General features: G+C 68.7%; 101 protein-coding genes and 1 tRNA gene (2 of these 102 running past the window's edge). 51 read left to right on the top strand and 51 right to left on the bottom strand.

The genetic code is table 11. The features are described from left to right. The 4 genes from L3N39_RS11130 to cysG all read left to right on the top strand — a co-directional run. On the top strand, window positions 1-387 hold the end of the coding sequence (locus tag L3N39_RS11130; protein ID WP_237257393.1) for a replication-associated recombination protein A. 939 nt of this gene lie to the left of the window's left edge; 387 of the gene's 1,326 nt are visible here — the last part of the coding sequence; its start codon lies off the left edge, out of view; it ends in the stop codon at window positions 385-387. Continuing rightward, on the top strand, window positions 384-758 hold the full coding sequence (crcB, locus tag L3N39_RS11125) for a fluoride efflux transporter CrcB (RefSeq protein ID WP_237257427.1): 375 nt from the start codon (window positions 384-386) through the stop codon (window positions 756-758). The genes L3N39_RS11130 and crcB overlap by 4 nt, the downstream gene beginning before the upstream one ends. A 65-nt stretch (window positions 759-823) precedes the next feature. Further along, complete coding sequence (gene serS, locus L3N39_RS11120) at window positions 824-2,104, top strand: serine--tRNA ligase (protein ID WP_237257392.1); 1,281 nt, start codon at window positions 824-826, stop codon at window positions 2,102-2,104. Window positions 2,105-2,256: 152 nt separating this feature from the next. Continuing rightward, complete coding sequence (gene cysG, locus L3N39_RS11115) at window positions 2,257-3,657, top strand: siroheme synthase CysG (protein ID WP_237257426.1); 1,401 nt, start codon at window positions 2,257-2,259, stop codon at window positions 3,655-3,657. A 36-nt stretch (window positions 3,658-3,693) separates the two neighbouring features. Here cysG and L3N39_RS11110 read toward each other — a convergent pair. Continuing rightward, a tRNA-Ser gene (locus L3N39_RS11110) sits at window positions 3,694-3,783 on the bottom strand. A gap of 123 nt (window positions 3,784-3,906) precedes the next feature. Here L3N39_RS11110 and L3N39_RS11105 point away from each other — a divergent pair. From L3N39_RS11105 to L3N39_RS11035, 15 genes are all read left to right on the top strand, one after another. Further along, window positions 3,907-4,572: a Bax inhibitor-1/YccA family protein gene (locus L3N39_RS11105; protein ID WP_237257391.1), complete on the top strand. Its 666-nt coding sequence runs from the start codon at window positions 3,907-3,909 to the stop codon at window positions 4,570-4,572. A gap of 91 nt (window positions 4,573-4,663) precedes the next feature. Beyond that, window positions 4,664-5,056, top strand: a complete 393-nt coding sequence (tusD, locus tag L3N39_RS11100; protein WP_237257390.1) for a sulfurtransferase complex subunit TusD — start codon at window positions 4,664-4,666, stop codon at window positions 5,054-5,056. Further along, window positions 5,056-5,415: a sulfurtransferase complex subunit TusC gene (gene tusC / locus L3N39_RS11095; RefSeq protein WP_237257389.1), complete on the top strand. Its 360-nt coding sequence runs from the start codon at window positions 5,056-5,058 to the stop codon at window positions 5,413-5,415. Before tusD ends, tusC begins: the two co-directional genes overlap by 1 nt. Continuing rightward, window positions 5,415-5,717: a sulfurtransferase complex subunit TusB gene (tusB, locus tag L3N39_RS11090; RefSeq protein ID WP_237257388.1), complete on the top strand. Its 303-nt coding sequence runs from the start codon at window positions 5,415-5,417 to the stop codon at window positions 5,715-5,717. The genes tusC and tusB overlap by 1 nt, the downstream gene beginning before the upstream one ends. Beyond that, entirely contained in the window at window positions 5,714-6,049 is a 336-nt protein-coding gene (locus L3N39_RS11085) for a TusE/DsrC/DsvC family sulfur relay protein (RefSeq protein ID WP_237257387.1), read from the top strand. The genes tusB and L3N39_RS11085 overlap by 4 nt, the downstream gene beginning before the upstream one ends. Continuing rightward, a complete protein-coding gene (locus tag L3N39_RS11080; protein ID WP_431978021.1) occupies window positions 6,046-7,020 on the top strand; it encodes a glycosyl transferase family protein in 975 nt (324 codons plus the stop codon). The genes L3N39_RS11085 and L3N39_RS11080 overlap by 4 nt, the downstream gene beginning before the upstream one ends. Window positions 7,021-7,105: 85 nt before the next feature. Continuing rightward, window positions 7,106-8,110, top strand: a complete 1,005-nt coding sequence (locus L3N39_RS11075; protein WP_237257385.1) for a glutathione S-transferase family protein — start codon at window positions 7,106-7,108, stop codon at window positions 8,108-8,110. A 182-nt stretch (window positions 8,111-8,292) separates the two neighbouring features. Continuing rightward, window positions 8,293-9,096, top strand: a complete 804-nt coding sequence (locus tag L3N39_RS11070; RefSeq protein ID WP_237257384.1) for a winged helix-turn-helix domain-containing protein — start codon at window positions 8,293-8,295, stop codon at window positions 9,094-9,096. Beyond that, window positions 9,093-9,566, top strand: a complete 474-nt coding sequence (locus L3N39_RS11065; RefSeq protein ID WP_237257383.1) for a hypothetical protein — start codon at window positions 9,093-9,095, stop codon at window positions 9,564-9,566. Before L3N39_RS11070 ends, L3N39_RS11065 begins: the two co-directional genes overlap by 4 nt. A 29-nt stretch (window positions 9,567-9,595) precedes the next feature. After that, window positions 9,596-9,796 carry a hypothetical protein gene (locus L3N39_RS11060; RefSeq protein WP_237257382.1) on the top strand — a complete coding sequence of 67 codons (201 nt, stop codon included), beginning with the start codon at window positions 9,596-9,598 and terminating at the stop codon, window positions 9,794-9,796. Window positions 9,797-9,821: 25 nt separating this feature from the next. Continuing rightward, entirely contained in the window at window positions 9,822-10,046 is a 225-nt protein-coding gene (locus L3N39_RS11055) for a carbon storage regulator (RefSeq protein ID WP_237257381.1), read from the top strand. A gap of 122 nt (window positions 10,047-10,168) precedes the next feature. Further along, a complete protein-coding gene (locus L3N39_RS11050; RefSeq protein ID WP_237257380.1) occupies window positions 10,169-10,624 on the top strand; it encodes an ATPase in 456 nt (151 codons plus the stop codon). Between the two features lie 122 nt (window positions 10,625-10,746). Beyond that, a complete protein-coding gene (locus L3N39_RS11045; protein ID WP_237257379.1) occupies window positions 10,747-11,529 on the top strand; it encodes an EAL domain-containing protein in 783 nt (260 codons plus the stop codon). Window positions 11,530-11,841: 312 nt separating this feature from the next. Next, window positions 11,842-12,633, top strand: coding sequence for a YuxH family protein (locus L3N39_RS11040; RefSeq protein WP_237257378.1), 792 nt, complete (start codon window positions 11,842-11,844; stop codon window positions 12,631-12,633). A gap of 157 nt (window positions 12,634-12,790) precedes the next feature. After that, window positions 12,791-13,447, top strand: coding sequence for a response regulator transcription factor (locus tag L3N39_RS11035; protein WP_237257377.1), 657 nt, complete (start codon window positions 12,791-12,793; stop codon window positions 13,445-13,447). On the opposite strand, the gene L3N39_RS11030 is transcribed toward L3N39_RS11035, so the two are convergent. Then, window positions 13,434-15,443: a sensor histidine kinase gene (locus tag L3N39_RS11030; protein WP_237257376.1), complete on the bottom strand. Its 2,010-nt coding sequence runs from the start codon at window positions 15,441-15,443 to the stop codon at window positions 13,434-13,436. The genes L3N39_RS11035 and L3N39_RS11030 overlap by 14 nt on opposite strands. Window positions 15,444-15,601: 158 nt before the next feature. Between L3N39_RS11030 and L3N39_RS11025 the strand changes: the two genes are divergently transcribed. From L3N39_RS11025 to L3N39_RS10995, 7 genes are all read left to right on the top strand, one after another. After that, on the top strand, window positions 15,602-16,039 hold the full coding sequence (locus tag L3N39_RS11025) for a YqaA family protein (protein ID WP_237257375.1): 438 nt from the start codon (window positions 15,602-15,604) through the stop codon (window positions 16,037-16,039). Between the two features lie 73 nt (window positions 16,040-16,112). Further along, on the top strand, window positions 16,113-17,174 hold the full coding sequence (locus L3N39_RS11020) for an AraC family transcriptional regulator (protein ID WP_237257374.1): 1,062 nt from the start codon (window positions 16,113-16,115) through the stop codon (window positions 17,172-17,174). Between the two features lie 134 nt (window positions 17,175-17,308). Continuing rightward, on the top strand, window positions 17,309-18,076 hold the full coding sequence (locus L3N39_RS11015) for an SDR family NAD(P)-dependent oxidoreductase (protein WP_237257373.1): 768 nt from the start codon (window positions 17,309-17,311) through the stop codon (window positions 18,074-18,076). Window positions 18,077-18,089: 13 nt separating this feature from the next. Continuing rightward, window positions 18,090-19,274: an acetyl-CoA C-acyltransferase gene (locus L3N39_RS11010; protein ID WP_237257372.1), complete on the top strand. Its 1,185-nt coding sequence runs from the start codon at window positions 18,090-18,092 to the stop codon at window positions 19,272-19,274. A 10-nt stretch (window positions 19,275-19,284) separates the two neighbouring features. Next, complete coding sequence (locus L3N39_RS11005; protein WP_237257371.1) at window positions 19,285-20,427, top strand: acyl-CoA dehydrogenase; 1,143 nt, start codon at window positions 19,285-19,287, stop codon at window positions 20,425-20,427. Between the two features lie 140 nt (window positions 20,428-20,567). Then, on the top strand, window positions 20,568-22,193 hold the full coding sequence (locus tag L3N39_RS11000) for a long-chain fatty acid--CoA ligase (protein ID WP_237257425.1): 1,626 nt from the start codon (window positions 20,568-20,570) through the stop codon (window positions 22,191-22,193). Window positions 22,194-22,262: 69 nt separating this feature from the next. Continuing rightward, window positions 22,263-23,372 carry a CaiB/BaiF CoA transferase family protein gene (locus tag L3N39_RS10995; RefSeq protein ID WP_237257370.1) on the top strand — a complete coding sequence of 370 codons (1,110 nt, stop codon included), beginning with the start codon at window positions 22,263-22,265 and terminating at the stop codon, window positions 23,370-23,372. Window positions 23,373-23,471: 99 nt separating this feature from the next. Here the strand turns inward: L3N39_RS10995 and L3N39_RS10990 are convergent, their stop codons facing one another. After that, window positions 23,472-23,693, bottom strand: coding sequence for a hypothetical protein (locus tag L3N39_RS10990; RefSeq protein ID WP_237257369.1), 222 nt, complete (start codon window positions 23,691-23,693; stop codon window positions 23,472-23,474). 652 nt (window positions 23,694-24,345) lie between these two features. Further along, window positions 24,346-26,295, bottom strand: coding sequence for a DNA topoisomerase III (locus tag L3N39_RS10985; RefSeq protein WP_284691939.1), 1,950 nt, complete (start codon window positions 26,293-26,295; stop codon window positions 24,346-24,348). A gap of 241 nt (window positions 26,296-26,536) precedes the next feature. On the opposite strand from L3N39_RS10985, the gene L3N39_RS10980 reads away from it, so the two are divergent. Then, window positions 26,537-26,908: a YgaP-like transmembrane domain gene (locus tag L3N39_RS10980; RefSeq protein WP_237257368.1), complete on the top strand. Its 372-nt coding sequence runs from the start codon at window positions 26,537-26,539 to the stop codon at window positions 26,906-26,908. Between the two features lie 3 nt (window positions 26,909-26,911). On the opposite strand, the gene L3N39_RS10975 is transcribed toward L3N39_RS10980, so the two are convergent. From L3N39_RS10975 to L3N39_RS10955, 5 genes are all read right to left on the bottom strand, one after another. Continuing rightward, window positions 26,912-28,063: an acyl-CoA dehydrogenase family protein gene (locus tag L3N39_RS10975; protein ID WP_237257367.1), complete on the bottom strand. Its 1,152-nt coding sequence runs from the start codon at window positions 28,061-28,063 to the stop codon at window positions 26,912-26,914. A gap of 62 nt (window positions 28,064-28,125) precedes the next feature. Further along, on the bottom strand, window positions 28,126-29,217 hold the full coding sequence (locus L3N39_RS10970; protein WP_237257366.1) for an enoyl-CoA hydratase/isomerase family protein: 1,092 nt from the start codon (window positions 29,215-29,217) through the stop codon (window positions 28,126-28,128). Then, a complete protein-coding gene (gene mmsB, locus L3N39_RS10965) occupies window positions 29,214-30,110 on the bottom strand; it encodes a 3-hydroxyisobutyrate dehydrogenase (protein WP_237257365.1) in 897 nt (298 codons plus the stop codon). Before mmsB ends, L3N39_RS10970 begins: the two co-directional genes overlap by 4 nt. A 45-nt stretch (window positions 30,111-30,155) precedes the next feature. Next, window positions 30,156-30,929, bottom strand: a complete 774-nt coding sequence (locus L3N39_RS10960; RefSeq protein ID WP_237257364.1) for an enoyl-CoA hydratase — start codon at window positions 30,927-30,929, stop codon at window positions 30,156-30,158. A 44-nt stretch (window positions 30,930-30,973) separates the two neighbouring features. Then, the gene (locus tag L3N39_RS10955; RefSeq protein WP_237257363.1) at window positions 30,974-32,479 is read right to left on the bottom strand and encodes a CoA-acylating methylmalonate-semialdehyde dehydrogenase; all 1,506 of its coding nucleotides are present in this window, start codon (window positions 32,477-32,479) and stop codon (window positions 30,974-30,976) included. A 154-nt stretch (window positions 32,480-32,633) separates the two neighbouring features. On the opposite strand from L3N39_RS10955, the gene L3N39_RS10950 reads away from it, so the two are divergent. After that, window positions 32,634-33,563: a LysR family transcriptional regulator gene (locus L3N39_RS10950; protein WP_237257362.1), complete on the top strand. Its 930-nt coding sequence runs from the start codon at window positions 32,634-32,636 to the stop codon at window positions 33,561-33,563. Here the strand turns inward: L3N39_RS10950 and L3N39_RS10945 are convergent. From L3N39_RS10945 to L3N39_RS10935, 3 genes are all read right to left on the bottom strand, one after another. Beyond that, window positions 33,536-34,267 carry a ZIP family metal transporter gene (locus L3N39_RS10945; protein ID WP_237257361.1) on the bottom strand — a complete coding sequence of 244 codons (732 nt, stop codon included), beginning with the start codon at window positions 34,265-34,267 and terminating at the stop codon, window positions 33,536-33,538. The genes L3N39_RS10950 and L3N39_RS10945 overlap by 28 nt on opposite strands. 102 nt (window positions 34,268-34,369) lie before the next feature. After that, the gene (locus tag L3N39_RS10940; RefSeq protein WP_237257360.1) at window positions 34,370-37,474 is read right to left on the bottom strand and encodes a transglycosylase domain-containing protein; all 3,105 of its coding nucleotides are present in this window, start codon (window positions 37,472-37,474) and stop codon (window positions 34,370-34,372) included. Window positions 37,475-37,606: 132 nt separating this feature from the next. Continuing rightward, a complete protein-coding gene (locus tag L3N39_RS10935; protein WP_237257359.1) occupies window positions 37,607-37,831 on the bottom strand; it encodes a DUF3079 domain-containing protein in 225 nt (74 codons plus the stop codon). Window positions 37,832-37,997: 166 nt separating this feature from the next. On the opposite strand from L3N39_RS10935, the gene L3N39_RS10930 reads away from it, so the two are divergent. Then, the gene (locus L3N39_RS10930; RefSeq protein WP_237257358.1) at window positions 37,998-39,959 is read left to right on the top strand and encodes a DEAD/DEAH box helicase; all 1,962 of its coding nucleotides are present in this window, start codon (window positions 37,998-38,000) and stop codon (window positions 39,957-39,959) included. Between the two features lie 6 nt (window positions 39,960-39,965). Here the strand turns inward: L3N39_RS10930 and L3N39_RS10925 are convergent, their stop codons facing one another. The 16 genes from L3N39_RS10925 to L3N39_RS10850 form a co-directional block, all read right to left on the bottom strand. Continuing rightward, window positions 39,966-40,724, bottom strand: a complete 759-nt coding sequence (locus L3N39_RS10925) for an SIR2 family NAD-dependent protein deacylase (RefSeq protein WP_237257357.1) — start codon at window positions 40,722-40,724, stop codon at window positions 39,966-39,968. Window positions 40,725-40,841: 117 nt separating this feature from the next. Continuing rightward, window positions 40,842-42,131 (bottom strand): oxygen-independent coproporphyrinogen III oxidase, encoded by a 1,290-nt coding sequence (locus L3N39_RS10920; protein ID WP_237257356.1) that lies wholly within the window; start codon window positions 42,129-42,131, stop codon window positions 40,842-40,844. A 169-nt stretch (window positions 42,132-42,300) separates the two neighbouring features. Next, on the bottom strand, window positions 42,301-42,615 hold the full coding sequence (locus tag L3N39_RS10915) for a c-type cytochrome (protein ID WP_237257355.1): 315 nt from the start codon (window positions 42,613-42,615) through the stop codon (window positions 42,301-42,303). A gap of 175 nt (window positions 42,616-42,790) precedes the next feature. Further along, a complete protein-coding gene (locus tag L3N39_RS10910; protein WP_237257354.1) occupies window positions 42,791-44,512 on the bottom strand; it encodes a bifunctional protein-serine/threonine kinase/phosphatase in 1,722 nt (573 codons plus the stop codon). 57 nt (window positions 44,513-44,569) lie between these two features. Next, window positions 44,570-45,382: a formate/nitrite transporter family protein gene (locus tag L3N39_RS10905; protein ID WP_237257353.1), complete on the bottom strand. Its 813-nt coding sequence runs from the start codon at window positions 45,380-45,382 to the stop codon at window positions 44,570-44,572. Window positions 45,383-45,532: 150 nt separating this feature from the next. Further along, entirely contained in the window at window positions 45,533-45,919 is a 387-nt protein-coding gene (gene nirD / locus L3N39_RS10900; protein ID WP_237257352.1) for a nitrite reductase small subunit NirD, read from the bottom strand. Between the two features lies 1 nt (window position 45,920). Beyond that, complete coding sequence (gene nirB, locus L3N39_RS10895; protein ID WP_348983397.1) at window positions 45,921-48,476, bottom strand: nitrite reductase large subunit NirB; 2,556 nt, start codon at window positions 48,474-48,476, stop codon at window positions 45,921-45,923. 393 nt (window positions 48,477-48,869) lie between these two features. Continuing rightward, window positions 48,870-50,366, bottom strand: coding sequence for a methyl-accepting chemotaxis protein (locus tag L3N39_RS10890; protein ID WP_237257351.1), 1,497 nt, complete (start codon window positions 50,364-50,366; stop codon window positions 48,870-48,872). 16 nt (window positions 50,367-50,382) lie between these two features. Further along, window positions 50,383-51,675, bottom strand: coding sequence for an SAM-dependent methyltransferase (locus L3N39_RS10885; RefSeq protein WP_237257350.1), 1,293 nt, complete (start codon window positions 51,673-51,675; stop codon window positions 50,383-50,385). Then, entirely contained in the window at window positions 51,662-52,471 is an 810-nt protein-coding gene (locus L3N39_RS10880; protein ID WP_237257349.1) for a DUF1365 domain-containing protein, read from the bottom strand. Before L3N39_RS10880 ends, L3N39_RS10885 begins: the two co-directional genes overlap by 14 nt. Continuing rightward, entirely contained in the window at window positions 52,468-53,715 is a 1,248-nt protein-coding gene (locus tag L3N39_RS10875) for an NAD(P)/FAD-dependent oxidoreductase (RefSeq protein ID WP_237257348.1), read from the bottom strand. The genes L3N39_RS10880 and L3N39_RS10875 overlap by 4 nt, the downstream gene beginning before the upstream one ends. Before the next feature lie 6 nt (window positions 53,716-53,721). Next, window positions 53,722-54,480, bottom strand: coding sequence for an SDR family NAD(P)-dependent oxidoreductase (locus tag L3N39_RS10870; protein WP_237257347.1), 759 nt, complete (start codon window positions 54,478-54,480; stop codon window positions 53,722-53,724). Continuing rightward, window positions 54,477-54,905 (bottom strand): nuclear transport factor 2 family protein, encoded by a 429-nt coding sequence (locus L3N39_RS10865; RefSeq protein ID WP_237257346.1) that lies wholly within the window; start codon window positions 54,903-54,905, stop codon window positions 54,477-54,479. The genes L3N39_RS10870 and L3N39_RS10865 overlap by 4 nt, the downstream gene beginning before the upstream one ends. After that, on the bottom strand, window positions 54,902-56,329 hold the full coding sequence (gene phrB, locus L3N39_RS10860; protein WP_237257345.1) for a deoxyribodipyrimidine photo-lyase: 1,428 nt from the start codon (window positions 56,327-56,329) through the stop codon (window positions 54,902-54,904). The genes L3N39_RS10865 and phrB overlap by 4 nt, the downstream gene beginning before the upstream one ends. Next, window positions 56,326-57,258 (bottom strand): MerR family transcriptional regulator, encoded by a 933-nt coding sequence (locus tag L3N39_RS10855; protein WP_237257344.1) that lies wholly within the window; start codon window positions 57,256-57,258, stop codon window positions 56,326-56,328. The genes phrB and L3N39_RS10855 overlap by 4 nt, the downstream gene beginning before the upstream one ends. Before the next feature lie 2 nt (window positions 57,259-57,260). Next, window positions 57,261-58,214: a DUF523 and DUF1722 domain-containing protein gene (locus tag L3N39_RS10850; RefSeq protein WP_237257343.1), complete on the bottom strand. Its 954-nt coding sequence runs from the start codon at window positions 58,212-58,214 to the stop codon at window positions 57,261-57,263. A 298-nt stretch (window positions 58,215-58,512) separates the two neighbouring features. Between L3N39_RS10850 and L3N39_RS10845 the strand changes: the two genes are divergently transcribed. Further along, complete coding sequence (locus L3N39_RS10845) at window positions 58,513-59,439, top strand: TIGR01777 family oxidoreductase (protein WP_237257342.1); 927 nt, start codon at window positions 58,513-58,515, stop codon at window positions 59,437-59,439. 57 nt (window positions 59,440-59,496) lie between these two features. After that, entirely contained in the window at window positions 59,497-60,522 is a 1,026-nt protein-coding gene (gene hemH, locus L3N39_RS10840; protein WP_237257341.1) for a ferrochelatase, read from the top strand. Here hemH and L3N39_RS10835 read toward each other — a convergent pair. The 7 genes from L3N39_RS10835 to folE form a co-directional block, all read right to left on the bottom strand. Continuing rightward, entirely contained in the window at window positions 60,510-62,402 is a 1,893-nt protein-coding gene (locus L3N39_RS10835; protein ID WP_237257340.1) for a diguanylate cyclase domain-containing protein, read from the bottom strand. The genes hemH and L3N39_RS10835 overlap by 13 nt on opposite strands. A gap of 101 nt (window positions 62,403-62,503) precedes the next feature. Beyond that, on the bottom strand, window positions 62,504-62,950 hold the full coding sequence (locus L3N39_RS10830; protein ID WP_237257339.1) for a PAS domain-containing protein: 447 nt from the start codon (window positions 62,948-62,950) through the stop codon (window positions 62,504-62,506). A 77-nt stretch (window positions 62,951-63,027) separates the two neighbouring features. Beyond that, window positions 63,028-63,549 (bottom strand): DUF3833 domain-containing protein, encoded by a 522-nt coding sequence (locus L3N39_RS10825; protein ID WP_237257338.1) that lies wholly within the window; start codon window positions 63,547-63,549, stop codon window positions 63,028-63,030. Beyond that, on the bottom strand, window positions 63,546-64,781 hold the full coding sequence (locus L3N39_RS10820; RefSeq protein WP_237257337.1) for an MFS transporter: 1,236 nt from the start codon (window positions 64,779-64,781) through the stop codon (window positions 63,546-63,548). Before L3N39_RS10820 ends, L3N39_RS10825 begins: the two co-directional genes overlap by 4 nt. Then, window positions 64,778-65,242, bottom strand: a complete 465-nt coding sequence (locus L3N39_RS10815) for a chalcone isomerase family protein (protein ID WP_237257423.1) — start codon at window positions 65,240-65,242, stop codon at window positions 64,778-64,780. Before L3N39_RS10815 ends, L3N39_RS10820 begins: the two co-directional genes overlap by 4 nt. A gap of 64 nt (window positions 65,243-65,306) precedes the next feature. Beyond that, a complete protein-coding gene (gene folX / locus L3N39_RS10810; protein ID WP_237257336.1) occupies window positions 65,307-65,678 on the bottom strand; it encodes a dihydroneopterin triphosphate 2'-epimerase in 372 nt (123 codons plus the stop codon). After that, window positions 65,675-66,238 carry a GTP cyclohydrolase I FolE gene (folE, locus tag L3N39_RS10805; RefSeq protein ID WP_237257335.1) on the bottom strand — a complete coding sequence of 188 codons (564 nt, stop codon included), beginning with the start codon at window positions 66,236-66,238 and terminating at the stop codon, window positions 65,675-65,677. The genes folX and folE overlap by 4 nt, the downstream gene beginning before the upstream one ends. Window positions 66,239-66,420: 182 nt before the next feature. On the opposite strand from folE, the gene L3N39_RS10800 reads away from it, so the two are divergent. From L3N39_RS10800 to nahK, 6 genes are all read left to right on the top strand, one after another. Continuing rightward, window positions 66,421-66,738: a DUF6482 family protein gene (locus L3N39_RS10800; RefSeq protein WP_237257334.1), complete on the top strand. Its 318-nt coding sequence runs from the start codon at window positions 66,421-66,423 to the stop codon at window positions 66,736-66,738. A 64-nt stretch (window positions 66,739-66,802) separates the two neighbouring features. Next, window positions 66,803-67,753, top strand: a complete 951-nt coding sequence (locus L3N39_RS10795; RefSeq protein WP_237257333.1) for a MerR family transcriptional regulator — start codon at window positions 66,803-66,805, stop codon at window positions 67,751-67,753. An 85-nt stretch (window positions 67,754-67,838) separates the two neighbouring features. Continuing rightward, a complete protein-coding gene (gene pqqF / locus L3N39_RS10790; RefSeq protein WP_237257332.1) occupies window positions 67,839-70,340 on the top strand; it encodes a pyrroloquinoline quinone biosynthesis protein PqqF in 2,502 nt (833 codons plus the stop codon). Window positions 70,341-70,616: 276 nt separating this feature from the next. Beyond that, window positions 70,617-71,804, top strand: coding sequence for a porin (locus L3N39_RS10785; RefSeq protein ID WP_237257331.1), 1,188 nt, complete (start codon window positions 70,617-70,619; stop codon window positions 71,802-71,804). Window positions 71,805-72,080: 276 nt separating this feature from the next. Beyond that, window positions 72,081-73,244, top strand: a complete 1,164-nt coding sequence (gene nosP / locus L3N39_RS10780) for a nitric oxide-sensing protein NosP (RefSeq protein ID WP_237257330.1) — start codon at window positions 72,081-72,083, stop codon at window positions 73,242-73,244. Continuing rightward, a complete protein-coding gene (gene nahK, locus L3N39_RS10775) occupies window positions 73,174-75,810 on the top strand; it encodes a hybrid sensor histidine kinase/response regulator NahK/ErcS' (protein WP_237257329.1) in 2,637 nt (878 codons plus the stop codon). The genes nosP and nahK overlap by 71 nt, the downstream gene beginning before the upstream one ends. A gap of 226 nt (window positions 75,811-76,036) precedes the next feature. On the opposite strand, the gene L3N39_RS10770 is transcribed toward nahK, so the two are convergent. The 7 genes from L3N39_RS10770 to L3N39_RS10740 form a co-directional block, all read right to left on the bottom strand. Then, the gene (locus tag L3N39_RS10770; protein WP_237257328.1) at window positions 76,037-76,702 is read right to left on the bottom strand and encodes a response regulator transcription factor; all 666 of its coding nucleotides are present in this window, start codon (window positions 76,700-76,702) and stop codon (window positions 76,037-76,039) included. Between the two features lie 36 nt (window positions 76,703-76,738). After that, window positions 76,739-77,293 carry a PQQ-dependent catabolism-associated CXXCW motif protein gene (locus L3N39_RS10765; RefSeq protein WP_237257327.1) on the bottom strand — a complete coding sequence of 185 codons (555 nt, stop codon included), beginning with the start codon at window positions 77,291-77,293 and terminating at the stop codon, window positions 76,739-76,741. Window positions 77,294-77,389: 96 nt separating this feature from the next. Further along, window positions 77,390-78,181: an ABC transporter permease gene (locus tag L3N39_RS10760; protein ID WP_237257326.1), complete on the bottom strand. Its 792-nt coding sequence runs from the start codon at window positions 78,179-78,181 to the stop codon at window positions 77,390-77,392. A 97-nt stretch (window positions 78,182-78,278) separates the two neighbouring features. Beyond that, a complete protein-coding gene (locus L3N39_RS10755; protein WP_237257325.1) occupies window positions 78,279-79,001 on the bottom strand; it encodes an ABC transporter ATP-binding protein in 723 nt (240 codons plus the stop codon). Then, a complete protein-coding gene (locus tag L3N39_RS10750; protein ID WP_237257324.1) occupies window positions 78,998-79,972 on the bottom strand; it encodes a YVTN family beta-propeller repeat protein in 975 nt (324 codons plus the stop codon). Before L3N39_RS10750 ends, L3N39_RS10755 begins: the two co-directional genes overlap by 4 nt. Before the next feature lie 34 nt (window positions 79,973-80,006). Next, window positions 80,007-80,501, bottom strand: coding sequence for a tetratricopeptide repeat protein (locus tag L3N39_RS10745; protein WP_237257323.1), 495 nt, complete (start codon window positions 80,499-80,501; stop codon window positions 80,007-80,009). After that, the gene (locus L3N39_RS10740; protein WP_237257322.1) at window positions 80,498-81,691 is read right to left on the bottom strand and encodes an ABC transporter substrate-binding protein; all 1,194 of its coding nucleotides are present in this window, start codon (window positions 81,689-81,691) and stop codon (window positions 80,498-80,500) included. Before L3N39_RS10740 ends, L3N39_RS10745 begins: the two co-directional genes overlap by 4 nt. 153 nt (window positions 81,692-81,844) lie before the next feature. Here L3N39_RS10740 and L3N39_RS10735 point away from each other — a divergent pair, with 153 nt between their 5' ends. Together L3N39_RS10735 and L3N39_RS10730 are read left to right on the top strand one after the other, a co-directional pair. Next, window positions 81,845-82,282 (top strand): cupredoxin domain-containing protein, encoded by a 438-nt coding sequence (locus tag L3N39_RS10735; protein WP_237257321.1) that lies wholly within the window; start codon window positions 81,845-81,847, stop codon window positions 82,280-82,282. A 270-nt stretch (window positions 82,283-82,552) separates the two neighbouring features. Then, complete coding sequence (locus L3N39_RS10730) at window positions 82,553-83,620, top strand: MFS transporter (protein WP_237257320.1); 1,068 nt, start codon at window positions 82,553-82,555, stop codon at window positions 83,618-83,620. On the opposite strand, the gene L3N39_RS10725 is transcribed toward L3N39_RS10730, so the two are convergent. The 3 genes from L3N39_RS10725 to L3N39_RS10715 form a co-directional block, all read right to left on the bottom strand. After that, window positions 83,617-84,090, bottom strand: a complete 474-nt coding sequence (locus tag L3N39_RS10725; RefSeq protein WP_237257319.1) for a DUF2703 domain-containing protein — start codon at window positions 84,088-84,090, stop codon at window positions 83,617-83,619. The two genes, L3N39_RS10730 and L3N39_RS10725, sit on opposite strands and share 4 nt — an antisense overlap. A 78-nt stretch (window positions 84,091-84,168) precedes the next feature. After that, a complete protein-coding gene (locus L3N39_RS10720) occupies window positions 84,169-85,494 on the bottom strand; it encodes a methyl-accepting chemotaxis protein (RefSeq protein WP_237257318.1) in 1,326 nt (441 codons plus the stop codon). Window positions 85,495-85,610: 116 nt separating this feature from the next. Beyond that, window positions 85,611-86,252: a 3'-5' exonuclease gene (locus L3N39_RS10715; protein ID WP_237257317.1), complete on the bottom strand. Its 642-nt coding sequence runs from the start codon at window positions 86,250-86,252 to the stop codon at window positions 85,611-85,613. Window positions 86,253-86,718: 466 nt separating this feature from the next. On the opposite strand from L3N39_RS10715, the gene pedF reads away from it, so the two are divergent. From pedF to L3N39_RS10695, 4 genes are read left to right on the top strand one after another with little or no spacing between them, the layout of a single operon-like run. Beyond that, complete coding sequence (gene pedF, locus L3N39_RS10710) at window positions 86,719-87,156, top strand: cytochrome c-550 PedF (protein ID WP_237257316.1); 438 nt, start codon at window positions 86,719-86,721, stop codon at window positions 87,154-87,156. Window positions 87,157-87,170: 14 nt separating this feature from the next. After that, window positions 87,171-88,067 (top strand): substrate-binding periplasmic protein, encoded by an 897-nt coding sequence (locus L3N39_RS10705; protein ID WP_237257422.1) that lies wholly within the window; start codon window positions 87,171-87,173, stop codon window positions 88,065-88,067. Between the two features lie 26 nt (window positions 88,068-88,093). Beyond that, window positions 88,094-88,843 carry a quinoprotein dehydrogenase-associated SoxYZ-like carrier gene (locus tag L3N39_RS10700; protein ID WP_237257315.1) on the top strand — a complete coding sequence of 250 codons (750 nt, stop codon included), beginning with the start codon at window positions 88,094-88,096 and terminating at the stop codon, window positions 88,841-88,843. A 25-nt stretch (window positions 88,844-88,868) separates the two neighbouring features. Beyond that, window positions 88,869-89,801, top strand: a complete 933-nt coding sequence (locus tag L3N39_RS10695; RefSeq protein ID WP_237257314.1) for a quinoprotein relay system zinc metallohydrolase 1 — start codon at window positions 88,869-88,871, stop codon at window positions 89,799-89,801. A 3-nt stretch (window positions 89,802-89,804) separates the two neighbouring features. Here the strand turns inward: L3N39_RS10695 and murJ are convergent, their stop codons facing one another. Beyond that, window positions 89,805-91,271: a murein biosynthesis integral membrane protein MurJ gene (murJ, locus tag L3N39_RS10690; protein WP_237257313.1), complete on the bottom strand. Its 1,467-nt coding sequence runs from the start codon at window positions 91,269-91,271 to the stop codon at window positions 89,805-89,807. Window positions 91,272-91,507: 236 nt separating this feature from the next. Here murJ and L3N39_RS10685 point away from each other — a divergent pair, with 236 nt between their 5' ends. Genes L3N39_RS10685 through L3N39_RS10670 form a run of 4 tightly spaced genes read left to right on the top strand, consistent with a single transcriptional unit; the run spans window position 91,508 to window position 100,413 of the window. Next, window positions 91,508-92,749 carry an MdtA/MuxA family multidrug efflux RND transporter periplasmic adaptor subunit gene (locus L3N39_RS10685; RefSeq protein ID WP_237257312.1) on the top strand — a complete coding sequence of 414 codons (1,242 nt, stop codon included), beginning with the start codon at window positions 91,508-91,510 and terminating at the stop codon, window positions 92,747-92,749. Then, window positions 92,746-95,823, top strand: coding sequence for an MdtB/MuxB family multidrug efflux RND transporter permease subunit (locus L3N39_RS10680; RefSeq protein WP_237257311.1), 3,078 nt, complete (start codon window positions 92,746-92,748; stop codon window positions 95,821-95,823). The genes L3N39_RS10685 and L3N39_RS10680 overlap by 4 nt, the downstream gene beginning before the upstream one ends. Before the next feature lie 28 nt (window positions 95,824-95,851). After that, the gene (locus L3N39_RS10675) at window positions 95,852-98,956 is read left to right on the top strand and encodes an efflux RND transporter permease subunit (protein WP_237257310.1); all 3,105 of its coding nucleotides are present in this window, start codon (window positions 95,852-95,854) and stop codon (window positions 98,954-98,956) included. After that, on the top strand, window positions 98,953-100,413 hold the full coding sequence (locus L3N39_RS10670) for an efflux transporter outer membrane subunit (protein ID WP_237257309.1): 1,461 nt from the start codon (window positions 98,953-98,955) through the stop codon (window positions 100,411-100,413). The genes L3N39_RS10675 and L3N39_RS10670 overlap by 4 nt, the downstream gene beginning before the upstream one ends. A gap of 36 nt (window positions 100,414-100,449) precedes the next feature. Here L3N39_RS10670 and L3N39_RS10665 read toward each other — a convergent pair whose 3' ends face one another. From L3N39_RS10665 to L3N39_RS10645, 5 genes are all read right to left on the bottom strand, one after another. Further along, window positions 100,450-101,439, bottom strand: coding sequence for a TRAP transporter substrate-binding protein (locus L3N39_RS10665; RefSeq protein ID WP_237257308.1), 990 nt, complete (start codon window positions 101,437-101,439; stop codon window positions 100,450-100,452). Between the two features lie 171 nt (window positions 101,440-101,610). Continuing rightward, the gene (locus L3N39_RS10660; RefSeq protein ID WP_237257307.1) at window positions 101,611-102,993 is read right to left on the bottom strand and encodes an efflux transporter outer membrane subunit; all 1,383 of its coding nucleotides are present in this window, start codon (window positions 102,991-102,993) and stop codon (window positions 101,611-101,613) included. Next, window positions 102,990-106,160 (bottom strand): efflux RND transporter permease subunit, encoded by a 3,171-nt coding sequence (locus L3N39_RS10655; protein ID WP_237257306.1) that lies wholly within the window; start codon window positions 106,158-106,160, stop codon window positions 102,990-102,992. The genes L3N39_RS10660 and L3N39_RS10655 overlap by 4 nt, the downstream gene beginning before the upstream one ends. Before the next feature lie 95 nt (window positions 106,161-106,255). Then, window positions 106,256-107,485, bottom strand: coding sequence for a multidrug efflux RND transporter periplasmic adaptor subunit MexE (gene mexE / locus L3N39_RS10650; RefSeq protein ID WP_237257305.1), 1,230 nt, complete (start codon window positions 107,483-107,485; stop codon window positions 106,256-106,258). A gap of 302 nt (window positions 107,486-107,787) precedes the next feature. Continuing rightward, window positions 107,788-108,705 (bottom strand): LysR family transcriptional regulator, encoded by a 918-nt coding sequence (locus L3N39_RS10645; RefSeq protein WP_237257304.1) that lies wholly within the window; start codon window positions 108,703-108,705, stop codon window positions 107,788-107,790. 319 nt (window positions 108,706-109,024) lie between these two features. Here L3N39_RS10645 and L3N39_RS10640 point away from each other — a divergent pair, with 319 nt between their 5' ends. The 4 genes from L3N39_RS10640 to ligD all read left to right on the top strand — a co-directional run. Then, window positions 109,025-110,041 carry a zinc-dependent alcohol dehydrogenase family protein gene (locus tag L3N39_RS10640; protein WP_237257303.1) on the top strand — a complete coding sequence of 339 codons (1,017 nt, stop codon included), beginning with the start codon at window positions 109,025-109,027 and terminating at the stop codon, window positions 110,039-110,041. 89 nt (window positions 110,042-110,130) lie between these two features. Beyond that, complete coding sequence (locus L3N39_RS10635) at window positions 110,131-110,985, top strand: SDR family oxidoreductase (protein ID WP_237257302.1); 855 nt, start codon at window positions 110,131-110,133, stop codon at window positions 110,983-110,985. A gap of 50 nt (window positions 110,986-111,035) precedes the next feature. Further along, the gene (locus L3N39_RS10630; RefSeq protein ID WP_237257301.1) at window positions 111,036-111,992 is read left to right on the top strand and encodes a non-homologous end joining protein Ku; all 957 of its coding nucleotides are present in this window, start codon (window positions 111,036-111,038) and stop codon (window positions 111,990-111,992) included. Between the two features lie 15 nt (window positions 111,993-112,007). Then, window positions 112,008-112,332, top strand: partial view of a non-homologous end-joining DNA ligase gene (gene ligD / locus L3N39_RS10625; protein WP_237257300.1) — the beginning only. It continues 599 nt past the right edge of the window; 325 of the gene's 924 nt are visible here — the first part of the coding sequence; it begins with the start codon at window positions 112,008-112,010; its stop codon lies off the right edge, out of view.

Below are 112,332 nucleotides of genomic sequence, written 5' to 3'. Positions count from 1 at the left end.
CAGGAACGCCTCGGCAGCCCGGAAGGGGAGCTGGCCGTGGCCCAGGCGATCGTTTATCTCGCTTGCGCGCCGAAGAGCAATGCCGTCTACACGGCCTTCAAGGCCGCGATGCGCGATGTGGCCGACAACGGCTCGCAGGAAGTCCCGCTGCACCTGCGCAACGCGCCGACCCGGCTGATGAAGGAGCTGGGCTACGGCATGGAATACCGCTACGCCCACGACGAGCCCGATGCCTACGCGGCCGGCGAGGACTATTTCCCCGAGGCCCTCGAGCCGCGGCGCTACTACCAGCCGGTCCCGCGCGGCCTGGAGAGCAAGATTCGCGACAAGCTCGAACACCTGGCGCGGCTGGATCGCGAGAGCCCCATCCGGCGGAGGAAAGGCTGATGCGCATGGCAATCGCGGTCGCGCTCGGCGGCATCTTCGGTACCCTGATCCGCCTGGCGATGTCGCTGTGGGTCGGCGGCCAATGGCCCCGGCATTTCTACTTCGCGACCCTGGCCGTCAATCTCGTGGGCTGCCTGCTGATCGGCTTCCTCTATGCGCATTTCCTTACCCGGCCGGAGGTATCGCCGGAGCTGCGTGGCGCCCTGATCATCGGCTTCCTCGGTGCGCTGACGACCTTCTCGAGCTTTTCCCTCGACAGCCTTCGGCTGCTGGAAAGCGGCCAGGTCCTGACCGCCTTCCTTTATATCGGTACCAGTGTCATCGGCGGGCTGCTGGCGACCTGGGCCGGCCTGGCGCTGGGCAGGTTATGAATAGCGAGCGATCGTCAGTAAACTGCGCAACCACTTAGCAAACATCCTGTTAGACGAGACCGACCATGCTTGATTCGAAACTGGTACGCACCCAGCTGCGCGAAGTCGCAGAACGCCTGGCGACCCGTGGCTACACGCTGGATGTCGAGCGCATCGAAGCGCTCGAGGCCCAGCGCAAGGTCGTGCAGACGCGTACCGAGCAGCTGCAGGCCGAACGCAATGCCCGCTCCAAGTCGATTGGCCAGGCCAAGCAGCGCGGCGAGGACATCGCGCCGCTGCTCGCCGACGTCGATCGCATGGGCAGCGAACTCGATTCGGGCAAGCAGGAGCTGGACCGCATCCAGGGCGAGCTGGACCAGCTGATGCTGAGCATCCCCAACCTGCCGCACGAGTCGGTGCCGGTCGGCAAGGACGAGGACGACAATCTCGAGGTGCGCCGCTGGGGCACACCGCGTGAATTCGAATTCGAAGTCCGCGACCACGTCGCCCTGGGCGAGCAGCATGGCTGGCTGGATTTCGAGACCGCCGCCAAGCTCTCCGGCGCACGCTTCGCTCTGATGCGCGGCCCCATCGCCCGGCTGCACCGCGCCCTGGCGCAGTTCATGCTGGACCTGCACACCCGCGAGCACGGTTACGAGGAGGCCTACACGCCCTACCTGGTGCAGGCGCCGGCGCTGCAGGGCACCGGCCAGCTGCCGAAGTTCGAGGAAGACCTGTTCAAGATCAGCCGCGAGGGCGAGGCCGATTTCTACCTGATCCCGACCGCGGAAGTGTCGCTGACCAACATCGTCGCCGGCGAGATTCTCGATGTCCGGCAGCTGCCGATCCGGCTCACCGCGCATACCCCGTGCTTCCGCAGCGAGGCCGGCGCGTCCGGGCGCGATACCCGCGGCATGATCCGCCAGCACCAGTTCGACAAGGTCGAGATGGTCCAGGTCGTCGAGCCGGGCAAGTCGTTCGAGGCCCTCGAGGAGCTGACCGGCCATGCCGAGCGCGTGCTGCAGCTGCTCGGCCTGCCGTACCGCGTACTGGCGCTGTGCACCGGCGACATGGGCTTCGGCGCGACCAAGACCTACGACCTCGAAGTCTGGGTGCCGAGCCAGGGCAAGTACCGCGAGATCTCGTCCTGTTCCAACTGCGGCGATTTCCAGGCACGCCGCATGCAAGCGCGTTATCGCAATCCGGACAACGGCAAGCCCGAGCTGGTGCATACCCTCAATGGTTCCGGCCTCGCCGTCGGGCGCACCCTGGTGGCCGTGCTGGAGAACTACCAGCAGGCCGACGGTAGCGTACGGGTGCCGGATGCACTCAAGCCCTACATGGGCGGTATCGACGTCATCGGCTGATCGCTGATCGGCGGGGCTCGCGCGGCTTGTCGTCGCGGGCCCGGCTCTACCGAGCACAGCGGCCGCCGGGTTGCACCTTTCCTTGATAGCCGACAAGGGCAGGGGCAGCGCCAGGCGCTGTCATGAATGCCCCACACCGCCAGGACCCGCACATGGACTACCTTCCGCTGTTTCACGATCTCAGAGGCCGCCGGGTGCTTGTCGTCGGCGGCGGCGAGGTCGCCCTGCGCAAGGCGCGCCTGCTGACCGATGCCGGCGCCTGCCTGCAGGTGGTCGCGCCGCAGATCGACGAGTCCCTGGCAGCATTGGTCGAGCGTACCGGCGGCCAGTGCCTGGCGCGCCAGTACGCAGCCGGGGACCTGCACGGTTGCGTGCTGGTGATCGCCGCGACCGACTGCGAGGCGACCAACGCCCAGGTCTCCGCGGACGCGACCGGCCTGGGCATGCCGGTGAACGTGGTCGATGCGCCCGAGCTGTGCAGCGTGATCTTCCCGGCCATCGTCGACCGGTCACCGCTGATGATCGCCGTGTCCAGCGGCGGCGATGCCCCGGTGCTGGCGCGCCTGATGCGCGCGCGGATCGAGACCTGGATCCCGGCCGCCTACGGCCAGCTTGCCGATCTCGCCCGCAAGTATCGCGCGCAGGTCAAGGTGAGGTTCGCCGACGTGCAGCAGCGACGCATCTTCTGGGAAGAGGTCTTCCAGGGCCCGATCGCCGAACAGGCCCTCAGCGGGCGGCGCAACCAGGCCGAGCAGTTGCTGGAGCAGAAACTCGCCGGTGCCAGCGAGAAGACAGTCGGCGAGGTCTACCTGGTGGGGGCCGGGCCGGGCGATCCGGACCTGCTGACCTTCCGCGCGCTGCGGCTGATGCAGCAGGCCGACGTGGTGCTCTACGACCGCCTGGTGGCACCGGCGATCCTCGAGCTGTGCCGGCGCGATGCCGACCGCATCTATGTCGGCAAGCAGCGCGCCAACCATGCGCTGCCGCAGGAGCAGATCAACCAGCAGCTGGTCGAGCTCGCCAGGCAGGGCAAGCGGGTGCTGCGGCTGAAGGGCGGTGACCCGTTCATTTTCGGCCGCGGCGGCGAGGAAATCGAGGAACTGGCGGCCCATGGCATTCCGTTCCAAGTCGTCCCCGGGATCACCGCGGCCAGTGGCTGTGCCGCCTATGCGGGCATCCCGCTGACCCACCGTGATCACGCCCAGTCGGTACGCTTCGTCACTGGCCATCTCAAGGACGGCAGTTGCGACCTGCCCTGGGCCGAACTGGCGGCGCCGGCGCAGACGCTGGTGTTCTACATGGGCCTGGTCGGGCTGCCGCTGATCTGCCAGCAACTGATCGCCCATGGCCGTGCCGCTTCCACGCCGGCTGCGCTGATCCAGCAGGGGACCACCAGCAACCAGCGGGTATTCACCGCGTCGCTGGCCGAGCTGCCGGAATGGGTGGCGAACGAGCCGGTGCAGGCGCCGACGCTGCTGATCGTCGGCGAGGTGGTGCAATTGCGTGAAAAGCTCGCCTGGTTCGAAGGCCTGCCCACTGCCGAGCAGAAATGAAAAAGCCCCGGGAAACCGGGGCTTTCTGCATGCGGATGGCGGAGGCGGTGAGATTCGAACTCACGGAAGAGTTTCCCCTTCGGCGGTTTTCAAGACCGCTGCCTTCAACCACTCGGCCACACCTCCGCATGAAGCGGGCGCCATAGTACCGGATCGAAACAGACTGTCAAACACTGGGGGCAGAAACCCCGGCGGGCTCTGCTATAGTCCGGGCGACTCATCCTTTCGCTACGTATCAGGAGCCTTGCCATGCGAGAACACGAGTACGCGCTCAGCCACGCACAGGTGGAGCAGCGCGAAGTCAGCAAGGTGCTGCGCAACACCTACGGCCTCTTGGCCATGACCCTGGCCTTCAGCGGCCTGGTGGCCTACCTGGCCATGCAGGCCAACGCGGCCTATCCGAACATCTTCGTGGTGCTGATCGGCTTCTACGGGCTGTTCTTCCTCACCGTCAAGCTGCGCAATTCGGCCTGGGGCCTGCTCAGCACCTTCGCCCTGACCGGTTTCATGGGCTATACCCTCGGCCCGATCCTGAACATGTACCTGGGGCTGGCCAACGGTGGCGAGCTGGTGACCTCGGCGCTGTCGATGACCGCGCTGGTGTTCTTCGGGCTGTCGGCCTACGTGCTGATGACGCGCAAGGACATGAGCTTCCTGAGCGGCTTCATCACCGCCGGCTTCTTCGTCCTGCTCGGTGCCATGCTGGTCGGCTTCTTCTTCCAGATCAGCGGGCTGCAACTGGCGATCAGCGCAGGCTTCGTGCTGTTTTCCTCGGCCTGCATCCTGTTCCAGACCAGCGCGATCATCCATGGCGGCGAGCGCAACTACATCATGGCCACCATCGGCCTGTTCGTCTCGCTGTACAACCTGTTCATCAGCCTGCTGCAACTGCTCGGCATCGCCGGCGACGATTGAGCCCCGTGTGCACCGGAAAAGCCCGCCTCGGCGGGCTTTTCCGTTTCCGTGCCTGGCGTATCATGACAGCCCTCAAGCCACCGGGGGCGCCATGAAATTCGCCATCGCTCTGTTCGCTCCACCGCATTCGCCGGCTGCCCGCCGGGCGCTGCGCTTCGCCGAGGCGTCGCTGCAGGCCGGGCACCAGATCGTCCGGCTGTTCTTCTACCAGGACGGCGTGCACAGCGCATCGGCCAATGTCGTCTGTCCGCAGGACGAGCTCGACGTCGCCGCCGCCTGGACCCGTTTCATCCAGGAAAAACAGCTCGACGGGGTGGTCTGCATCGCCGCCGGGCTGCGGCGTGGCGTGCTCGATGCCGCGGAGGCGAGCCGTTACGGCCGGCCGGCTGCCAATCTCGCCGCCGGCTGGGAGCTATCCGGCCTCGGCCAGTTGCATGAAGCGGCGCAGCAGGCCGATCGCCTGGTCTGCTTTGGAGGTAACTGATGGCCCGTTCGATGCTCATCATCAGCCGACAGGCGCCCTGGTCCGGTCCGGCGGCACGCGAAGCACTGGATATCGCACTGGCCGGCGGCGCGTTCGAGCTGCCGCTGGGGTTGCTGTTCCTCGACGACGGCGTGTTCCAGCTCGCCGGCGCCCAGGTTCCGGCTGCCATCGAGCAGAAGGATGTCACGGCCAACCTGCAGGCCCTGCCGATGTTCGGCGTCGAGGCGCTGTACGCCTGCGCCCGCAGCCTCGCCGAGCGCGGTCTCGATCCGACGGCCCTGAGCCTGCCGGTCGAGCTGCTCGGCGACGATGAGCTGCGCGCCCTCATCAACCGCTACGACCAGGTGATTACGATCTGATGGCCACTCTGCATGTGCTGTCCCATTCCCCGTTTGGCGACGGTCGTTTCGCCAGTTGCCTGCGCCTGCTGGGCGAGGGCGACGCGCTGCTGCTTTGCGGCGATGCCGTCTATGCCCTGCAACCGGCAAGCACGCCGTACGCATCGCTCGAGCGCCTCGGCGCGAGCACGCCGGTCTACGCCCTGGCCGAGGACCACGCCGCGCGCGGCGGCGGCGCGCCTGGGGCGGGCGTGACGCTGGTGGACTATGCCGCCTTCGTCGAACTCTGCTGTCGCTACGAGCGGGTCAACAGCTGGCTATGAGCGAACTCCGTGTGAACCAACGGCCGATCGCGCTGGATGCCGATGGCTACCTGGTCGATCTGGACGACTGGAGCGAGGCGGTCGCCGAGGCATTGGCCGAACGCGAGGGGCTGGCGCTCGAGGCCGAGCACTGGGAAATCCTCCATTTGCTGCGAGGCTTCTATCGCGAGTACCAGCTGTCGCCGGCCAACCGCGCGCTGGTTCGCTATGTCGCCGCCCAGCTCGGCCCGGACAAGGGCAACAGCCTGCACCTCAACCGCCTGTTCAAGGGCTCTCCCGCCAAGCTGGCCGCGCGGCTCGCTGGCCTGCCGAAACCGACCAATTGCCTATGACTTCTCCATCTGAACATCCCTTCGCCGAGTTCGTGCGCATCCTCGGCAAGGGCAAACGCGGTGCCCGCGACCTGACCCGCGAGGAAGCGCGCCAGGCCATGGGCATGCTGCTCGATGGCCAGACCGAGGACACCCAGCTAGGCGCCTTCCTGATGCTGCTGCGGCACAAGGAGGAGAGCGCCGCCGAGCTGGCCGGCTTCACCGAGGCCGTGCGCCAGCGCCTGCAGGCGCCGGCCATCGCGGTGGATCTCGACTGGCCGAGCTACGCCGGCAAGAAGCGCCATCTGCCCTGGCACCTGCTGGCCGCACGCTGCCTGGCGGCCAACGGGGTACGCATCCTGATCCACGGCGCTGGCGCGCATACTGCCGGGCGGCTGTACACCGAGCAGTTGCTGGAGCCGCTGGGCATCGCGCGCTGCGCCGATTGGGCGCAGGTGGGGCTCGCCCTTGATCGCGACAAGCTGGCCTTCATCCCGCTTGGAGCCTGGATGCCGGTGCTGCAGCGCATGATCGACCTGCGCAACGTGCTCGGCCTGCGCTCGCCGATCCACTCGCTGGCGCGCATCCTCAACCCGCTCGGTGCCCGCTGCGGCCTGCAGAGCATCTTCCATCCCGGCTACCAGGCCGTGCACCGGGCGGCCAGCTCGCTGCTCGGCGACACCGCCATCGTCATCAAGGGCGAGGGCGGCGAGGTGGAGGTCAACCCGGACAACGCGCTGCAGCTCAATGGCACCCGCGCCGGTCAGGACTGGGACGAGGACTGGCCGGCGCTTTCCGCGCAACGCCATGTCAAGCCGGCCAGCCTCGAGCCGGCGCACTTGCTGGCGGTCTGGCGCGGTGCCCCGGATGCCTACGGCGAGCTGGCGGTCCAGGCCACCATGGCGCTGGCGCTGCGTGGCCTGGGGCTGGACCGTGCCGCCGCGTTCGAGCGGGCGGGGCAGTATTGGGCGCAGCGCGATCGATCGGCCTGATCGATCATACGCTTCCGCGATTACGGCCAATCGACTGAACCTTCGCCCCTAGACTGTTTTCCACCACAAAACGATGGGAGGCAGCATGGGACTGTTGATTGACGGCAAGTGGCACGACCGCTGGTATGAAAGCCGGGACGGACGCTTCGAGCGCGAACAGGCCAGGCGCCGTGGCTGGATCACGCCGGACGGCCGTCCTGGTGCCGACGGTCGCGTCTTCGCCGCCGAGCCCGGCCGCTACCACCTGTATGTCTCGCTCGCCTGCCCCTGGGCCCACCGGACGCTGATCGTCCGCCAGTTGAAGTCGCTGCAGCCGCTGATCGAAGTGTCCGTGGTCAGTTGGCTGATGCGCGAGAACGGCTGGACCTTCGATCATGCCACCGGCTCGACGGGCGATCCGCTCGACGGCTTCGACTACCTCTACCAGCGCTACCTGCTCGACGACCCGCGCTACAGCGGCCGGGTCACGGTGCCGCTGCTGTGGGACCGCCAGCAGCGCTGCATCGTCAACAACGAATCGGCCGAGATCCTGCGCATCTTCAACTCGGCGTTCGACCACCTGACCGGCTCGACCCTGGATCTGTACCCCGAGCCGCTGCGCGGCGAAATCGATGCGCTGAACGCGCGCATCTACCCCGCGGTAAACAATGGCGTCTATCGCGCCGGCTTCGCGACCACCCAGGATGCCTACGAGGAAGCCTTCGACGAACTGTTCCGCGAACTGGACTGGCTTGACCGGCGCCTGGCCCGGCAGCGCTACCTGACCGGGCAGTACCTGACCGAGGCCGACATCCGGCTGTTCACCACGCTGATCCGCTTCGATGCCGTCTACCACGGGCACTTCAAGTGCAACCTGCGGCGCATCGTCGACTATCCGGCGCTGTCCGGCTGGTTGCGCGAACTCTACCAGTGGCCGGGCATCGCCGAGACGACCGACTTCGACCACATCAAGGGCCACTACTACGCGAGCCATCGGCAGATCAACGCCAACGGCATCGTGCCCAAGGGGCCCGCGCTCGAACTGCAGCGCCCGCACGGGCGTGACGAGCTGCCCGGGCGCGGTATCTGGTCGCGGGACGAGGCGCGTTGAAGCAACTCACACGGTAAGAATCTGACAGGTTTGCGGCGACCAAGTCCTTCTAGAATGTAGGTAGATCAGGCGGCATGCGGCTCCCTAGAGCCGCGCCGCGAATGACGCCGACACGAAAACAACAGGACGGCAGGGGGCCGTAGAGCTCTCGTCGCAGCGACAGGACGTCGTGAGTAGCCGCTATGAAGAGCCACCACCTGAAAGTCAACAAGGGTGTCGGGCGTGCCGAGTTTCGTCCCGAGCAGAACATGCTGCTGATTGGCGACGGGTCCGGGGGGGAAGAGTGCCTGACGATCAGCTACACCGACAGCCGGGCGCTGGAGCTGTTGCTGGCCGAACCCGGGCAGATTCGCAGCCGTGACGAAATCCTGCGCTACGCCTGGGAGGACCGGATCGTCAGTGCCGGCAGCCTGAACCAGTGCATTTTCAACCTGCGCAACCTGATCGGTGACGAGAAGCTGCACGAGATCATCCAGACGGTGCCGCGCCGCGGCTACCGCTGGAACCCCGACTTCGTGCTTGACGCCACGCTCGACCACCTCGGCCCGGCGCAGGCGCCGCGGCCGACGCCGGTTCCGTTCAGCCTGCCGCTGGCCGCCATCGAGGCGCGGGCCTCGTCCATGCACATCTGGGGCTGGAACGCCTTGCTCGGCGCGTTGCTGCTGACCGGCTGGGTGCTGCTGCAGTACGACTACGCCAACCACACGCCAGACCTGCTGGCCGGCCCCATCGAATTCGAGGCCCGCGAGCACCTGGGCTATCGCCTGAACGTGCTGCGCACCAGCTACCCGGTCGACGAGCTGTTGGCGGCGGTGGTGACACCGGCACCGCCCGAAAAGCCCGGCCATTACTGGATCGTGCCGCGCAGCAACGACTTCAGCGTGTCCTGCGTGCGCGCCGACGCCACCGCCCTCAACGCCATCGTGCCCAAGGGCAAGGGGCTGGCAGCAGCCGTGGCGGCGGTATTCCAGCGGTGCTCGGCGTGAGCGGCAGCAAGCGGCTGGCCACCGGGCTGCTGGCCGTGCAGCTCGCCGCGCTGATCGCGGGCCTTGCCGTCGTCGCCTACCTGCGGTTGCCGGGCGCGGAGAGCTGGCGCTACGTCGCCGAGTCGATGGCCTTCTCCCGCGACGGGGTGGCGGGGCCGCGGATGTTTCGCGAATGGCGCAAGACCGGCAATCGCATCTTCGATGCCTGCCTGGACGAGACCGGCCAGCCGATCGACACCGTCTACGGCGAGCTGAAGAGCAGGGCCGAGGGCTACCTGAGCTTCGTCGTGGTCGGCGTCAGCAAGCGGCCCGAGGCGCAGCGCTGCTCCTACATGGTCAACGGCTACCCCGGCGGGCTCGGCCTGTACGAGGGCGAGGTGGTGCAGCTGCGCCGCCTGCCGGCCGAGGGCGAGGCGATGTGTTTCTACCATTACGAAGGCGATGTGGCGCGCTGCTATGGCAAGCAATGAAGCGTGCGCCGGACCGGGAGGTTGCAGTCATGGCTGCACATAACGAAACCGGCTACGTGCGGGACCTGCAGGGCGATTTCTATGGCGCCGCCGTCGCCATGGGCCGCAACGCAGCGAAGAGCACCGCCGACGGCATGACGATCCGCATGCCATCCACCTACCGCAACGGGCTGGCTGGCCTGGTGGCCGACCAGCCCGAACGACACGACTTCTATCACATCAAGGGCTGACCGCCCGTACACAGGAAATGACGCCATGGGTTACCTGACTCTCTCCCGGCGCCCGGGAGAAAAACTGCACCTTACCGTTGCCAAGGATGCGGACATCGAGGCGCTGGTCCAGAGCCTGCTCACCGACGGCATCACCATCATGTGTGGCGAAGTCGGGGGTGGCCGCGTGCGCCTGGCCATCCAGGCCCCAGCCGAGCTGAAGGTACTGCGCGCCGAGCTGCTGCAGGAAGACTCCGCGGCCAGTGCCTGACCGGGGCCCGCTCCGGCGTCGGTGCGCCGATAGCCTGACAATGGGCCGCACGGCAGCCGGCGGTGGGCGGGACTATCCTTTGCTCAACAGGCTGGATGAGCCAGCCGACGAGGAGAGCAGTCATGAAAGTCGAGCGTTTCGAGGACCTCATCGATTGGACGCGCGAAGCTCACGCCCACCTGGCCCGCTGCATGACCTCATGCGCGGACCGGCAGGCCGAGACCCGGGCCAAGTGGCTGCTGATCTACCTGGCCGACCACGAGAAGGCGCTGTCGCAGACCATCGCCCGGATCGCGGCCCATGCCGATGCCAAGGCCATGCACACCTGGATCTACGACTACCTGGCGCGTGCGCCCATGCAGCTCGGCCAGAAATGCAAGGCCTACCACCACATGGACATCGAGGCGATCAGCGCCGACGTGTTCGACATGCACAACCAGATCCTCGATCTGTACCGCTCGCTGGCGCGACGGGCCGAGATCGACGGGGCGCGCACGCTGGCCGAAGACCTGTTGGAACTGGAGCAGCACGAGACGATGCGAATGGCGCAGCAGGTCAATCGCGTCCACGAGATGTAGCGGGCGGGCGGAACAGCCAGGAAAAGCCGGATAAGCCTTATTTCTTGTCAATGATCCGCCCGCCGGCTCCCTGCGATGCTGAAGTGAAGGCATCTGCAGTATGTGTGTGAGGGGAGGGGTATATGGGCGCCAATGCAAATCTCGAGCGGTTGACCGCCGTGCAGCGCAGGAAGCAACGCCGCAGCTGCGATATCGAGTTCTACCGGCAACAGGTGGTGGACCGCCAGTTCGAACTCTTCGGCAACAGTTACTTCAGTTGCTTCGGCAAGCTGGGCAGCGGTTTCGAGGATGATCAGCTGACCGCCAGGCAGCGCGCCTTCCTGCTGGGCGAGGTGCTCGAGCGCATCCGCCTGCTGCCGCTGGCGTTCAGGCGCCTGGCATTGGGTAGTCGCCGATCGGTGCCGCTGCGCTGCTTTACCCACATCGAGGAGTCCTTCCTGCTGGACCGGACGCTGGTCGACGAGATCATCTGGACTGCCGGGCAGATCCGCGCATTCGACCTGCAACTGGTCATCGAACTGACCGGACACCCGCTGCAGGACAGGCTGGGCGCGACGCCGCGCGTGGCGCGCGAACTGTTCGGCAACCTCTATGCGCTGCTCGACCACGGAATCGAGCTGAGCGCTTTTCTCTACCCCGACCACGCCAGCCTGACCGAGCGCATGGTCCAGCTCGGCCTGTGTCGCTACCTGCGCCTGGATGTTTCGACCCTGCATGCGGTCGGTGGCCAGGTCGGCATCGATTCGCCGGCGGTGATCTTCGACGCCATGGCCGAGATGCTGCAGCGGCAGAAGGTCACCTTCATCGCCGAGCGGGTCGCCACGGCGGCCGAGTACCAGCTCGCCCGTCAGCTGCCGTTCGGGTTCTTCCGCGGCGATTACTTCTCGCCGGCCGAACCCATCTGAGCGGTCGCCGAGGCATTTGCCCCGGCGATTCATGAGGACAATATCCCAGTTGGGGTGTAAGGAATTGTCAGCCGATCGCCCTCGGCCATCTTTTACAATTGTGACCGACATCACAAAAATGGCCGGCCCAACGGAAGGCTGACCTCGTCGACGGCAGGCAAAGACCCCCGACACTCCGCTGATGGATAAGCGCACCGGCCGTACAACGGGCTGGCCCTAGTGATGCATCCATAATTCCAAGACATCAGTCAGTTGCACGCCCGCGCAGCCGCCCGTGTCCGTGACAGGCTGCGCAGGTAGGGGGAGCAGGCCATGAACCGCACGCAATACGAAGGCGCCATTCGCGAGATCGTCTGGCAGAAAGTCTTCGATCGACGCAAGAGTCTGGTGGGTTACGAGACCTTGCTGCGGACCGCGCACGATATCCGGCAGCCGTGCGCGTCGTTGGCCGAGCTGGCGGCCGAATACCTGTTCCGCCTGCGCCTGCACTGTTTCAACCACCCGCTGCGTAACCGCGAGTCGCCGGTTCGGCTGTTCGTCAATGTCGAGCGCGCGGTGATCGCCGAACCGGGCGTCATCGAAGGCCTGCTCGACTCCGCGCCGGACTTTCACGACTTCGGCTACGCACTGAGCCTGGTGGTCGGCGGCCCGCCGCTGGTCGGGCGCGTGCCCCAGCGTGCCTACATCGACGGGCTGATCCGCCTGCAGCATGCCGGGCTGGCTGTGGTGCTGGCCGATCCGGACCTGCATGCCGAGCAGCAGCAGGAGCTCGAACTCGGCCTCTGCCAGTCGGTGAAGCTGAACATGGAGGGCTTGCGGATGCCGGTCGCCTCGCGCTCCGACTTCGTCGCAGCGGGCTACGACGAGCTGCGCAGCCGACTGTTCGCCCTGATCGAGCGTTACCGCATCCCGCTGTGGGCGGCCGGCGTGGATGGTCGCTGGCAGCAGGAGGTGGTCAGTGGACTGCCGTTTGCCCTGCTGCAAGGCCGTCACCTGGCGCGCCCGATAGCCGCCCCAGCCGGTTTCGCTTCTGCCGAAACCGCCGCCAGCGTCTCGCTGGTCTTCGCACGCCCGGCCGGGATCGTCGCCTTGGCATACCAATAGGGGTATGCCCAGCTTGGCCTTTTGCCTATTGCAAAGCTGGCGTCAGCGGCTAACGTGGCCGATATCGGGGTGATGGCGCAGCCGCGCCCGGATCGCCTGCCAGCCTCTGGCTGCATTCCGGGCGTCGTTACCGCTACACGGCAGAAAAGAGGTATGCGTGAGGATTCTTCTGGTTGAAGACAGTGCCGAGTTGCGCGAGGAGATTTCCGCCTTCCTGAGCCGGCGCGGCTGGTCGGTGCTGTGCGCCGGCTCGCTACAGGAGTTCGAGGCGCTCAAGGACCAGGCCGGCGTCGCGATCATCGACATCATGCTGCCCGACGGCAGCGGCTTCGACGCCATCACCCGCCTGCGCCAGTGTTCGCCCGGCGCGGGCATCATCGCGTTGTCGGCCCGCGGTGGTTCCACCGACGTGGTCCAGGGGCTGCACGACGGCGCCGACCACTATCTGGTCAAGCCGGTGAAACTGATCGAGCTGGAGGCCGTGATCGTTTCGCTGTCGCGGCGGATTCCAACATCCTGGACGCTGCAGCGTGGCGCCCGCCAGCTGATCTCGCCACGCGGCATTGGACTGCAGCTGAGCCGCAACGAATTCACCCTGGTCGAACTGCTCGCCGAGCGGCCGGGCTCGCCGGTCTCGCGCCGGGCCATCGTCGAGGCCTACGGCGAGCACTGGCTGAGCTACGACCAGCGACGCCTGGACACGCTCATTAGCCGCCTGCGCCGGCGCTGCCGCGATACCGCCGGCGAGGATCTGCCGCTCAAGACCGAGCACGGCGAGGGCTACAGCTTTACCGCGCCGGTCACGCTCGCCTGAGCGGCAGCCTGGGCAAGAGCAGCGTCACCTGGCAGCCGGCGCCCGGCGTGCTGGCGATGGCGATGCTGCCACCCTGCATCTGCATCATGCGTTGGGCCAGCGACAGGCCGAGGCCCGTGCCAGCCTTGTCGCCGGCCGAGCGGCCGCGGTAGTTGGGTTCGAAGATGCGCGGCAGGTCTTCGGCGGCGATGCCGGGGCCGTCGTCGCTGACTTGCAGCTTCACGCCTTCGTCATCGGCCCAGCCACCGAGCACCACCCGGGTTCCGGCCGGCGTGTATTTCACCGCGTTATCGGTGATGGTCCGCAGCACCAGCAGCAGCAGTTCCGGGTCGCAATGCAGGCTGGCCGGCAGGCGGCTCTCCTCGACGCGAATCACATGGGTCTCGCCGAGCACCCGGGCCGAGCTGGCGGCATCGTGCAGCAGCGGGGCGGTGGCCGTCTCGCGCATCTGCGCCACGCTGCGCAGCAGGCCGAAGTGCTGCTCGTCGAGCGAACTGCTGATCAGCCGGGTCATGCGCTCGGTGGCGCGCAGGATCTTGCGGTAGCGCTCCAGCGCCGCAGGGTCGCCGTCCTCGTGGTCGATCTCGAGGTTCTGCGCGGTGGCGTCGATCACCGCCAGCGGCGTACGCAGCTCGTGGGACACGGTGGCGAGGAAGTGGCGCTGCTCCTCGCGGGCATGGCGTTCCAGCGACAGCGCGGCCTGCACCTGGGCGACGGTAGCCTCCAGCGCACGGGTGCGTTCGGCCACCACCGCTTCCAGGTGCTGTTCGTTGCGTTGCGCCAGTGCCAGGGCTTCGCTCTTGGCGAGCTCCTTGTCGCGGCGCAGGTTCTCGTAGCTGCGGCTGACCGCCGAACTCATCACCAGCGCGTAGGCGGCCATGCCCAGGTAGAGCGCGTTGTCGACCAGCAGGCCGGCCTCGATCCAGCCCAGGTTGCGCCCCATCCGCAGCGCCAGGGTCACCAGATACACGGCCTGCACCGCTGCCAGCACCCGCGCGCGCCGCAAGCCCTGCACGCCCAGGCCGACGGCGAGCAGCAGCAGCACCACCCCGCATAGCAGCGTCCAGCTCTGGTAGAGCAGGCGCCACTCCCACTCGGGAAACAGCGTGTTGAGCGATGCCGCCAGCGCCGCGAGCAGCATGCTCACCATCCCCCAGCGCGTGGCGCCGGCCAGCTCCGGCGTGCGCAGCAGGCCGAGGTAGTGCACCTGGAAGCCGGCACCGAGCACCGGCGCCCAGATACAGGTCAGGGTGCCGAGCAGGTCCTTCGGCCCGCTCAGGCCGCCGAGCAGGTAGTAGGGCAGGTAGCCCTCGTTGCCGAGCATGGTCAGCAAGTTGGCCAGGGTGAACAGGCTGAACAGCGCGAAGGTGGCGTCGCGGCTGGCGATGTACAACCACAGGTTGCTGAGGATCAGCAGCACGAAGGCGGCGAGGATCAGCCCATGCAGGAGCAGCAGTTCGTTGACCGCGCTGACGAAGCGCTCGGGTGGCCAGAGCAGCATCGCGAAGCTGATCGGGTTGCGGCTCTCCAGGCGCAGATAGACGGTGCTCGTCTGGCCCTCTGGCAACTCGAGGCGGAACAGCGGGTTGCGGTAGTGGACGTCCTGGTCCCTGCTGGCGCGCTGGTCGCCGGCGACGGCCTGGCGAAAGCTGCCATCGGCCCGGCGCTGGTAGAGGATGGCGGTGTCGAGCGTCGGCGACTGCAGTTCCAGCCACCAGATCGGGATCGCCGCATGCGGGCGCTCCAGTTCCAGCCGCAGCCACACGACACCGGAGCGATAACCGAGCCCGGGGTGGCCGCTCTGGGTGACGAAGCGGGCGGCTACGGCGTGGGTTTCCAGGTCGGCCAGGGTCAGGCGTTTTTGCGGATCGTAGAGCAGTGCCCAGCGACCGCTGAGCGAAACGGCCTCGGCGCCGGATCCGTCCCAGCTCGCCTGGGCGAGGCCGTGCGCCAGCAGCAACAGCAACAACCACCAGCCGGGGATAACGCCTTTCACTGCACTGCTCCGATTGACCACCAACACCCGGCGCTGCGCCGAGGGCGTCACTATAGCTGTCCGCCCCGGAGCTGCCTATTCGAGGCCCTGGCGCGGCTGCGCAAGCCGGCCAAGGCGGGCATACTGCGCGGCTCTTTGTTCAACGACGACCGCAACTGATGTGGGAAATGACCAGCTATGCCGGCCTCTTCCTGGCCGCGTTCGGCGCCGCCACGCTGCTGCCCATGCAGTCGGAGGCGCTGCTTGCCGGCCTGCTGGTGGCCGGTGGCCATTCGCCTGGGGGGCTGATCGCGGTGGCCTGCATCGGCAACATCGGCGGTTCGCTGGTCAACTGGCTGCTCGGCCGCTACGTCGAGCATTTTCGCCAGCGGCGCTGGTTCCCGTTCAGCGACCGCCAGCTGGAGAAGGCCCAGGCGCATTACCACCGCTATGGCCGCTGGACCCTGCTGCTCAGCTGGGTGCCGATCATCGGCGACCCGCTGACGCTGGTCGCCGGCATCATGCGCGAGCCCTGGTGGAGCTTCCTGGCGATCGTCAGCCTGGCCAAGACGCTGCGCTACCTGGCCGTGGCCGCATTGGCGCTCGGCTGGCTGTGAAGGGCTGCGGGCGGTTGGCGACGGGCGCGCAGCTGGACCATCATGTCGTGCTGCCGACCGACCGAGCCCCGCGATGACGATACAGCCACCCGACCTCAGCGATCCGCGTGACAACGTTGCCGAGCGCGACAGCATCTCCGTGCGCCTGGTCGGCGAGGCGCTGCTCGGCTTTGTCCGCCCGGACCGCCCGGCGAGCGCCATCCTGCAGTCGCTCGGCCTGCCCGACGCCTGCCTGGCCGATCCCGACGGGCGGGTGAGCGTCGACTACTACCGCCGCCTCTGGCTCGGCCTGGCGGCGCGCTTCGACGATGAATTCTTCGCCATGGACCCGCGCCGCCTGCGCGCCGGCAGCTTCGTCTTCATCAGCCGCTGCTGCATCGGCCAGCCGACGCTCGAGCGTGCGCTGGGCCAGATGCTGCGCTTCTTCGGCCTGAGCCTGGAGCGCTTTCGCGGGCGCCTGCTGCGCCGTCACAGCCTGGCCGAGATCGTGCTGGAGGAGGGCGACGGCGAGCCGCAGCGGGCCTTCGCCTATTTCACCTTCTGGATGCTGGTGCACGGGCTGGCCTGCTGGCTGGTCGGGCGCAGGATCGCGCTGCTGGCGGTGGAATCGCGCTGCGCCGAGCCGGACTACAGCGACGACTACCGGGTGATGTTCTCCGACAACCTGCGCTTCGGCCAGGCGCGGACCCGCATCATCTTCGCCGCTGAGGCGCTGGACCTGCCGATCCGCCGCAGCGAAGAGGAGCTGCGCGCCTTTCTCGAGGATGCGCCGGCCAACATCCTGGTGCGCTACCGCGACAGCAGCAGCCTGGCCAGCCGCATCAAGCAGCTGCTGCGCCAGCGGCCGGCCGAGCGCTGGCCCGACAGCCAGACCCTGGCCGGCGAGTTGTGCATGTCGCCGGCGACCCTGCGGCGCCGCCTGGCCGAGGCCGGCCAGCCGTACCAGAGCATCAAGGATGCGCTGCGCCGCGAGATGGCCACCCGCTGGCTGGCCGACGCCTCGCTGAGCTACGCCGAGATCGCCGAGCGCCTGGGCTTTGCCGACATCAGTTCCTTCTACAAGGCCTTTCGCAAATGGTCGGGTACCAACCCGGGCCATTACCGCGCCTTGATCCTCGGCACCGCGGCCTCCTGAACCGGGCGCTGGCCGGCCGCCATTGGCCAAAACGCTCAGCGTGCTTGAGAGCTTCGACCATTGCTGGCAGCGCCGCTGCGGGCTAAACATGATCCCGGCTTCGATCCGAAGAACAACAACACCGGGAGAACGCCATGCAGATTCGCGACAACGTCTTTCTCATCACCGGCGGCGCGTCCGGGCTGGGCGCCGCTGCGGCGCAGGAGCTGGCCGGGGCCGGCGGCCGGGTGGTGATCGTCGACCTCAACGAAGCGGCCGCCCGCCGCGCGGCCGAGGCGCTGGGGGCCGGCAGCATCGCCGTGCAGGCCGACATCCGTGACGAGGCCGCCGCGCGGCGCGCGGTCGCCCAGGCCCGCGAGCATTTCGGCGCCGTGCACGGGCTGATCAACTGCGCCGGGGTCGCCGGCGGCGAGAAGATCCTCGGCCGCAACGGGCCGCACGGGCTCGACAGCTTCGGCCGCATCGTCGGCATCAACCTGATCGGCACCTTCAACATGCTGCGCCTGGCCGCCGAGGCCATGGCCGACAACCCGCCGAATGCCGAGGGCGAGCGCGGGGCGATCGTCAACACCGCCTCGATCGCCGCCTTCGACGGGCAGATCGGCCAGGCTGCGTACGCCGCCTCCAAGGGTGGCGTGGCGAGCATGACCCTGCCGGCAGCGCGCGAACTGGCACGCTTCGGCATCCGCGTGATGACGGTCGCCCCCGGCGTGTTCGAGACGCCGATGATGGCCGGCATGAGCCAGGAAATCCGCGATTCCCTGGCTGCCGGTGTGCCGTTCCCGCCACGCCTGGGGCGCCCGGCCGAGTATGCCGCGCTGGTGCGCCACATCTTCGAGAACCCCATGCTCAACGGCGAGGTGATCCGCCTCGACGGCGCGTTGCGCATGGCTGCCAAGTAAGGAGGCGAAAGCCATGAAGCAGGATCCGATCGTCATCGTCAGCAGCGCCCGCACGCCCATGGGCGGCTTCCAGGGCGACCTCAGGAGCATGACCGCTCCGCAGCTGGGCGCCGCAGCGATCCGCGCGGCCGTCGAGCGCGCCGGCGTGCCGGCCGAAAGCGTGCAGGACGTGCTGATGGGCTGCGTGCTGCCCGCCGGCCAGGGCCAGGCGCCGGCGCGCCAGGCCGCACTGGGCGCCGGCCTGACCCGCGCCACCACCTGCACCACGGTGAACAAGATGTGCGGCTCGGGCATGCAGACCGCCATCCTCGCCCACGACCAGCTGCTGGCCGGCAGCAGCGACATCGTCGTCGCCGGCGGCATGGAAAGCATGACCAACGCCCCCTACCTGCTGGAGAAGGCCCGTGCCGGCTATCGCATGGGCCACGGCCGGGTGCTCGACCACATGTTCCTCGACGGCCTGGAGGATGCCTTCGACAAGGGCCGGCTGATGGGCACCTTCGCCGAGGAATGCGCCGACGCCTTCGGCTTCACCCGCGAGCAGCAGGATGCCTACGCCATCGAGTCGCTGCGCCGGGCCCAGGCGGCCATCGCCAGCGGCGCCTTCGCCGACGAGATCGTGCCGCTGGAGGTCAGCGACGGCAAACAGCAGCGCCAGGTGCGCGACGACGAGCAGCCGCCGAAGGCCTCGCTGGAGAAGATCCCGAACCTGCGCCCGGCGTTTCGCGACGGCGGCACGGTGACCGCGGCCAATTCCAGCTCGATTTCCGACGGCGCCGCTGCGCTGCTGATGATGCGTCGCTCCGAAGCCGAGCGCTGGGGCCTGCAGCCGCAGGCGGTGATCCACGGCCACGCCGCCTACGCCGACGCGCCCAGCCGTTTCACCACCGCGCCCATCGGCGCCATCGGCAAGCTGATGGAGCGCACCGGCTGGCGCCTGGCCGAAGTCGATCTCATCGAGATCAACGAAGCCTTCGCCGTGGTGCCCATGGCGGCGATGCGCGAGCTGGACATCGAGCATGCGCGGCTGAACGTCAACGGCGGCGCCTGTGCCCTCGGCCACCCGGTGGGCGCCTCCGGCGCGCGCATCCTGGTGACCCTGATCCAGGCGCTCAAGGCCCGCCAGTTGCGCCGCGGCGTGGCGGCCATCTGCATCGGCGGTGGCGAGGCCACGGCGATGGCCATCGAGCTGCTCTGAGGAGGCCCGCATGTTGCTAGACGAGGACCAGCAGGCCATCGCCGACATGGCCCGCCAGTTTGCCCGCGAACGGCTCAAGCCCTTCGCCGAGACCTGGGACCGCGAACATCGCTACCCGGCCGAGGCCATCGCCGAGATGGCCGCGCTCGGCTTCTTCGGCATGCTGGTGTCGGAGCAGTGGGGCGGCAGCGACACCGGCTACGTCGCCTACGCCCTGGCGCTTGAGGAGGTGGCCGCCGGCGACGGTGCCTGCTCGACCATCATGAGCGTGCACAATTCGGTGGGTTGCGTGCCGATCCTGCGTTTCGGCGACGAGCGCCAGAAGCGCGACTTCCTCGTGCCCCTGGCGCGCGGCGAGCAGATCGGCGCCTTCGCCCTGACCGAGCCGCAGGCCGGCTCGGATGCCAGCAGCCTGCGCACGCGGGCGGTGCGTGACGGCGACAGCTACGTGCTCAACGGCGCCAAGCAGTTCATCACCTCCGGCAGCCATGCCGGCACGGTGATCGTCTTCGCCGTCACCGACCCCGGGGCCGGCAAGCGCGGCATCAGCGCCTTCATCGTGCCGACCGACACCCCGGGCTACGAGGTGGTGCGCGTCGAGGACAAGCTCGGCCAGCATGCCTCCGACACCTGCCAGCTGGCCTTCAGCGACCTGCGCATCCCCGTCGCCAACCGCCTGGGCGAGGAGGGCGAGGGCTACCGCATCGCCCTGGCCAACCTCGAAGGCGGGCGCATCGGTATTGCCGCGCAATCGGTCGGCATGGCACGGGCGGCATTCGAAGCGGCGCGCGACTATGCCCGCGAGCGCGAAGCGTTCGGCAAGCCGATCGCCGAGCACCAGGCGGTGGCCTTCCGCCTGGCCGACATGGCCACGCAGATCGCCGTCGCCCGGCAGATGGTGCTGCACGCCGCGGCGCTGCGCGAAGCCGGCAAGCCCGCGCTGGTGGAAGCCTCGATGGCCAAGCTGTTCGCCTCCGAGATGGCCGAGAAGGTCTGCTCGGCGGCCATCCAGACCCTGGGCGGCTATGGTTACCTGCGCGACTTTCCCGTCGAGCGCATCTATCGCGACGTGCGGGTCTGCCAGATCTACGAGGGCACCAGCGACATCCAGCGCCTGGTCATCGCCCGCAGCCTGCAGGAGATGTTCAAGTAGTTTCTGATACGGCGTTAAGTTTATTCGATAAATCATTGATTTATAAGAAATTGCTGTCGTGCAACCACAAGGGTCGGACGTGCCGACCGACAACTCGAAAACAAGAACAAGATGAGGCCGGAACCATGCAAGCAGGACTGATGCAGCAAGCCCCGTTGTCCATCACCTCCATCCTCAACCATGCCGCCACCGCCCATGGTGACCGCGAGATCGTCTCGCGCCAGGTCGACGGCCCGCTGTGGCGCTACGACTACGCAGGCCTGGCCGAGCGTGCCGCCCGCGCCGCCAGCATGCTGCGCGACCTGGGTATCGGCCCGGGCGACGCGGTGTCGTCGCTGGCCTGGAACACCCATCGGCACTACGAGATGTTCTTCGCCGCGCCGGGGATCGGCGCGGTCCTGCATACCGCCAATCCGCGGCTGTCCGACGAGCAGATCGTCTACACCATCAACCACGCCGGCAGCCAGGTGCTGCTGTTCGACAAGAGCTTCATTCCCTGCGTCGAACGGCTGCGCGAGCGGCTGCCGAACATCCGCCACTTCGTCATGCTCACCGAGGAGGCGGACCTCGCGGAGGCCGGCGCCGGGGTGCAGAGCTACGAACGCCTGATCGCCGCCCAGCAGCCGGTCGACTGGCCGCAGTTCGACGAGAACGCCGGCGCCATCCTCTGCTACACCTCCGGCACCACCGGCGATCCCAAGGGCGTGCTCTACAGCCACCGTTCGGTGGTCCTGCACGCCATGGCGGCGGGGCTGTCCGGGGCGTTCGGGCTGTCGGTCTTCGACTGCGTGATGCCCTGTTCCTCGCTCTACCACGGCACGGCCTGGGGCCTGCCGTTCGCCGCGGCAATCAACGGCTGCAAGTTCGTCCTGCCCTGCGACAAGATGGACGGTGCGAGCCTGCAAGAGCTGATCAAGGGCGAGGGCGTGACGCTGTCCGGCGGCGTGCCGACCATCTGGACCATGTACCTGGACCACCTCGAGCGCTCCGGCGAGGACGCCGGCAGCCTGGCGCGCCTGGTGATCGGTGGTTCGGCGGTGCCGCGGGCGATGGCCGAGACCTTCCAGCGCAAGTACCGCGTGGCCGTGTGCCAGCTGTGGGGCATGACCGAGACCAGCCCGCTGGGCGTGGTCGCCACGCCGACGCCCAAGCTTGCCCAGCGTGGCCATGAGGCCATCAACGACACCATCTGGACGCGCCAGGGGCGGCTGCAATTCGGCATCGAGCTGAAGATCGTCGACGACCAGGGCCGCGAGCTGCCACGCGACGGCGCCAGTTCCGGGCGGTTGCTGGTGCGCGGCCCCTGGACGGTGGAGCGCTACTACCGCAGCGAGAAGAGCGCGCTGGACGTCGACGGCTGGTTCGACACCGGCGACATCGCCACCCTCGACGGCGACGGCTTCATGCGTATCACCGACCGCAGCAAGGACGTGATCAAGTCCGGTGGCGAGTGGGTCAGCTCCATCGATATCGAGAACATTGCGGTCGCCTGCTCGGGGGTGAAGCTCGCCGCGGTGGTCGGCGTGTTCCATCCCAAGTGGGAGGAACGCCCGCTGCTGGTGATCGAGCCGCACGCCGATGCCGAGGTGACCGCCGAGCAGGTGCTCGCCCACCTGGAGCCGCAACTGGTCAAGTGGTGGATGCCCGATGCCGTGGTGTTCGACAGCGTGCCGCTGACTGCCACCGGCAAGATCGACAAGAAGGTGCTGCGCGAGCGTTACCGCAACCATCTGGTCGAGGCGCCGCGCAGCGCTGCGAGCTTCTGACGCGGGCGGGCCGCCGGAACGCTACCGCGCGGCCCGCACCCACTGTCACCCCTTGCCTTGGAGTTTGCCTTGAACCCGTCCAGAGATCCTGGCGCGGGGCCGCTGGCCGGCCTGCGCGTGCTCGAATTCGCCGGTATCGGCCCCGGCCCCCACTGCGCCATGCTGCTCGCCGACATGGGCGCCGAGGTGATCCGCATCCAGCGCGAGGGCGGCAACGGCTGGCCCAACCCGGTGGTCGATCGTGGGCGCCGGGTGGTGACGCTGGATATCCGCGAACCGGCCGGGCAAGCGCATTGCCTGGCCCTGGCACGCGATGCCGACGTGCTGATCGAAGGTTTCCGACCCGGGGTGATGGAGCGCCTGGGCCTGGGGCCCGAGGCGCTGCTGGCCGTCAACCCCCGGCTGGTCTACGGGCGCATCACCGGCTGGGGGCAGGACGGCCCGCTGGCCACGGCTGCCGGGCACGACATCAACTACATCGCCCTGAGCGGCGCGCTGGCGGCGATCCGCGACAAGGACGGCGAGCCGGTGCCGCCGCTGAACCTGGTCGGCGACTTCGGCGGCGGTTCGCTGTTCCTGACTGTCGGCATTCTCGCCGCGCTGCTCGAGCGCGAGCGCTCGGGCCGGGGCCAGGTGGTGGACGCAGCCATCGTCGACGGGGTGTCGTCGCTGATGAGCTTTTTCGCCGGACTGCTGCCTGGTGGCCGGTTGTCGCTGGCGCGCGAGGCCAACCCGCTGTCCGGTGCCGCGCCCAACTACCGCTGCTACCGCTGCGCCGACGGCGGCGAGATCGCCATCGGGCCGCTGGAACCGAAGTTCTGGGCCGAACTGCTCGAGCGCATCGACGCGCCGGCCTGGCTGCGCGACGGCTGTGCCGACCCCGCGCAATGGGCGGAGCAGGGCGCGGCGCTGGAGCAACTGTTCGCCAGCCGCACCCGCGAGCAATGGTGCGCGCTGCTCGAGGGCAGCGATGCCTGCTTCGCCCCGGTGCTGGGGCTGGAGGAGGCCGCCAGCCATCCGCACATGCAGGCCCGCGGCGTGTACCAGCTGCTCGACGGGGTGCTGCAGGTCGCGCCCACACCGCGGTTCTCGCGCACGCCCGGGCAGGCCAGGGCTAGCGTCGAGGTGCCGGCCGAGCAAGCCGGCTGGCAGGGCCCGCTGCGCGGGTGCGGGGATTAATGCTTTCAAAGTGTTACCGGCTCGCTCCGGCGTAACGCCGCCTGGGCAGCGCGGTAACGAAAACGCCTCGCAGGCAAACACCGAATGACTCGCTATTTTTCATAACCTGTTGAAAATAAAGGTATTTGCAAAGTTGGCACGCGCAATGCTTTCTTCTAGGCACAACAAAAACAAAAAAGCAGAACCACCCATAACAAGAACAACACGAAGCGGCTCCTGAATAACAAAAACAACAGGATGGGGACGTAGCAAACTGATTCTTTTGGAGAGGAGTTGCCCAGAGGTTTCTCTTGACCGGCGCGAGAACAACAAAACTGCCATGCAAGGCAGCACCAGGACCGGTTGACCCGCGAGGGTAGGCAATATCAGCGACCAAAAAAATCCGTTTGTTTCTGGGTTCCGTATGGAACCAGGGCCTCTGGCCCGGCCGGGCTGCCAACAAGAACAACAAGCCCGTCAGCAGAAGAAAAACAAAGCACGATCCCTTCAAGGGGAAGCCTCACGGCTTCCCCTTTTGCTTTTTTACGACCCACCGTTTGGCGCGCGCGTCCGGTTGCCGAGAACGCCCGACGCGCTCAGGCCTCGCGCGGCCCGTGAATAACGGCGCAGTCTTGTCGCCCGTTACCGCTTGGTTCGGGAGGGTTGGGGGCGGGACGGCATCGAGGGGCTGTCGCGGACGCGTGGAAAAGGCCGTTGGCCGTTTTCCACCCTACGGCGCTTCAACAGCCGAGGGCCAAAAGACCGAGGTGCAGCCCCGCGTTTCGTAGGGTGGGCAACGGCGCAGCCTTGCCCACCGCAGGCCTGCCGACAACAGACGCCGCGCCGGTTGTCTGCGAGCAAGCACGAACTGCAAGGCCTCTTGAGCACATGCCGCCCGCACGCCACCAGGCGCTGCCGACTACACCGCCGCGCCGTTCCCCGACCTGACGCCGTCGCCCACGCGCTCGAGTAACAGGCGCGTTACGCACGATCGTTACTTTGGCGCTGCGCGCTTCCTGCCCTTGGCACCGGTTGCCTTGGCCGCCGAACCCGGCTTGCCATGGCGCGGGCGCTTGCCGCCCTTGCGCCTGGCGGTGCCGATGGCCGGGCCACTGATGCTCAGGCGCAGGCCCGCGCAGCGTTGCACCAGCTTGCTCATCCAGGCCGACTGCTTGGCGACGAACTCTTCCAGCGGCATCTCGCCGGCCTGCACCATGTCCAGCGCCTGTTCCCAGATCGCCGTGGTGCCGGGGTCGGCCAGCGGCCGGGGTACCGCGTCGATCAGGCTGAACGCCGCCGCGGTGGCGGCCAGCGCCTTGCCCTGGCGGGTCAGGTAGCCGCGTTCGAGCAGGCCCTGAATGATGCTGGCGCGGGTCGCTTCGGTGCCGATGCCGGTGGTGTCCTTGAGCTTCTGCTTCAGGCGCGGGTCGTCCACCAGGCGAGCGACGTTCTTCATCGCCTGGATCAGGTCGCCTTCGGTGAACGGCTTGGGCGGCTGGGTGAACTGATCCTTGAGGGTCACCCCCAGTACTGCGCAGCGCTGATCGTGCACGAGCGGTGGCAGCGGTTGGGGCGCGGGCGCCTGCTTGCCGCTGGCGGGTGCCAGGGCTTCGGGCAGGGCGCGCTTCCAGCCCGGCTCGATCACCTGCTTGCCCGTCGCGCGCAGGAGCTGGCCGGCGCAATCCAGCTCGGCCTGGGTGCGGTCGTATTCATGCGCCGGCAGGAACTGCGCGAGGTAACGCGCGCGGATCAGCGTGTAGACGGCGCGCTGCTTGCCGCTCAGCCGCTCGAAGGCCTGGGCGGCGGCGGTGGGGATGATGCCGTGGTGCGCGCCGACCCTGGCATCGTTCCAGGCGCGGGACTTGCGGCCCGGCGAAAGGTACGGGCGCAGCGCGGCGAGGCCCGGGTCGGCCTTCTCCAGCGCGGCGAGAATCGCCGGCGCCTCGCCGTGCTGGCTCCGCGGCAGGTAGCCACAATCGCTGCGTGGATAGGTGATCAGCTTGTGGGTCTCGTAGAGCGCCTGGGCGATGTCCAGCGTTTCCTGCGCGCCGAGGCCGAGCTTCTTCGAGCACACCGACTGCAGCGTGCCGAGGTCGAAGGGCAGTGGCGCGGCTTCGCGCTGGCGTTCGGTGCTGACCTTCTTCACCTGCGCCTGGCCGGCGGCGCGCATGGCCTCGGCGGCCTGCGCGGCCAGTGGCTGGTTCAGGCAGCGGCCCTGCTCGTCGGTGGCCTGCTCCGGTGCCAGCCACTCGGCCTTGAAGACGTTGCCTTCCGCGTCCAGCGCCACCTCGATGCCCCAGTAGGGCAACGGTACGAAGTCGGCGATGGCGCGGTCGCGGTCCACTACCAGGCGCAGGGTCGGCGTCTGCACGCGGCCCACCGAGAGCACGCCCTGGTAGCCGGACTGGCGGCCGAGCAGGGTGAACAGCCGGCTCATGTTCATGCCGATCAGCCAGTCGGCGCGCGAGCGGCCGAGGGCGGCGTGGTAGAGGTTGAAGGTTTCGGCGCCCGGCTTGAGCGCGGCCAGCGCCTTGCGGATCGAGGCATCGTCCAGCGCCGACAGCCACAGGCGCTGGATCGGTCCGCGGTAGCGGCAATGCTCGACCAGCTCGCGGGCGATCATCTCGCCCTCGCGGTCGGCGTCGGTGGCGATCACCAGTTCGCTGCATTCGCCGAGCAGGCGCTTGACCGCCTTGTACTGGCTGGCGGTCTTCGGCTTGATCTGCAGCTTCCAGCGTTCCGGCACGATCGGCAGGTCGGCCAGCGCCCAGCGCTTGTAGCGCGGGTCGTAGGCGTCCGGCGGCGCGGTTTCCAGCAGGTGGCCGATGCACCAGGTCACCGTCACGCCGTCGCCGAGCCAGCAGCCGTCGCCGCGGCGACGCGCGCCGAGCACCTGGGCGATGTCCTTGGCCTGGGACGGTTTTTCGCAGAGAAACAGACGCATGGGCGGCGAGGGCGGGAAAATGGTCGGCCAAGCATGGCGCCGCCGCTGCGATCAGGCAATGTTTTTCTGTATGGATATACAGCTCTGCGGTCGGGCCGTGCAGTGTGCCCCGCGCCTCCTCGCAGCAGCCATCCGAAGCCTGTCGCACACCGGCATGCACGGTCGTCGGCCGCTCCGGAACGGCCGCCGGCGCGGGCAGTCAGCTATAGGGACCCTGTCCAAACCCTGCGAGGTGACCCTCATGAATCGCCTGTTCGACAAGAATGCGCCGCAAAACGTCCACGGTTGGGAGCGTACCGCCTCGGTGGCGGGCGGCGTGATGTTGCTGGCCAAGGGCCTGCGGCGAGGCGGCATCGGCGGGTTGCTGGAGCTGGCGCTGGGTGGCATGGCGCTGGCGCGCGGCATCACCGGCCGCTGCGAGGCCAAGCGCATGCTCGGCGAGCAAGCCTCGGCTGCGAGCGGCATGGCGAGCGCCGGCGAGCCGCGGCCGGAACGCTATGCGCACATGCCGCTGGACTCGGAAGTGCACAGCCCGGACTTCCAGGACCCTGACGTGCGCATCCCCGATGCCACGCCGATGGGCCACGAATCGCGCCGCGGCCCGACGGTGTAACCGCTACAGCGGGTAGTTGGCCAGCTCGCGGGCGATCAGCAGGCGCTGGATCTCGCTGGAACCCTCGTAGATCTGCGTGATCCGCGCATCGCGGTAGTAGCGTTCGACCGGGTAGTCCTCCAGGTAGCCGTAGCCGCCGTGGACCTGGATCGCTTGCGAGCAGACCTTCTCGGCCATTTCCGAGGCGAACAGCTTGGCCTGCGAGGCTTCGGACAGGCACGGCAGCCCGGCCGTCTTCAGCCGCGCCGCATGCAGGATCAGCAGGCGCGCGGCGCTGAGCTGGGTCTGCATGTCGGCGAGCAGGTTGGCGATGCTCTGGTGCTCGATGATCGGCTTGCCGAACTGTACCCGGTCACGGGCATAGACCAGCGCCGCCTCGAACGCCGCGCGGGCGATGCCCAGCGCCTGGGCGGCGATGCCGATGCGCCCACCCTCCAGGTTCGACAGCGCGATGGCCAGGCCCTTGCCGCGCTCGCCCAGCAGGTTCGCCTCGGGCACCCGGCAGTCGGTCAACGCCAGCGCGCAGGTGTCAGAGGCACGAATGCCCATCTTGTGTTCGCTGCGCTCGACGACGAACCCGGGCGTGTCGGTCGGCACCAGGAAGGCCGAGAGACCCTTCTTGCCCAGCTCCGGGTCGGTCACCGCGAAGACGATGGCCAGTTTCGCCCGCTTGGCGTTGCTGCAGAACTGCTTGGCGCCGTTGAGTACCCACTGGCCGTCGACCCGCTCGGCGCGGGTGCGCAGGGCATGGGCTTCGGAGCCGGCCTGCGGTTCGGTGAGGGCGAAGCAGCCGATGGCGCGGCCGCTGGCCAGCTCGGCCAGCCATTCGTCCTGCTGCGCCTGGGAGCCGTAGTTGAGCACCGGGCCGCAACCGACCGAGTTGTGGATGCTCATCAGCGCGCCCACGGCGCCGTCGCCGGCCGAGATTTCCTCCACCGCCAGGGCGTAGGCGACGTAGTCGATATAGCTGCCGCCCCATTGTTCCGGGACGACCATGCCCAGCAGGCCGAGCTCGCCCATCTGGGCGACCAGCGCGTCGTCGATCCAGCCGGCTTTCTCCCAGGCCTGGGCATGGGGGGCGATCTCGCGACGGGCGAAGTCGCGCGCCATGTCGCGGATCATGCGCTGGTCTTCGGTGAGTTCGTGGTCGTTCATCGCATGTTCTCTTTTGTTGTTGTCTGCGGCGCCAGGCGGGCGAGCGGGTCGCCCGCCTGGCTTCAGGCGGTGGCGCTCCGCCGTGGCCGGGCCGCGGGGCGGAAGTCGGCGAAGAAGGCCTGCACCTGCCCGGCGCTCACTTCGTCCAGCCGCGGTGGGTTCCAGCGCGGGTTCTTGTCCTTGTCGACGATCAGCGCGCGCACGCCTTCCATGATGTCGCCGCGGGCGAACCACTGGCGGTCCAGGTGCAGTTCCAGGGCGAAGCAATCGGCCAGCGGCAGCTCGCGGCCACGGCGTAGCAGTTCGAGGGTCACGCTCATCGCCAGCGGCGAGCGGCTGTCGAGCACCTTGGCCGTCTCCTGCGCCCAGTCCTCGAACTCGGGGCGGGTCTCGCCGGCCAGCGCGGCGCGGATCGCCGCGACATCCGGCTGGGCGAAGTGCTCGTCGATAGCCTGGCGCACCGCCTTGAGCTCGGAGCCTGGCAGGTTGCGCGTGGCCAGCGAGCCGACCAGTGTCTGCAACGCCTCGCGCGGGTGTACCGACCAGCTCATGCGGTCCAGGCAGCGGTCCAGCTCGGCGATCTGCTCGTGGCTGATGCACCAGTCGGCCAGCCCCGTGTAGAGCGCATCGGCCGCACGGATTGGCAGGCCGGTCACGCCCATGTAGGTGCCCAGCTCGCCGGGCAGGCGCGAGAGGAAGTAGCTGCCGCCGACGTCGGGGAAGTAGCCGATGCCGACCTCGGGCATGCCCATCCGCGTGCGCTCGCTGATCACCCGCAGCGCCGCGCCCTGCACCAGGCCCATGCCGCCGCCGAGGACGAAGCCGTCCATCAGCGCCAGCAATGGCTTGGGATAGGCGTGGATGTACTGGTCGAGGGCGTATTCCTCCTCGAAAAAGGTCTCGTGCTCGGTATCGCCGCGCTGGAAGCTGTCGTACAGCGAGCGGATGTCGCCGCCGGCGCAGAAGGCCTTCTCGCCGTTGGCACGCAGCACCACGGCGTGGATCGACGGGTCGGCCGCCCAGGCGCGCAGCTGTGCGTCGAGCAGGCGCACCATGTCCAGGTTCACCGCGTTGAGTCCGGCCGGACGGTTGAGGGTCAGGTGGCCGACGTGGTTGCGCACGGCCGCGAGCACGGGGCGTTCGGCTTCACTCATTGGCGGGGCTCCTTGCGGTACTGGTTGATGATCGCGGAGAAGTCCAGGCCGCCGTGGCCCTGGGCGCTGAAGGCCTGGTAGAGCTGCTGGGCCACTGCACCGAGGATCACCGGCTGGCGCGCCTGCTTGGCGGCCTCGGTGGCCAGGCCCAGGTCCTTGAGCATCAGGTCGGTGCCGAAGCCGCCGCTGTAGCCGCGCGAGGCCGGGGCATTGTCCAGCACGCCGGGGAAGGGGTTGTAGGTGTCCGAGCTCCAGCAACGGCCGCTGGAGGTATTGATAACCCCGGCCAGGGTCTTGGCATCCATGCCCAGGGATACGCCCAGGGCCATGGCTTCGGCGACGCCGATCATGGAGATGCCCAGCAGCATGTTGTTGGCGACCTTGGCCACCTGGCCGTTGCCGCTGTCGCCGCAGTGGATGATGTTCTTGCCCATGGCCTCGAGGATCGGCCGGGCGCGCTCGAAGTCCGCCGTACTGCCGCCGACCATGAAGGTCAGGGTGCCGGCCGCCGCGCCACCGGTACCGCCGGAGACCGGCGCATCGAGCATCGGGTTGCCGTGCTGCGCGGCCACCGCGGCGACGTCGCGGGCGCTGTGCGGGTCGATGGTCGAGCTGTCGATCAGCAGCACGCCGGGGCGCACGTTCTGGATCAGCCCCTCGTCGCCCAGGTAGACGCTGCGCACGTGGGGCGCGGCCGGCAGCATGGTGATGATGACGTCGGCATTGCCGCGGGCGATGGCGGTCGGCGAGGCGACCGGCAGCGCACCGGCCTGGGCCAGCTCCTCCATCACCACGCTATTGAGGTCGAACACGCTGAGCGTGTAGCCGGCCTTGAGCAGGTTGCGCGCCATCGGCGCGCCCATGTTGCCTAGTCCGATGAATCCGATATGCATGGCTCGCTCCTTTTGTCCTTGTGCGCCATTGCCGGGCGGCGCGGCTCAGCGGTTCTTGAAATCCGGCTTGCGCTTCTCGGCGAACGCCGCCATGCCTTCCTTCTGGTCGGCGGTGGCGAATACGGCGTGGAACACCCGGCGCTCGAAGCGGATGCCTTCGGCCAGGGTGGTCTCGAAGGCGCGGTTGACGCTTTCCTTGACCATCATGGTGGCCGGCAGTGACTTCTCGGCGATCACCCGGGCGGCCTTCAGGGTTTCCTCCAGCAGGCTTTCCTGCGGGAAGATGCGTGCCACCAGGCCGGCGCGCTCGGCTTCCTCGGCGTCCATCTGGCGGCCGGTCAGGCACAAGTCCATGGCCTTGGCCTTGCCCACCGCGCGGGTCAGGCGCTGGGTGCCGCCGATGCCCGGCAGCACGCCGAGGTTGATTTCCGGCTGGCCGAAGCGCGCGTTGTCGGCGGCGTAGATCATGTCGCACAACAGCGCCAGCTCGCAGCCGCCACCCAGCGCGTAGCCGGCCACTGCGGCGATCAGCGGCTTGCGCCGGCTGGCGATGCGGTCGGCTTCGGCGAAGAAGTCGTCGAGGTAGATCTGCGGGTAGTTGAGATCGGCCATTTCCTTGATGTCGGCACCCGCGGCGAAGGCCTTGGCCGAGCCGGTGAGCACGATGCAGCCGACCTCGGGGTTGGCCTCCAGCTGGCCCAGCGCCTGGTTCAGCTCGCTGATCAGCTGGCTGTTCAGGGCGTTGAGCGCCTGTGGGCGGTTGAGGGTGATCAGCGCGACGCGATCCTGGATGTCGACGAGCAGGGTTTCGAATGTCATGTGGCGTCCTTGAAGGGCCGGCGCGTCTGCCGGCCCGTTGCGGGTTACTTGAGGGTGATGGTGGTGTTGACCGTGGAGCCGACCGCGTCCTCGTCGAACCAGCGTTCGGTGACGGTCTTGGTCTGGGTGTAGAACTGCACCACCTGCTTGCCGTAGGGGCCGAGGTCACCGAGCTTGGAGGCGCGCGAGCCGGTGAAGGAGAACATCGGCACCGGTACCGGGATCGGCACGTTGATGCCCACCTGGCCGACGTCGATCTCTTCCTGGAAGTGCCGCGCCGCGGCGCCCGAGCGGGTGAAGATGGCGGTGCCGTTGCCGTTGGGGTTGGCGTTGATCAGCTCGATGGCCTCGTCCATGGTCTCGGCCGCGATGACGCAGAGCACCGGGCCGAAGATCTCCTCGCGGTAGATGCTCATGTCGGTGGTGACGCCGGAGAACAGCGTCGGGCCGACGAAGTTGCCGTTCTCGTAGCCGGCCACCTGCGGGTTGCGGCCGTCCAGTTCCAGCGTCGCGCCTTCGGCGACGCCACGCTCGATCAGCCCACTGACGCGATCCAGCGCCGCGCAGGAGACCAGCGGGCCGACATCGGTGCCGGCTTCGACGCCGGCGTTGACCTTGAGCGTCTTCGCCTTGGCCACCAGGTCCGGGATCCACTGCTGCGCCTCGCCGACCAGCACCACCACCGACAGCGCCATGCAGCGCTGGCCGGCGGCACCGAAGGCGGCCCCGGCGATGGCGTTGAGGCTCTGCTCCTTGTGCGCATCGGGCAGCACGATGGCGTGGTTCTTCGCGCCCATCATGCATTGCACGCGCTTGCCGGCCTGGGAGGCGCGGTTGTAGACGTGCGTGCCGACCTTGGTCGAGCCGACGAAGGAGACGGCCTTGATGTCCGGGTGGTCGCAGATCGCGTTCACCACGTCCGGCCCGCCGTGCACCACGTTGAGCACGCCCGGCGGCACGCCGGCTTCGAGGGCCAGCTCGCACAGGCGCATGGTGACCATCGGATCCTGCTCGGAGGGCTTGAGCACGAAGGTGTTGCCGGTGGCGATGGCCATGGGGAACATCCACAACGGGATCATCGCCGGGAAGTTGAATGGGGTGATGCCGGCGCAGACGCCCAGCGGTTGCAGCAGGGTGTAGGTATCGACGCCGCCGGCGACGTTGTTGGCCAGCTCGCCGAGCTGCAGGTTGCCGATGCCGGCGGCATGCTCGACCACTTCCAGACCGCGGAACACGTCGCCCTCGGCGTCGGCCAGGGTCTTGCCCTGCTCGGCGGTGAGGATCGCCGCCAGCTCCTTCATGTTGTCGCGGATCAGTTGCTGGTACTTGAGGAAGATGCGTGCGCGGGCGCCGATCGGGGTCTTGCGCCAGGTCTTGAAGGCGGCCTGGGCGCTGGCCACGGCGCGATCGACTTCCTCGGCAGTGGCGAAGGGGACCTGGGCGAGGATTTCCTGGGTGGCCGGGTTGATGACGTCGCGCCACTGCTGGGTGGTGGAGTCGATGAACTGGCCGTCGATAAGCAGTTTGACGGTGGGGATGCTGCGGGTCATGGGACCTCCGCGTGGGCTGTTGTTGTTCTTGTCGCTCGCCGGACCGCTGCGAGGGGGCTGGTTTGATCCTAGCTGCGAAAATTCCCATTACAATGCGCCTGCGTGCAGACTCGCTCTGCAAAAATGCACAGCCAGGCCGGAGAGCAGCCAGAAGATGGACTGGGACAACCTGCGTTACTTCCTCGAAGTGGCCCGCGCCGGGCGCCTGACCACCGCGGCCCGGCGCCTGGGTGTCGACCACACCACCGTCTCTCGCCGCCTGCAGGCGCTGGAGAAGGGCATGGGCCTGCAACTCTTCGTACGCGAGACCGGCGGCTACCGGCTGACCGAGGCCGGGCGCAACCTGCTGCCGCGGGTAGAGGCCATGGAAAGCGCCAGCGTGGCGATCCGCCAGTCCTTGCCGAACCTCGGCGACGGGCTTTCCGGGCAGGTGCGCATCGGTGCCACCGAGGGCTACGGCTCGGTGATGCTGGCTGGCCAGCTGGCCGGGCTCGGCCGGCGCTACCCGCACCTGAACATCGACCTGCTGGCGCTGCCGCGGGCGGTGCAGCTGTCACGCCATGAGGCGGACATCGTCATCACCCTCGAGCGTCCCGAGCGCGGGCCGTTCATCATCACCCGTCTGACCGACTACCTGCTGCGCCTGTACGCGGCGCCGGGATACCTGGCCGAACATCCGCCGGTCGCCAGCCGCGACGACCTGCAGCAGCATCGCTTCGTCAGCTATGTCGACGACCTGCTGTTCTCCCGCGAGTTGCTGTTCCTCGATGGCCTGGTGGACAGCCGCGCCGTTTCGCTGCGCAGTACCAGCCTGCTGGCCCAGCAGGAGGCCGCGGCAGCCGGTGCCGGCATCGCCATCCTACCGGCCTTCACCGCCGACGCCGATCCGCGCCTGCGGCCGCTGCTGCCCGAGCAGGTCAGCTTTACCCGCACGTTCTGGATGCTCATGCCCATCGAGTTCAAGGACGTGGCGCGCATGCGTGTGACCTGGGACTTCCTCAAGGAGATGGCCCAGGAGCAGCAGCCGCGGCTGCTCGGGCAGACCGGCGCAACGGCTCAGAGTGCCAGCAGTACCAGCGCATAACCGCCCGCGCCGACGACGAAGGCGCTGAAGCGGCTGTCGCGTTCGGCCGGCAGTTCCTCCTTCAGCACATTGAGGATGACGCCGCCGGCAAGCAGCGCGAGCCAGGCGGAGATCGCCACGTCGGAAATCTCGATCAGCAGTCCCAGTGCCCAGCCCAGCAGCAGTGCCGCAGCCAGCAGCCAGCGACCCTTGTGGTCGTAGCGCTCGCGGTGATCGCTCTGCAGACCGAAATCGTTGACCAGGAAATGCATCGCCATCGCCGCGGTGAACCACGCCAGGTTGCCCAGGCCGGCTTCCTCGCGGTGCAGCAGCAGGTAGCCGGTCAGGGCGTTGTAGGCGGCGAAGCTGGCGATGTGCAGCCAGAACACCGCGATGCTTTGCGGAGCACCGGCAACGATCCGCCGGCGGTGCCGCTTGGCCAGCCGCTCGACACCGTAGAAGGCCACCAGGCCCGCCAGCGCCAGGAGGTAGGCATGGCTTTCCAGGAATGCCAGCGGCCCGGTGGCCCGTTCGTCGATCAGCCGCTGGCCGTGGGCGATCTCCGGCAGCAGGTGGAGGAATACGTAGGCCACCGCCACGCCGCCGGCGAACGACAGCCAGCGGCTGCGTGGCTGGCGCCCGAGCACGCGCAGGCGGGCGCACAGCAGATGCACCGAGGCGAGCAGCAGCGCGGCGAGGAGGGTAGCGAGGGTGCGGGTGTCCATGGCGGGCCTTTTCTCGAGCCGCGCGCCGGCGTCGGCGTGCGGGCGGGGGATGGACTGCATTGGAAACCCATGCCGGCCCGGGCGTTCACCGGGCCCGTCGAGTCACTGGCCGGGCGGCAGGCCCGCGGTCTGTAGCGCCGGCGGGGTACAGCCGCTGCGCTTGTCGGCCACCAGGTACGGCTTGAGGATCGGCGCCATGCCCTTGAGCACCTGCACCGGCAGCGCCGAGGTGAAGCGGAAGCTGTCGGCCGCCCGCCCGGGCACGTAGGCGGTCAGGGTGCCGAAGTGGTCCGGGCCCAGGTAGAACACGAAGGTCGCGGTGCGGTTCATCGCCAGCGAGCTGATCAGCCGGCCGCCGGCCCCGACGGTATCGATGCGGTTGTCGCCGGTGCCGGTCTTGCCGCCGACCGGCAGCGTGCTGCCGTCCTCGCGCAGGAAGGTGCCCTGCAGGCGTCGCGCCGTGCCGCCTTCGACTACCAGCGCCAGGGCTTCGCGCAGGGTGGCGGCGACCTCGCGGGGCAGCACGCGCTCGCCGTCGCCCTCGACCAGCGCCAGGCGGGTTTCGTAGGGCGTTTCGGCGGCGAAATGCAGGCTGTCGATGCGCACGCTCGGCAGGCGCACGCCGTCGTTGAGGATGATGCCCATCAGCTCGGCCAGCGCGGCGGGGCGATCGCCGGAGCTGCCCAGCGCGCTGGCCAGCGACGGCACCAGGCTGCCGAACGGGTAGCCCAGGCGCTGCCAGCGGCGGTGGATGTCGGTGAAGGCCTCGACCTCCAGCATGATGCGGATGCGGCTGTCGCGCGCGCTCTTGTGCCGGCTGCGGAACAGCCAGCCGTAGACTTCCTGGCGCTCGGCGCGGCTGGCGGCGACCACCTCGGAGAGGCTGGCCTTGGGATGCGCCAAGAGGTAGCCGAGCAGCCAGAGGTCCAGCGGGTGGGTGCGCGCGATGTAGGCCTGGTCCGGCAGGCTGAATTCGCCGGGCCCGTAGCGGGTATAGAGCTCCTCGAGTTTCTTCTCGCTGAGCGCGGCATCCGGCAGGCGCGTGCGCAGGAAGCCGGCGAAGGCGGCGCGGTCGGCGTCCGGCATCAGGTAGCGGTGCACCGCCGCCAGGCGCACCGGCGTCGGCCGCATGCCCTGCAAGAAGGTCTCGATGCGCTGATCGGCGCTCTGCTCGCTGTACTTGCGCCAGAAACGCTGGAGGAACACCGAGCCCTCGCGATCGGCGAAGCGAGTGAGGTATTCCAGGCGCCGCGGGTCCTTGTCGTTCTTCAGCAGCTCGGCGCTGTTGATCTCCTCGTAGGTGCTGAAATTGACCAGATCGCGCATCAGCCGCACGAAGGGCAGGTTGATCGACTCGCGCAATGCCTCGCGGACGCTGACGATGCGATGGTCGTCCTCGCGGCGGAAGTTGTTGAAGTGATGCAGGCCGGCTCCGGTGAAGAAGCGCTCGGCCGGGCTCGCCGAATAGCGCCGCTCCATGGCGGCCTCGAGCATGGGCGTGAGCCCGCGGTCCTTAGTCTGCAACAGGTAGGCCACGGCCCAGCGGCCGAGGGTGGTGCGAGGCTGGGTGGCGCGCAGTTCGGCGGCATCGAGGCCGGCGTAGCGCCCGTGCAGTTCGGCGACGATCTCCAGGTAGGTGGTCAGCACGCGCAGCTTGGCAGTCGAGCCCAGCTCCAGCTTGCTGCCCTCGTTGATGTCGAACGGCTGGTTGGTGTTGTCGGTCTGCACGCGCACGCGAAAACCGCCGTCGGCGCGCTCGAACAGGGTGAAGCTGTAGCGCACGTCGGCGGTCTTCTCTGGCGAGAGCATGCGGTCGCCGAACAGCCCGACCTGCTCGGCGAAGGCCGGGTCGGCGAGCTTGAGCAGGTAGTCGCTGACCTGTTCCTGCAGATCGCCCTGCAGCGGCGTGCTGGCGGTCAGGTCGAGGCGGTCGAGGTCGTACAGCGGCAGCCCGAGCAGGCCGGCCAGGCGCGTGCGCGCCACGCTGATGCCCTTACTGGCTTCCACCGGGCGGATCGCCGGTTCACGGTCGAGGTCACGGAAGCTCACCTGCTGGCGCAGGGCGCTGTCGCGCAGCGCCGCGTCGATGATGCCGCCACGCTCGAGCAGGCGCAGGTGGCTGTCGGTCAGCGCGGCCAGCTCGGACCGGCCGGCGCCCAGGTAGTAGGAAGGCCGGCGCTGGGCGATCAGCAGCGACAGCACCTGGCGCAGCGCCAGGCCACGCGCCTGCGGCGCATCGGCATGCGCCTGGCTGGAGGCGAGCAGCCGGTTGACCTCCTCGAAGTCGGCACCGAACCAGACGCGCAATCCATCGGCGATGCCATGGATCTCGCCGTGGCCAGGTGCGGCCGAGAGCGGCACGCTGTTGAGGTAGTCGCGCACGATGCGCTGGCGGGTGGCCAGGGTCAGCGGGCCGTGCAGGTAGGTCCGTACGCTGGCCGACACCATCTGCCGCAGCTTTTCCTGCGGATCGCCCGTGCGGCCCTCCGGCGAATGGCGGTACTTCTCCACCTGGGTCGCCAGGGTCGAGCCGCCGGCGGCCTGGGCGGGCAGGCCGACGCGCTTTTCCAGCTGGCTCAGGGCCGCCTTGGTGAAGCGCGGCCAGTCCACCGCCGGGTTGATGTTGGGCCGCTGCAGGTCGAGCAGGCCGCGGTCCTCGATGAACAGCAGGCTGAGGGCCACCAGCGGCGGGATGTCGTCGAAGCGCCCGTAGAACTGGTGCGGGTAGCGGTTGGCATACAGCGGCTCGCCGCGGCAGTCATGGATGGTCAGGCCGACCTGGGTGCGTTCGGCATAGGGCACGAAGAAGCCCTTGTCGGCGTAGGCCAGCAGCGCCGGCGAGAAGCGCGCCTGCTCGCGGATCTCGAACCCGCGCTCGCCGAGGCGCTCGATGAAATGCGGCAGGCTGACGTAGCCCAGCCGGCGGTCGAAGGGGCCGTCCTCGGGGAAGCGGATGGCATCGCTCGCCCCGGCCGCCAACCGGTGCGAGAGGCTTCCGGCGTAGCGGCTCAGCCACTTGGCCTGCAGCTCGGAGGTCTGCATCTCGTGCCAGCCGGCATAGCCGGCCACGCCGATCAGGGCGATGCCCAGCAGCCAGCCGAGCCGGCGTGCGAAGCGCTTGCGCGGTTTTCCAGGGACGGATGGTTTATCGGGGGCGCGTCTGGAGCGCCCTTCGGAGGGGGAGGAGGACCGCCATACTGCGCCCATGGGTCTTGTGCCTGGCTTCCTGCAGATCGTGTAGCAAGCGTAGCCGTTCGCCGGCGTCCAGGTATGACCGCTAGACGAACGGAACGGCTCAAGCGCGGCGGTTTGCGGAGCTGGGGGAGGGCCGCGGCGGGATTAGGACTGGCGGGCGATCAGCGCGGGCTTGCCGGTGGACTTGTCCTCGGGAACCTCGATGTTCCAGTCGCCGATCTCGTACCAGTCCTCGCCGAGCATCTCGGCCGGGTGCATGGTGCGGCTGGCGCCGTTGCCGCAGCCCAGTGAATCGGCCGGGCAGTAGCGATCACAGCCCCAGCAGATGCGCTCGGGGTGCGGCGGGTTGAGGGGGAATTTCTTGGCCATGGCAAACGGCCTCCGGCGGGTCGGCGACGAGGCCCAGACTAGTCCCTCGGCCCATGGCTGAACTTGACCACGCTCAAGAACGACCCCGCCGGGCGGTGCCGCCCGCGGCGCCCCGGCGGGGCGAAAAGCCGTACCATAGCCGACCTACGAACCCGGGTTGTGTTTCATGCTGTCCACCGTCAGGCGCTACAAGGCGCTCGTTTCCGGCGCGCTCAAGCGCTGTTTCCCCCGCACCACCGCCTACCTCAAGAGCGAAGACGATGCCCTGTTCCGCCGCTGGCCGGCGGCGACCGACGCCGCGCCCAGGCGCGAGGCGCCGGCCAAGAAGGGGGCGCGGCGCCAGGCGAAGAAGACCGCCGCGGCGAAGAAGCCGAAGGCCGGCAAACCCGGCTCTGCAGCCCGCACGACCGCCGGCATCTACCCGGCCGAGGCGCTGCCGATCGCGCCTGCGCAGCTGGCGGCCATGCGCGAGCGCGTCGGGCAGGCCGTGCAGGCGGGGGTGATCAGCGCGCCTTCGGACGAGCAGTGGCGGATGATCCTCTGCGACAGCCCGGTGACGCGCATCTTCGCCGGCGCCGGTTCGGGCAAGTCGACCACCCTGGTGCTGCGGGTGGTGTTCATGCTCTGCCACCTGGATATCCCGGCGGCCCAGCTGACGGTGATCTCCTTCACCAATGCCTCCTGTGCGCAGTTGCGCGAGCAGTTGCAGAAGGTCCTGGCGTTCTGGGGGCTGCCGTTCGGCGAGGCCCAGGCCCGCCAGTGCGTGCGCACCTTCCATTCGGCGATGGCGCAGCTGGCGCGCGAGGCCCTTGGCGAGCTCGCCTGGTTCGAGCAGCTCGACGACAAGACCGCCGGCGAGCCGGACAACCCGCTGGCCTCGGCGCGCCTGCGCCCGGCCCAGCAGCGCCTGCTGCGGCAGGTCTACGAACGCCTGTACCGGCGCGACGAAGGCTTCCGCCAGGCGGTCGACCGCCTGCTCGGCCAGGCGCCGACAGCGGCCGGGACGCCGGCCAAGGCGCCGCTGACGCCGTTCAGGCTGGCCGGCGAATTCCAGGCGGCGCCGCTCCATGAGGCCTTGTATGCGCAACTGGAATTCTGCGAAAGCATCGGCCTCGAGCTTCCGGCGCTGGATGTCGCCAGCCTGGATTGCGCTGCCGCCGAGCGCGATTTCATCGTCGCCATGGTGCGCTTTCGCGCCGCGCTGCACGAGGCCCTCGAGGCCAAGGGGCTGACCACCTTCAACCGCGCCTTCGCCCAGCTCAGCGAGCGCCTGGCCGCAGGCACGGTGCCGCCTGCGGCGCTGCGCCCGTTGCAGCATCTGCTGATCGACGAATTCCAGGACATCTCGCCGCAGATCGTGCGCTGGCTGCAGGCGCTGCACCGCGCGCTCGGCAGCCGCGCGCCGGTCAGCCTGATGGCCATCGGCGACGACTGGCAGTCGATCTATGGCTGGCGCGGCAGCTCGCCAGAGCTGTTCATGGACTTCGACCGGTATTTCCCGCGCCAGGGGCCGACGAGCAAGAGTTGCGTGCTCAAGCTGGAGACCAACTATCGCTCCATCGAACCGGTGATTCGCGACGCCGAGGCCCTGCTCGAGACGGTAAAGCGCAAGCAGGCCAAGCGCAGCCGCGCCGGGCGGGCGACGCAGCCGGGCGACCACGGGGTCAGGCTGATCGCCGGGTTCGACAGCCGCCAGCAGTTGCCCGAACTGCTGGCACAGATCCGCAGCCAGTGTGCCCATGTGGCGAGCCGCCCGGGTGCCGATCGCAGCGCGGTGCTGCTGCTCAGCCGGCGCAACGCGCCGCTGCAGGTGATCCAGGCGCAACTCGGGCGCGAGCTGCCGGTGCGGGCGATGACCATCCACCGGGCCAAGGGCCTGCAGGGCGAGGTCGCCATCATCGTCGACGACTGCCTGCCGCCGGAGCCGCACCCGCTGCGCACCGTGCTCTATGCCCGCTGCGGCTTCTTCCGCAACAGTTACGACGAGGCGCTGGCCGACGAAAGCCTGCGCCTGGCCTACGTCGCGGTGACGCGTGGAGTCAGCCGGGTGTTCTGGTACACCGGCCGGGTGCAGGGTGCGACCGCCGTGCTGCAGCAACGCCAGGCGCTGCCTGGTGCACGCGCCTGAGCCGGCTCAGCTGCCGAACGCCTCCTGCAGCAGGCGCGGCAGCACCAGGCCGGCCGGCCCGCTCAAGGCATATTCGCGCTCGTCGTGGGTCACGCTCGGCTGGGGGTTGACGTGGATGATGGTGGCGCCGGCGCGCCAGGCGCGCTCGGGCATTTCCGCCGCCGGGTAGACCACGCCGGAGGTGCCCACCGAGATCAGCACGTCGCAGTGGCGCGCGGCGGCGAAGGCCTCGTCCAGGGCGCCGGCCGGCATGCTCTCGCCGAACCAGACCACGCCGGGGCGCAGCCGGCCATCGCAGTATTCGCACTTGGGCGGCTCCAGGCGCCGGCCCTCCGCCGGTTCGTCCGGCGGCGGCAGCGGCTTGCTCGGCTCGCGGCCGCAGACGACGCAGCGCGGGTGGTGCAGGCTGCCGTGCAGGTGGATCACATCCTCGCTGCCGGCGCGCTCGTGCAGGTCGTCGACGTTCTGCGTGACCAGCGTCAGGCGCGGCACATGCCGGGCCAGTTCGGCGATGGCCTGGTGCGCGGCATTGGGTTGGGCCTGCAGGACATGCATGCGCCGCCATTCGTACCAGCCCCAGACCAGGGCCGGATGCTGCTGGTAGGCCTCCAGGGTGGCCAGCGAGGCGGCGTCGAAGCGCTGCCAGAGGCCGGTCAGCGAATCGCGGAAGGTGGGAATGCCGCTTTCGGCGGAAACACCGGCACCGGTGAACACGACCAGGTGTCGGGCGGTGCGCAGCGCGGCGAGCTGTGAAGAGGGGATCAAGGCAAACTCCTGTGCGTTGACTGAAACGCTTGTGCCAGAGCTTACCGAGCAAAATTTCGCAGCCAAGTCGACTAAAGGCTGCGACCGACGGACATCCTTCTCGTTTTGCCGCCGTGATCAGCGGCGGTTATGCCTGAGCCCGTCCGAACCGCCCAGCAGCGGCTCGCTGAAGGCTTCGCACAGCGCTGGCGCCAGCAGCCGGCCGGCCGGGCGCAGCAGCAGGCCCTCGGGCAGCAGTTCCAGCGCGCCATCGCGCTCGAGCTGGCGCAGCAGCGGCAGCAGTTCGTCGAGCCAGCGCTGCGCGGCCGCGCCGTGGTCGGCGCGCAGCACGGCGAAATCCACCGCGCTCTGGCACAGCAGCTGCTGGCAGATGGCCCGGCGCAGGCGGTCGACATGCTCGGCGCGCAAGCCGCGCCAGACCGGCAGCAGGTCGCGCTCCAGGGCCTGGCGATAGCGCGCCGGCTGTTCGAGGTACTGCACGTAGCAGTCGCCGAGGCGGCTGATGGCGCCGACGCCGAGCGCCAGGTGATCGACCCCGGCGTGGGGCGTGTAGCCGCAGACGTCGTGCTGCAGGCTGCCGTTTTCCTGGGCCAGCGCCAGGTCGTCGTGGGGCAGCACGAAGCAGCCCAGGCCGAGCAGACGGTAGCCGGCATCGCCGAGCTGCTCGACGCCGTGCCGGTGCATGGCCCGGGCCGCGCTGCGCGAGGCCAGGCCCAGGCGTGGCACCGGCTGCCGGCCGGCCAGCGGCAGGCCGCGGTAGTCGAACATGGTGACCCGATCGGGTTGCAGCTCGATGATCGAGGCCAGCTTGCGGGCGAAGCTGCCGCCGGTCTGCCAGGAGCGGCCGTAGCCCAGGTCGACGTTGATCGCCGAGAAGTGCAGGGCCCGCGCGGCCTCGATCAGCGCACGAATGCGCGTGGCGCTGCGGAAGTATTCCAGCGTGCCGCCTTCGCTGGGGTGCAGGTCCGGCACGCCGACGCTGAGCTGGTTGAAGCCCAGCGAGCGCAGCACGCCGACCATCGGCCAGTCGGTATGCGCCAGTTCCACCTCGGCGATGCAGTCCATGCCCGGGGCGAAGGGCAGGCAGTCCTGCAGCAGGGCCATCAACCCGCGCACCGCCTCGATGCCCAGCGTGCCGACATTCAAGCGCAGCTGCACCACCGACTGCCCGGCATCGAGGTGGCAGGTGACCTGCTGCAGCTCGCGCTGCACATAGGCCAGGTCGGTGGCGTGGATGGCCAGCGACAGCGGGCGCCGGGCGCGGCGGCTGTCGCGCAGGGCACGAAACAGGTCGAGCGGGGAAAGACGGTCGCGCAGGTCAGCCGGGCCGGGATACCAGCAGGTGGGCTGGTGCGTCTGCCCGTAGCGCTGCATCAGGTTGGGGTCCCAGCTAACAGGGCCAAACATCGAAGTCTCCGGGCGTGCTCAGGTGGGCGCTATCTGCGCACAGAACACCGGCGGTAGCTTTGATCGGGGACAAGCCAACTGGAGTCAGGGCGCCGCAGGCGACGCTGGCCCGCCGAACGGCAGGCGGAGGGGGACGGAAGGGCGGGCGGCCCTTCCGCATGGCCATCACTCACTTGTGGGTGAGGATCCACTCGGCGAGGATCTTGGCTTCCTCGTCGGTTACCCCGTTCGGCGGCATGGGGATCGGGCCCCAGACGCCCTGGCTGCCGTTCTTGATCTTGCCGGCAAGCATTTCTGCCGCACCGTCCTGGCCAGCGTACTTGGCGGCGACGTCCTTGTAGGCAGGGCCGACCAGCTTGCTGTCGATGGCATGGCATGCGGCGCAAGCCTTGCTCTTGTACAGGCTCTCTCCGTCCTGGGCCAGCGCGGGCTGGAGGGCCAGCGCGCCGCCGAGGGCCAACAGCGAAATCACGGTTTTCTTCATGGGATTTTCCTTGCTTTTGTAATGTCCCGCCCCGGCCGGGGAGCCGGGAGGGACGACCGATTCAGCAGCCCGGGGAGACTGCGAAATCATGTGACATTCTCTACGAGGCAACGGCTCACTTCCAATCAATAGCATAGCGGCTTAACAACAATATCCTTGAATCAAAACCAGGCGATCAACGGGCCAGCAGCCAGGCGACGGCCAGCCCGAGGACCAGCGACAGCCCCTGCCAGACACGCAACGGATTGCGCTCGAGCAGGGGCGGGCGCGCCCGCGCCAGGATCGCCGCGCTGGGTTCGCGCAGTTCGCGGACGAACTCCGAAAGCGCCTCGTAGCGCCGCGCCGGGTCCGGCTGCAGGGCCTTGGCCAGGACGTCGTCCAGCCAGGCCGGCAGCTCGCTTTGCGCGTCGCGCACCGAACGATAGCGCAGCTTCAGTTGCGCGGCCCGACTGCGCGCGCGGGCGACTTCGCTGCCGTAGGGCAGGCGGCCGCTGAGCAACTGGTAGGCGATGACCGCCAGGGAAAACTGCTCCGAGCGCGGCGTGCCGCGCTCGCCGAGAAAATATTCCGGCGCGGTGTAGGCCGCGGTGCCGCGGATGTCCTCGTTCACGCTGGCGCCGCCGATCTCGTCGAGGCCGGCGACGCGCGTCGAGCCGAAGTCGATGATCTTCACCGTGCCGTTGCGGTCGATCATCAGGTTCTGCGGGCGCAGGTCCTGGTGCAGCATCTCCAGCCGGTGGAAGGCGCGCAGGCCACGGGCGATCTGCTCGACGATGTCGCGCACGGTTTCCAGTGCCGGGCGCGGGTGATCGATCATCCACTGCGCCAGGGTGGTGCCTTCGATGAACTCGGTCAGGGTGAACAGGTGCCGACGCGGCTGCGACGGCGTGCAGGCGCGCGCCACGTGCGGGTTGGCGATGCGCCGGGCGATCCATTCCTCGGCCATGAAGCGCTCCAGGTAGGCGCCATCGTGGCGCAGCTCCAGGGAGGGGATCTTCAGCGCGACGCGCTCGCCGCTGGCCGGATCGAGGGCGAGGAAGACATGGCTGCGGCTGCTGGCATGCAGCGGGCGGAGGATCTGGTAGCCGTCCAGCGCCATCCGCGGTTCTAGCATGGGCGGCAACGCCAGTTCGGCGAGCTGGCGCTGCAGTTCGTCGGCGCCGGTCTCCGGCAGGCTGTCGATGCGCAGCAGCTGGGCGGTGAGGTTGTCGTCGCTGCCATTGGCCAGCGCCTGGGCCACCAGCGCCTGCGCCGCCTGCTGCAGGTCGCCGGCGTGCTGCTCGATCAGGCCGCGCATCGCCGCCTCGCCCAGGTGCTCGTGCACGCCGTCGGTGGTCAGCAGGAACAGGTCGCCCTCGGCCAGCGGCAAGGCCTGGTAGTCGATCTCCAGGTGCGGCTCCAGGCCCATGGCGCGGGCCAGGTAGCAGGTCTCGGCGGACAGCTGGATGCGATGGTCGCGGGTCAGCGGCTCCAGCGTGCCGTCGCGCAGGCGGTGGATGCGCGCATCGCCGACATGGAACAGGTGCGCGGTGGTGGACTTGAGCACCAGCGCGCTGAGCGTGCAGACGTAGCCGCGATCACGAGCGTAGCGGTAGTCGCTGTGGCGGGTCTGCGCGTGCAGCCAGGAATTGATCGCCACCAGCACCCGCTGGGCGGATTTCTTCACCGACCAGGCTTCGGAGGTGCAGTAGTAGTCGGCCAGAAAGCCGGCGACGCTGGTCTCGGCGGCGATGTGGCTGACCGTGCTGCTGCTGATGCCGTCGGCGATGGCCACGGCGATGCCCTTGGTCGAGCGCTGCGGCTCCTCGGGCACCAGGGCGCCGTGGAAGTCCTGGTTGGTCGGTTTGCGGCCGCGCTCGGAGTGCTGGCCGAGGCTGATCAGAAGTCGTTTGCTCATGGCAATCGCACGACGGCCCCGGCGCGCGCTGCGGGCCGGGGCCGTACGTCCTGTCGCTTAGCCGAAGGAACGCTTGGCGGCGGTGCGCACGTGGGTGGCGTAGAGGGTCAGACCGGTGAAGGCCAGGCCGCCGACCAGATTGCCCAGCGCGGTGGGGATCTCGTTCCAGATCATGTAGTCCATGACCGAGAAGTCGCCGCCCATGATCATCGCCGAGGGGAACAGGAACATGTTCACCACCGAGTGCTCGAAGCCCATGTAGAAGAACAGCATGATCGGCATCCACATGGCGATTGCCTTGCCGCTGACGTTGGTGGAGATCATCGCGCCGACCACGCCCATCGAGACCATCCAGTTGCACAGCATCCCGCGCAGGAAAATGGTCAGCCAGCCGGCCGCGCCGTACTCGGCATAGCCCAGGGTGCGGGCCTCGCCGATGTGCGAGATCTTCTCGCCGATCGGCCCCGGCTCGGTGGAAAAGCCCATGGTGAAGACGAACGCCATCATGAACGCCACGGTGAGCGCACCGGCGAAGTTGCCGGCGAACACCAGCCCCCAGTTGCGCAGGATGCCCTGCACGGTCACGCCCGGGCGGCGGTCGAGCAACGCCAGCGGGGTCAGCATGAAGACCCCGGTGAGCAGGTCGAATCCCATCAGGTAGAGCATCACGAAGCCCACCGGGAAGAGCATCGCGCCGACCAGCGGCTGGCCGGTCTGCACGGTGATGGTCACGGCGAACACCGCGGCGAGGGCGAGGATGGCCCCGGCCATGAACGCGCGGATCAGGGTGTCGCGGGTGGACATGAAGACCTTCGATTCACCGGCATCCACCATCTTGGTGGCGAACTCGGAGGGGATGATGTAGGACATGGCGGTATCTCTGTGTTGGCGTAATTCGGGCGACCGACCGGGCGAGCCGGGCGCTAGCTGTTCCGCTGGTCGAGTAGGTAGCTGCTGCGCGACGCCGCGCACGGTCAAGGACCGCTCCCACAGGGGATGAGGGGAGCGGTCTCGACCGCGTCAGTTGACGGCAATCTCCACGGCGTCGCCGGCGATCCGCGCCGGCCAGACCTTCAACTGCTGCTCCGGGTATTCCAGGCAGCGGCCGTCGGCCAGGCGAAAGTGCTGCTTGTAGAGCGGCGAGGCGATCACCAGCTCGCCCTTGATCTGCCCGAGGATGCCGCGGCCGATCACGTTGGCGCCGGACTTGGGGTCCTTGTTGGCGATGGCGAACACCTGCTCGCCGGCCCCGCTGTCGGGCAGGTGGAACAGCGCCACCTGCTGGCCGTCGACCCAGGCGACCACGCCGGAGTTGGCGACCAGGTCGTTGCGGGCACACAGGCTCTGCCACTCGGCGGCGGCTGCGGAACGTGCGGTCTGGGTACGGGCTGCGTTGATCGGGCTCATGTCAAACCTCCTCGGCGACGGGGATCAAGTGAAGTTCGGTGGCGCGGGCCGGGCGACGCTGGCCGCGCTCCTTGACGAAGTGAATGTCGGGGTCGGGGCGCGCATCGTTGACGAAGGTGCGGAAGCGCTTGAGCTTGTCGGCATCGCCGATGGCGTTGGCCCACTCGCACTCGTAGGTGTCGACGACGTGCTGCATCTGGCTTTCCAGCTCGGCGGCCAGGCCCAGGCTGTCGTCGATGACCACCGCCTTGAGGTAGTCCAGCCCGCCCTCGAGCGATTCGCGCCACACCGAGGTGCGCTGCAGCTTGTCCGCGGTGCGCACGTAGAACATCAGGAAGCGGTCGATGTAGCGGATCAGCGTCTCGTCATCGAGGTCGGTGGCGAACAGCTCGGCATGCCGCGGGCGCATGCCGCCGTTGCCGGCCACGTAGAGGTTCCAGCCCTTGTCGGTGGCGATCACGCCGACGTCCTTGCTCTGCGCCTCGGCGCACTCGCGGGTGCAGCCGGAGACGGCGAACTTGATCTTGTGCGGCGAGCGCAGGCCCTTGTAGCGGTTCTCCAGCAGCAGGGCCATGCCGACGCTGTCCTGCACGCCGTAGCGGCACCAGGTGCTGCCGACGCAGGATTTCACCGTGCGCAGGCTCTTGCCGTAGGCGTGGCCGGTCTCGAAGCCGGCGGCGATCAGCTCGGCCCAGATGTCCGGCAGCTGGTGCAGCTGGGCGCCGAACAGGTCGATGCGCTGGCCGCCGGTGATCTTGGTGTAGAGGTCGTATTTCTTCGCCACCTGGCCGATCACGATCAGCCCCTCGGGCGTGATCTCGCCGCCGGGGATGCGCGGCACCACCGAGTAGGTGCCGTTCTTCTGCATGTTGGCCATGAAGGTATCGTTGGTGTCCTGCAGCGGGATCAGCGCCGGATCGGTGATCGGCTGGTTCCAGCAGGAGGCGAGGATCGAGCCGACCGCCGGCTTGCAGATGTCGCAGCCGACATGCCCGCGGCCGTGCCTGGCCAGCAGCTCGTCGAAGCTGTGGATGCCCTCGACGCGGACGATGCCGTAGAGCTCCTGGCGGGTATGGGCGAAGTGTTCGCACAGGCTCTTGTCGACGGTCACGCCACGCGCGGCCAGCTCGTGCTCGAAGACTTGCTTGAGCAGCGCCGCGCAGCCGCCGCAGCCGGTCGCCGCCTTGGTCGCGGCCTTCAGCTCGCCCAGCTCGGTGACGCCGGCATCGACCTGGCAGCACACCGCACCCTTGGTGACGTTGTGGCACGAGCAGATGGTCGCGCTGTCCGGCAGCGCATCGGCACCGAGCGCCGGTGCGCCTTCGCCGGCCGGGAGGATCAGGCCCGAGGGCTCGGCCGGCAGCTTGATGCCGTTCTGTGCGTATTGCAGCAGGGTGTCGTAGTAGCTGTTGTCGCCGACCAGCACGGCGCCGATCACCGTCTTGCCGTCCGGCGAGACCACCAGCCGGCGGTAGCTGGCGCTGGCCTCGTCGATGAAGCGATAGCTCTTGCTGCCCGGGGTGGCGCCGTGTGCGTCGCCGATCGAGCCGACGTCGACGCCGAGCAGCTTCAGCTTGGTCGACATGTCGGCGCCGGTGAACGGCGTGTGCGCCTCGCCGGCCAGCTGCGCGGCGACGGTGCGGGCCATGGTGTAGCCGGGCGCGACCAGGCCGAACACGCTGCCGTTCCAGGCGGCGCATTCACCGATGGCGAAGATCGCCGGGTCCGAGGTGCGGCAGTCGTTGTCGATCACCACGCCGCCGCGGGCGCCGATCTCCAGCCCGGCGCTGCGGCCGAGGGCGTCCTGCGGGCGGATGCCGGCGGAAAACACGATCAGGTCGGTCTCGAGGAACTCGCCATCCTGGAAGGCCATGCGGTAGGCGTATTCCTCGCCGACGATGATTTCCTGGGTGGCGCGCGACAGGTGCACGCCGACGCCCAGCGCCTCGATCCGCGCCTTGAGCGCGTCGCCGCCTTGCTCATCGAGCTGGACCGGCATCAGGCGCGGGGCGAACTCCACCACGTGCGCCTCCAGGCCGAGCGACTTGAGCGCATTGGCCGCTTCCAGGCCGAGCAGGCCGCCGCCGACCACCACGCCGCGGCGGGCACCGGTGGCAGCGGCGCGGATGGCATCGAGGTCATCGAGGGTGCGGTAGACCAGCCGGGCATTGCCCTCGGCGCCGGCGATCGGCGGCACGAAGGGGTAGGAGCCGGTGGCCAGGACCAAGCGGTCGTAGGCGTGGCGGCCGGCGCTGGTGACCACTTCGCGGCGCTCGCGGTCGATCTCCAGCACCTGCACGCCGAGGTGGGCCTGCACGCCGTGGCTGGCGTAGTAGTCGGCCGTGCACATGGCCAGCGACTCGGCATCGCGCCCGCCGAAGTATTCGGACAGGTGCACGCGGTCATAGGCGCGCTGGCGCTCCTCGCCGTAGACATGCACCTGGTAGTGGGCCAGCGCGCCGCGCTCGACCAGCTGCTCGACGCAGTGGTGGCCGACCATGCCGTTGCCAACGATGATCAGGGTTTCTCGCTTGATCGGGGTGACGATCGAGTTCACAGCCTTTTCCTCCGCCTGGCCTTGCCGGGCCGCAAAGCAAAAAGGCGCCTGGAGCCGTTGCCGGCCCCAGGCGCCTTTGCCTGGTATTCGTAGGTTCTTCGTGTCGATTCGCCCGAGCCCCGTTGCCCGGATTGCACCTGGTCCCGCCCTAAGGCTCGATGGTCGACGCTGACCATCCGGGACGGCCCGCCGCATCAGGGCAGGCCTTGTCCGGGGTTTTGCACTATGCGTGCCAGCTTTGCGCCAGCTCGGTGAAAGGCCTGAAAACGCCGTGCCAGAGCCTTTGGCGGCGGTGCTCTGGCGCAGCATGGCTGTGGTGCGACGCAGCGGGACGGCCGCAGGCGTGACCCAGGAGGGTGCGCGCAGGCGCCGCCGCTCCCCATTGGGGGGCGATCAGGACAGGGCGAAGCGGCTGCCGAGGGCGTCCAGGCGCCGGGACAGCGCCTGCAATTGCCCAGCCTCGCGGTCGAGCTGGCCGGCGTCGTCGGCGTTGCGCTCGGCGACCTGCTGGACGTTGCGCAGGTGGCTGGCGACGGTGCCGCAGACCGCGCTCTGCTCGTGGGTCGCGGCGGCGATCAGCTCGTTCATCTGCGAGATGGCGGCGATCTCGCTGGCGATGGCCTGCAGCAGGCCGGTGGTCGTCGCGCTGCCTTCGACGCAGCGCTCGACGCTGCGCCGGCTGTCCTGCATGGCCTCGGTCGCCTGGCGGCTCTGCTGCTGCAGGCGGTCGATGATGTCCTGGATCTCGCCGGTGGAGGCGGCGGTCTTGCGCGCCAGGTTGCGCACCTCCTCGGCGACCACGGCGAAGCCACGGCCCTGCTCGCCGGCACGTGCGGCCTCGATGGCGGCGTTGAGCGCCAGCAGGTTGGTCTGCTCGGCGATGGTGCGGATCACCTCCAGCACTCGGCCGATCTCGCCGGCCTGGATCGCCAGGCCCTGCACGGTATGGTCGGTACCTTCTATATGGCGGGCCAGCAGGGCGATCTCTTCATCCGCGCCGGTGACTGCCTGGCGACCCTGGGCGGCCTTGCGGTTGGCCTCGGCCGCGGCGCGGGCGGCGTGGTCGGCATGCGCGGCGACGTCATCGATGGCCAGGCTCATCTGCTGCATCGCCTCGGCCATCTGCGCGGTTTCCTCGAGCTGGCCGCTGGCGCCGGCGCGCAGGGTCGCGGTGGCCTGGCTCAGCTGGGCCGCGGTGGTGCCCAGGTGGCGTGCGTCGCCGACCACGGTGCCGAGCAGTTCGCCGAGCTGTTCGAGCAGGCGGTTGAAGCGTTCGGCGATGGCGCCGCGACCCCGGCTGCGCAGCCGCAGGTCCAGCGCCTCGGCGTCGCGGGTAATGCCGGCGACGGTTTCCATCAACGCATGGCCCTCATCCGCTTCGCGGGCAGCGCGCAGCGCCAGGTAGACGAGGATGGCGCTCTCGACCACCACGTAGCAGGCGTGCAGCAGCACGGTGCCCCAGCTGCCGCTGGGCATCAGGTACAGCGCGGCGCCCTGCCGGGCCAGGGCGTAGAACGCCAGGTGATGGACCGCAATGGTCGCCGCGGCGACCACGATCGGCAGCCAGTCGCGGTAATAGACCAGGAAGGCCAGCAGCACGAAGATGCCGAAGTGCATCTCCAGCATGCCGTGGGCCAGGTTGATGTGCAGCCCCGCCATGACCATGAAGGCCGCGCCGATCACGCAGCGCAGCAGCCGCTGGCCGGGGACCAGTGCGCGCAGGGCGCTGGCGGCGGCCAGCGTCAGCCCGCCGACCACCAGTGCCTGGCCCCAGCCGCCGTTGAGCGCGGCCAGGCCCAGGGCGAAGGCCAGCAGCAGCCAGAGAACGCCGAGCATGATGCGGTCGGCTTGCAGGTAGTGCGCGTGCAGGCTGTTGCGGGTACTGCTCATGGAACCTCCGGAGCGGTCAGCAGGCCTGTCGGCACGGCTGGTGGTCGGTTGCTGGACCCGGCACGGCCGGTCGTGCCGCGGGCTTGGCCAGCAGCAACTGGGCGGTGCCGATGGCACGTTCCAGGAAACCGCCCTCGCAGTAGCACAGGTAGAACTCCCAGAGCCGGTAGAACTGCTCGTCGTAACCCAGTGCATGCAGCTCGCCGCGGGCGCGGCGCAGGTTGTCGTGCCACAGGCGCAAGGTGCGCGCGTAGTGCAGGCCGAAGTCCTCCATGTGCACCAGGTTCATGTCCGTCTCGCCGGTCGCCAGATCGAGCATCCGCTGCACCGAGGGCAGCGCGCCGCCGGGGAAGATGTAGCGCTGGATGAAGTCGACGCTGCGCCGGGCGCGCTCGTAGCGCTGGTCGCGGATGGTGATGGCCTGCAGCAGCATCAGCCCGTCGGGCTTGAGCAGCCGTGCGCACTGGCGGAAGTACTGCGGCAGGAAGCGATGCCCGACCGCCTCGATCATCTCGATGGAGACCAGCTTGTCGTACTGCCCGTCGAGGTCGCGGTAGTCCTCGAGCAGCAGGGTGATGCGATCCTGCAGGCCCTGCTCGGCGATGCGCCGCTCGGTGTAGGCGTACTGCTCGCGCGAAAGGGTGGTGGTGGTGACCCGGCAGCCATAATGCACCGCGGCGTAGATCGCCATGCTGCCCCAGCCGGTGCCGATCTCCAGCAGGTGGTCGTCGGCGCGCAGCTCGAGCTTGCGGCAGATGCGCTCGAGCTTGTTCAGCTGGGCCTGCTCGAGGCTGTCGTCGGGGCCTTCGAACATCGCCGCCGAGTACATCATGGTGCGGTCGAGCATGCGCTCGAACAGGTCGTTGCCCAGGTCGTAGTGCGCCGCAATGTTGCGCCGCGAGCCGCTGCGGGTGTTGCGGTTGAGCCAGTGCAGGACCTGCACCACCGGCTGGCCGAACAGCGCCAGGCCGCGTTCGATGCCATCGAGCACCTCGAGGTTGGCGACGAACAGGCGTACCACGGCGGTCAGCTCCGGGCTGCTCCAGTAGCCCAGCACGTAGGCTTCGCCGGCGCCGATCGAGCCGTTGCTGGCGATCAGCCCCCAGAGCTGGGCGTCGCGCACCTGGATCTGCGCCTGCAGCGGGTGGCCCGGCTGGCCGAAGGTCAGGCACTGGTCGCCGTCGAGCAGGCTCAGCTCGCCGTGGCGCAGGCGCGACAGCTGGTTGATGACGATGCGCCGCAGCATGCCGGCGGCCAGGCCGGCGCCGGCCAGCGGCCGCTGCTTGATGCTCAGGCTAGAGCTTTTCATCGCGGGGTTCTCCAGGTTGCGGGAGGGCGACGCCGTAGCTGCCGACCGCAGCGGCGTGGTCGAACAGCGGGACACGCTTGAGCAGCAGGCGCAGCGCCTGCCAGTAGATGCCGGCGAGGGTCTTGCCGGCCATCCAGGGAAAGGCCAGCAGGTGCCGGTGCAGGGCGAGGCGATCCAGCGCCTGGCGCTCGAGGCCCAGGGTCGCGTCGAACAGCTTGCGCTCGCCCTGCCAGTCCTCCATGTGCACCGCCAGGCGCGGGCCGGGGACGTTGAAACGCATGCGGTATTCCAGTTCGCGCGGCAGGAACGGCGAGACGTGGAAGGTCTTGGCCACGCTGCAGCGCAGGTTGCGCCCCTGGCTGGCCGGCAGCACGTAGTGGTAGCGCTCGCGCCAGGGTGTGTTGCTGACTTCGCAGAGCACCGCGCGCAACTGCTCGTCACGGTCGAAGCAATAGAAGAAGCTCACCGGGTTGAACGACAGCCCCCAGCTGCGCGGCTGGGTCAGCACCCGCACCGCGCCATCGGGGCACTGGCCGAGCGCCTCGGCCACGCACTGGCGAACCGCATCGGCCAGGCGCATGCCGTTGCGCGTGTAGGCGGGCAGGTAGTCGGTCTCGCGGAAGCGGAACGCCGACAGCCGCCTGGCCAGCGGTGCGAGGTCGGCCAGCATGCGCTGCTCGGCCAGGTCCAGGTAGAGCAGGCCGATGCGGTAGCGAAACTCATGGCCGCGCGGGGCGAAGCGCCGGTGGCGGATCCAGCCGCTGTAGAGCGCGCTGTGGACGAGGGCGCCGCTCACAGCTGCTCTCCGAAGGCGCGGGCGACGCGCAGCGCGCTGACCACGCCGTCCTCGTGGAAGCCGTTGGCCCAGTAGGCGCCGCAGAAGTAGCTGTGCTGGCGGCCCTGCAGCTCGTCGACCCGGGCCTGCGCCGCCAGCGCGGCGAGGCTGTACTGCGGGTGCGCGTAGCGAAAGCGCGCGAGGATGCGTTGCGGGTCGATGGCCTCGGTCTGGTTGAGGCTGACGCAGAAGGTCTCCGGCGCCTCGATGCCCTGCAGGATGTTCATGTTGTAGGTCACCGCCGCCGGCTGCTGGATCGGCCCGCCGAGGCGGTAGTTCCAGCTCGCCCAGGCCAGCCGGCGGCGTGGCAGCAGGCGGGTGTCGGTGTGCAGCACCACGTCGTTCTCGGCATAGCCGATCGCGCCGAGCACCGAGCGCTCCTGCTCGTCGGGCCGGGCGAGCAGGGCCAGCGCCTGGTCGCTGTGGCAGGCGAACACCACCTTGTCGAAGCGCTCGCTGCCCAGCGCGCTGTTGACAGTCACGCCTGCGGCGTCGCGCTGGACCTCGAACACCGGGCAGTTGAGGCGGATGCGCTCGGCGAAGCCTTGCGTCAGCGGCGCGATGTAGGCGCTGGAGCCGCCCTCGACCACGTACCACTGCGGCCGGTCGTTCACCGTGAGCAGGCCGTGGTTGCGGAAGAAGCGCACGAAGAACTCCAGCGGGAAGGCCAGCATGTCCTTGAGCGACATGGACCAGATCGCCGCGCCCATCGGCACGATGTAGTGCTCGATGAAGCGCTGCCCGTAGCGCCCGACCTCGAGGTAGTCGCCGAGCGTGACGTGCCGGCCAATGCGCCCGTGGGCCAGGTCCTCGAGCGCCTCGCGGTTGAACCGCAGCAGGTCCTGCAGCATGCCGAGGAAGGCCGGCGACAGCAGGTTGCGGCGCTGGGCGAACAGGGTGTTGAGGTTGTGCCCGTTGTACTCGACGCCGCTGGCCGGGTCGCTCACCGAGAAGCTCATTTCGGTCGGCCGGTAGGCCACGCCGAGCTGTTCGAGCAGGCGGATGAAGTTGGGGTAGGTCCGGTCGTTGAACACGATGAAACCGGTATCGATCCGGTACTGGCGGCCGGCGAGCTCGACCGGGACGGTGTGGGTGTGCCCGCCGATCCAGCTTTCGGCCTCGAAAACGCTCACGTCGTGCCGGCGGGCGAGCAGGTAGGCGCAGGCCAGGCCGGAAATCCCGCTGCCGATGATGGCGATCTTCATGTCTGTCTATCCCTGATGGTCGGGCCGCGCCAGCCGGCGGCCGATGGCGAACTGCAGCCTTGCGGGCAGAAGCGAAAGCAGGTGCAGCGCGGCGATGAAGGGCGCCGGGAAGGCGATCTCCAGCGGGCGCCGCTCCAGGCGCGCGAGGATGTATGCGGCGGCGCGCTCCACCGGCCAGCGCATGGGCATGGGAAAGTCGTTGCGCCGGGTCAGCGGGGTGTCGACGAAGCCGGGGCTGACCAGGCTGACGTCGATGCCCTCGGCGGCCAGGTCCAGGCGCAGCGATTGCAGTAGGTAGCGCAAGCCCGCCTTGGAGGCGCCGTAGGCCCCGGCGCGCGGCAGCGCCAGCCAGGTCACCGCGCTGCCGACGCCGACCAGATGCGGGCGCACGCCCCGGCGCAGCAGCGGCAGCGCGGCCTCGATGCAGCGGGCCGGCGCCAGCAGGTTGGCCTGCACCACGCGCTCGACCAGCGCCGCCTCGAAACGCCCGGCCTCGAGGTACTCGCAGGTGCCGGCGTTGAGGATCACGCCGTCCAGCGCGCCCCAGCACCGGCCGATCTCGGCGGCCAGCGCGGCGACCGTCTGTGGCTCGGTCAGGTCACCCGGCAGCACCAGTACCTGCTGCGGGTAGCGCGCTGCGAGGGCCTGCAGCGGCGCCTCGCGGCGCGCCGACAGGGCCAGGCGCTGGCCGCCGGCGAGCAGGCCCTCGGCCAGGGCGTGGCCGATGCCGCTGCTGGCGCCGGTCAGCCAGATGCGCCGGCTCATGCCAGCCTCCGGCGCAGCCAGCGGATCGCCGGGCCCATCAGAGGCAGGTGCTGGTAGAGCAGGGCGCCGGCATCGAAGTAGTCCTGATGGCGCACCACCTTGCCGTCCAGCCCCCAGCGCAACAGGCTGCAGCCCTCCAGGCTGACCGGCTTGCCGCCATTGAGTCGCGGATGCTCGTAGGTCATCAGCCAGCGCAGGTAGCCCTGGCCCTCGCGGACCTGGTCGAAGGCGAAGAACTCGAACTCCAGCGCCTTCACGTTGCCGTAGAGCTGGGCGAAATAGCGCTCGAGCGCTTCCAGGCCCCAGACCTCGTGCAGCGGGTCGCTGAAATGCACGTCGGCGCTGTACAGCTCGCCCAGGCGTCCAAGGTTGTCGGCCTCGAGGCGCGCGAACTCCTCGGCGAAGCGCTCGAGAAAGCCGCTCATGCGATCGCCTCCAGGTTGCGGAACGCCTCCAGCACGCGCGCCCGGCTCATGCCCAGGTCGAGCAGCGGGCGCGGATAGCACGCCGGTGCGAACAGCCCGCCGGCGCTGGCAGGCTCGTGGATCTGGCGGTTGTCCAGGGCGGCGAGCTCCGGCAGCCACCGGCGCAGGAAGCGGCCGTCGGGGTCGAAGCGGCGTGACTGGCTGACCGGATTGAACAGGCGGAAGTAGGGCACCGCATCGGTGCCGGTCGAGGCGCTCCACTGCCAGCCGCCGTTGTTGGCCGCCAGGTCGCCGTCGATCAGGTGGCGCATGAACCAGCGCTCGCCTTCGCGCCAGTCGATCAGCAGGTTCTTGCTGAGGAACATCGCGCAGACCATGCGCAGGCGGTTGTGCATCCAGCCGGTGGCCAGCAGCTGGCGCATCGCCGCGTCGACCAGCGGGTAGCCGGTGCGGCCCTGCTGCCAGGCGGCCAGCTCGTCCGGTGCGTGGCGCCAGGGCAGGGCCTCGGTGTCGCGGCGGAACGCGCGGCCCATGCCGACGTGCGGGAAGCCCACCAGGATGTGCTTGTAGAACTCGCGCCAGAGCAGCTCGTTGAGCCAGACCACGGCGCCGGGGTTGCCGCTGTCGAGTTCACCGTGGTTGTGGCTGAGCACCGCGTGCAGGCACTGGCGCACCGAGACCACCCCCGCGGCCAGGTAGGGCGACAGCTGGCTGGTGCCTGCCTCGGCGGGCAGGTCGCGCAGCCGGTCGTAGTCGCGCAGGCGCTCGTCGGCGAAGCGGTCCAGGCGCGCCAGGGCGTGGGCCTCGCCGGCCGGCCAGAGCGCGCGCAGCGTCTCGGCCGGCGGCGCGAACGGCTCGACGGTGCTCGGCACCGGGTCGGCGGCGATGGCCAGCGGTGCCTGCGCGGCGGGACGCGGCACGCACGGCGGCAGCGCCGGCGCCAGCCGCGCCAGGGCAGTCTTGCGGAACTGGCTGAAGACCTTGAAGTAGCCGCCGGACTGGCTGAGCAGCGTGCCCGGCGCGAACAGCAGCTGGTCGAGGTGATGCCGCCAGGCGACGCCGATGCCCTGCAGGCGCGCGGCCACCGCGGCATCACGGCGCGTTTCGTTGACCCCGTACTCGTCATTGACCCGCACACAATCGATGCGCAGCTCGCGGCACAGCGTGGCCATGAGCGCGGGCACGGCCTGCCAGTCCGCGGCCTGGCGGATCAGCAGCGGCACGTTCAGCTCGCCCAGCGCGCGGGACAGCTCGGCCAGGTTGCGCAGCCAGAAATCCACCTTGCACGGGGCGTCGTCGTGGGCCTGCCACTGTTGCGGGGTCAGCACGAACAGCGCGACGGTCGGCCCGGCCTCCATGGCGGCGGCCAGGGCGGTGTTGTCGTTCACGCGCAGGTCGCTGCGCAGCCAGATCAGCTGGTTCATGGCCGTTGCTCCGGGTCGGTTGCCAGCAGGCCGGCGAGGGCCAGCTTTTCCAGGGCCTGCAGCGGCCCCTCGGCGAGCAGCAGCCCTTGCCTGGTGAGTTCGGCGCGCTGCAGCAGCACCGCCGGGCCGACCAGCAGCAGGCCGGCGTCGAGCTGCCGGGCCAGGCGCGGCAACTGGCGTTGCAGGCAGTCCTTGTCCAGGCCGTGCTCGGCATGCAGCAGCAGGGCACGCGGTTGCAGGCGCTCGAGCGCCAGGCCCAGCTCGGCGAGCGGCACGCTGCGCTCGACCACCTCCACCGGCGCGCTCGCCGAGGCCAGCCAGGCGCTGAGCCACAGGCCCAGGTCCACCGGCTGCGCGCCGAGGCTGGCGCACAGCAGCGGCGCGCCGGCCTGCTGGCGATTGCTGTGGTACAGGCGCATGGCGACCTTGTTGCGCAGCCAGCTCTCGAACAGCACCTGTTCCAGCGCGGCGCCGAACTGGCCCTGCCAGCGCGCGGCCAGGGCGTCGCGCAGCGGCAGCAGCAGGTGCTGGCAGAGCGTGCGCGGCGGGTAGACGGTCAGTGCCCGGTTGAAGGCATCGTCGAGCTGGCGCTCGCTGAGGCGCTCGACGGCAGCGAGCATCTGCTCGCGCAATTCGCGCCAGGGGTTCGGCTCTATCTGCTCGACCGATTGCTGGCGCTCGAGCAGCTGCTTGATCTGCCCGACCGCCACGCCGCGGTTGAGCCAGGCGAGGATGTCGCGGATGCGCTGCACATGCTCGGCGCTGTACAGGCGGTGGCCCTTGCCGGTGCGCAGCGGCACGATCAGCCCGTAGCGGCGCTCCCAGGCGCGCAGGGTGACCGGGTTGACGCCAGTCTGGCGCGCCACCTCGCGGATCGGCAGCCAGCCGTCGCTGCCCGGGCGCAGCGACATGTCGCTCGTCTGGTCCATGGTCAGATTCCGTTGCGCAGGCTGAGGGTTTCCGGGTGCGGCTGCAGGTAGGCCTGGCGCGCGATGTAGCGCTGCGGGTGGCGTCGCAGGTGGTGCTTGAGCAGGGTCAGCGGCACCACCAGCGGGACGATGCCGGCGCGATACTGGTCGATCAGCCGGCGCATCTCCTGGCGATCCTCGGCGTTGAGTGCGTGCTTGAGGTAGCCGCTGATGTGCTGCAGCACGTTGCTGTGGGTGCCGCGGGTGGCGGTCTTCTTCAGCGCCTGCATCAGCTGGCTGAAGTAGGCCGCGGCGAAGGGCTCGAGGGGCTGGCGACCGATCTCGGAGACCAGCCGCCCGAGCGCCTTGTACTGCGGCGGGTTGTTGGCCATCAGCTGGTACTTGTAGCGGGCGTGGAACTCGACGATGGCCCCGGCGGTGAGGCCTTCGGCGCGCAGTGCCTGCCATTCGGCATAGGCGCAGACGCGGGTCAGGAAGTTTTCGCGCAGCACCGGGTCGCTCAGCCGGCCGTCTTCCTCGACCGGCAGGTCGGGGCGCGCCTGCATCAGCGCGCGGGCGAAGATGCCGCTGCCGCCGCCGGGCTGGCTGTAGCCGTTCGCCCCGTAGACCTTGACCCGCTCCATGCCGCAGGACGGCGACTTCTGCATGAGGATGAAACCGCTGATGTCGCCCAGCTCGGCAGCGACCTGGCGGCCGTAGGCGGCCAGTTGCTCGGTGACGTCGAGCTCCGGGCGGCGGCTGCCCACCGCGCGCGGTGCGTCGGGCTCGCCGACCAGGCGAATGGCTTCGCGCGGTACGCCCAGGCCGATGGCGACCTCCGGGCACACCGGCAGCAGCTGGAAGTGCTCGGCCAGGGCCTGGCTGCACAGTCGCGACTCCTTGTGGCCACCGTTGAAGCGCACCGGTTGGCCGAGCAGGCAGGCACTGATACCGATCTTGGGTTTGCAGCTGGACATGGCGGCCTCCGAAAGAATCTGTACAGATCAGCTTTGCTGTACAACTTTGAGCGAATCATAAAACTCCAGTTGTACAAGTCAAGATTCTTGTACAAGATTGCATCCAGGCGCAGCATCAGCCATCGGTGGGCTTTGGCATGGCGCAACGCGGCCTTCGCTTTGTGCACGCGCACCCTGTGGTCGCCGGTTTCGCAGGGCACACCGCGCGCATCGACGGGCTATACATCTGAAATTGTTGTACAGGCCTATTCTTGACAAAGACAGACTCCGCGCTGCGGCGCACAGAGGAGGACGCACCATGCACATTCTGCTCACCGGCGGCACCGGCCTGATCGGGCGTGCCCTGTGCCGGCACTGGCTCGCCCGCGGCCACCGCCTGACCGTCTGGAGCCGCACGCCAGCGCGTGTCGCCGAGCTCTGTGGCGCGGAGGTTCGCGGCATCGGCGCGCTGGAAGAGATCAGCCACGAGCCGCTCGATGCGGTGGTCAACCTGGCCGGCGCACCGATCGCCGACCGACCCTGGACCAAGGCCCGCCGGCGCCTCTTGTGGAACAGCCGGATCCAGCTGACCGAGCAACTGGTGGACTGGCTGGCCAGCCGCGAGCAGCGCCCCGCCGTGCTGATTTCCGGCTCGGCGGTCGGCTGGTACGGCAACGGCGGCGAGCACCTGCTCGACGAGCAGAGTCAGCCGGTGACCGGCGACTTCGCCAGCCAGCTCTGCGGCGCCTGGGAAGACGCCGCCTGCGAGGCCGAGGCGCTGGGCATCCGGGTGGCCAGGGTGCGCACCGGCCTGGTGCTGGCCAACGAGGGCGGCTTCCTGCAGCGCCTGCTGCCGTTGTTTCGCCTGGGCCTGGGCGGGCCGACCGGCAACGGCCGGCAGTGGATGCCCTGGGTGCATATCGACGACGAAATCGGCGCGATTGATTTTCTTCTCTGCCAGGCGCAGGCCAGCGGCCCGTACAATGCGTGCGCGCCGGCACCGGTGCGCAACGGCGACTTCGCCCGCGCCCTGGGCCGGGTGCTGCATCGCCCGGCGCTGCTGCCGGCCCCGGCGTTCGCGCTGAAGCTGGGCCTGGGCGAGATGGCCGAGCTGCTGCTCGGTGGCCAGCATGCGCTGCCCAGGCGCCTGGAGGCGGAGGGCTATCGCTTCCGCTTCACCGACCTGGACGCGGCGCTGGCCGACCTGCTGGCTCACCCGCGGGGCCAGCGGCTGCGGCATGTGTGACAATGGCGCGCCGCGCGGATGCGGCGCTCGAACGGTTTGGTAGTCAGGAATCACGTAATGACAGAGCAGGCGTTGTTGTTGGTCAACCTGGGCTCGCCCGCGTCCACGCAGGTGGCGGATGTGCGCCGCTACCTCAACCAGTTCCTCATGGATCCCTACGTGGTCGATCTGCCCTGGCCGCTGCGCCGCCTGCTGGTCTCGCTGATCCTCGTCAAGCGCCCGGAGCAGTCGGCGCATGCCTATGCCTCGATCTGGTGGCCGGAGGGCTCGCCGCTGGTGGTGCTCAGCCGTCGCCTGCAGGAGGCGATCCGCCCGCACTGGCCGCAGGGCCCGGTGGAGCTGGCCATGCGCTACGGCGAGCCGTCGATCGAAAGCGCGCTGCTGCGCCTGGCCGACCAGGGCATCCGCCAGGTCACCTTCGCACCGCTGTACCCGCAGTTCGCCGACAGCACCACCACCACGGCCATCGACGAAGCGCGGCGGGTGATCCGCCAGCGCGGGCTGAAGCTGCAGCTGTCGGTCCTGCAGCCGTTCTATGACCAGCCCGAATACCTCGACGCCCTGGTGGCCAGCGCCCGCGAGCACCTGGATGGCGGCTTCGATCACCTGCTGCTGAGCTTCCATGGGCTGCCCGAACGCCACCTGCACAAGAGCGACCCGAGCGGCAGCCACTGCCTCAAGGGAGACGACTGCTGCCAGCGTGCCGAAGGCGAGGTGCTCGCGCACTGCTATCGCGCCCAGTGCCTGCGCAGCGCCGAGCGCTTCGCCGAGCGCGCCGGGCTCGCCGCAGGCAGCTGGTCGGTGTCGTTCCAGTCGCGCCTGGGCCGGGCCAAGTGGATCGAGCCCTATACCGAGGCGCGGGTCGACGAACTGGCGGCGCAGGGCGTGAAGAAGCTGCTGGTGATGTGCCCGGCGTTCGTCGCCGACTGCATCGAGACGCTGGAGGAAATCGGCGACCGTGCGCGCGAGCAGTTCATCGAGGCCGGCGGCCAGGAGCTGGTGCTGGTGCCTTGCCTGAACACCCACGAGGCCTGGGTGCAGGCGCTGGCCGCGCTGTGCCGGCGCGCGCCTCAGGAGATCTGAGTCGGTCCCGGTTGCTCGGCCAGCGTGGCTGCGTCGATGAACGCCTCGGCGTCGAGCTCGCACAGGCGCAGGGCGTTCTTGCCGTCGCTCTTGGCGGCATACATGGAGCGGTCGGCACGGTTGATCAGCTCTTCCACCCCCGATTCCTGGCCGCGGAACAGGGCCACGCCGATGCTCGCGCTGCTGCGCACGCTGGCCTCGCCCAGCGGGTAGGGCTCGGCCAGGCTGTCGAGCAGCTTCTCGCCCACGCCCAGCGCCAGGCTCACGGCCTCGGCCGGCGCCTGGCCGAGGTCTTCGAGGATCACCACGAATTCGTCGCCGCCCATGCGCGCCACGGTGTCGCTGCTGCGCACCGAGGCCTGCAGCCGCTCGGCGGCCAGCTGCAGGAACCGATCGCCAGCCTTGTGGCCGTGGACGTCGTTGATCTGCTTGAAGTTGTCCAGGTCGATGAACATCACCGCGCCGCAGTGCCGGTTGCGCTCGCTGACGCTCAGGGCGTGCTCCAGCCGGTCGAGGAACAGGCGCCGGTTGGGCAGGCGGGTCAGTGGGTCGTAGAAGGCCAGCTGGTGGATGCGCTCCTCGTCGAGCTTGCGCTGGGTGATGTCGGTGACCGTGGCGACGTAGTGGGTGATGCGTCCGGCCTCGTCGAGCACGGCGGTGATGGTCTGCCAATCGGGGCGGATCTGGCCGTTGCGCCGGCGGTTCCAGATCTCGCCTTCCCACGAGCCGGTCTCGGCGATCTGCCGCCACATATCGAGAAAGAAGGTCCGCTCATGCCGCCCGGAGGCGAGCAGCGAGGCCGGCTGGCCGAGCAGTTCCTCGGCGGTAAAGCCGCTCAGCGCGAGGAAGGCACGGTTGACCCGCACGATGCGCGCCTGGGCATCGGTGATGATCATGCCCTGCTGCGAATCGAAGGCGATCGCCGCGATGCGCCGTTCCTGCTCGGCCAGGTGACGCTCGGTGATGTCGCGGCTGCTCCAGACCACCGCGCGCTTGCCCTGGGTGCGGATGTCCAGGCGCTGGGCGCGGCCTTCGAACATGCGCACGCCATCGGTCGTCGGCAAGGCGTACTGGATGACCTGCGGAGTGGGGCTGTCCAGCGTCTGGCGGATGAAGGCGAGGAAGCGGTCGGCATCCTCGGCCGGCAGCACCTGGTGCAGCAGCCGGCCCACGAGCTGGTCGGTGTTCTTGTAGAGCAGCCGGCTGTCGGCGGTAAGCACGTCCAGGTAGCGGCCGTCCTCGTCGAGCACCAGCAGCAGGTCGGGCATGGCCTGGGTGATGGCGCGCAGCCGCGCGGAGCTGTCCCTGAGCGCCTGCTCGGTGCGCGCTCGCTCGGCCAGGTCGTTGAGCAGGACGCCGAGCAGGGCAGTGGCCAGCGGCAGCACCACCAGCATCGGCAGGGCGACGGTCTCCAGCACCAGCAGGTTGAGCTCGCGCGGCAGCAGCATCTGCACGCCGACCACCGGCAGGTGGATCAGCAGGCCGGCGCCGAGCAACGGCAGAAAGCGCAGCGGCAGGTGGGCACGGCGCAGCAGAAGGCCGAGCAGAATCGGAATGAGGATGGCCAGCAGGCCGGTCTGGGTGCCGACGCCGCCGAGCCAGAGGCGAAAGCCCGCTGCCAGCGCGCCTGCCACCAGCGCCGGCAACGGGCCGCCGAACAGCGCCGCCATGCTCAGCACCGCCGAGCGCCCGTCGAAGAACAGGCCGTCGTGCAGGGTGACCGGCATCAGCATGCCGATGATGCAGGCGCCGCCGAAGCACAGGCCCATCACCAGTTGCACCAGCCGCGGCTTGCTGTGGGCGAGCTGGCGCAGGCTGAAGGTCAGCAGCCAGCACAGGGCGAGCAGGAGGAGGGCATTGACAATCAGCGACTGGGTCATCGCTCACGCCTCGGCAGGGTGGGACGGCCTTGATGGCCTATTGATACTGCAGCATACCCGCCCTGGTATGTACAAGCAGTGACATGGAGGAAGCGTCGAGATCAGTTGCGCAGCGCCTGCAGTTCGGCTCGCAGGCGGGCGTTTTCCGCCTCCAGTTCGCGCACACGCTGCAGCGCTTCCATCTCAGCGCTGACGTTCTTCTGGATGCCGATGAAATAGGTCAGCTGGTCGGCCTCGTTGAACACCGGGGTGATCGACAGCTCGTTCCAGAACACGCTGCCGTCCTTGCGGTAGTTGCGGATCACCTCGCGGCACGGCCGGTTGTTGCGCACCGCCTCGCGAATGGCCGCGAGCCCCGGCTGGTCGCGGTCGCCGTCCTGCAGGAAGCGGCAATCCTGGTAGAGGATGTCGTCGACCGAATAGCCGGTCAGCCGCTCGAAGGCCGGGTTGGCGTAGATGAGGATGTTGTCCTCGCCTTCCTGCTCGGCAACCACGATGCCGTCGTTGGAGGCTTCCACAACCAGTTGCAGCAGTTTGGCGTTGATCATTTTCGTGCAGGTCCCGAGGAGCGTGTGGCGGCATTCTAGTCCATTGCAGCGGCGGCGGAAGGCCCGCCGCCAGCCGCTCACTGCGCCTTGCGGAAGAACAGCGTGACCTGGCCCAGCTCGACGCCGAACTTGGTCATGAACGAACGGTTGGCCATGGTGCGTTCGTCGAGCAGGTACATCCAGTCGTCGAAGTGCACCCGGTAGACGCGGCCATCGACCGGCAGCTCCAGCACATAGCGCCAGCGCAGCGCATTGCCGGCCACCTCGCCCTCGGCCTCGCCGACCACATCGGCCGCGCTGCCGCGCCAGCGGTTGTCGCCGTCGGGGCGCAGCGTCCAGACGCGGCGCTGGGTGCTGCCGTCGCTGTAGCTGAAATGCTCGTCGAGGATCAGCTTGTCGCCGTCCAGCGAACCGTCGATGCGCACGTGGAAGCGCTTGACCACTTCGCCCGAGCGTTTCTGGAACATGCCCCAGGCGTCGACCCGGCCGTTGAAGTACTGGCGCAGGTCGAGCCGGGGCTCCTGGTCGCGGTAGTCGCCGACCTCGACGTTGCTGCAGCTGGCCAGCAGCAGGCAGGCGAGCAAGACAAGTCTTTTCATGCAAGCGTTCCTCGACGAAGCAGAAGGGACAGGTGGAAGGCCGCGCCCAACTTCAGCGCGCAGGGCAGCGCGGCGTAGACCAGCGCCAGCCGCCAGTCGGCGGGCGCGCCCGGGGTGTAGCCCAGCACGGCCAGCAGCGGCAGGGCGAGACCTGCCAGCGCCAGGGCGAGCTTGGCCAACAGGCTCCAGATGCCGAAGTAGGCGGCCGTCGAACCGCGTTCCTCGGGCGCAATGACATCGGCCAGCAGCGCCGGTGGCAGGGCCAGGTCGGCGCCCAGTGCCAGGCCGCTGAGCAGGCACACCGCGGCGTAGGCCAGCGCCGCGCCGGGTTCGAGAAATGCGGCCCAGACGAACGCGGCACACGCCGCCAGCATGCCCAGGCGCCAGGCGCGTACCTTGCCCAGGCGGTCGGCGAGGCGGCTCCACAGCGGCAGCCCCAATGCACCGGCGACGAAATACAGCGCCAGGAACAGCCCGGCCAGCGGCTTCAGCGCGAGATAGTCGGCGATGAAGAACAGCGCCAGGGTCGCCGGGATCGCCACCGCGATCGCATTGCCGAGGAACACCAGGGCCAGCTGGCGAAACGCCGGGTTGCGCAGCGGCTGGCGCCAGCCATGGGCCGGCTCGGCTGGCACGCGGCGTGGCGCCGGCGCGCCGCGCAGCAGCAGCGCCATGGTGGCGAGCAGCAGCACGGCAAAGGCCAGCGCGAAGACTGCCAGCGCGCCGGGCATGCCCAGCGGCGCGGAAAGCAGGCTGGGCAACAGGCTGGCCAGCACCACGCCGAGCAGCCCGGCACCTTCACGCCAGGCGGCGACGCGGGTGCGGCCGCGCGGCTCGTCGCTCAGGCGCGCACCCCAGGCCAGGTAGGTGATGTTGACCAGGCTGTGCAGGCTGTAGGTGAGCACCAGCATCGAGGCCAGCCAGGCGGCCAGGCCGGCACCGGCCAGCGCTGGCGGTGCCAGCAGGCCAGCCATGGCCAGGGCCAGGCCGGCGGCGCCCAGCACCAGGATGCGCTGCCAGCCGCGTGCGCCGCTGCGGTCGATCAGCCGGCCGAACCAGGGATCCTGCAGCGTATCGACCAGCCGCGCGGCGAACAGCACCAGGCCGGTCAGGCCCAGCCCGAGCCCCAGCTCGGCGGCATAGAAGTTCGGCACCAGCACGTAGACCGGCAGCATGGCCATGGCCAGCGGCAGGCCAAGGGCGCCATAGCAGGCGAGGGCGGCCGGGCTCATGGCAGCCCCAGCAACTGCCGGCGCAGGTCCGGCGCGCGGGTGCGCGGGTCGAGCCAGATGGCGAAGAAGGCCTCGGCGAAGGCCGGGTCGCGGATTTCGTGCCGCAGGCGCTCGTCGACATAGAAACGCGCGCCCGTGCCGGGCAGATAGAGCCCGGCGATGCGCCGGCCCGGCTCGACATCGACGAAGGCCAGGCGCATCTCGCGCTCCCAGCGTGCACGGCGTTCGGGGGCCAGCTCGCCGGCGAGCCGGGTGATCTCCTCCAGGCTGGTGCGCACCAGCGCCTGGCGGCTGATGCTTCGGTGGTAGATGAGCTCCAGCGCGAAGGGCTGCCCGGGCGCGGCCAGCGGCGCCTGGCTCCACAGCTGCGCGCTGTAGATGCGCAGGCCGAGAAAGCGCATCTCGCCGGCACCCTGCAGGCGCGCCTCCGGCAGTGCCTGCCGCCAGCTGGCCGCGGCCATGCCGCTCGTCAGGCAGAGCCCCAGGGCGAGTACGCAAGACAGCGCGCGGGCGTTCACCGGCGCCTCAGCGATGCGCCGCGAGGCTCACCGACACCGAGTCGGCGAAGCGCAGGGCGTGCGGCTTGTCGACCTCGACCTCGGCGTGACACACATCCGGGTGCGCCATGACCAGGTCGAGCAATTCCTGGGTCAGGCGTTCGAGCAGGGCGAAGCGGTTGCCCTCGACGTGGCCGATCAGCGCCTTGGTGATGGTGCGGTAGTTCAGCGCCTGCTGGATGTCGTTGCCGGCCACTGCCGCCCCGGCGGGGTAGTGAACGGTGACGTTGACCACCACGTCCTGGCGGTTGCGGATCTCGTCGTCGTTGATGCCGATGTAGGTGCGCAGGCGCAGGTCCTTGACCCTGATCCGCGCCAGGCCGGGTTCCAGGCGGCTCATCGGCGCTGCTCCCGGCCGATCAGCTGGAGGAACTCCATGCGCGTGTTGCACGACTGGCGGAAGGCGCCAAGCATCACCGAGGTGTTCATCACCGAGTTCTGCTTCTCCACGCCGCGCATCATCATGCACATGTGGCGGGCCTCGATGACCACCGCCACGCCGGCGGCCCCGGTGACCTCCTGCACGGCCTCGGCGATCTGCCGGGTCAGGTTCTCCTGGATCTGCAGGCGCCGGGCGTACATCTCGACGATGCGCGCCACCTTCGACAGGCCCAGCACCTTGCCGGTGGGGATGTAGGCCACGTGCGCGCGGCCGACGAAGGGCAGCAGGTGGTGCTCGCACAGCGAGTACAGCTCGATGTCCTTGACGATGACCATCTCGTCATTGTCCGAGGCGAACAGCGCGCCGTTGACGACTTCCTCCAGGCTCGTGGCGTAGCCGTTGCACAGGTAGCGCATGGCCTTGGCGGCGCGCTGCGGCGTATCGCGCAGGCCCTCGCGCTGCGGGTCTTCGCCGAGGCCCTGGAGGATGTCGCGGTAGTGATTCGAGAGTGTGTCCATGACGCTTCCCTGATGGTGTGCGGTTGTCTCGGCAAAAACTTATACGCAATCTTGAGCATGTACAAGAATATTTGCCTTGCGATAGGATTGCTGTACAGCTTTTCCCCGCCGAACGCCGCCAGCCGCGCAATCGCAGGAGATGACGCGATGTACAAGTACCTACTTTCTGTACAGGAATTACCGTGGCAAGCGCCAACAAGATGAACCGCAGCGACCTGCGCCGAGCGTTGCGTCATTCGCGGGTGCTGGAAGTCGAGGTGCAGAGCCTGCGCTGTTGCGGCTACGGCGCCTGGGTGATCGAGCACAGCGGCCGGCGCTCGGCCTTCGTCGACGATCAGGGGCAGGCGCTCTGGCGTGACCAGGCGAGCCTGAAGCAGGCGCTGCGCCATTGCGGCGTACGCGAAGTCTACTGGCGCCAGCCGGTCAGCCATGACGAGATGATCGGCCGGCCGCAGGTGATGGGCGCGATCCCCGGGTTGCGCATGCCGCTGGGCGACTGACCCGGCCGGCCGGCCGTCGATTGCTGCGCTACAATGCCGGCATTTTTCAGCGCGCGAGCCGCTTATGACCGAGACCACCGGCGCGTCCATCCCCGCCAGCGAGGCGGGGCAGGAAGAACTCTTTCCGATCCGTGAAGTATGCCGGCTGACCGGCATCAACCCGGTCACGCTGCGCGCCTGGGAGCGGCGCTACGGGCTGATCCAGCCGACCCGCACCGAGAGCGGTCACCGTCTTTATTCGCATGCCGACATCGAGGCGGTCCGCAACATCCTCGCCTGGACCGAGCGCGGCGTGGCGGTGAGCAAGGTCGGCGGCATCCTCGCGCGCAACGCCGAGCGCCAGGAACCGCAGGCACCGAGCCTGGCCGAGGTGTCCGGCGGCGACTGGGCCGAGTGGCAGGGCCAGGTCCGCGCCGCGGTGGCCGATTTCGACGAAGCCCGCCTGGACCAGCTCTACGGCCAGATCTTTTCCACCTATCCGCTGGCGACCGTGTTCCAGGACGTCCTGCTGCCGGTGTGGCAGGCGCTGCTGCTGAACCAGGACGGTTACGGCCGCACCAGCGAATGGCTGTTGCTCGACGCCTTCCTGCGCGCACGCACCCTGCAGCGCCTGCAACTGGGGCGTATCCCCGGGCGCCCGCGGGTGCTGGTCGCGGCGGTGCCCGGCCAGTGTCGCGAACTGGAGCTGCTGGTTACCGGCGTGCTGCTGGGCAACGACAACCTCGCGGTCAGCGTGCTGCCGTTCGGCCAACCGCTGGACGAGCTGGCACTGGTCTGCGACAAGGTCCGGCCGCAGGCGCTGGTGCTGGTCGCCAACCTGCCGCCGGGCGAGGCGCAGGTGCGCCAGTTCGGCAAGGTCGCCTTGTCGGTCAACTGCCCGGTGGCCCTGGCCGGCGAAGCCGCCGAACTCGGCCAGGACGCCCTCAGGCGCACCGCGATCGCCTGCCTCGGCAACAGCGGCCCGCTGATGCAGCGCCGCCTGCTGCAGTTTCTCGCCGGCCAGCTGGATACCTGAGCGGCACCCGTCTCCTGCGCAAGCAGCATTGCCTGGCAAGCGCAGGCTTGGGATGCTGGCGCCATCGCATATCCAGGCGCTTGCCATGAAGCCGTTCGATCCGACCGCCGCACCGGAATTCTTCGTCACCCGCGATGGTCTGCGCGTCGGCCTGCTCAGCCTGCCGCCCGGCAGCCAGGCCGCGGCACTGGTGCGCGTGGCCGGCGGTGCCCACGACGCGCCGGCCGAGTACCCGGGGCTGGCGCACTTTCTCGAACACCTGCTGTTTCTCGGCAGCCAGGGCTACGCGGTGGATGACGGGCTGATGGCCTTCGTCCAGGGCTGCGGCGGGCAGCTCAACGCCTCCACCCGCGAGCGCCACACCGACTTCTTCTTCCAGGTGCAGCCAGCCGAGTTCGCCGAAGGTCTCAAGCGCCTGCTCGACATGCTGGCCCGCCCGCTGCTGGCGGTCGATGCGCAGCTGCGCGAACGCGAAGTGCTGCAGGCCGAATTCCTCGCCCGCAACCGCGACAGCGAAACCCTCTGCGACGCCGCGCTTGGCACGGCGCTGGCCGAGCCGCATCCGTTCGGCGGCTTCCATGCCGGCAACCGCGACACCCTGACGGTGGAGTCGGCGGACTTCCAGGCCGCGCTGACCGGCTATCACCGACGCTTCTATCACGGCGGTGCGGCGCAGCTGCTGGTGGCCGCGCCGCTGCAGCGCGACGACCTGCAGGCGCTGCTCGAGGCGCCGCAGTGCCGCTTCCCGACGGGGCAGGGCGTGCACGCTGCGCCGCCGCGACTGCAGTTCCAGCCCGGCTGGAGCCGCCACCTGGAGCTGGCCGGCGAGCGACCGCGCCTGCTCATGGCCTATGCCCTCGACGATCTGCTGGCTGGCGCCGGGGCGGCGCTGGACCTGCTCGGCTGCTGGCTGGCCAGCGAGGCCGCGCACGGCCTGCTGGCGCGCCTGCGCGAAGGCGGCTGGTGCGAGGCGCTGGCGCTGCGCGTGCCTTACTGGCACCCGCGCCAAGGCGTGCTGGTAGTCGACCTGCCGCTCAGCGAACGTGGGCAGGCCGAGCGCGCGCGGGTGGTCGGTCTGGTCAGCGGCTGGCTGGACTTCTTCGCCGGCGTGGCCGGTGCGGCACCGGTGTGGGACGAGTACCGGCGCGTGCGCCAGCGCGGCCTGACCGGCATGGACCCGCTGAGCCGCCTGCGCTACTGGATCGAGCCGGATGCCTGGTCGCCGCAACGCGACGCCGCCGAGGTGCAGCAGGCCCTCGCGACGCTGCTGCGGCAGATGCAGGCCACCGCCCCGGCGCTGCTGAGCGCCGACCCGCGGCCCGGCGAGGCGCTCGCCAGCGCCGGCTTCAGCTTGCGCCTGGCCGATGAGCCGCTGCCGCGCGCCCCGGGCCCGCAGCCGGACTGGCAACTGCCGGCGCGCAATCCCTGGCTGCAGGAGGCAGCGGCCCGGCATCCGCTGGTGGCGGCGTCGCTGCCGGCGGTGCGCTGGCTGCAGCCCGAGCAGGACGATCCGCTGCAGCAGGGTGCCCTCTACCTGCGCTGGCGTTTCCCCCGGGTGCCGGCATTCGCGCTGGGCGCCGCGCTGCAGGCCGGGCTGCGCGATGCGCGCTGGGCGGCGTGCCAGGCGGGCGTCGACCTGGCGTTCGAGGACTTCGGCAGCAGCTGGAGCCTGGCGCTGGTCGGTTATGCGCCGGTGCTGCCGCAGATTGCGGCGGACCTGCTGCCGCACCTGGGCCAGTTGCCGCCCGCCGTGCTGGCCGAGGGGCAGGCGCAGGCGGGCAGGGCGTACGAGCTCGACGGCCAGCAACTGCTGGTCCGCCAGCTGCTTGGCCGGCTGTCGCGGCTGCTGGGCGGCGAGGCGAATCCCGCGGGCGACTGTACGCTGGGCGACACCTGGCGGGGCGCGCAGTGGGATGCCCTGGCCATCGGCCTGGCGGACGCACATCGCGGGCTGCTGGGCGAGGCCCTGGCCGATGCACCCGGCCGCCCGGCCGGCGCCAATGCACTGGATGTGCCGGTGGCGCCCCTGGCCGCGCCGCACTGGTGGACACTTGGCGGCGCAGGCAGCGAAACGGCAGTGGTGCTGTTCTGCCCGCTGCCCAGCCGTCGGCCGCGCACCGAAGCCGCCTGGCGCCTGCTCGCCCGCTTGATGGAGGCACCGTTCTTCCGTCGCCTGCGCAGCGAACTGCAGCTGGGCTACGCGGTATTCTGCGGGTTCCGCCAGTTCGGCGAGCATGCCGGGGTGGTCTTCGTGGTGCAGTCGCCCGAGGCCTCGGCCGCCGCCATCGTGGCGCACATCGAGACCTTCCTTGCCGACTTCGCCGAGCGCCTGCCCGGCCTGCTGGCCGAGCAGTCCGTGCAGATCGCCGAGGCTGCTGCCGCGCACCGGCTGCCGGCCGGCCAGTTGCGCCGCCGCGCCGAACAGCTCTGGCAGGCCTGCCTGGCCGGGGTTGGCCTGGACCATCCGCAGCAGGTGGCCGAGGCGATGGTCACCCTGGATGCCGCCGAACTGGCTGCCCAGCTGCAGCACCTGCGCGGCGCGCGCGGCTGCTGGCAGGTCGCGAGCAACGCCGCCGCAGCATTCTGAAATTTCCTTCTGTTGCCAGTCGCCATCACGCCTCGCGTGGTGGCCGGCTGCGCTGCGCGCTAGGCCCTGGCATGCCCCTGGCGCGCTCACGGCAGCCCTTTGGCCTAATACCGCGCACCTCCTGCCGGACGAGGCCTGGACGCGCTTTCGGGCTGCTCCCGGTTACCCGCCCAAAGTACTAGCCAAACGCCGCCATCGCAGCGTATGGCAGGGCAGAACCCGTTTCGATAATCGCCTCCGACAACGACCCTACGTCGTCCATAAGCGGAGAGCGCCATGCACAAGAACAACAAAGCCACCAGAACACTCCTCCCGCTGGCCCTGGCCAGTGCCGTCGCCATGTCGATCAGCCAGACTGCCCTGGCCGAGATCGTGCTGTACGACCAGAACGACATGACCTTCTCCACCGACGGCTACTTCAACACCTTCTACGTCAACAGCGATATCGACCGAGCCGGGGAGCAGTTCGATCGCGACCAGTCGCGGGTGAAGATGGGCTTCCTGCCCAACTACATCGGCTTCAACTTCGGCAAGCAGGTCGGCGACCTCAAGCTGGGCGGCCGTTCCTCGTTCTGGGTGACGATCAACGACAGCGACACCAACGGCACCGCCACCGCCATCGACGTGCGTCAGTTCTACGGCACCGCTGCCGGCGCCGAGTGGGGCGAGGTGCTGTTCGGTAAGGACTTCGGCCTGTTCGCCCGCTCCAACATCCTGCTCGACGAGATGCTCACCGGCTATGGCCAGGTCAGCGACACCCTCGGTCTGGTCGACTTCGGCGGCGTGTCCTTCGGCAACATCGGTACCGGCTACCCGTACCCGTTCCCGACCTCGCAGATCACCTACCGCTCTCCGGTGATGAACGGCCTGCGCATCGCCGCCGGCATCATGGACCCGGTGGACACCACCGATGACGCCAGCTCGGCGCTGGACAAGGCCTATCAGGAAGCGCCGCGCTTCGAGACCGAGATCACCTACCAGTTCGACCTCGGCGGCACCCAGTTCTACACCTGGGTCAACGGTATGCAGCAGAGCTCGGACAACACCGACAGCACCGTCGAAGAGGTCGATTCCAAGGGCGTCGGCTACGGCGTGCAGGCCAAGATGGGTAACCTGTCGCTGACCGCCTCCGGCTTCCAGGCCGAGGGTATCAACCCCTTCTACACCAACAACGCCGGCGAGGCGCAGCTGCGCGAAGTGGACAGCGACGGCTACCTGCTGCAGGGCTCCTACCGCTTCGGCAAGAACCGCGTCGCGCTGTCCTACGGCAAGACCAAGGACGACGGCAACGGCCTGGGCACCGCCGCCGACTACGAGACCCGCGGCATCGCGCTGTTCCATGACGTCAACGACAACCTGAAGCTGGTTGCCGAGCTGAACCAGGTCGAGATCGAAGGCAAGGACACCGACGCCTTCGACGAAGAGACCCGCACCTTCGCCATCGGTGCTGCGCTGAGCTTCTGAGCCCGACAGGCGCGGGGCGCGGATGAGGCACGAGCCGTAGGCCGACCCATCCGTTGCGTGCAGTGGCCCGTCGGCGACCGACGCACCACGCCCCGAAACACCAGGCCGGCCCCGCAAGGGCCGGCCTTCTTGCATATGCACGGTCCGTTGCCGGCGCCGGGGCATTTCGTCGCGCTGCTACCTAGGCAGGGCCGTACCGGTACTCAAGTAGCATTTGCGCCTCCCAAACCCTGCCCAAGAATGTGGATATTCGACAGGTGCGACGGGAGTGCGGTGGTGACAGAGCAGCAGAGCGAAGTGGTCCGTACTGCCATGTCCGAATCGCGCTCGGCGGAAACCGTCGCGCAGGACCTGGCCCGCCAGCTGATGCACCCGCACCTGGGCTTCGTGCTGTTCTTCTGTTCGGCCGAATACGACCTCGATGCCCTGGGCGACGCGCTGGAGCAGTATTTCGGCGGCGTGCGCCTGGTCGGCTGCACCTCGGCCGGCGAACTCACCGCCCAGGGCTACAGCCGCAGCTGCGTCTCGGCGATCGGCTTCGACCATCGGACCTTCTCCATCGCCTGCGAGCTGATCGACGAGATGGACCGCTTCGGCCTGGTCGACGCCCAGCAGCTGGTCGAACGCCTCGGCGCCGATTGCCGGAGCAACTCCCAGGCACCGATCAAGGACCACAGCTTCGCCCTGACCCTGCTCGACGGGCTGTCCAGCCGCGAGGAAGTGGTGCTCGCCGCGCTCAGCGCCGCGTTCGGCAGCATCCCGCACTTCGGTGGTTCGGCCGGCGACGACAACCGCCTGACCCGTACCCACGTCTACTACAACGGCCGCTTCCATTCCGGCGCGGCGATCGTCGTGCTGATCAACACCTGGCTCGACTTCGAGGTGTTCACCACCCACCACATCCGCCCGCGCACCGAGAAGCTGGTGGTCACCCAGGCCGACAGCCAGGCCCGGCGCGTCTACGAGCTGAATGCCGAGCCGGCCGCGCTGGAATATGCCCGCCTGATCGGCGTGCCGGTCGAGGCGCTGGATCACATCCTGTTCGCCGCACACCCGCTGGCGGTGCGCATCAACGAGCACTACTACGTGCGGGCCATCCAGAAGGTCAACGACGACCTCAGCCTGACCTTCTACTGCGCGGTGGAGAACGGCATCGTGCTCACCGCCATGGAGCCCGGCCCGCTGCTGCCCAACCTGACCGAGCTGTTCGAGCGGCTGGAGCGGCGCCTCGGACCGCCGCTGCTGACCATCGGCTGCGACTGTTTCCTGCGCCGCCTGGAGATCGAGGAACGCGGGCTCGGCGAAGCCGCTTCCCAACTGCTGCGCCAGCAACAGGTGATCGGCTTCAACACCTACGGGGAGCAGTTCAATGGCATGCATATCAACCAGACCTTCACGGGTGTCGCCATTGGTCGACCGGGAGGGCGCAGTGTCCGTTGACCCGCTGGCGCGCCTGGCCGAACTCGAGCGCGAGAACGACAAGCTGCGGCGCATCAATGCGGCGCTCATCGAGCGGGTCGAAAGCAGCGGGCCTGGGCGCGATGCGTCCTACGCGGCGTTCCAGCACTCGGTGGAACTGGCCGAGCAGGTGCGCGAGCGCACCGACGCGCTGAACCAGGCCATGGCCGAGCTCAAGGCCAGCAACCGCCTGCTCAGCGACGCCAGGCTGCGCGCCGAGACCGCCCACCAGCACCTGATCGACGCCATCGAGAGCATTTCCGACGCCTTCGTGCTGTTCGACCGCGACCAGCGCATCGTGCTGTTCAACCGTCGCTTCAAGTCGTTGTGGAGCCGCACCCGTGCGCGCATCCTCGCCGGCATGCGCCTGTCCGAGGTGCGCCGGCTGGCCGAGAGCACCGGCCTGATCGTCGAGGAGCACCGCGGCAAGGGCGACGAGCCCACCGTCTACCGGCTGCACAACGGCCGCTGGATGCAGGTCAGCGAGCGGCCGACGCGCGAAGGCGGGCTGGTAATCCTCTACACCGACATCACCGAGGTGAAGGTCAGCGAGACCATGCGCCGCGAGCAGGCCCTGGCGCAAAAGTCGCGGCTGCTGCAGCGTGCGGTGGACAGCCTGTCCCAGGGCGTGGCGATGGTCAGCGCCGAGGGCACGCTGGAGCTGTGGAACCACCGTTTCCTCGAGCTGTGCGGGTTGGCGCCGATCGAGGCGCACCGGCCGTTCGACGAGGTGATGACCGACAGTGAGCTGGACCTGCTCACCCCCGGTACGCGCGATGCCAACGGCAAGCCGCTGCGGGTGCTGGAGCAGCGGCTGTTCGACGGCCGCGTGCTGGAGATCCGCACCCACGCGCTGCCCACCGGCGGCTTCGTCAATACCTTCACCGACATCACCGAGCGCTATCGTCACGCCGAAGCGCTGCGCGAGAGCGAGCGCTGGATCCGCCTGATCACCGACCACGTGCCGGCGCTGATCGCCTACGTCTCCTCGGACCTGACCTACGAATTCACCAACAAGGTCTACGAGGAGTGGTACCGCTGGCCCAGTGACGGCATGCTCGGCCAGAGCCTGCGCGAGGTGCACAGCGGCGAGCACTGGCGCCAGCTGGAGCCGTACATCGACCGCGCGCTGTCCGGCGAGAGCGTCAGCTTCGAGATGGCCGAGCGCAACCACGCCGGCCAGCAGCGCTACATGCTGCGCTCCTACGTGCCCAATCGCCTGGCCAGCGGCGAGGTGGCCGGCATCTTCGTGCTGATCCAGGACATCACCGACCGCCGGCGCACCGCCGAGGCGCTGCACCAGGCCTACCAGAACCTCGAGCAGCGGGTGCGCGAGCGCACCGCCGAGCTGACCAGCCTCAACGACCAGCTGCTGCGCGAGATCGACGAGCGCAGCCATGTCGAGGCGCGCCTGCGCGAGGCCAAGCGTGAGGCCGAGCTGGCCAACCTGTCGAAGACCAAGTTCCTCGCCGCGGTCAGCCACGACCTGCTGCAACCGCTCAACGCCGCGCGCCTGTTCACCAGCGCGCTGCTGGAGCAGCCCAAGGCGCAGGCCAACGGCGGGCTGGTGCGCAACATCAGCAACTCGCTGGAGGATGTGGAGAACCTGCTCGGCACGCTGGTCGACATTTCCAAGCTCGACGCCGGCGTGATCAAGCCGGATATCGCCCCGTTCGCCGTCAGCGAGTTGCTCGAGAACCTCGCCATGGAATTTCGCCAGATCGCCGGGGCCGAGCGCCTGGTGCTGGATTTCATTCCCTGCTCGGCGCTGGTGCGCAGCGACATCCAGCTGCTGGCGCGCATCCTGCGCAACCTCCTGACCAACGCCATCCGCTACACGCCCGAGGGGCGCGTGCTGCTGGGCTGCCGGCGTCGGCGCCAGAGCCTGTCCATCGAGGTCTGGGATACCGGCGTGGGCATTCCGGCGGACAAGCTCGAGGAGATCTTCCAGGAGTTCAAGCGCGGCGAGGGTGTGCGGCCGAACCAGGACCGCGGCCTGGGCCTGGGCCTGGCCATCGTCGAGAAGATCGCGCGCATGCTCGGCCATCGCATCCAGGTCAGCTCGCAGCCGGGGCGTGGTTCGCGATTCGCCATCGAGGTGCCGCTGGCCAAGCGCGCGCCCAAGGCGAGGCCCGAGCCGGGTACCGCCGAGCTGGCGCTGGAACGGCTGCACGGGGCGCGGGTCTGGGTGCTGGACAACGACACGGCGATCTGTGCCGGCATGCGTACGCTGCTGGAGGGCTGGGGCTGCCAGGTCACCACGGCGCTATCGGAGGAGGACCTGGCGCGGCAGGTGGACAACTTCCACGCCGAGGCCGACCTGATGATCGCCGACTACCACCTGGACAACGGGCAGACCGGCATCGGGGTGGTGACCACGGTCAACGACCGCCGCGCCAGCCCGCTGCCGGCGCTGATGATCACCGCCAACTACAGCAACGACCTGAAGCAGCAGGTGCGCGAGCTGGGCTACATGCTGATGCACAAGCCGGTACGGCCGATGAAGCTCAAGACCGCCATGTGCCACCTGCTCGACCGCGGCGAGTGATTCCAACCAGCGGAAGTGCGGGTGCGTGTACCTATGCTGGCCACCGATACCCGGACTGGACTGGGGCAGGCGAGGTCGGAGGGGCGTTAGGCGAGTGAGCAGGGCCGCGCGGCGCACCCCAGGGTGACGAGGGTGGGCGTGGTACAGCGGCGCGTCCTTGCGCTGGATCGGCAGGGTGCGCCGTGCGCACCGCGACAGCCGGGATGCGCGCAAGCCTGGCCCGGGCTCAGCGGCGCAGATAGCTGGAGAAGTCGATGTCGCTGGCCGAGAGGATCGCCTGCACGCGATTGTGCACGTTGAGCTTGCGCAGGATCGCCGAGACGTGGGCCTTGACCGTGGTTTCGGCGATATCGAGGTTGTAGGCGATCTGCTTGTTCGATTCGCCCTTGGTCATGCGTTCGAGCACCAGCAATTGCTTGCGGGTCAGCGCCTGCAGCAGTTCCGGCGGAATCGACGGCTCGCTGTGGTGGTGATGACGGGTGGCGGCCTTCTGGCTGCGGATGATGTCCGAGGGCAGGTAGACGTTGCCGTTGAGGATCTGCTCGATGGCCTCGGTCATCTGCGCGCGCGGCGAGGACTTGGTGATGAAGCCCACCGCACCGTAGGTGATGGCCTGCAGCACGATCTGCTTGTCCTGCTCGGCGGAAACGATCACCACCGGGATGGTCGGTGCCTCGTTGCGCAGGTTGATCAACCCGTTGAGCCCGTGCATGCCGGGCATGTTCAGGTCCAGCAGGACCAGGTCCAGGTCGTCGTGTTCCTGGGTCAGCGCCAGTGCACTGTCCAGGTCGGCCGTCTCGAGGATCTCGCTGTCGGGGAATCCGTCGCGGATGACGTTGTGGATCGCCTCGCGAAACAGCGGGTGGTCGTCAGCGATGAGAATCTTGTACAAGGCCGGGCACCTCTTGTTGTGATTATGGTGAGCTGATCAGTCGACGCCGCCGCGGGCCTCCATGGGCTCCGGGCTGGCCGGCTGCAGCGGCAGGCCGGCCTGTTCCCAGGCGTCGACCCCGTCGCGGTACCAGTAGATGTTGGTATAGCCCAGGCGATGGGCGCGGATCGAGGCATTCCAGCTCAACCAGCAATCGGAGCGGCAGTAGAACACCAGGGCGCGCTCGAGATCACCGCCGGTCGCCTGTTCCAGGTTGCTGGCGAAGTAGCTTGCCCATTGCGCGTCGAGATTGCCATCGCCGGTGTTGGGCAGCCAGAGGCTGCCGGGCAGGTTGGCATGCGGCTCGCTGTCGATGAAGCGCCCGGCCAGCCACTGGCGGCGGTAGACGTCCACCAGCACCGGCGCCGACTCGCGCTGCAGCAGCGCATGCAAGGCCTGGGTGGTCACCGTGCGCGCGCCCTCGACCGACTCGGGCGTCGGGCTGCGGTAGCGGTCCTGGCGATAGCCATCGGCGGAGAACAGCTCCGCGCGTTCCGCGGCGCCAGCGAGCAGGGGCAGCATCAGCAGCCAGGTGAGCATCCGCTTTCGCATCGTGGTGTTCCGTCCTTTCGTGGGGTCGATTACAGAACAAAGGGCGGCCGCTGGAAATCCTACGATGGAGACCGAAACCAGTACCAAAGTAGTAATTCACGCCGCCCGGCGCAGTGCCGCGTGCTGCGGGTTGAAGCTGACCACCGCGAGCACGGCGAACAGCAGCGTCAGGCCCAGGCATACCCCTAGCGCCAGCGGAGCGAGCCGCTCGTACAGCGCGAAGCGCACCAGCTCCACCGCGTGGCTGAAGGGGTTGAGCGCGCAGATCCAGTACAGCCACTCGCTGGCTTCGCGCATCTTCCACAGCGGGTAGAGCGCCGAGGACAGGAAGAACATCGGGAAGATGACGAAATTCATCACCCCGGCGAAGTTCTCCAGCTGGCGGATGCCGTTGGACAGCAACAGGCCCAGCGCACTGAGCAGCAGCGCCACCAACAGCAGTGCCGGCAGCGCGGCGAGCAGGCCGAGCGCCGGTGGCTGGACGCCGTAGAGCCAGGCCACCGCGAGGAAGGCATAGACCTGCAGCAGCGAGATCAGCGCCGTGGCCAGCAGCTTGCTGGCCAGCAGGAAGGCGCGCGGCAGGGGGCTGGTCAGCAGCACGCGCATGCTGCCCATCTCGCGGTCGTAGACCATCGACAGCGAGCCCTGCATGCCGTTGAACAGCAGGATCATGCAGGCCAGCCCGGGCACGATGTAGGTTTCGTAGGTGATGTAGGTGTCGTAGGGCTCGATGATGGCGATGCCCAGCGCGGCGCGGAACCCCGCGGCGAACACCAGCAGCCAGAGCAGCGGCCGTACCAGCGCGCTGAGAAAGCGCGAGCGCTGCTGGACGAAGCGCAACCATTCGCGCGCGACGATGCCGCGCAGGCATTCCAGGTAGGCGGTCATGGGCGCTGCTCCGTAGGGTGCGCCGCGCGCACCGAGGGTTCGCGGCTTGGGCGCTGGCGCGCAGGGCGCACCCTGCGCAGGGCGTGCGTGCCGGTCATCATGCCGCGATCTCCGTCAGGCGGGCGAAGGTCGTGGCCAGGTCCTCGCCCTCGGCGGCAAGCGCCGCGGCGGGGCCGCGGGCCACCAGGCGGCCGCGGTTGAGCACCAGCAGGTCGTCGTCCGGCTGCACCTCGTCGAGCAGGTGGGTGGTCCAGAGCACGCTCATGTGGTCGTCGCGGCAGAGCTGGCGGACATGCGCGTTGAGCGCCTGGCGGCTGGCCGGGTCGAGGCCGGCGCTGGCTTCGTCCAGCAGCAGCACGCTCGGTTCGTGCAGCAGCGCGCGGGCGATTTCCACCCGCCGCCGGTGCCCGCCATTGAGCTCGCGTACCTTGCAGCGCCGGCGCTCGCCGAGCGCCTGGCGCTCGAGTTCCATGTCGATCCGCGCGCTCGCCCGGGCCCGCGACAGGCCGTGCAGCGCGGCGTGGTAGCGCAGGTTCTGCTCGACGGTGAGATCCAGGTCCAGCGTGCTCTGCTGGAACACCACGCCCATGCGCTGCAGCGCCTGGCCGGGTTGGCGTCGCAGGCTGTAGCCCTCGATGCGGATCTCGCCCTGGCGCAGGTCGTAGAGGCGGGTCAGCAGGGCGATCAGCGTCGACTTGCCGGCGCCATTGGGGCCGAGCAGGGCGGTGAAGCGCCCGCGTGCGGTGGTGAAGTCCAGCCCGTCCAGTGCCCGCCGCGCGCCATAGGCGAACACGACGCCCTCGATCTCGAGCGCGTTCATGGCTTGACCACCACGCCCCAGGGGTAGCGCCCGACCTTGATCGACTTGGTGACCTTCAGCGCAGCCACGTCGATCACCGAGACATCGCCACTGACGCCATTGGTGGTCAGCAGCAGCTTCTCGTCGGGGCTGAAGGCCATGTGCCAGACGCGTCGGCCGACCAGCAGGTAGTCGAGCACCTCGTAGGTCTTGGCATCGACCACCGCCACGTGATTGGCCGGGCCGAGGGCGACGAAGGCGTACTTGCCGTCGGCACTGAGCCTGACGCCCACCGGCTGGACCTTGTCCGGGTGCACGCCCTTGATCTGGAAGTTGATCGTCTTGAGGATCTGCCGGCTGTCGACGTCGACCACGCTGACCGTGCCGCCGATCTCCGAGGAGGACCACAGCCGCTTGCTGTCGAGGCTGAATTCGACATGCCGCGGGCGCTGGTCGACCAGGGTGTTGTCCACCAGCTGGTTGGTGGCGGTGTCGATCCAGTGCAGCATGTTGGTCGTCTCGCTGGTGTTCACCGCCCACTTGCCGTCCGGGCTCACCGCCATGCCCTCGGGCTCGACGCCGACGTCGATCTGCGCGAGCACCTGCTCGCTCTCGACATCGACCACGGTGACCAGCGCATCGTCTTCGTTGGAGATGTACAGCCACTTGTTGTTGGGGTGCAGGGCGAACTGCTCCGGGTCCGCTCCCGACGGCAGCTGCTTGATGATCTGCTGCGTGGCCAAGTCGAGCACCTGCACGGTGTCCGAGTCGCTGGCGCAGATGTACAGCAGCGTGTTGTCGTGGGACAGCGCCAGCCCGCGCGGGCGCATCCCCACGTCGATGGTCGCGACGGTTTCCATGCGCTCGAGGTCGATCACGCTGAGGTTGTCGTCCTTCTCGTTGGAGACGTAGGCGGTGGCGGCGTGGGCCGGGGCGAGCAGGGCGCAGCACAGGGCGCCGGCAATGGCGGTGGCGAGGCGATGGCGAGGCATGGGTCGGTCCTTGTTGTAGTTGTTGTGGCGGAGTTCAGCGGGTGCTGGCCTCCGGCGTGTCGCCGCCGGCCTGGTCGAGCTGGCGCAGGTAGTCGTCCGCCTCGCTTTGCCCGCCGGCCGAGGCACGCTGCAGCCAGGTACGCGCGGCCGCCGGATCGGCCGTCACGCCGCGCCCTTCGGCCAGGGCCACGCCCCAATGGTAGCGGGCGAGGCTGACATAGCTGGCGTCGTCCGGCTGGCCGGCGGCCTTTTCCAGCAGTTCGGCGGATTTGCCGAGGTCCACCGGCACGCCGCTGCCGCTCTCGTACATCTGTGCCAGCGAGATCATCGAATAGATGTCGTTCCAGCGCGCCATGCAGTCCTCGAAGATCGCCCGCGCCGCATCGAAGTTTCCGGTCTTGGCGGTGACGTAGCCGTACAGGCACTTGATGCGCTTGGGGCTGTCGAGGTAGGCCTCGTAGCCCAGTTCGTCGGCGATCGCGCTGCCGTTGAGCAGGGCCAGGCCGTACAGCAGGTAGGCAGGTTTCATCGCTCGACCTCGCTCAGGCGGCAGCGGCTTTCGGGGGCGTCGTAGCCAAGGGTGTCCAGCTCGCTGGTCGGATGCAGGAAGCCTTCCTGCGGCGCAGTGGCGACCAGCGCGCGCGGGTGCACCAGCGGGATCGGCTGGCGCAACTGGCCGTCCCACGGCCGGAAGCTCAGCTTGCGGCCCTTGAAGCCGTCCAGCGGCAGCTGCTCGACCAGCACCGCCTGGCGCAGCGCCGCCGGTTCGTTGGTCTTCAGACGGGTGACCGCCGTGGCGAGGCTGCGCACGGCGATCCAGGCGGCGAAGTCGCGATCGTTCATCCAGCGCCCGGCATGTTCTTCGAAGCGCTTCTGCAGCTGGGCGGCGCCGTAGGTCTCGACGGTCTTGTGCCAGCCGGTCGGGGTCAGGCCCTGGGTGCCGGCCACCGGCCGCGGATACCAGGTCTGGTAGGGCACGTACTCGCCGAAGTCGCCGCGCTCGTCGGCCACCAGCACCACGTCGTATTCGGCGGTCTGGGTGAACAGCGGCATCTCGGCCTGGGCGGTGCGGCGCTGGTCGTTGTCGAAGCTCCAGGCCTTCTCGGCGACGATCTTGTGGCCGAAGCGCTTGGCTGCCCGGCGCAGGGCTTCGGCGTAGGCCTGGTCTGCGGCGGTGTTGCCGACAATCAGCAGCCAGCGGTTCCAGCGCCGCGCGGCGAGGAACTGGCCCAGGGCATCGGCCAGCATGCTGCGGCTGGGCAGGGTATGCAGCAGGTTGGGCAGGCAGCGCTGGCGCAGCGCGTCGTCGGCGCTGCCGGCATTGAGCAGCAGCGCATCGGGCATCGCCTGGGCCAGTTGCGCCAGCTGCTCGGCCGGGGCGTTGACCACCAGCAGCCGCAGCCCCTGGGCGTACAGCTGGCGCGCGCCGTCCAGCAGCGCTTGCGGCGACTCGGCGCTGACCGCCTCGAGGGCATAGTCGTGCTTGAGGAAGCGCCCGGTGGTATTGCTGTCGGTGATGGCCAGTTCGGCGCCGCGCAGGCCGGCGTCGGCGGGCTCGGGGATGACATTGGACAGCAGCGGACCGGGGTCCGGACGGTAGCCCAGGTAGCCGATCCGCACTTGCAGCGCGGCCGGCGTCGCGGGTGCCGCCTGCAGCGTCGGCGCGGCGCAGCCAAGGGCGACCAGCGAAAGCAGGGAACGGATCGCGAGCGAACGCATCGGCAACTCCTCATGGGTTGCGGCCAGCATAGGAAGCGTCGCCAGGTCGGGAAATATGCAGAAAGTACCAGCCGGGCCGTACCAAGGTAGTAGGCGCGTGATGCCCTGGCGGCTCTAGCATGGCCCTCGCCAGAACAACAATGAGGCCCGGATATGCCCGCCATCAAGCCCTTGCTGCTCAACCTGCTGCTGATCGGCAGCCTGATCGGCTTCGACCACTGCAGCGCCGCCGGCGACCTGACGCGCCGCACCCAGGCCCTGCCGGACCTGAAATTCGGCTCCGAGGCGAGCGACTACGCCGTCTCGCAGAAGGAGTACCAGCTGGAGACCGGCGTCGCCTACCAGCTCAAGGTGATCTCCGACGGGCAGAAGGAATGCGCCTTCCAGGCCCCGGAGTTCGCCCAGTCGATCTTCCTGCGCAAGGTCGAGGCCGGTGGCGTCGAGATCAAGGCGATGACGCTGACCGAACTGGAATTCGAGGACGCCGGCGAGGCGGAGATTTTCTTCCTGCCGATCAAGCCCGGCAGCTACCCGTTCTATTGCAAGGGCCTGCAGAACAAGGGCATGGAAGGCCGCTTCCTGGTCAAGTGAGGCCCCTGGCTGGGTCTGCGCGAGGCAGGGCAGAGGCGGCATTGCTACAGGATGGTCATGAGGATGGCGTATCTTGGCGAGCCTGGCCGCTACCCCGGCGCGCCACCTGGCGCAGGAAGCCAAATGAACCGCTCTCATCCAGGCCCGGGCAGCGGCCCCGTCACCCAGCGCAGGGGCTGAGGACATGGCGCCTCACCTGCGTATCGTGCTCGCGCTGGGAACCGCGCAGACCCTGGCCTGTACTACCTGCCGGCGGTGCTGGCCGAACCCATGGCGCGCGAGCTGGGGCTGTCCAGTGGCAACGTCTTCGCTGCCTTTTCCCTGGCACTGGTGGTCACCGCTGTGCTCGGGCCGCTGGTGGGCAGGCGAATCGACCGCCACGGCGGGCGTGACGTACTGGCACTGTCCAGCCTGGTGTTCGCCGCGGGCCTGACCACCCTCGGGCTCGCCACCGGGCCGCTGATGCTCTGGCTCGGCTGGCTGGTCATCGGAATCGGCATGGCGCTGGGGCTCTACGAGTCGGCATTCTCGACGCTCACCGGTCTCTATGGCCGCGACGCCCGTGGCGCGATCACCGGGATCACCTTGCTTGCCGGCTTCGCCAGTACCGTCTGCTGGCCGGTCAGCGGCTGGCTGGAAGCCGCCTATGGCTGGCGCGCGACCTGCCTCGTCTGGGCCGGCATGCATGTCGTGCTCGGCCTGCCGCTGAATCGTCTGCTGGTACCGCTGGGCATCCAGCCCGAGCCGAGCGGCGGAGCCAGCAGCGACAGGCCGCGCAACGACCGCCACGGGCTGGCGATGGGGCTGCTGGCATTTGTCTTCGCTGCCACCTGGTTCACCAGCACGGCAATGGCCGCGCACCTGCCGAGGCTGCTGCAGGAGGCCGGGCTCTCGGCCGCGGCGGCAATCGGGGCGGCGGCGCTGGTCGGCCCGGCGCAGGTCGGCGCGCGCTGTCTGGAGTTCGTCCTGCTGCAGCGCTGCCACCCGCTGTTTTCAGCGCGGCTGGCGACGATCGCCCATCCCCTCGGAGCGGCCGGCGTGGTCCTGGCCGGTGCGCCGGCCGCCGCGGCGTTCGCCGTGTTGCACGGGGCGGGCAACGGCATCCTGACGATTGCCAAGGGCACGCTGCCACTGGTGATCTTCGGACCGCACGGCTATGGCCTGCGGCAGGGCGTGCTGATGGTGCCGGCGCGTTTTGCCCAGGCCTTTTCGCCGCTGGTGTTCGCCTTGCTGATCGAGGAGGTCGGCATCGGTGCCCTGTGGTTGTCGGCGGTGCTGGGGCTACTCGCATTCGCTGCGCTGGGTTGGCTACGGCGCGGTGCGGCAGTGCCCGTCTAAGGGCCTGCCGGTTCGGTTCGGCTGCAGCAGCCGGTGTCGACCGCAGCCTGCGGCTCCGAGGGGCAGCAGGCGCTGGGCCGGTCATCCAGCAGGCTGGCCGCTGCCAGCAGGCCAGCCCTGAGGATCAGCTCGGCGGGAATCGCTTCGTAGACCTGCTCACCCAGCTGCAGCGTGCGGCAATCGGCGTCGCCACAGGCCGAGCAGCACCGGCTCCGGCCGGACGAGGCGCCGAGCCAGTGTTCCAGTGGCGCATCGGCGATCCACAGGCGGTTGGACTCCAGTGGCGCCTGGGCGAAGCGGGCCGGATCGAGCTGATGGACCTTGAGCTGCACTTCGATGCCGAGCACGTGCAAGGCCTGCGCGAGGTCGGCGGCGGCCTGGCGGACCGCCTGCTCGGTGGCGCCGCAGCGGTCACAGGTGCGGCCTTGGGCGTCCAGCAGGCGCTGCCAGCGGATCTCGAGGGTTTTCATCGCGGCGCTCTCCTGCAGGCCGGTTGCCCCCAGAGTCTAGGCCGCTTCCGTGGCAGGCGCGGCCTCCGTCGTGCGTCGCTAGCGGTTGTCGCCGTTCAGCTGGCTGGCGAACTGGCCGACCGCACTGACCACCCGCTGGGCACCGTCCTGGATCTCGACGATCACCGCACCGGCCTGGTTGGCAAACTCCAGGCCCTGTTCGGCCTGGCCACGGCTGCTGGACATGCTGTGCACCGCGGCCTGGGCCAGCTCCTGGTTCTTCTGCACCACGCCGACGATCTCCTCGGCCGCCTTGCTGGTACGCGCGGCGAGCTGGCGTACCTCGTCGGCCACCACCGCGAAGCCACGGCCCTGGTCGCCGGCCCGCGCCGCCTCGATGGCCGCGTTCAGCGCCAGCAGGTTGGTCTGGTCGGCGATGCCGCTGATGGTCTTGAGGATCGCGCTGATCAGCTGCGACTGCTTGTCCAGCGCCTCGATGCCATCGGAGGCGTCCTGCATCTGCTGGGCGATCCGGCGCATCACCTCGACGGTCTGCTGGACCACTTCGGCGCCGCGCTGGGCACTGCGGTCGGTCTGCTGCGAGGTGCCGTAGGCGATGGTCGCCGCTTCGGCCACGGCATTCTCGCGCTGGACCTGCTCGGTGATCACCGTGGCGAACTTGATGATCTTGTAGAGCGTGCCGTGGGCGTCGTGCACCGGGTTGTAGGAGGCCTCCAGCCAGACCTCACGGCCGAAGGCGTCGACGCGCTTGAAGCGCGAGGCGACGTACTCGCCGCGATTGAGTCGCTCCCAGAAGGCGCGGTAGTCGGCCGATTCGCTTTCTTCGCGCTCACAGAACATGCGGTGGTGCTTGCCCTGGATCTGCTCCAGGCGGTAGCCCATGCCGTCGAGGAAGCGCTGGTTGGCGGTCAGCACATGGCCCTTGAGGTCGAACTCGATCACCGCGGTCGAGCGCAGCAGCGCCTTGATCACGCTTTCGTGCTCGCGCGAGGTCTCGATGGTCCGGGTCAGGTTGTTGGCGCAGAGGGTGAAGTAGCGCAGCGAGCCGTCCGCGCCCTTGATCGGCTGCCAGATCGAGCGCAACCAGGCCTCGCGGCCGTCGGCGCACAGCAGGCGATAGGCGCCGGACAGGTGCTCGCCCCGCTGCAGGGCAGTGCGCAGTCGCGCGTAGTTGGCCTCGCTGCGAAATTGCGCGCTGAACAGCTCGCCCAGCGTGCGGCCGAGCAGTTGTTCGCGGCGGTAGCCGGTCTCGCCGAGGAAGAGATCGTTGACATGCTGGATGCGTCCCTGCGGGTCCACTTCGAGGACCATCATCTCCCGGTACAGCGAGTCCTTGATCTGCCGGTTGGTCGCGACTTCCTCGCGCAGCGCCGACAGCTCCCGCTTGAGCGTCTTGTTGAACATGTTCTTGGCATCCAGAGAAGGGAGGGCAACTACCGCCCAACTTCTGCTTCGGCTGCGCACTGGCGAACTGGAGTGTCGGGCGCCGGCAATTTCCGCTATCGATGCGATAGGCAGGTTCAATCGCCCAGCGCCTGCTCGAGCAGCGCCTGCCGTACCGCCGGCTCCAGCGCATGGAACACCTGCAGCGCGCCGAAGGCATCGTCTGCCGCGTAGCGCTGCTGGGCCTCGCTAAGCCCGAGGCTCGCCCAGTTCGAGGTGGCCAGGCGGCGCGACTTGGGGATGGCCTGCTGCAGCAGCCCGGCCACCGCGCCGCGCAGGCCGACCTGGCCCTTGATGCCCACATAGCGCAGCACGCTGCCCAGGTCGATGCAGGCGTGCAGGCGGATGCCGAGGCGGCTGTGCAGGTGGCTGCGGTCGGACTTGAGGCCGAAGCCGACCTTTACCAGGTGGTGGTTTTCCAGCACCGCGCGGGCTGCATCCAGGCAGCCGGGCACCGCGACCCGCAGCAGGTAGGCCCGCTGCCGCGTGGCGAACTGGATCAGGTGCGGGCCGTCGGAGCGCTCGCCGACGCGGAAGGTCGGCCTGGACTCGGTGTCGAAACCGATCGGCCCGCCGTCCGAGAGCAGCTCGCGCAGGGCTTCCGCGCAAGCCGCGGCATCGCCCGGCAGGCAGATCCGCTCGATCCCGATGCCCCGGAACGGGGCCAGCGCGACGCTATCGGGCGATGGCGCGATCCGCACGATCGGCAACCGGTTCATGGGGCCAGCCATTGCGGGGCGGGGTTGCACAGGAGCCAGAGGGCCGCCTCCTGATGATCGGCAGCGCGCACCTGGAAGCGTTCAGTCATGGGCCGGTCTCGTCGCGGGATGCGGGCACCCTAGCGGCTGCGCGGCGCAACGTCCATTGCATCGCGCAAGCGTACGCGCAGCGTACAGGACACATGCCTCGCAAGGCGTGCCATGCGCACCTTTAGCGCCTGCGCCGAGGCTGCGTGCGGCGCACCCTACGGCCCGTAAAGGCGGCGGTGACGGGCCATTACAAGCGAGAACGATTCCGATCTGCTACTACAGGGCCCTGGCTCGCCGGTCGCAGGCGCTACTACCAAGGGAGTAGGGCTTGGCATCCAAAGCAGGATTCTGCCGAGTCGCCCACGGTTTCAAGATGCGGCCATGCGCTCCGGCCAGGAGCTGCCTCGCTCAGATTCACGAACCAAGGGTGGTAGTCATGAACAACAACAAAACTCTGCGCGCTCTGCTGGCGGCCGGTTTCATCGGTTTCTCCGGCCTGGCGCTGGCCCATGGCGATGTCACGCCGCAGGCTGTCGAAACCAAGGGGCTGCCTTCGCTGGGCGAGGAGTGGGCCGACGAGAACCCGTTCCGCGAGCCGAGCGAATACAACAAGCGCGCCGTCGAGATCGGCTCCTCCGCCTACAATCAGAACTGCGCCCGCTGCCACGGCCTGGAAGCCATCTCCGGCGGTATCGCACCGGACCTGCGCGACCTGGAAGCCAATATCGACGGTGACGAGTGGTTCAAGGAGCGCGTGATCAACGGTGCCGTGCGCGACGGCGCGGTGTACATGCCGCGCATGGCCGACACCCTCAGCCAGGAAGCGCTGTGGGCGATCCGTACCTATATCGAAAGCGAAGCTGCCAAACGGTGACCGCCATGCGCCGGATGCTCAAGCTGTTCTGCCTGGTTCTGGCATGCGTGGTGCTGCAGGCGCAGGCCGCGCAGGTCCGGCCGTATGACGACATCATCGAATCCGGCGTGCTCAAGGTCGCGGTCTACGAGAACTTCCCGCCCTACAGCTACCTGGCCGATGGCAAGCCACAGGGCGTCGACGTGGACCTGGCGCAGAAGCTCGCCGCGGGCCTGGGCCTGAAGCTCGAGCTGCTGTGGGTCACGCCCGGCGAGAAGCTTGACGACGATCTGCGCAACTTCATCTGGAAGGGCCACTACCTGCGGCCGAACGTACTCGCCGACCTGATGCTGCGGGTGCCCTATGACCGCGAGTTCAGCTACCGGCGCAACGAGGTGGGCGAACTGGTCAACGAGCAGGTGGCGATGTTCGGCCCCTACCAGCGCGAACGCTGGCAGGTCGCCTACGACGACCGGCGCATGGACGACGTGCCCAGCGTCGCGGTGTTCCAGTACCACCCCATCGGGGTCGAGGTGGAGAGCGTGCCCTCGTTCTACATGACCTCGGTGTTCAACGGTCGCATGGCCGGCAATACCCACCACTACGCTTCGCCGGGGCTGGCCTTCGAGGCCATGCGCAAGGGCGAGGTGGACGCCACCATGGCCATGCGCGGCGAGATCGACTGGCTGGTCGGGCAGTCTGGCGACGAGCACTTCAAGCTGGCGGAGAACGCCTACCCGAACATGGGCCGGCAGGCCTGGGACCTAGGCATGGCGGTGCACGAGTCCAACCGCCAGCTGGCCTATGCGCTCGAAGCGGTGCTCGAGCCGCTGATCGCCGACGGTGAGATGGAGCGCATCTACGCCAGCCATGGCATGCGCTACGAGAAGCCGGACCTGTATCAGGACGCACCGGGCGTCGTACATCGCTGACGGCCCTCGCGCCGAAGGAGTCGGACATGTCCATGCGTGCGTTGCTGCTGATGGTCCTGGCCCTGGGAGCGGCGCCGCTGCAGGCCGGCGAGCCCGACCCGCTGCAATCGGTGATGTGGGAACACCACCACCGCAACCTGCTCGGCGGCCAGGCCTATGTGTTCGACCCGCAGGTGCGGGTCGAGCTGCCACCCTTCGCCGAGGATGCGCGCCAGGTGCCGGTACTGGTCGATGCCCGCGCGCTGGGCGACGAGGTGGTGCGCATCGAGGCCTGGGCCGATCTGAACCCCATCCCGCGGATCTTCACCTTCGTGCCGGGCGATGAAGTCCTGCCGCTGGTGGCGATCCGCATCCGCGTCGAGCAGGCGACGCCGGTGCGCGCCGCGGTGCTGACCCGCGATGGTGTCTGGCATGTCGGCGGCGCCAAGGTCGATGCGGCCGGCGGCGGCTGTACCGCACCCAGCGTGGTGCGTGCGCAGCCGGGCTGGGAGGATCGTCTCGGGCAGGTGCTCGGCGGGCGCTTCCCGCGTGGCGAGGCGAGCCGCCTGCGCATGCAGGTGGCCCACCCGATGGACAACGGCCTGGTTGGCGGCATCCCCGAGTTCTTCCTCAACCAGGCCGAACTGCGCGACGCGGACGGCCAGCCGCTGGCGACTATGGAGCTCTATCCGGCCGTCGCGGAAAACCCCACCCTCAGCCTCGAGCTGAAGCACGACCAGCCGGCGCAGCTCTGGCTGCGCGACAACAACGGCAACGAGTTCGAAGCCGCATTCTGATCGCCCCATCGCCACGGGAGGCCCCATGCGCCTGATCCTTCTCGCCCTTGCGCTGTGCCTCGGCCTGCCGGCGCAGGCGGAGTTCAGCTACCAGCTGCAGCCACGCCAGATCGCGGCCGATACCTGGCTGTTCGAGGGCAGTACCGACAACTTCGACAAGCACAACGGCGCCAACATCGTCAACACGGCGTTCATCGTCGGCACCGATGGCGTGCTGGTGATCGACAGCGGCCCCTCGCGGCGCTACGGCGAGCAGATGCGCGAAGCCATCGGCCGCATCACCGACAAGCCCATCGTCAAGGTGTTGCTGACGCACCATCACCCCGACCACGTGCTCGGCAACCAGGCCTTCGCCGACGTGCCCATCGCCGCGCTGGCCGGCACCACCGAGCTGCTGCGCGAGCAGGGCGACGCCATGGCCGAGAACATGTACCGCCTGGTCGGCGACTGGATGCGCGGCACCGAGGTGCTGCTGCCGAGCGAGACACTGGAGCCCGGCGTGCTGGAAATCGCCGGCCATCGCCTGCGGCTGCTGGCCTTGCGCGGGCACACCGGCGCGGACCTGGCCATCTTCGACGAGACCAGCGGCGTGCTGCTGGCCGGCGATATCGTCTTCTACCAGCGTGCGCTGACCACGCCGAACAGCCCGGGGCTGGATGCCTGGCTGGCCGATCTCGACACCCTCCAGGCGCTGCCCTGGAAGCTGCTGGTGCCCGGCCACGGCCCGGTGGCCGAGGATGCCGCGCCGTTCGAGCAGATGCGCGACTACCTCGGCTGGCTCGACGGGCTGCTGCGCCAGAGTGCCGAAAGCGGGGCGGAGCTGGGCGAGGTGGCGCAGGCGCCGATCCCGCCGCGCTTCGCCGGCATCAGCCTGACGCGCTACGAGCTGATCCGCAGCGCCACGCACCTCTATCCGAAATACGAGGCGCAGGCGCTCGAGCGCATCGACCGGCAGTAGCCCTCAGGCGCGCCGCATCGACCAGTAGCTGCGGCGGAACAGGTCGCGCTCGCCGAGCGCGCCGACGCCCACCGCGAAGCCCAGCAGCACCAGCGTCACGTACAGGCACAGCTGCACCAGGCCCTCGGGCTGCGGTGCGTTGTGCAGCACCGCGGCCAGCGCCCCGGCGGTCGCCAGCCAGCGCAGCAGCAGGGCGGCACCCAGTCCGCGCGGCGAAGCGCGGTAGACGTACAGCCCCATGAACAACGCCTGCAGCACCGCCCCGCAGGAGAAGGCGATGGCCAGGCCCAGGGCGCCATAGGGGCGGTAGAGCAGGGCGTCGAGGGCCACCGTCAGCACCGCGGCGACCAGGGTGATGACCAGGAACAGCCGCGCCTGGTGCTGCGCCAGCAGCGCACGTCCCCAGAGCAGCGCCAGCCCCATGGCCGGCAGCCCCAGCGCATAGGGCACCACCAGCGAGGCTGTGGCGGTGGTCTGCGCCGCGCCGAACTCGCCGCGCTCTAGCAGTACCGCGACTACCGATTCGGGGAACGAGCTGAGCACCACCGAGGCCGGCACCAGGAACAGCAGCGTCGCCAGCAGGCCCTTGCGGATCACCGCGGCATGGCCGGCATGGTCCTTGTCGTTCCAGCTGGCGGAGAACTGCGGGAACAGCACCGACAGCACCGACATTGCATAGAGCGTCAGTGGAATGGTGACGATGCGGAAGGCGAAGGACAGCATGGTGATGCTGCCCTCGTCGAGAAAGGAGGCGAACATCCGCTCGGCCAGGATGCACGCCTGCTGCGCGCCGGCGGCCAGCAGCACCGGCGCGAAGGCCAGGCCGAATTCGCCGCCGCGGCCTTTGTCCACCGGCCTGGCTTCGCCGCGCAGGTAGTGCAGGCGCCGGTGTTGCGCGACGATCAGCGCCAGCTGCGGCAACAGCATGCCGATGAAGATCACCATGCCGGTTGGCTCGAACAGCAGGATGCCGATGATCGCCCCGGCGTTGAGCAGCACCGTACGGGTCATCGGCAGGATGAACACCTCGTCCATGTTCAGCAGCGCGCCCTGGCAGTAGAGCGTCGCCTGCACCGCGATCAGCAGCGCACCGACGCAGAACACCAGCTGGCCGGTGGCGACCTGGTCGGCCGACCAGCCCGGCGCCAGGGCGGTGAGGATCCAGTAGCTGGTCGCGATGATCAGCGCGCTGGCGGCCACGCCCATCAGCATCACGCGCCAGTAGAGCCAGCGGCTGACCGACTCGAACAGCGCCTCGGACTGGCTGCGCAGCTTCTGCAGGTAGGGAATCATCGCGTCGCGCAGCGACAGGCCGAGGAAGTTCTCGAAGAACAGCGGCAGGATCAGGGCCACGAAGATGAGGTCGGCTTCCCAGCTCAGTCCGAAGGACCGGGCGATGAACAGGTCGCGCAGAAAACCGAGAAGAAAGCTGGCGATGGTAAGCGCCAGGATGACCAGCGATGCGTTCATTCCTTGATCCTTGACCCAGGCCTGACCACGGCCTGCTTGCTGTTACGACGATGGGCGGCGCGGCCGCTCGGGCGCCGGCCAGACTGCTAGCGGTAGATAGACTGATAGGCGGCGCCATGGTTCCGGCCGAAGCACGCGGCAACGACTGCTGCGAATAGGTAAAAATGCCGTAAATCCGCTTTGCGAGAGCGGTCCGACTGCTTAAGGTTCAGGCTCCTTCCGCTGCGATCACCATCATGCCCGTCGCCCACACCGATTCTTCCTCCCGACTTCGCTGGCTGGCCGTCGCGCTGATCGCCACGGCCCTTGTTCTCCTGGCCTGGTGGCTGTGGCCCGAGACTCCGGCAAACGACGACCAGCGTTCCGGCGGGCGCCCCGGTTTCGGCGCTTTCGGCGGCCCGGTGCCGGTACGTGTCACGCCGGTCGGCCAGGGCCAGTTCCAGGTGTTCTACAAGGCGCTGGGCACGGTCACGCCGCTGAATACGGTGAACGTGCGCAGCCGGGTGGCCGGCGAGCTGGTCGAGGTGCGTTTCGAGGAAGGCCAGCGGGTCAAGGCCGGCGACCTGCTCGCGGTGATCGACCCGCGGCCCTATCGCGTGGCCCTGCAACAGGCCGAGGGCACCCTGCGGCAGAACCAGGCGCAGCTGAAGAACGCACAGATCGACCTGCAGCGCTACAAGGGCCTGTACGCCGAGGACAGCATCGCCAAGCAGACCCTCGACACCCAGGAGGCGCTGGTCAGCCAGTACCAGGGCACCCTGGCGGCCAACCAGGCGGCGGTCAACGAAGCCAGGCTCAACCTCGAGTTCACCCAGATCCGCGCGCCGATCGACGGCCGCCTCGGCCTGCGCCAGCTGGACCTCGGCAACCTGGTTGCCGCCAACGACACCACGCCGCTGGTGGTCATCACCCAGACCCAGCCGATGGCGGTGACCTTTACCCTGCCCGAGGGCGAGCTGCCGCCGGTGCTGACCCGCTTCCGCGGCGGCGAGGCGCTGGCCGTGCAGGCCTGGGATCGTGGCGAGCGCACCCTGTTCGGCGAGGGCGTGCTGGAAAGCGTCGACAACCAGATCGACGCCGCCACCGGCACCCTCAAGCTCAAGGCGCGCTTCGACAACGAGGCCGAGCTGCTGCTGCCCAACCAGTTCGTCAACGTGCGCCTGCGCGTGGAGACGCTGGACAACGCCACGCTGATTCCCTCGGCCGCGCTGCAATTCGGCTCGCGCGGCAACTTCGCCTATGTGGTCAACGCCGACAGCAAGGTCGAGCTGCGCAGCGTCGAGGTCGGCCCGAGCAACGGCGAGACCACGGTGATCAGCCAGGGCCTGGCGCCGGGCGAGCGGATCGTCGTGGAAGGCACCGACCGCCTGCGCGACGGCAGCGAGGTGGAAGTGGTGGACCCGGCCACCATGGCCCGCGAGGCGGCCGACCAGCCGAAGGTCGGCGTCGAGGAGAAAGGGGAGCGCCCGGCTCGATGAACGTCTCGCGGCTGTTCATCCTGCGGCCGGTGGCGACCACCCTGAGCATGGTGGCGATCCTCCTGGCCGGCCTGATCGCCTACAAGCTGCTGCCGGTGGCGGCGCTGCCGCAGGTCGACTACCCCACCATCCGCGTGATGACGCTCTACCCGGGGGCCAGTCCCGAGGTCATGACCAGCGCCGTCACCGCGCCGCTGGAGCGCCAGTTCGGCCAGATGCCGGGGCTGACGCAGCTGTCTTCGAGCAGCTCCGGCGGTGCCTCGGTCATCACCCTGCGCTTTTCCCTGGACGTCGAGCTGGACGTCGCCGAGCAAGAGGTGCAGGCGGCGATCAACGCGGCGAACAACCTGCTGCCCAGCGACCTTCCGGCGCCGCCGGTGTACAACAAGGTCAACCCGGCCGACACGCCGGTGATCACCCTGGCGATCACCTCCGAGACGCTGCCGCTGCCCAGGCTGCATGACCTGGTCGACACCCGCATGGCGCAGAAGCTCGCGCAGATCAGCGGCGTGGGCATGGTCAGCATCGCCGGCGGGCAACGCCCGGCGGTGCGCATCCGCACCAACCCCGAGGCGCTGGCCGCCTACGGGCTGTCGCTGGCCGACGTGCGCCAGCTGATCAACCAGGCCAACGTCAACCAGCCCAAGGGCAACTTCGACGGCCCGACCCGCGTCTCGATGCTCGATGCCAACGACCAGCTCGAATCGCCCGAGGAATATGCCGAGCTGATCCTCACCTACCAGGACGGCGCCGCGCTGCGCCTGAAGGACATCGCCAGCATCGTCGACGGCGCGGAGAACGAACGCCTGGCCGCCTGGGCCAACCGCAGCCAGGCCGTGCTGCTGAACATCCAGCGCCAGCCGGGCGCCAATGTCATCGATGTGGTCGAGCGCATCCAGGCACTGCTGCCGGAAGTCACCGCCAGCATGCCGGCAGGCCTGGACGTGGCCATCCTCACCGACCGTACGCAGACCATTCGCGCGGCGGTCACCGACGTGCAGCACGAGCTGATCCTGGCGACCATCCTGGTGGTCGCGGTGACCTTCGTCTTCCTGAAGAAGCTCTCGGCCACGGTGATCCCTTCGATCGCGGTGCCGCTGTCGCTGGTCGGCACCTTCGCGGTGATGTACCTCTGCGGCTTCTCGCTGAACAACCTGACGCTGATGGCGCTGACCATCGCCACCGGCTTCGTGGTGGACGATGCCATCGTCATGCTGGAGAACATCGCCCGCCACGTGGAGGAGGGCGAGACGCCGCTGAATGCCGCGCTCAAGGGCGCCAGGCAGATCGGCTTCACGCTGATCTCGCTGACCTTCTCGCTGATCGCCGTGCTGATCCCGTTGTTGTTCATGCAGGACGTGGTCGGCCGGCTGTTCCGTGAGTTCGCCATCACCCTGGCGGTGGCGATCCTGCTGTCGCTGGTGGTCTCGCTGACCCTGACGCCGATGATGTGCGCCAAGCTGCTCAAGCCGCACACGGTGAGCGCGGCCAAGCCGGACTGGGTCGAGCGGCTGATCGGCGGCTATGCGCGCTGGCTGGGCTGGGTGCTCGGCCACCAGACGCTGACCCTGCTGGTCGCGCTGGCCACCCTGGCGCTGACCGTGGTGCTCTACCTGATGGTGCCCAAGGGCTTCTTCCCGGTGCAGGACACCGGCGTGATCCAGGGTATCAGCGAGGCGCCGCAATCGGTTTCGTTCCGCGAGATGAGCGAGCGCCAGCAGCGCCTGGCCGAGGTATTGCTGGCCGACCCGGACGTAGTCAGCCTGTCGTCCTACATCGGCGTCGACGGCGATAACGTCACGCTCAACAGCGGGCGCCTGCTGATCAACCTCAAGCCGCACGCCGAGCGCAGCGCCACGGCCAGCCAGGTCATCGAGCGCCTGCGCCCCGAACTGGCGCGCATCCCGGGCATCGAGCTGTACCTGCAGCCGGTGCAGGACCTGTCCATCGAGGACCGGGTCAGCCGCACGCAGTTCCAGTTCAGCCTGGAGTCGCCCGACAGCGCCTTGCTCAGCGAATGGACGCCGCGCCTGGTCGAGGCCCTGCGCCAGCGGGCCGAACTGACCGACGTCGCCACCGACCTGCAGAGCGACGGCCTGCAGGTCTACCTGGATATCGACCGCGACGCCGCCGCGCGCCTGGGCATCGAGGTTTCGGCCATCACCGACGCGCTGTACGACGCCTTTGGCCAGCGGCAGATCTCGACCATCTTCACCCAGGCCAGCCAGTACCGCGTGGTGCTGGAGGTCGAGGACGGCCGCCGGCTCGGCCCGCAGGCGCTCGAGCAGCTGTTCGTCAAGGGCGAGGAGGGCGAGCCGGTGCGGCTGTCGAGCCTGGCGCGCATCGAGCAGCGCTCGGCACCGCTGTTGATCAACCACATCGGCCAGTTCCCGGCGGCGACGGTGTCGTTCAACCTCGCCGAAGGCATGTCGCTCGGCCACGCGGTCGAGGTGATCGAGCAGGTGGAGCGCGAGATCGGCCTGCCGGCGGGTATCCAGACGCACTTCCAGGGTGCCGCCGAAGCCTTCCGCGCGTCGCTGTCGAGCACGCTGCTGCTGATCCTCGCCGCGGTGGTGACCATGTACATCGTGCTCGGCGTGCTCTACGAGAGCTACATCCACCCGATCACCATTCTCTCCACGCTGCCCTCGGCCGCCGTGGGCGCCTTGCTGGCGCTGCTGCTGACCGGCAACGACCTGGGCCTGATCGCGATCATCGGCATCATCCTGCTGATCGGCATCGTCAAGAAGAACGCGATCATGATGATCGACTTCGCCCTGGAGGCCGAGCGCCACCAGGGCATGACCCCGGAGCAGGCGATCTACCGCGCCGCGCTGCTGCGTTTCCGGCCGATCCTGATGACCACCCTGGCGGCGCTGTTCGGCGCCATCCCGCTGATGCTCGCCACCGGCTCCGGCGCCGAACTGCGCCAGCCGCTGGGCCTGGTGCTGGTCGGTGGCCTGCTGATGAGCCAGTTGCTGACGCTGTTCACCACCCCGGTTATCTACCTGTTCTTCGATCGCCTGGGCCAGCGCTGGCGGCGCCAGGCCGAACCGGCGGAGGCCGGCGCATGAGCCGCGCGGGCCTGCCCGAGGGCTGGCGATGAACCTCTCGGCGCCGTTCATCGCGCGCCCGGTGGCGACCATGCTGCTGAGCCTGGCGATCCTCCTGCTCGGCGGGATGAGCTTCACCCTGTTGCCGGTCTCGCCGCTGCCGAACATGGATTTCCCGGTGATCACCGTGCAGGCCAGCCTGCCCGGCGCCAGCCCGGAGATCATGGCCTCCAGCGTGGCGACACCGCTGGAGCGCTCGCTCGGCAGCATCGCCGGGGTCAGCCAGATGACCAGCCGCAGCAGCCAGGGCTCGACGCGCATCATCATCCAGTTCGACCTGAGCCGCGACATCAACGGCGCCGCCCGCGACGTGCAGGCGGCGATCAACGCGGCGCGCAACCTGTTGCCCAGCGGCATGCGCAGCATGCCCACCTACCGCAAGATCAACCCGTCGCAGGCGCCGATCATGGTGCTGTCGCTGACCTCCGAGGTGCTCGACAAGGGCCAGCTGTACGACATCGGCTCGACCATCCTCGCGCAGAAGCTGTCGCAGGTGCCCGGCGTCGGCGAGGTGCAGGTCGGCGGCAGCTCGCTGCCGGCGGTGCGCGTCGAACTGCAGCCGCAGCAGCTGGAGCAGTACGGCGTCTCGCTCGACGACGTGCGCCAGACCATCGCCAACGCCAACGTGCGCCGGCCCAAGGGCATGGTCGAGGATGACCACCGCCACTGGCAGGTCGCCGCCAACGACCAGTTGCACCAGGCCGCCGACTACGCGCCGCTGATCATCCGCTACCAGGACGGCGCCGCGCTGCGCCTGGGCGACGTCGCCCGCGTCAAGGATTCGGTCGAGGACCGCTACAACAGCGGCTTCTTCAACCGCGAGCCGGCGGTGCTGCTGATCGTCAACCGCCAGGCCGGCGCCAATATCATCGAGACCATCGAGGGCATCCGCGCGGAACTGCCGGCGCTGCAGGCGATCCTGCCGGGTAGCGTCGCGCTGGACGTGGCGATGGACCGCTCGCCGGTGATCCGCGCGACCCTGCACGAGGCCGAGCGCACGCTGCTGATCGCCGTGGCGCTGGTGATCCTGCTGGTGTTCCTGTTCCTCGGCAAGCTGCGCACCGCGCTGATTCCGGCGCTGGCGGTGCCGGTGTCGCTGGTCGGCACCTTCGCGGTGATGTACCTGGCCGGCTTCTCGCTCAACACGCTGTCGCTGATGGCGCTGATCCTGGCTGCGGGGCTGGTGGTCGACGACGCCATCGTGGTGCTGGAGAACATCGCCCGCCACATCGACGACGGCGTGCCGCCGCTGCGCGCGGCCTACATCGGCACCCGCGAGGTGGGCTTCACGCTCTTGTCGATGAACGTCTCGCTGGTGGTGGTGTTCGTCTCCATCCTGTTCATGGGCGGGCTGGTGGAGCGCCTGTTCCGCGAGTTCAGCCTGACCCTGGCGGCGGCCATCCTCGTCTCGCTGCTGGTCTCGCTCACGCTCACGCCGATGCTCTGCGCGCGCTGGCTCAAGCGCCACGACCCGCAGCACGACAGCGGCCTGCACCGCTGGAGCCACCGGCTGCACGAGCGGCTGGTCGGCTGGTACGACCGTTCGCTGGCCTGGGCGCTGCGCCACCGGCGCATCACGCTGCTCAGCCTGCTGGCCACCGTCGCGCTGAACGTGGTGCTCTACGTACAGGTGCCCAAGACCTTCCTGCCGCAACAGGACACCGGCCAGCTGACCGGCTTCATCCGTGGCGACGACGGCCTGTCGTTCCAGGTGATGCAGCCGAAGATCGAGGCGTTCCGCAAGGCGCTGCTGGCCGACCCGGCGGTGGAAAGCGTGGCCGGCTTCATCGGCGGGCAGGGCGGCATCAATAACGCCTTCATGGTCGTGCGCCTGAAACCGGTGGCCGAGCGCGGGATTTCCGCCCAGCAAGTCATCGAGCGCATTCGCAAGAACCAGCCGAAGGTGCCCGGCGGGCGCATGTTCCTCATGGCCGACCAGGACCTGCAGTTCGGTGGCGGCCGGCAGAGCAGCTCGGCCTACGCCTACACGCTGCTGGCCGGCGACCTCGAGGAGCTGCGCACCTGGACGCCGCGGGTGATCGCCGCGCTCAAGGCGCTGCCGGAGCTGACCAGCATCGACGCCAACGACGGCGAGGGCGCCCAGCAGATCACCCTGGTGGTCGACCGCGACGCCGCCAAGCGCCTGGGCATCGACATGAGCACCGTGACCACGCTGCTGAACAACGCCTTCAGCCAGCGGCAGATCTCCACCATCTACGAGTCGCTGAACCAGTACCGCGTGGTGATGGAGCTCGACCCGAGCTACGCCCAGCATCCGGAGGTGCTCGACCAGGTCCATGTGATCACCGAGGACGGCCAGCGCGTGCCGCTGTCGGCCTTCGCCCGCTACGAGCGCAGCCTGGAAGAGGACCGCGTGCAGCACGACGGCCAGTTCGCCGCCGAGAACATCGACTTCGACCTGGCCGAGGGCGTCAGCCTCGACCAGGCGACCCTGGCGATCGAGCGTGCGGTCGCCGCCATCGGCCTGCCGAGCGAGGTGCAGGGCCGCCTGGGCGGCACCGGCGACGTGTTCAAGGCGGCCCAGGAAAGCCAGCCCCTGATGATTCTCGGCGCGCTGCTGCTGGTCTACATCGTGCTCGGCATCCTCTACGAGAGCTACATCCACCCGCTGACCATCCTCTCGACGCTGCCCTCGGCCGGGGTCGGCGCGCTGCTGGCGATCATCCTCACCGGCGACCAGTTCAGCCTGATCTCGCTGCTCGGGCTGTTCCTGCTGATCGGCGTGGTGAAGAAGAACGCCATCCTGATGATCGACCTGGCGCTGCAGTTCGAGCGCACCGACGGCCTGGCGCCGGCCGACTCGATCCACCGCGCCTGCCTGCTGCGCTTCCGACCGATCCTGATGACCACCATGGCGGCGATCCTCGGTGCCGTGCCGCTCTTGATCGGCGGCACCGAGGGCGCGGAAATGCGCCGGCCGCTGGGCCTGGCGATCATCGGCGGCCTGGTGCTCAGCCAGCTGCTCACGCTCTACACCACGCCGGTGGTCTACCTCTACCTGGACCGCCTGCGGCACCGCTTCAACCAATGGCGCGGGATACGCACCGACGCCGCCCTGGACAATGCGCTATGACCGTCTTCGCTCGAACCTTCCACCTGCGCCCGCTGGCCGTCCTCGCCATGGGCCTGGCGCTCGGCGCCTGTACCCTCGGCCCCGACTACCAGCGCCCGGACCTGCCGCTGGGCAGCGAATTCAGGCAGGCCGAGGGCTGGAAGAACGCGACACCGGCCGACCTGCTCGAGCGCGGGCCCTGGTGGACGCTCTACGGCGATGCCGAGCTGGACGCCCTGGTGGCGCGGCTGAACCGCTCCAACCAGGACCTGGCCGCGGCCGAAGCGCAGTACCGCCAGGCACGGGCCCTGGTGCGCAGCGCGCGCTCGCAGTTGTTCCCGACGCTTTCGGGCAGCGCCTCCGGTACCCGTACGGGGCAGGGCAGTGGCGTGCAGGGCAGCAGCGGCACGAGCGGTGTCGGCGAGAGCTACCAGTTGGGGCTCGACGCGACCTGGGAGGTCGATCTCTGGGGCCGCCTGCGGCGCAACCTCGAGGCCAGCCGCGCCGACATGCAGGCCAGCGCCGCCGACCTGGCCGCGGTGCGCCTGAGCCTGCAGGCCGAACTGGTGCAGACCTACCTGCAACTGCGGGTGATGGACGCCCAGCAGCGCCTGCTCGAACAGACCGTCGAGGCCTACGCGCGCTCGCTGCGCCTGACGGAGAACCAGTACCGCGCCGGCATCGTGCCCAAGTCCGACGTGGCCCAGGCGCGCACCCAGCTCAAGCAGACCCAGGCCGAGGCCATCGACCTGAAGTGGCAACGTGCGCAGCTCGAACATGCCATCGCCGTGCTGGTCGGCGTGCCACCCAGCGAGCTGCAGCTGGCCGGCCGCGACGGCGTACCACGGCTGCCGGCGCTGCCGATGGCCCTGCCGTCGCAGCTGCTCGAACGCCGTCCGGACATCGCCGCGTCCGAGCGCAGCGTGATGGCCGCCAACGCCGCGATCGGTATTGCCCGCACCGCCTGGTTCCCGGAGCTGACGCTCTCGGCTTCCGGCGGCTACCGCAACAGTGTGTTCAGCAACCTGATCGAGGTGCCCAACCGCTTCTGGTCCTTAGGCCCGCAACTGGCGGTCACCCTGCTGGATTTCGGCGGCCGCCGCGCCGAGGTGGAGCGCGCCGAGGCCGCCTACGACCAGACCGTGGCCAGCTACCGGCAGACGGTGCTCGAAAGCCTGCGCGAGGTGGAGGATGCGCTGGTGCAGCTGCGCGTGCTGGGCGAGGAAGCCGAGGTGCAGCGCGAGGCGCTGGAGTCGGCGCAGGAATCGCTGCGGCTGATCGAAAACCAGTACCGCGCCGGCACCGTCGACTACCTGAGCGTGGCGACCGTGCAGACCACCGCGCTGAACAACGAAAGGACCAACCTGGGGCTGCTGGGCGACCGGTTGCTGGCCAGCGTGCAGCTGATCGCGGCACTCGGCGGTGGCTGGGACAGCAGCCTGCTGCAAGGCGAGCCGCCGCTCGCCACCGACCGGTAAAGCCAGGCGCGGCAGGCACCGCGCCTGGCGTGCCGCTCAGCGGGACTTGCGATTGACCGCCTCGGCGGCCTTGATGACGTCGGCGCCGATGGCCGGCTCGAACTGCCGCCACACCGGGCGCATCTGCTCGCGCCAGGCCTGCCGTTCCTCGTCGGTAAGGGCGATGATCTGCGTGGTGCCGGCCTGGCGGATGCGCTCGCGATCGGCCTGGTTCAGCTGCTCAGCTTCCTTGTTCACCGTGTAGCTGACCTCGTCGAGGATCGCCTCGAGTTCGAAGCGGACCTTGTGCGGCATGCCCATCCAGAAGCGCGTGTTGGTCACCACCATGTAGTCCAGCACGCCGTGGTTGGTCTCGGTGATGTAGGGCTGCACCGTGTGCATCTTCTTGCTGTAGATGTTCGACCAGGGGTTCTCCGCACCCTGCACGGTGCCGCTCTTCAGCGCGCCGTAGACTTCGGCGAACGGCAGCTTGCGGGCGCCCGCGCCGAGGGCGTCGAACTGCGCCTGCAGCACTGCCGAGGGCTGGATGCGGAAGTCCAGGCCGCGGGCATCGCCCGGGATGCGCAGCGGACGGGTTGCCGACAGCTGCTTCATGCCGTTGTGCCAGTAGGCCAGGCCGGTGATGTTGTGCGCCTCCATCGAGCGCAGCAACTGGCGGCCCTTGGCACGCTTCTGGAAACGGTTCACCGCGTCGATGTCGTCGAACAGGAACGGCAGATCGAACACCTGGACCTGCTTGGTGTACTGCTCGAACTTGGCCAGCGACGGTGCCAGCAGCTGCACCTTGTCCTCACGCAACGCCTCGAGCTCATCCGCGTCGCCGTAAAGCGAGGAGTTCGGATAGACCTCGACGCTCACCTGGCCCGGCAGGCGTTCTTCGGCCAATCGCTTGAACAGCAGCGCCCCCTTGCCCTTGGGCGTGTCCTCGGCGACCACGTGGGAAAACTTGATGACGATGGGCTCCGCCTGGGCAAACGCGCTGGCAACGGCCAGCACGAGCCCGGCAAGGGTAATGATCGGCTTCATGAAAGACTCTTTTCTTCTGGTTGGTTGGCAGCGCATCGCGCGGACCAGGGCCTGCGGACGCTTTCGGACTTTCAACCGCTTCTTATGCCAAAGACGGATGACAACCGAAAGCGCCCAGGGCCACCAACCGGAAGGGACCTGCACCAGATCACAGTTTGGCCGGCGCGGGGCTCAGCTCTGCCAGCCGCCCCCCAGCGCCTTGTACAGCGCGACGATGCCGCGGTAGACCTCGACCTCCGCCTGCGCCTGGGCGTCTTCGGCAGCCAGGCGCTCGCGCTCGGCGTCGAGCAGCACGAGAAAATCCTCGCTGCCCTCGCGATAGCGGATGCGCGCCTGCTCGGCTGCGGCACGGCTGGCTTCGGACTGGCGCAGCTGTGCCAGCAGGCGCTGCTGCGCATGGCCGTAGTCGCTGAAGGCGTTCTGCGACTCCTCCAGTGCCAGCAGCACCTGCTGCTCGTAGGCCGCCAGAGCCCCCTCGGCCTCGGCCTCGGCGCCCCGCAGGCGGGCGCGTACGCTGCCCAGGTCAAACGCCGCCCAGCTGATGCCCGGGGCCACGCTCCACGCCTCGGCTGCGCTGGAACCGAGCTGCGAGCCGCGCCCGGCGATGAAACCGAGAAATCCGGACAGGCTCACTCGCGGGAACAGATCGGCTGTGGCTACGCCGACATTGGCGGTCGCCGCCGCCAGCTGACGTTCGGCCGCACGGATGTCCGGACGCCGGCGCAGCAGCTCACCGGGATCGCCAATCGGTAGCGACTTGGCGATTGCCGGCAGCTCGCGGGGCGAGAGGTCGACGCTGAGCTGATCGGCGCGCTGGCCGAGCAGCGTGGCGATGCGATTGCGCGCACGCGCCTGCTGGGCCTGCAACTGCGGCAGCGTCGCCTCGGTCGCGGCCAGGCGCGCATCGGCGCGCAGCACGTCGAGGTCGCTGCCCAGGCCGCCGTCGCGCAGCTGTACCGTCAGCTCGCGCGAGCGGCGCTGGTTGTCCAGGTTGGCGCGGGCGATGCGCTCGCGTAGCTGGGCGCCGCGCAGCTGGCCGTAGGCATCGACCAGCTCGGCGATCAGGCTGACCTGCAACTGCTGCAGGTCGGCCTCGGCCGCCTCGGCCTGCGCCTCGCTGGCCTCCAGCCGGCGCTGGATGCGGCCAAACAGGTCCAGCTCCCAGGCCATGTCCAGCCCCAGGTCGTAGCGTTCGATGTCAACCCGCCGATCACCAAAACCCGGCTGCTGCGCCTTGCCGATTTCGGCACCCGCGCCTGCCGTGACCGTCGGGAAACGGTCATTGGCCGCGTCGTCGCGGATCGCCCGGGCGCTGCCCAGGCGGGCAAAGGCGATACGTAGCTCGCGGTTCTCCGCCAGCGCATGGGCCACCAGGCGGTCCAGGGTGGGGTCCTCGAATTGCTGCCACCAGGCGCCCTCGAAGCGCGCACGGTCGAAGCCGGCCGCGGCAGCCCGCTCGATGCGTGCCGGCTCCGGCTGCGGCGCGCGGTAGTCCGGGCCGACCGCGCAACCGGCGATGGTCAGAGCGAGCAGGGAAAGGGTGAAGAACTTCATGCGCGGGCCTCCTTGAATACCGCTTTGCGCGCTTCACGCTTCTCGACGAAGGCGCGAATCACCAGATAGAACACCGGGGTCAGCAACAGGCCGAAGAACGTGACCCCAAGCATGCCGCTGAACACCGCAACACCCATGGCATGGCGCATCTCGGCACCGGCCCCGCTGGACAGCACCAGCGGCACCACGCCCATGATGAAGGCGAAGCTGGTCATCAGGATCGGCCGCAGACGCAGGCGGCAGGCTTCCAGGGTGGCGGCGAGCCGGTCCATGCCTTCTTCCTGCTTGTCCTTGGCGAACTCGACGATCAGGATCGCGTTCTTGCATGCCAGGCCGACCAGTACGATCAGGCCGATCTGGGTGAAGACGTTGTTGTCGCTGCCGGCCAGGATCACCCCGGTGATGGCCGAGAGCAGCGTCATCGGCACGATCAGGATCACCGCCAGCGGCAGGCTCCAGCTCTCGTACTGCGCGGCCAGCACCAGGAAGGCCAGGAGCACGCAGAGCGGGAAGACGAACACCGCGGTGTTGCCGGCGAGGATCTGCTGGTAGGTCAGCTCGGTCCATTCGTAGGTCATGCCGTTGGGCAGCTCGGCCTGGAGCAGACGTTCCATGGCGGCCTCGGCTTGCCCTGAGCTGTAGCCCGGTGCAGCGGCGCCGTTGATCTCCGCGGTGAGGAAGCCGTTGTAGTGCATCACCCGGTCCGGGCCGGCGCTGTCCGTGACGCTGACGAAGGTCGACAGCGGGACCATCTCGCCGCGGTTGTTGCGCACTTTCAGCTGGCCGATCTGCTCTGGCGCGAGGCGGAACTTCTGGTCGGCCTGGACGTTGACCTGATAGGTGCGGCCGAAGCGGTTGAAGTCGTTGGCATACAGCGAGCCGAGGTAGACCTGCATGGTGTCGAAGATGTCATCGATGGCCACGCCGTGGGTCTTGGCCTTCTCGCGGTCGATATCGGCGTCCACCTGCGGCACATTGACTTGATAGCTGGTGAACAGGCCGGCCAGCTCCGGATAGTCGGCGCTCTTGGCGATGACGTTCTGCACCTGCTTGTACAGCTCCTCATAGCCGAGGTTGCCGCGATCCTGCACCTGCACGCGGAAGCCGCCGATGGTGCCCAGGCCCTGCACAGGTGGCGGCGGGAAGATGGCGATGAAGGCATCCTGGATCTGCGCGAACTGGCCGGTCAGATCTGCCGCGATGGCGTTGGCCGAGAGCGACGGGTCCTTGCGCTCATCGAAGGGCTTGAGCGGGGTGAAGACGATGCCGCTGTTCGGGCTGTTGGTGAAACCGTTGATCGACAGCCCCGGGAAGGCCACGGTGTTCTCCACGCCCGGATGCTTGCCGGCGATTTCCGACATGCGCTTGATCACGTCCTCAGTGCGGTCCAGGGTGGCGGCGTCCGGCAACTGGGCGAAGGCGACCAGATACTGCTTGTCCTGCTGCGGAACGAAGCCGGTCGGGGTACTGGCAAAGCCCATGTACCCCAGGCCCACCAGGCCGACGTAGACCAGCAGTGCCACGGCGCTGCCGCGCAGGATGCGCCGCACCACGCCGACGTAGCCATGACTGGCGCGGTCGAACACGCGGTTGAACGGGCGGAACAGCCAGCCGCCGAGCAGCCGGTCGAGCAGCCGTGAGAATCCGTCCTTCGGCGCATCGTGGGCCTTGAGCAGGGTCGCGGCCAGCGCCGGCGACAGGGTCAGCGAGTTGAACGCCGAGATCACCGTCGAGATCGCGATGGTCAGTGCGAACTGCTGATAGAACTGCCCGGTCAGGCCGGAAATGAAGGCCGTCGGGATGAACACCGCGCAGAGCACCAGGGCGGTGGCGATGATCGGCCCGGTGACTTCCTTCATGGCCTGGCGGGTCGCCTCTACCGGCGACTTGCCGAGGCCGATGTTGCGCTCGACGTTCTCCACCACGACGATGGCGTCATCCACCACGATGCCGATGGCCAGCACCAGGCCGAACAGCGACAGCGCGTTGAGCGAGAAACCGAGCAGGTGCATCACCGCGAAGGTGCCGATCAGCGACACCGGCACGGCGGCCAGCGGAATGATCGAGGCGCGCCAGGTCTGCAGGAACAGGATCACCACCAGCACCACCAGCACGATGGCCTCGAGCAGGGTGTGCACCACCGCCTCGATGGAGCCGCGCACGAAGATGGTCGGGTCGTAGACGATCTCGTAATCCACGCCCTGGGGGAAGCTCTGCTTGAGCTCGGCCATGCGCTCGCGCACCAGGTCCGAGATGGCGATGGCGTTGGAGCCCGGGCGCTGGAATATCGGGATGGCCACCGCCGGCTGGTTGTTCAGCAACGAGCGCAGGGCGTACTGGCTGGAGCCCAGTTCGATGCGGGCGATGTCCTTCAGGCGGGTGATCTCGCCGTCCTCGCCGGCACGCACGATGATGTTCTCGAACTCCTCCTCGTCCACCAGGCGGCCCTGGGTGTTGATCGACAGCTGGAAGTCGGTGGCGCCCGGTGCCGGTGGTGCGCCCAGGGCACCGGCGGCGACCTGACGGTTCTGCTCGCGGATGGCGTTGACCACGTCGGTGGCGGTGAGGTTGCGCTGGGCGACCTTGTTCGGGTCGAGCCAGACGCGCAGGGAATAGTTGCCCAGGCCGAACAGCTGAACGTCGCCCACACCGTCCAGCCGCGCCAGCTCGTCCTTGACGTTGAGCGCCGCGTAGTTGGACAGGTAGAGCATGTCGTAGCGGTTATCCGGCGAGGTCAGGTGCACCACCATGGTCAGGTCGGGGGAGGCCTTGTCCACGGTCACGCCGAGGCGCTGCACCTCGGTGGGCAGGGTCGGCATGGTGCGCGTCACGCGGTTCTGCACCTGCACCTGGGCGTTGTCCAGGTCGGTGCCAAGGGCGAAGGTGATGGTCAGCGTCAGCTTGCCGTCGGCGGTCGCCTGGGACGACATGTAAAGCATGCCCTCGACGCCGGTGATGGCCTGTTCCAGCGGCGAGGCAACGGTTTCGCCGATCACCTTGGGGTTGGCGCCAGGGAAGTTGGCGCGCACCACCACGGTGGGCGGCACCACTTCCGGATATTCGCTGATCGGCAGCTGGAACAGCGAGATGGCGCCGCCGATGAGGATCACCAACGACAGCACGGCGGCGAAAATCGGCCGCTTGATAAAAAATTGCGAGAAATTCATGGCGCACTCCGGGGTAGGGCGCGGCGGGCGCGCCCTGGCGGATCGATCGGATGGGCGCGACTGGCGCGCCGGAGTTCAGGACTGCTGTCGGACGGTCAACTGCTCGGGCGCTGGGCCAGGGTGCGCTCGTCGACCTGCGGCTTCATCGCCTCGCTGATCGCACGGTTCTGCTGCTTCAGCGCCGCCAGCGTCTCGGCGTCGGCCATCGGCACCGACTCGGGCTGCACCGGGCTACCCGGGCGTACGCGCTGCAGGCCGTTGACCACGATGCGCTCGCCCTTGGCCAGGCCATCGCGCACGATGCGCAGCCCTTCGAGCTTGGGCCCGAGCTCGACCGGCCGGTAGGCGACGGTGCCGTCCTCGGCGAGCACCAGGACGAACTTCTTGCCCAGGTCAGTGCCCACTGCCACGTCCTTGATCAGCACGGCGTCGTAGGTCGGGCTGCCGACCAGCTTCAGCCGTGCATACAGGCCGGGGGTGAAGCTGCCGTCACGGTTATCGAACACCGCGCGACCGCGAATGGTGCCGGTACGCGGGTCGACCTGGTTGTCGATGAAATCCATGTGGCCCAGATGCGGGTGGCCGTCCTCGTCCGAGAGGCCGAGATAGACCGGGGTCGCCTCGCCGCGGTCGCCCTGGCGCGCCAACTCGCGGTACTTCAGGTACAGACGTTCGTCCGCTTCGAAGTAGGCGTAGACCTTGTCGGTGGAGACCAGCGTGGTCAGCAGGGCCTCGCCGGCGTTGACCAGGTTGCCGGCCGTGATCAGTGCGCGGCCGGCACGGCCGTCGATCGGCGCCGTCACGCGGGTGAAGGAGAGGTCCAGTTGGGCCTTGTCCAGCTGCGCCTGGATCGCCGCGACCGCGGATTTCGCTTCGCTGGCGGCGCTGACTCGGGCATCGGCGAGTTCGGCGGAAATCGCGTTCTTCTGCCGCAGGCGCTCGCCACGCTCGGCTTCGGCGGCGGTGCGCTGCTGGGTGGCGCGGGCCTGTTGCAGCTGCGCCTGCAAACGCTTGACCTCGGCCTGGAACGGGCGTGGATCGATCTGGAACAGGAGGTCGCCTTTTTTCACCAGCGCGCCTTCCTCGAAAGCCACCTTGTCGATGAAGCCCGAAACGCGCGGGCGGATCTCCACCGACTCTGGTGCCTCCAGCCGCCCGGTGACCTCGTCCCACTCGGTCACCTGCTGCTCGATGACTTCGGCCACGCTGACCGCAGGCGGCGGCGTACCCGACTGGGTGGCCTCCGGAGCCTTGCCGCAGGCGGCGGTGATCAGCACCGTCAGGGCAATAAGGGGAAAACGCAAGGCGTTGAGCGAACGATCCATGCTTGACTCCGCAAGTCGGTTTTTCGATGGCGGAAGTCTGCGCGGTCAGGTCCGCAGGCAGAAATCGAACGAGCCGAAGGTGAATATCACTGGCGATGATGTTTGCGCATCGATCATCAGCAGCAGGCAATAACGGTAGGGGAGGAAAACGACCGCCAGGTGTTTTTCGCCGAATCGCGGCATCGATCGGCTGCGTCGGCTGGCAGCCGGTGATGCGTTAGCAATCGGCAGTGACGTCGAGAAAGGCGTGACGGAGTGCAGGGGCGGGGAGACGCGTGGAAAAGGCTGCGCCGTTTTCCACCTTACAGGCTGTCCGGGTCGCCGACGAACATCTGGATGCGCGAGCGCAGCCAGCGCTCGGCGGGGTCGTTGTCCTGGGCGCCGCGCCAGGCCATGGACAGCTGGAAGTCCTGGCTGGTCTCGAACGGCAGCGGCTCGGCGCGCAGGCCGCCATGGGCCACCAGCGCGGCGGCGGCGTAGTCGGGCACGGTGGCGATGATGTCGGTGCCGGCGAGCAGCGACGACAGCCCGTTGAACTGCGGCACCGCCAGCACCACCCGGCGCTTGCAGCCATGCCGGGCCAGCTCCTCGTCGATGTAGCCGGTCAGGTCGCCGGCGAAGGAGACCATCGCGTGCGGGCGTGCGCAGTAGTCGTCGAAGCTGAGCGGGCCGGGGATGCTGTCGGCGCGCAGCAGCATCGGCCGCGGCCGGCGCAAGACCTTGCGCTTGGCGTTGGCCGGCAGCTCCTCGGTGTAGCAGACGCCCACCGAGATCTCGCCGGAGGCCAGCAGCCCGGGCATCAGCAGGTAGTTGGCGCGGCGCACCACCAGCACCACCCCCGGCGCCTCCGCGCGCAGGCGGCGCAGCAGCGGCGGCAGCAGGGCGAACTCCACTTCATCGGTCAGGCCGATGCGAAACACCTGGCTGCTGGTCGCCGGGTCGAAGGTCGAGGCGCGGCTGACCGCGGTGGAGATCGAGTCCAGCGCCGGCGACAGCAGCTGGGCGATCTCCTGGGCGCGGGCGGTGGGTTCCATGCTGCGCCCGGTGCGCACGAACAACGGATCGTCGAACAGCGCTCGCAAGCGCCCCAGGGCAGCGCTGATCGCCGGCTGGCCGAGAAACAGCTTTTCCGCCGCGCGCGTGACGCTGCGCTCGTGCATCAGCGTTTCGAAGACGATCAGCAGATTGAGGTCGACGCGACGCAGATCGTTGCGATTCATGCCTGTTCACTCATGGGCATCCTGCTCTCGGCCAAGGGGTTCGGTCCGTGTGCCTGCAGGCTAGGGCGGCTGGGAAGAGGAGACAGCATTCCAGCGGGCCGGGTCAATCGGCTTCGACGGGCGATACAGCCTAGCGCCTTGCGGGCTCTGCGGCAGCCCCGTTTCGCGCTTTCGAACTCGTGGCCGGCGGCCATACATACGCCGTTCCATCATTGCGCGGCATGGAAACTATCAATGGAAAGACGGGGCGCTGGCTGGAGTTGTGACGATACTGGCGATAGAGTCCGCAGGCAAAGCAGTAGCAAGGCGAGGGGTCGCGATGTCCCGCATCATCCGTTTCCACCAGTTCGGTCCGGCCGAGGTTTTGCGTCTCGAAGAACGGCCGGTGCCGGTGCCGGGGCCGGGCGAGGTGCTGATCGGCGTGCGCGCCGTCGGCGTGAGCTGGAACGACGTACTCTGGCGCCAGGACCTGGCGCCGCGCCATGCGCGCCTGCCCGCCGGGCTCGGCAGCGAGGTGGCGGGCGAGGTGCTGGCGCTGGGCGAGGGCGTGCAGGGCTTCGGCGTCGGCGACCGGGTCGCCAGTTTCCCCGCCCATGACCTCAACCAGTACCCGCTCTACGCCGAGCATGCGCTGCTGCCGCAACAGGCCCTGGTGCACTGCCCGGACATGCTGTCGGCCATCGAGGCGGCCATCCACTACACGCCGATGCTGGTCAGCTACTTCGCGCTGGTCGACCTCGCCCAGCTCGAACCCGGCCAGCATGTGCTGATCAACCAGGCCGCGCATTGCACCGGCCCGGCCGCCGTGCAGCTGACCCGTGCCCTGGGCGGCCGGGTGATCGCCACCTGCGATACCGCCGCCGACCGCGACTACCTGCGCGAACTGGGCGCCGAGACGGTGATCGTCACCGAGGAGGAAGACCTGGTCGGGCGCCTGCAGAGGATCACCGAAGGCCGCGGCGTGGAGGTGGTGCTGGACGCCTGCGGCGGCTCACAGATGAAGCTGCTCGGCGATGTCATCGCGCCGCGCGGCAAGCTGATCCTCTACGGCATGAACGGCGGCAACGAGACGGCGCTGCCGGTCTGCGCGGCCTTCAAGAAGAACTTCAAGTTCTTCCTGCACTGCCTGTGCGACTTCACCGGCTTGCCGGAGCTGGGCATCCAGCAGAACCGCGAGGCAGTGGAGCGCGCGCTGCAGCACATCAACCAGCTGACCGTCGACCGCCTGATCCGGCCCCAGGTCGACCGGCAATTCCGCTTCGACGAAGCCGTCGAGGCGCATCGCTACGTCGAGAGCGGCATCCCTCGCGGCCGCGTGGTGCTGAGCCTCGCCTGAGCGGCCCTCTCATCGCGCCATAGAAACTTTTCCCGCGCCGTTCCAGTCCTCCGAACAAGGCTTTACCCACCTTGATGGAGGACCCCCGCATGGCCGAGAACCAGACCCTGCCACCGCAACAGCAACCCGAGCCCGGCAAGGAAGGCCTGATGAATCCGCGCCCGGAATACCGCGGCGAGGACTACCAGGCCGCCGGCAAACTCGCCGGCAAGGTCGCCATCATCACCGGTGGCGACAGCGGCATCGGCCGCTCGGTGGCGGTGCTGTTCGCCCGCGAAGGCGCCGACGTGGCCATCCTCTACCTCGACCAGCACCAGGATGCCGAGCAGACGCGCAAGGATGTCGAGCAACACGGCCGGCGCTGCCTGACCTTCGCCGGCGACGTGGCCGACCGCGATGTCTGCCGCAAGGTCGTCGACGAGACGCTGGCGCAGTTCGGCAAGCTGGACATCCTGGTCAACAACGCCGCCGAGCAACATCCGCGCGAGCGCTTCGAGGACATTCCGCCGGAGCAGTGGGAGAAGACCTTCCGCACCAACGTGTTCGGCATGTTCCAGCTGACCCAGACCGCCTTGCCGCACCTCAAGGAAGGCGCCTCGATCATCAACACCACCTCGGTGACGGCCTACAAGGGCAACCCGATGCTGATCGACTACTCCTCGACCAAGGGCGCCATCGTCGGTTTCACCCGGGCGCTGGCCATGCACCTGGCCGAGCGCGGCATCCGCGTCAACGGGGTGGCGCCGGGGCCGATCTGGACACCGCTGATTCCCTCGACCTTCGATGCGGACAAGGTCGCCGAATTCGGCGCCAACGTGCCGATGAAGCGCCCCGGCCAGCCGGAGGAGGTCGCGCCGGCCTATGTCTACCTGGCCAGCAGCGATTCGTCCTACGTCAGTGGCCAGGTGCTGCACGTCAACGGCGGCACGGTGGTCAACGGCTGAGCAGAGGTGCGCCGGGCCCAGGGGCCGGCGCACGAGAGAGGAGAACGGCTATGCCTCGCACGATCTGGAAGGGTGCGGTCAGTTTCGGCCTGGTGCACATTCCCGTGGCGCTGGTGCCGGCCACCACCCGCACGGGCATCGACTTCGACTGGCTGGACAAGCGCAGCATGGACCGCGTCGGCTACAAGCGGATCAACAAGACCACCGGCGAGGACATCGACAGCGACGACATCGTCAAGGGCGTGGAGTACGAGAAGGGCCACTACGTCGTCATCAGCGACGAGGAGATCAAGGCCGCGCACCCCAAGGCCACGCAAACGGTGGACATCGTCGCCTTCGTCGATGCCAGGGACATCTCCTTTCTCTACATCGACACGCCGTACTACCTGACGCCCGACCGGCGCGGGGAGAAGGTCTACGCGCTCTTGCGCGAGACGCTGATCCAGACCGGCAAGGTCGGCATCGCCAACGTGGTGCTGCGCAACAAGCAGCACCTGGCAGTGGTGATGCCGCTCGGCAAGGCGCTGGTGATGAACACGCTGCGCTGGGCAGAGGAGGTGCGCGGCGTCGAGTACCTGGAGTTGAAGGACGAAGCGCTCGAGCCGGACCTCGCCGAGCGAGAGCTGGACATGGCCAAGCGGCTGGTCGAGGACATGACCGAGAAGTGGAAGCCGGAGCAGTACAAGGACACCTTCCAGGACCAGATCATGGACCTGGTGGAGAAGAAGGCCCGCGAAGGCAAGCTCGAAGCGGTCGGCGGGCCGGAGGAGGCCGTGGACCGGCGCGGCGCGGACGTCATCGACCTCACCGAGCTGCTCAAGCGCAGCCTGGCGGCCAAGCCCGGCAAACGCGCGGCGAGCGAGGACGACGAGGCCGAGGCCACCACCAGCACGCGCAAGCCGGCGGCCAAGAAAGCAGCCGCCAAGCCCGACGCCAAGGCAACCACGCGGGCGCGCAAGACCGCGGACGAACCGCGCAAGGGCGCGCCGCGCAAGAAGGCGAGCTGAGCCTAGGGAGGCGCCATGCCCACAGCGCGCAAAGAGGCTGCCCGGCCGCTGGTCGGCGGGGTGGGCATCAGCAGCCCGCGGCGGGTCATCGATCCGGCCAGCGGCACCACCAAACTGGCGCTGGCCGAGTACTACCTGGCGGTGGCCGACTGGCTGGTGCCGCAGCTGGCGGGGCGACCGCTGTCCATCGTCCGTGCTCCCGAGGGCCTGCAGGGCGAGAGTTTCTTCCAGCGCCACTGCGGGCGGCTGAAGATGCCGCACATGCGCGCGCTGCCGAAGAACCTCGACCCGGAGCACGCCCGGCTGATCCAGGCAGACAGCATCACCGCGGTCATCGAGG

It is taken from the genome of Pseudomonas oligotrophica (genome assembly GCF_021726475.1).
Lineage (GTDB): Bacteria > Pseudomonadota > Gammaproteobacteria > Pseudomonadales > Pseudomonadaceae > Stutzerimonas > Stutzerimonas oligotrophica.
The sequence above is the reverse complement of the archived record's forward strand: the minus strand, read 5'-3'. Positions and strand labels throughout refer to the sequence as shown.

What these genes read in the sequence shown, in the direction of transcription:
- L3N39_RS10715 (WP_237257317.1), bottom strand. Translation starts at nt 86,252, where the DNA reads ATGAACCGGTTGCCGATCGTGCGGATCGCGCCATCGCCCGATAGCGTC.
- L3N39_RS10815 (WP_237257423.1), bottom strand. Translation starts at nt 65,242, where the DNA reads ATGGCCGCGGCCAGCTGGCGGCAGGCACTGCCGGAGGCGCGCCTGCAG.
- L3N39_RS11085 (WP_237257387.1), top strand. Translation starts at nt 5,714, where the DNA reads ATGAGCGAACTCCGTGTGAACCAACGGCCGATCGCGCTGGATGCCGAT.
- L3N39_RS10700 (WP_237257315.1), top strand. Translation starts at nt 88,094, where the DNA reads ATGTCCATGCGTGCGTTGCTGCTGATGGTCCTGGCCCTGGGAGCGGCG.
- L3N39_RS10930 (WP_237257358.1), top strand. Translation starts at nt 37,998, where the DNA reads ATGCTGTCCACCGTCAGGCGCTACAAGGCGCTCGTTTCCGGCGCGCTC.
- murJ (WP_237257313.1), bottom strand. Translation starts at nt 91,271, where the DNA reads ATGAACGCATCGCTGGTCATCCTGGCGCTTACCATCGCCAGCTTTCTT.
- L3N39_RS10935 (WP_237257359.1), bottom strand. Translation starts at nt 37,831, where the DNA reads ATGGCCAAGAAATTCCCCCTCAACCCGCCGCACCCCGAGCGCATCTGC.
- L3N39_RS10765 (WP_237257327.1), bottom strand. Translation starts at nt 77,293, where the DNA reads ATGCGAAAGCGGATGCTCACCTGGCTGCTGATGCTGCCCCTGCTCGCT.
- L3N39_RS10785 (WP_237257331.1), top strand. Translation starts at nt 70,617, where the DNA reads ATGCACAAGAACAACAAAGCCACCAGAACACTCCTCCCGCTGGCCCTG.
- L3N39_RS10865 (WP_237257346.1), bottom strand. Translation starts at nt 54,905, where the DNA reads ATGAGCGGCTTTCTCGAGCGCTTCGCCGAGGAGTTCGCGCGCCTCGAG.
- L3N39_RS10960 (WP_237257364.1), bottom strand. Translation starts at nt 30,929, where the DNA reads ATGACATTCGAAACCCTGCTCGTCGACATCCAGGATCGCGTCGCGCTG.
- L3N39_RS10945 (WP_237257361.1), bottom strand. Translation starts at nt 34,267, where the DNA reads ATGGACACCCGCACCCTCGCTACCCTCCTCGCCGCGCTGCTGCTCGCC.
- L3N39_RS10890 (WP_237257351.1), bottom strand. Translation starts at nt 50,366, where the DNA reads ATGAGCAGTACCCGCAACAGCCTGCACGCGCACTACCTGCAAGCCGAC.
- L3N39_RS11005 (WP_237257371.1), top strand. Translation starts at nt 19,285, where the DNA reads ATGTTGCTAGACGAGGACCAGCAGGCCATCGCCGACATGGCCCGCCAG.
- tusB (WP_237257388.1), top strand. Translation starts at nt 5,415, where the DNA reads ATGGCCACTCTGCATGTGCTGTCCCATTCCCCGTTTGGCGACGGTCGT.
- L3N39_RS10985 (WP_284691939.1), bottom strand. Translation starts at nt 26,295, where the DNA reads ATGCGTCTGTTTCTCTGCGAAAAACCGTCCCAGGCCAAGGACATCGCC.
- L3N39_RS10845 (WP_237257342.1), top strand. Translation starts at nt 58,513, where the DNA reads ATGCACATTCTGCTCACCGGCGGCACCGGCCTGATCGGGCGTGCCCTG.
- L3N39_RS10745 (WP_237257323.1), bottom strand. Translation starts at nt 80,501, where the DNA reads ATGAAACCTGCCTACCTGCTGTACGGCCTGGCCCTGCTCAACGGCAGC.
- L3N39_RS10680 (WP_237257311.1), top strand. Translation starts at nt 92,746, where the DNA reads ATGAACGTCTCGCGGCTGTTCATCCTGCGGCCGGTGGCGACCACCCTG.
- folX (WP_237257336.1), bottom strand. Translation starts at nt 65,678, where the DNA reads ATGAGCCGCCTGGAACCCGGCCTGGCGCGGATCAGGGTCAAGGACCTG.
- L3N39_RS10705 (WP_237257422.1), top strand. Translation starts at nt 87,171, where the DNA reads ATGCTCAAGCTGTTCTGCCTGGTTCTGGCATGCGTGGTGCTGCAGGCG.
- L3N39_RS11000 (WP_237257425.1), top strand. Translation starts at nt 20,568, where the DNA reads ATGCAGCAAGCCCCGTTGTCCATCACCTCCATCCTCAACCATGCCGCC.
- L3N39_RS10830 (WP_237257339.1), bottom strand. Translation starts at nt 62,950, where the DNA reads ATGATCAACGCCAAACTGCTGCAACTGGTTGTGGAAGCCTCCAACGAC.
- pedF (WP_237257316.1), top strand. Translation starts at nt 86,719, where the DNA reads ATGAACAACAACAAAACTCTGCGCGCTCTGCTGGCGGCCGGTTTCATC.
- L3N39_RS10875 (WP_237257348.1), bottom strand. Translation starts at nt 53,715, where the DNA reads ATGAAGATCGCCATCATCGGCAGCGGGATTTCCGGCCTGGCCTGCGCC.
- L3N39_RS10970 (WP_237257366.1), bottom strand. Translation starts at nt 29,217, where the DNA reads ATGAGTGAAGCCGAACGCCCCGTGCTCGCGGCCGTGCGCAACCACGTC.
- L3N39_RS10695 (WP_237257314.1), top strand. Translation starts at nt 88,869, where the DNA reads ATGCGCCTGATCCTTCTCGCCCTTGCGCTGTGCCTCGGCCTGCCGGCG.
- mmsB (WP_237257365.1), bottom strand. Translation starts at nt 30,110, where the DNA reads ATGCATATCGGATTCATCGGACTAGGCAACATGGGCGCGCCGATGGCG.
- L3N39_RS11045 (WP_237257379.1), top strand. Translation starts at nt 10,747, where the DNA reads ATGGGCGCCAATGCAAATCTCGAGCGGTTGACCGCCGTGCAGCGCAGG.
- L3N39_RS10720 (WP_237257318.1), bottom strand. Translation starts at nt 85,494, where the DNA reads ATGTTCAACAAGACGCTCAAGCGGGAGCTGTCGGCGCTGCGCGAGGAA.
- phrB (WP_237257345.1), bottom strand. Translation starts at nt 56,329, where the DNA reads ATGAACCAGCTGATCTGGCTGCGCAGCGACCTGCGCGTGAACGACAAC.
- L3N39_RS11105 (WP_237257391.1), top strand. Translation starts at nt 3,907, where the DNA reads ATGCGAGAACACGAGTACGCGCTCAGCCACGCACAGGTGGAGCAGCGC.
- L3N39_RS11010 (WP_237257372.1), top strand. Translation starts at nt 18,090, where the DNA reads ATGAAGCAGGATCCGATCGTCATCGTCAGCAGCGCCCGCACGCCCATG.
- tusD (WP_237257390.1), top strand. Translation starts at nt 4,664, where the DNA reads ATGAAATTCGCCATCGCTCTGTTCGCTCCACCGCATTCGCCGGCTGCC.
- L3N39_RS10735 (WP_237257321.1), top strand. Translation starts at nt 81,845, where the DNA reads ATGCCCGCCATCAAGCCCTTGCTGCTCAACCTGCTGCTGATCGGCAGC.
- L3N39_RS10725 (WP_237257319.1), bottom strand. Translation starts at nt 84,090, where the DNA reads ATGAAAACCCTCGAGATCCGCTGGCAGCGCCTGCTGGACGCCCAAGGC.
- L3N39_RS10990 (WP_237257369.1), bottom strand. Translation starts at nt 23,693, where the DNA reads ATGGCAGTTTTGTTGTTCTCGCGCCGGTCAAGAGAAACCTCTGGGCAA.
- L3N39_RS10820 (WP_237257337.1), bottom strand. Translation starts at nt 64,781, where the DNA reads ATGAGCCCGGCCGCCCTCGCCTGCTATGGCGCCCTTGGCCTGCCGCTG.
- nahK (WP_237257329.1), top strand. Translation starts at nt 73,174, where the DNA reads ATGGCATGCATATCAACCAGACCTTCACGGGTGTCGCCATTGGTCGAC.
- folE (WP_237257335.1), bottom strand. Translation starts at nt 66,238, where the DNA reads ATGGACACACTCTCGAATCACTACCGCGACATCCTCCAGGGCCTCGGC.
- cysG (WP_237257426.1), top strand. Translation starts at nt 2,257, where the DNA reads ATGGACTACCTTCCGCTGTTTCACGATCTCAGAGGCCGCCGGGTGCTT.
- L3N39_RS10835 (WP_237257340.1), bottom strand. Translation starts at nt 62,402, where the DNA reads ATGACCCAGTCGCTGATTGTCAATGCCCTCCTCCTGCTCGCCCTGTGC.
- L3N39_RS10740 (WP_237257322.1), bottom strand. Translation starts at nt 81,691, where the DNA reads ATGCGTTCGCTCGCGATCCGTTCCCTGCTTTCGCTGGTCGCCCTTGGC.
- L3N39_RS11080 (WP_431978021.1), top strand. Translation starts at nt 6,046, where the DNA reads ATGACTTCTCCATCTGAACATCCCTTCGCCGAGTTCGTGCGCATCCTC.
- serS (WP_237257392.1), top strand. Translation starts at nt 824, where the DNA reads ATGCTTGATTCGAAACTGGTACGCACCCAGCTGCGCGAAGTCGCAGAA.
- L3N39_RS10635 (WP_237257302.1), top strand. Translation starts at nt 110,131, where the DNA reads ATGGCCGAGAACCAGACCCTGCCACCGCAACAGCAACCCGAGCCCGGC.
- L3N39_RS10910 (WP_237257354.1), bottom strand. Translation starts at nt 44,512, where the DNA reads ATGAGCAAACGACTTCTGATCAGCCTCGGCCAGCACTCCGAGCGCGGC.
- L3N39_RS11070 (WP_237257384.1), top strand. Translation starts at nt 8,293, where the DNA reads ATGAAGAGCCACCACCTGAAAGTCAACAAGGGTGTCGGGCGTGCCGAG.
- L3N39_RS10955 (WP_237257363.1), bottom strand. Translation starts at nt 32,479, where the DNA reads ATGACCCGCAGCATCCCCACCGTCAAACTGCTTATCGACGGCCAGTTC.
- L3N39_RS10915 (WP_237257355.1), bottom strand. Translation starts at nt 42,615, where the DNA reads ATGAAGAAAACCGTGATTTCGCTGTTGGCCCTCGGCGGCGCGCTGGCC.
- L3N39_RS10660 (WP_237257307.1), bottom strand. Translation starts at nt 102,993, where the DNA reads ATGAAGTTCTTCACCCTTTCCCTGCTCGCTCTGACCATCGCCGGTTGC.
- L3N39_RS11060 (WP_237257382.1), top strand. Translation starts at nt 9,596, where the DNA reads ATGGCTGCACATAACGAAACCGGCTACGTGCGGGACCTGCAGGGCGAT.
- L3N39_RS11055 (WP_237257381.1), top strand. Translation starts at nt 9,822, where the DNA reads ATGGGTTACCTGACTCTCTCCCGGCGCCCGGGAGAAAAACTGCACCTT.
- L3N39_RS10885 (WP_237257350.1), bottom strand. Translation starts at nt 51,675, where the DNA reads ATGAAAAGCTCTAGCCTGAGCATCAAGCAGCGGCCGCTGGCCGGCGCC.
- L3N39_RS10630 (WP_237257301.1), top strand. Translation starts at nt 111,036, where the DNA reads ATGCCTCGCACGATCTGGAAGGGTGCGGTCAGTTTCGGCCTGGTGCAC.
- L3N39_RS10670 (WP_237257309.1), top strand. Translation starts at nt 98,953, where the DNA reads ATGACCGTCTTCGCTCGAACCTTCCACCTGCGCCCGCTGGCCGTCCTC.
- L3N39_RS10825 (WP_237257338.1), bottom strand. Translation starts at nt 63,549, where the DNA reads ATGAAAAGACTTGTCTTGCTCGCCTGCCTGCTGCTGGCCAGCTGCAGC.
- L3N39_RS10795 (WP_237257333.1), top strand. Translation starts at nt 66,803, where the DNA reads ATGACCGAGACCACCGGCGCGTCCATCCCCGCCAGCGAGGCGGGGCAG.
- nirD (WP_237257352.1), bottom strand. Translation starts at nt 45,919, where the DNA reads ATGAGCCCGATCAACGCAGCCCGTACCCAGACCGCACGTTCCGCAGCC.
- L3N39_RS10940 (WP_237257360.1), bottom strand. Translation starts at nt 37,474, where the DNA reads ATGGGCGCAGTATGGCGGTCCTCCTCCCCCTCCGAAGGGCGCTCCAGA.
- L3N39_RS11020 (WP_237257374.1), top strand. Translation starts at nt 16,113, where the DNA reads ATGACGATACAGCCACCCGACCTCAGCGATCCGCGTGACAACGTTGCC.
- L3N39_RS11015 (WP_237257373.1), top strand. Translation starts at nt 17,309, where the DNA reads ATGCAGATTCGCGACAACGTCTTTCTCATCACCGGCGGCGCGTCCGGG.
- L3N39_RS11075 (WP_237257385.1), top strand. Translation starts at nt 7,106, where the DNA reads ATGGGACTGTTGATTGACGGCAAGTGGCACGACCGCTGGTATGAAAGC.
- L3N39_RS10855 (WP_237257344.1), bottom strand. Translation starts at nt 57,258, where the DNA reads ATGGACCAGACGAGCGACATGTCGCTGCGCCCGGGCAGCGACGGCTGG.
- L3N39_RS10760 (WP_237257326.1), bottom strand. Translation starts at nt 78,181, where the DNA reads ATGACCGCCTACCTGGAATGCCTGCGCGGCATCGTCGCGCGCGAATGG.
- L3N39_RS10655 (WP_237257306.1), bottom strand. Translation starts at nt 106,160, where the DNA reads ATGAATTTCTCGCAATTTTTTATCAAGCGGCCGATTTTCGCCGCCGTG.
- L3N39_RS10980 (WP_237257368.1), top strand. Translation starts at nt 26,537, where the DNA reads ATGAATCGCCTGTTCGACAAGAATGCGCCGCAAAACGTCCACGGTTGG.
- L3N39_RS10645 (WP_237257304.1), bottom strand. Translation starts at nt 108,705, where the DNA reads ATGAATCGCAACGATCTGCGTCGCGTCGACCTCAATCTGCTGATCGTC.
- L3N39_RS10870 (WP_237257347.1), bottom strand. Translation starts at nt 54,480, where the DNA reads ATGAGCCGGCGCATCTGGCTGACCGGCGCCAGCAGCGGCATCGGCCAC.
- L3N39_RS10675 (WP_237257310.1), top strand. Translation starts at nt 95,852, where the DNA reads ATGAACCTCTCGGCGCCGTTCATCGCGCGCCCGGTGGCGACCATGCTG.
- L3N39_RS11025 (WP_237257375.1), top strand. Translation starts at nt 15,602, where the DNA reads ATGTGGGAAATGACCAGCTATGCCGGCCTCTTCCTGGCCGCGTTCGGC.
- L3N39_RS10640 (WP_237257303.1), top strand. Translation starts at nt 109,025, where the DNA reads ATGTCCCGCATCATCCGTTTCCACCAGTTCGGTCCGGCCGAGGTTTTG.
- L3N39_RS10665 (WP_237257308.1), bottom strand. Translation starts at nt 101,439, where the DNA reads ATGAAGCCGATCATTACCCTTGCCGGGCTCGTGCTGGCCGTTGCCAGC.
- L3N39_RS10975 (WP_237257367.1), bottom strand. Translation starts at nt 28,063, where the DNA reads ATGAACGACCACGAACTCACCGAAGACCAGCGCATGATCCGCGACATG.
- L3N39_RS10905 (WP_237257353.1), bottom strand. Translation starts at nt 45,382, where the DNA reads ATGTCCTACATCATCCCCTCCGAGTTCGCCACCAAGATGGTGGATGCC.
- L3N39_RS10755 (WP_237257325.1), bottom strand. Translation starts at nt 79,001, where the DNA reads ATGAACGCGCTCGAGATCGAGGGCGTCGTGTTCGCCTATGGCGCGCGG.
- L3N39_RS10920 (WP_237257356.1), bottom strand. Translation starts at nt 42,131, where the DNA reads ATGTTTGGCCCTGTTAGCTGGGACCCCAACCTGATGCAGCGCTACGGG.
- pqqF (WP_237257332.1), top strand. Translation starts at nt 67,839, where the DNA reads ATGAAGCCGTTCGATCCGACCGCCGCACCGGAATTCTTCGTCACCCGC.
- L3N39_RS10850 (WP_237257343.1), bottom strand. Translation starts at nt 58,214, where the DNA reads ATGTCCAGCTGCAAACCCAAGATCGGTATCAGTGCCTGCCTGCTCGGC.
- L3N39_RS10730 (WP_237257320.1), top strand. Translation starts at nt 82,553, where the DNA reads ATGGCGCGCGAGCTGGGGCTGTCCAGTGGCAACGTCTTCGCTGCCTTT.
- L3N39_RS10685 (WP_237257312.1), top strand. Translation starts at nt 91,508, where the DNA reads ATGCCCGTCGCCCACACCGATTCTTCCTCCCGACTTCGCTGGCTGGCC.
- L3N39_RS10950 (WP_237257362.1), top strand. Translation starts at nt 32,634, where the DNA reads ATGGACTGGGACAACCTGCGTTACTTCCTCGAAGTGGCCCGCGCCGGG.
- mexE (WP_237257305.1), bottom strand. Translation starts at nt 107,485, where the DNA reads ATGGATCGTTCGCTCAACGCCTTGCGTTTTCCCCTTATTGCCCTGACG.
- L3N39_RS11050 (WP_237257380.1), top strand. Translation starts at nt 10,169, where the DNA reads ATGAAAGTCGAGCGTTTCGAGGACCTCATCGATTGGACGCGCGAAGCT.
- hemH (WP_237257341.1), top strand. Translation starts at nt 59,497, where the DNA reads ATGACAGAGCAGGCGTTGTTGTTGGTCAACCTGGGCTCGCCCGCGTCC.
- tusC (WP_237257389.1), top strand. Translation starts at nt 5,056, where the DNA reads ATGGCCCGTTCGATGCTCATCATCAGCCGACAGGCGCCCTGGTCCGGT.
- L3N39_RS10750 (WP_237257324.1), bottom strand. Translation starts at nt 79,972, where the DNA reads ATGCCTCGCCATCGCCTCGCCACCGCCATTGCCGGCGCCCTGTGCTGC.
- L3N39_RS11040 (WP_237257378.1), top strand. Translation starts at nt 11,842, where the DNA reads ATGAACCGCACGCAATACGAAGGCGCCATTCGCGAGATCGTCTGGCAG.